Below are 115343 nucleotides of genomic sequence, written 5' to 3'. Positions count from 1 at the left end.
TTACAGAGGACAAAAAGAAACTATGATTAGCTAAAGCAATTGTCAATAGCGGTGATAATTGCGCTCAGCCGAAAATCTTTATCCTATCCGTGCCACCTAAACCCGATATTCGTGGATGCCGATTTTTCATCGGCAGGAACATTAGCGGGACCGAACCAAACCCAAAAGCTACTGCAATTGCTTTCCAAATAAGTCACCTGCTATAACAATACTACTAAACTGTTATAGTAACTAAACATCCTCAATACATCCTCCATTAATAGTAGATTAAGCAATTTACAATTTAATAGCTACCCTTCTCGTGCCATCTAAACCCGATATTCGTAGATGCCGATTTTTCATCGGCAGGAACATTAGCGGGACCGAACCAAAGCAAAAAGCTGCTGCAATTGCTTTCCAAATAAATTTCAGCTTCAAAATCAAAAGCTTCAATAAGTTCTGCGTAACAAAAGTGGCTTTATTGCCCCGTAAAAATTTATGTTAATAAATTATCAATTAAGGGGTTCTATAATTTAAAAATTTAATTAGATTTGCCGACTTGTTAAAAAACAGCGAAAGACAAATTATTTTAAACAAACAATGCAAGGAAAAGGTTTTATTAAGTTTATAGCGATAGTATTAGCTATCGTTTGTGCGTATGCACTTTCTTTTACTTTGGTAGCATCCAGTGTAGAAAAAGACGCAAAAAACTATGCGAAAGGTGATTTAGCCAAAGAGAAGGCTTATTTAGATTCGATGAGTACGGAGAAAGTTTATCCTCTTTTGGGTTTTACTTATCAATCTGTTAAATCTAAAGAAATTAATTTAGGCTTAGATTTAAAAGGCGGAATGAATGTAACGATGGAAATATCGTTAGCAGAATTGGTTAAATCTTTAGCAGATAATACAACTGATGCTAATTTTAACAAAGCTTTACAGAACGCTCAAGTTCAACTAAACGCTGGTGGTAAAGATTACATTAAATTGTTTGTTAATGAATTTGAAAAACTAAGCCCAGGCGTAAAACTTGCAGATTACTTTTCTAACCAGGATAATGCAACTCAATTAAAATCGAGCGCTAGTAATGGCGAGGTTCAATCGTTTTTAGAAAAAGAAGCAACAAGTGCTATCGACCGTTCATTTATCATTTTGCGTTCGCGTATTGATGGTTTTGGTGTTGTTAGTCCAAATATGCAAAAGCAAGAAGGCAGCAATCGTATTTTGATTGAAATGCCGGGTGTGCAGGATAAAGAGCGTGTTTATAAATTATTGCAAGGTTCTGCCGAATTACAATTTTGGCAAGTTTACGAAGTGCAAGAAGTGGTTTCTTTATTAGAAAACATCAATAAAACTTTGGCTTCTACATTAAAAGAACCTACAACTACAGCATCAGCTGATACAACTGCTACCCCGGCTACAGGCGGAAAGTTAGCAGGTTTAGAAAAGTCAGCAACTGATACTACTAAAGGTGGCAAGTTAGCTGGTTTAGGTAAAAAAGACTCAACGGCTGCAAAAGCTGCTGTAGCAAAATCAAACCCATTATTTTCAATTTTAAGCATTCCGACTTATCAAGGAGAAAATGGTCAGCCGGCTTTACGCCCAGGACCAGTTGTTGGTTGGGTTGCACAAAAAGATACGGCTAAAGTTAATGCATACTTCAAAATGCCTGAAGTAGCTGCTTCTATACCTTCTACAATGAAGTTTATGTGGAGTGCAAAACCTATGGAAGGCTCTAAGGTTTTTGAACTATATGCAATTAAAGTTACAAGTGCTGATGGTAAACCAGATTTAGGTGGTGACGCGATTAGCGATTCTCGTAATGATTTTGACCAAAAAGGCAAGCCTGAAGTAACCATGTACATGACCAGCGAAGGCGCTGCAAAATGGAAAAAAATTACTGCTCAGGCTGCAGGAAATGTTAACGATGAAAATGATAACAAATCTATCGCTGTAGTTTTAGATAACAGTGTTTATACAGCTCCAAGAGTTGGTGGAGAAATTCCAAATGGTGTTTCATCTATTTCAGGAAACTTTACGCAAGAAGATACAAAAGATTTATCGAACATTTTAAAGGCTGGTAAATTGCCTGCTCCTGCTCGTATTGCTGGTAGCTACATTGTTGGTCCTACGTTAGGTGCACAAGCCATTCATGATGGTTTAATATCTTTCATCATCGCATTTATCGTAATCTTAGTCTTTATGGCTCTGTATTACCACCGTGCTGGTTGGGTAGCTAACTTTGCTTTATTGTTAAACTTATTCTTCATTATGGGGATATTGGTTTCACTTGGAGCAGTATTAACCTTACCTGGTATTGCTGGTATCGTTTTGGTAATTGGTTTATCAGTTGATGCGAACATCCTAATTTTTGAAAGGATTCGTGAAGAACTTGCGCAAGGAAAGAATGTTGCAACTGCAATTAAAGAAGGTTTTAAACATGCAATGCCTTCAATTATCGACTCAAATGTTACTTTATTTATCTTAGGAGCAATTCTTTGGTTCTTCGGTAGCGGACCAGTTCAAGGTTTTGCAACCACATTATGTATTGGTATTCTATCATCATTATTTGCAGCTGTTGCAATCTCGAGAGTTGTTTTTGATTCATTACTGAACCGTAAAATTGAAATCAATTTTGATAACAACTTTACCCGTAATGCCTTTAAAAATGTGGCTTTCAACTTTGTTGGTCGCCGTAAAATTTACTATGTTATTTCTACTGTAATAATTGTTTTAGGTTTTGTATTCTACTTTAAAAACGGTGGTTTAAACCTGGGTGTAGATTTTAAAGGTGGTAGAACTTATTTGGTTCATTTCGACAAAGCCGTTAACACAGAAGATTTAAAAGTAAAATTAAATCCTGTTTTTGGCAACGAAACACCTGAAGTGAAAACTGCAGGCGAAGATAGTCAGGTAAAAATTACAACCACGTTCCACATTGAAGATCAAAATCCTAAAACGGACAAAGTTGTAGAAGATGCTTTAAATAAAGGTTTAGCAGGTTCTAAATATGAAATTGTTAGCTCGCAAAAAGTAACTCCAATTATCGCTAGTGATATTGTTAATGGTGCTTTCTACGCAGTGTTATTATCATGTTTGTTCATGTTTATTTACATCGTAGTACGTTTCAAAAAATGGCAATATGGTTTAGGTGCAGTAATTGCATTATTCCATGATGTGCTTATGGTACTATCATTCTACACAATTTTAGATGGTGTTATGCCATTCTCATTAGAAATTGGTCAGGATTTTATTGCAGCAATTTTAACGGTAATGGGTTACACCATGACAGAAACTGTTGTTGTGTTCGACCGTATTCGTGAGAAACTAAAAGAATCGGGCAAGGAAGATTTACATGGCGAAGCACGTAACAACTTAATTAACTTTGCTTTAAACAGCACATTAAGTCGTACCATTTTAACATCACTAACGGTATTCTTCGTGCTATTGGTTATCTTCATCTTTGGTGGCGATAGCATCCGTGGGTTTATCTTCGCATTGTTAATTGGTCGTATTATTGGTACGTACTCATCACTATGCATCTCTACTCCTATCGTAATCGATTTGGGAAGTTCTGCAGAGAAGAAAAACTAAGATTTTTATAGAACATATTTAAACGCCTCGATCTAATCGGGGCGTTTTTTTTTGCCTTTTACTTTAAAAGTGTTTCACCGTAAATTTATTACAGGGTCTTTATAATAAATTAGCTCTCTATTAAGATGCTGAAATAAATTCAGCATGACGACTTAGTTAAAATAACACGTTGAGGTTTTTGAAAATCAAAACCAGCAATTCTTGGGTTAGACCTGTCCTGCTGTACACTTTATTTCGCTGCGCTTCATGCTCGTTTCCATCAGGTTTAGGCACTTAAACCTGTACTAAAAACTTCCATAAAACCCATATCGTCATACCAAAGTTATATAAGGGAATGATTGCTACTGAATGTCAAATCTTAAACCTTTTGGCTATCTTTTTGTTACATTAGCATTAAACAATCAGATAAAAAATGGATTTACAACTTCCTAAAAGTGAATACCCTAGAGTAGTTATAGTTGGCGGTGGATTTGGTGGAATCGAATTAGCAAAAAGATTAAAAAACAAACCTTTTCAAGTGGTTATGTTGGATAAACATAATTACCACACTTTTCAACCTTTACTATATCAGGTAGCTACAGGAGGATTGGAGGCAGATTCTATCGCTTTTCCACTTCGTAAAATTTTCAAAGGACAAAAAAACCTAACTTTTAGGGTAGCTAAAGTTAAAGAGGTTATTGCAGCAGAAAATTGTTTGCTAACTGATATTGGAAAAGTTAATTATGATTATCTGGTAATTGCAACGGGCTCAACCAGTAATTTCTTCGGCAATAAAGAAATTGAAGCGAATTCAATGCCAATGAAATCTATCCCAGAAGCATTAGACTTAAGAAGCTTGATTCTACAAAACTTCGAAAAATCACTTATCGAAACAGATAAGGACAAAAAGAGTGCTTTATTAAATTTTGTTGTTGTTGGCGGCGGACCAACAGGTGTAGAAACCGCTGGTGCCATTGCTGAGCTTAAAAAGCATGTTATTCCTAACGATTACCCGGAAATGGATTTGAAAAAGGTGAACATATACCTTGTTGAAAATTCGCCTGAGTTGCTAGGTCCGATGTCTCCACAAGCCCAACAGAAATCAAAAGATTTCTTATTGCAAATGGGCGTTAAAGTAATGAATGAAACCCGCGTATTAGGTTACGATGGACATACCTTAAGCTTACAAGATAAATCGCCAATTTTAAGCTCTACCGTTATTTGGAGTGCTGGAGTAAAAGGGGAAGTTTTAGCTGGTTTGGATAAAGCCGAAGTTGTTCGTGGAGGAAGATTGAAAACAGATACCCAGAACTTAGTGGTAGGTTATCCAAATGTTTATGCTATTGGCGATGTTGCTGCTATTATTGATGAAGAAACGCCAAACGGGCACCCGGGAGTTGCTCCAGCAGCCATACAACAGGGGCATCATTTAGCAAAAAACTTGATGAATATCGTAGAAAAAAAGCCGCTTGAAAAATTTAAATATTTCGATAAAGGTTCAATGGCAACCGTTGGCAGAAATAAAGCTGTAGTTGATATAGGTAAAATTCATTTTCAAGGAATATTTGCCTGGTTTACCTGGATGTTTGTTCACCTGATGACCTTAGTCGGCTTTCGAAATAAACTTATTGTTTTTATCAATTGGCTTTGGAGTTATTTCAGCTATGATAGAGGCACAAGATTGATTATCAGAACATTTGCTAAAGACAGAAGCATCGATTATAGAGAAGAAGCAAAGGAAGTTCATTAGATCATTGGTTCATTGGTCATTAGTACGTTCGTTCATTGGATCATTGGTAATTGGTTTATTGGTCATTGGTTCATTGGTAGTTATTAATTGTTCATTGCCCATTTTCCATTTTCAATTATCCATTTTCAATCACCCATCGTCCATTTCCATTAAATAGTTGTTTAATATCTTCTTTGTGGAAAACTTTGAGCAATTTGCGGTTAAAACCGAATCGATATGAGCCTAAACCAATTTAAGTTAGTAGAATGCCCACGTGATGCCATGCAAGGCTTGCACGGATTCATTCCAACAGAATTAAAGGCAGCATATTTAAATCTGCTACTTAAAGTGGGTTTTGATACCTTAGATTTTGGAAGTTTCGTATCTCCAAAAGCAATTCTGCAGATGGCTGATACCAGTGAAGTTCTTTCTAATTTAGATTTAGGTAACACTTCTACCAAACTTTTAGCCATTGTAGCCAATTTAAAAGGCGTTGAAGCGGCTATTAAACATAATGAGATTAGTTACCTCGGTTTTCCATTTTCCATTTCCGAAACTTTTCAACAACGCAATACAAATTCTAGTATTGAGCAATCATTAGCAACTGTTGAAGAGATGCTTTTGCTTTGTGCTAACAACAATAAAACAGCTGTTATTTACCTATCAATGGGCTTTGGAAATCCTTATGGTGATGTTTGGAACTATGAGATTGTAGAAAAATGGGCTGATATTCTTGTGTCGAAAGGCGTTAAAATTCTTTCTTTAGCCGATACGGTTGGCGTTTCAACTCCAGAAAGTATTACCAATATTCTACCTAAACTTATTACTAGGTTCAGCAATACCGAAATCGGAATTCATTTACACTCCACTCCTGCCGAGCGATTTGAGAAAATTGAGGCAGCTTATAATTCAGGTGTGAAGCGAATCGATTCTGCCCTAAAGGGTTATGGAGGTTGCCCAATGGCTGCTGATGATTTAACAGGTAATATAGCCACAGAAGATGTAATAGCCTATTTAAACAGCAGATGCGAAACTGTGGAACTTAATATGGATAAATGGGACGAGGCAATGAAATTATCTGGAAGATTATTTAATCAATCTTAAATCATGTCATTCTAAACATTTAATAATATTTCCAATTGAAATAGCCTAAATCTTTCCATTCAGCTTAAATTTTAATTTCTCAAATTCAAATATTTGTAAGTTCATCTACCAATAAAGATCAAAGTCATATTCTCTTAACATATCGTTAAACTTTTGATAAGATATAACGTCAAAATGTTAAACTAGACAATGATGAGGATTTTTACACTAACTGTACTGATTTCAATAACTCTATTGGGTTGCAGTAAAAATGAGGAAACCAAACCGATAAATCCCGAAGGACAATATTTAAAAAATATTTATCAGGAATCTGAAATTCGATTAAAGGAAGTAACTTTTAGTACAAGGCCTAATTTTCAAAATCTGCAATATACCTCCGAAAAAACTAAACAAATCGAAGTTGGTACCAATAACCTATCCTTAACCATGGATATTTATCTTCCGCCAAATGCTAGTAGTACAAAAAAACAACCTCTGTTAGTTATGATTCACGGTGGTGGCTTTTCTAGCGGAGATAAGGATGCCTGGAAGGCTGAAGTCTACACCTATGCGCAAGCTGGCTATATATGTGCATCGCTCAATTATAGGCTAACAAAGTCGGGAGGAAATCAAAGTCCGCAATTGAGATTATTTGCAGTTCAATGTGCTTTAGAAGATATACAAAACGGGATTAGATACTTAAAATATAATGCCAATACATATTTCATTGATACAAATAGAATTGTGGTTTTTGGAGGTTCTGCAGGTGGTGTGCTTTCACTTCTAAATGCAACTGAATATGATTCAAATATTGGTATTAACAATTTTCCTGGTCTTTCAAGTAAAACTAATGGTTCTATTTCAACGGGTTCCTCTCTGATTAATAGTGACCCTGCCAATCAACCAGGACTTATAAAATTTGATTCTTACGATTCTCCAGTATTAATGTTTCATGCCAAAGAATATGACTCTGGCGCAGATGGATATACCTGGACACAAAATGCAATACCTACACAGCAAGCAATTAATAACTCGGGAAACACTTGTACTTTAGTTCCTCAGCCGAATATGACTCATACGGTAAACCTATCTTTAGGAGGAGACTATTGGCAGTATCTACAACCTTTTATGTGGGATAAATTAAAATTAGCAGAACTATAAATAGTTTGTAGGTTCAATGCCCAAATAAATCAGGCTAAACCTTTTTTACCATTTTAAAATGCTGTATCCCAGCTTCTTCAAATTGATCGCCCTCTGCAACAAAACCAAATTTTGCATATAAACTCATCGCATCCAATTGTGAGTTTAAATAAACGTAATCCGCATCGGAGGGTAAATCAGATAATGCTTCTGCAATTAGCGCTCTACCTACACCTTGTCCTCTAAAATCTTTCAAAACCGCAAAACGCTCCAATTTATAGCCATTTTCTGTTTTTCGCCATCTGCAAGCACCACAAGGTCTGCCATTCTGTGTTGCCAAAAAATGTGTCGATTCATCTTCATGCTCCCATTCCAATTCGGGTGGACAATTTTGTTCATCAACAAACACAACTTTACGTATAGCAAATACTTTATCTAAATCTTCGGGATGATTAACTTTTTGAACTAGCAGACTCATTATTTTGGTTGTTTAAGATTTTTATTTGTTTTCAATTTCATTTCGTTTAGCTCCTTTGCCACATCTATAGAATGGGAACAATGAATATCGGCCTCTTTCTTTGCAAGTTTCGCAATTGTAACGTAAAATTTATGCAACTGATCTAATTCTTGTTCACTCAAGTCCTCAATATCTACCATTCTATTACTCGCACCTTGCTGTGCAGCAATCAGTTCGTTTAATTTTAACTGAATTGCCTTTCCATCTTTATTTTGTGCCTTTTGAATTAAAAAGACCATTAAAAAGGTAATAACCGTGGTTCCAGTATTTATTACCAATTGCCAGGTTTCAGAATAATTAAAAAGCGGACCAGTGATAGCCCAAATTACTACTATCGCTGTTGCAGAAATAAATGCGAATGAACTCCCTGTGAATTTTGTAGCAGCGTTAGCAAACTTTTCAAAAAAATTATTTTTTTTAGAATCACTTTTGGATTTTTTCATCAAACATTGTTTTCCTAAATATACCATAAAACAAACAAAAGCGCCATAAGCTTTTAAACCTAGGGCGCTTTTGTTTAATTATTGGATGAATGATTTTTGAATGATTGAATAATTAGTCAAACATCAGAATCAATCAAAAACATTATAGCTTATCGTTAACATTAATGCAATTTAAATCTTCGAAAGCACTCGTTAAACGCTTAACAAAAGTTTCTTCGCCTTTACGCAACCATACACGTGGGTCGTAATACTTTTTGTTTGGTTTATCCTCTCCATCAGGGTTACCAATCTGGCCTTGAAGATAAGCTTCGTTCTTTTTATAATATTCTAAAATACCTTCCCAAAATGCCCATTGCATATCTGTGTCAATGTTCATTTTAATGGCACCATAAGAAATTGCTTCTCTAATTTCCTCTTGCGAAGAACCAGAACCGCCATGAAAAACGAAGTTAATCGGTTTTTCAGCAGTTAAGCTAAATTTCTCTTTCACAAAATCCTGAGAGTTTTTAAGAATAACTGGTTGTAATTTTACGTTTCCTGGTTTATAAACACCATGAACATTACCAAAAGCTGCTGCAACAGTAAAGCGTGGAGAAACTTTGCTTAATTCTTCGTAAGCATAAGCAACTTCACTTGGCTGAGTATATAATTTCGAACTATCAACATCACTATTATCAACACCATCTTCCTCACCACCTGTAACGCCAAGTTCGATTTCGATAGTCATATTCATTTTTGCCATGCGAGCCAAATACTTCGCAGAAATTTCCATGTTTTCTTCTATCGATTCTTCTGATAAATCTAACATGTGCGAAGAAAACAAAGGTTTACCAGTTTCAGCGAAGAATTTTTCGCCATGATCTAAAAGGCCATCAATCCAAGGCAATAATTTTTTAGCGGCGTGGTCTGTATGTAAAACGACTGCAACACCATAATGCTCTGCCAATAAATGTACATGTTTAGCTGCCGATACTGCACCTAAAATACATGCTTGCAATTTCTCATTATCTAAAGTTTTACCAGCATAGAACTGCGCACCACCATTAGATAATTGAATCATAACAGGCGAATTTACTGCCTTAGCAGTTTCCAATACCGCGTTAACCGTGTTTGTACCGGTTACGTTTACCGCTGGTAAAGCAAACTGATGTTTTTTAGCCTGTTCAAATAATTCTTGAACGGCATCTCCGTAAATTACGCCTTTGTAGCCTTTTAAACTCATCTCTTGTTAATTTTATTAAGTCCTAAGTTATAAAAAAAATTAACATTATGTAGCTTTTGTAACAACAGAATTATTTGCCTTAGAACCAAATAAGGCAGGTTTAGTGTAACAAACACATTATCCTTAGTGTAAAAGAAACACTTTGGGCTAAATAATCAAATATTAAACAATTATCAATTTTCAATAAACAATTAAGATGAATGATGAAGTTTCAATAAGCAATTTTAAAACATTACAAATCGGAAAGAGTGTTTTTATGGTTGAAATTCGATTCTTAGTTATTCCTTCCCGCTAATTTGACTATGGAGATTTGATTTTTGGTCATTCTCTCCTACCAGGTTTGATTATTGAAATTTGATTCCTGCTAATTTATAAACTTGATTATATTTTTCGTTTCTTTGCAATCCAATTCTTTAAAATAAAATATGGCTTGGTTTAAGAGAGAGAATAAAGGTATTATTACCAAAACTGAAGAGAAGAAAGAAGCACCTGATGGCGTATGGAACAAATGTCCGAATTGCAAAAAACCGCTTCATCAAACCGAACTTCAGGAAAACAAATACGTTTGCCATTATTGCGATTATCACCTTCGGGTAGGTTCTAAAGAATATTTCGAAGTTTTATTTGATAATAATGACTTTAAAGAGCTTTTCGCCAATTTAACATCTGGCGACCCACTAAATTTTAACGACAATAAACCTTACACAGAAAGAATTATCGAAAGTCAGGCCAAAACTGGTTTGAAAGATGCAATTCGTGCTGGTGTTGGTAAAATTGAAGGTCAGGATTTGGTAATTGCCTGTATGGATTTTGCTTTCATTGGCGGTTCTATGGGTTCGGTAGTTGGCGAAAAAATTGCTCGCTCTATAGATTACAGCATTAAGCATAAAATTCCCTTCTTAATGATTTCAAAATCTGGCGGTGCAAGAATGATGGAAGCTGCATTTTCGCTAATGCAAATGGCTAAAACATCAGCTAAACTAGCTTTATTAAGTCAGGCAAAAATACCATACATTTCTTTACTAACCGACCCAACAACGGGCGGCGTAACGGCATCTTATGCAATGTTAGGCGATATTAACATTGCCGAACCAGGTGCGTTAATTGGTTTTGCCGGACCCCGTGTTATAAAAGAAACCATTAAAAAGGATTTACCAAAAGGTTTCCAAACATCAGAATTCGTTTTAGAACACGGTTTTCTAGATTTTATTGTAGATAGAAGGGCAATGAAAGCTAAATTAGGTGCTTTTATTAAAATGATGAATAACTAAATTGGTTCATTAGTCATTTGTTCATTTGTGCAAATCGACTAATTAATATTTAAATATAATATGAAAAGCAGGGCTTGAAGAACTTCGGTTAATTCAGTCCTGCTTTTTGTTTCAAGTCCGCTCCCGATGAAAAATCGGGATTGCGGGCTTTCCACGGCAATCAGGTTTAAATTACTCAGGTTCTGTAATTCTTGGGAAGAGGCAGTAAAAACAACACCCCGCCCTTCGGGCACCCCTCAAGAGGGGAATTCAAACGCCTAAAAACTACAGTGATAATACGCTTTCCTGAGATTTGCCACGGAAACACAGAAGTCACAGAGATACAAGCCGGATTGAACGACGCTATAAACCTGAGCTCGATTATTGGTTTTCCTTAACATTATTAATAAGTTGCTTTTTGCGAGTTAACGTCACCCTGAATTTATTTCAGGGTCTTATTGGCAGGAAAGATGCTGAAATAAATTCAGCAAGACGTGTCGCTAAATTAGGTGCTTTTATTAAAATGTTGAATAACTAAATTGGTTCATTAGTCATTGGTTCATTTGTACAAATCGACTAATTAATATTTAAATATAATATGAAAAGCAGGGCTTGAAGAACTTCGGTTAATTCAGTCCTGCTTTTTGTTTCAGGTCCGCTCCCGATGAAAAATCGGGATTGAGGGCTTTCCACGGCAATTAGGTTTAAAATACACAGGTTTTTTAATTCTTGGGGAGAGGCAGTAAAAAAAAACCACCCTTCGCGCACCCCTCAAGAGGGGAATTCAAACGCCTAAAAACTACAGTGATAATACGCTTTCCTGAGATTTGCCATGGAAACACAGAAGACGCGGAAATATAAGCTGTATTTTATGGAGGATGTTTTAAACAAACTTTCAGAACACCACAAACTTTCATAAGCTCATCTGCAGAAGATAAGCTCGCAGAAACGCCTCTTTTTTATAGAGAATAAAGAAAGAGCCATCCCAGAGCTGGTAAAACATACCAATCTGCAACATTTCCATTAACATCACCACTCCCATCACCTTAATCCTTAAATTAGCCTATCAATTAAGCAAACTGAAATGAATAAAAAACTACTATTTCCAACTTTCCTACTATTTACCTCATCTTTTATTTTTGCGCAAGACAAAAAAATAATCGATAATATCGTTAAAGAGGTTAACGAAAACTCACAATTAGAAAAATTAGCTCACGAACTTCTTGATGTTGTTGGTCCGCGATTGGTTGGCTCACCGCAAATGAAACAAGCGAACGATTGGGCAGTTAAAAAATACAGCGATTGGGGAATCTCTGCAAGAAACGAAAAATGGGGCGAATGGCGTGGTTGGGAAAGAGGCGTAACACATATTGATTTGGTTAGCCCAAGATTAAGAACCTTAGAAGGTACACAATTGGCGTGGAGTCCATCAACTAACGGTAAGGCTGTTAACGCTGAAGCAATTGTTTTGCCTGCCATTACCGATTCCATTTCTTTTCAAAAATGGTTACCAAACGCTAAAGGAAAGCTAGTTTTAATTTCAATGAATCAAATTTCTGGCCGACCAGAAAAAAACTGGGAAGAATTTGCTACAAAAGATTTGTTCGACAAATACAAGAAAGAAAAAGCAGATGCTGCAAAAGCCTGGGCAGCAGGGATTTCTAAAACTGGTTTAAATGCTAAAAATTTAGCCTTAGCGATTGAAAACGCAGGTGCAGCAGGCATCATTATAAACAATTGGTCGCAGGGTTTTGGTGTAGATAAAGTTTTTGGCGCAAATACAACTAAAATCCCCACTGTTGATTTATCGGTTGAAGACTATGGTCTTGTTTATCGCTTAGCAGTAAATGGAAATAAACCGATGTTAAAAATAGAGTCAGAATCCAAAGAATTGGGTGTTGTGCCAACATTTAATACAATTGCAGAAATAAAAGGTAAGCAGAAACCTAAAGAATATGTTATGCTATCGGCACACTTTGATTCATGGGATGCTGCAAGTGGCGCAACAGATAATGGTTCTGGAACAATTTTGATGATGGAAGCCATGCGGATTTTAAAGAAATTTTATCCGAACCCCAAACGTACAATTTTAGTTGGCCATTGGGGAAGTGAAGAGCAAGGCTTAAATGGTTCGCGAGCTTTTGTAGAAGACCATCCGGAAATTGTGAGCAACTTACAGGCATTATTTAACCAAGATAATGGAACAGGTAGAGTGGTTAATATTGGCGGACAAGGTTTTGCTAAATCCAAAGATTACATAACACGTTGGTTAGCTGCAGTACCTGATACCATCAAAAATCAAATTAAAACCAGTTTCCCAGGAATGCCAGGTGCAGGAGGTTCTGATTTTGCATCATTTGTTGCAGCCGGAGCATTAGGCTATTCGCTAAGTTCTACCAGTTGGGATTATGGAACTTATACCTGGCACACAAACCGCGACAGCTATGATAAATTAGTTTTTGATGAGATAAGAAGCAATGTGATTTTAGCTGCAATTATGGTTTATATGGCATGCGAAGACCCTGAAAAAACATCGACAGAAAAAGCAACTGATTTGCCTGTGAACGAACGTACAGGCAAACAAGTTACTTGGCCAGTTCAAACAAAATCGAATAGAAAAGGTGGATTATAAATAAATCATCTAAAAACTTCTTTAAACGGAGCATTTGGAAACGGATGCTCCTTTTTTATGCTATTAATTTTCTTGTACAGACTCATGTTCGATAAACCCGATAAAGTGGAAATACTTTTGTTGCAGTGTTTCGACAAGCTCAGCATGACATAAACAAAAAGATTGAAACGATAGCGGGACTATCAGAACCGAAGAATTACTGCATTTGCTTTTCAAATAATTTTAGCAAATCAGAATAGTAATTTAACGGTCTTCTACAGCCTCAGAACGATAAAAATGTGTATTCTATTCTTCTTTCTTCTGAAACTTGTAAAACAAATACCCAAGAAAAGGAAGAATTAAAATACTTCCTAGTAGCAAGGCCATACCTAAACTATAAATCGTTTTTTCCGGACCGATGGTTTCGAAAAGAGAAATTGCATCGCCGTTTTTTAGGCGAATAAAGTTTGGGAAATGGGCATAACTTATTGCTAGCAAAATCATGGTAACTTGGAAACCGGCTAGAATTCTAAGTACTTGTGTTTTCCCTTTTATCAACAAGTACCAAAGTAAAATCAGCGATAAACTTGCCAAAACGATGGCAGAAAGTCCTACCGGATTTTTGAAAACCCAATCTGTTAATGGTATATTATCTAATTGTGCAGCGATAAAAACCATCGCTCCGAAAACTACTGCAGCGATATTCATGTATTCGGCCTTCTTAATAAACCGACGTTTATCATAAGCTTCTGTAGTTTCGCCGATTAAATAAATGGCTGCCAGAAAACCACAAAGTGCAACCGTAAATAGTCCTACTGATACTGAAAACCAATTTAACCAACTGTAAATGTATGCAGAAGAAAAATCGTTAGCCTTCGTATCGATATGACCTGAAATTAAACTGCCGGCAATAATGCCTAAGAATAAAGGTGTGATAAAGCTGGAGTACCTGAAAATACGATTGTAAAGCCAATGCATATCATCTTTTATTGCATCGTAATGCCGAAAAACAAATGCAGTGCCGCGAGCAATAATGCCGATAAGCATAATTAAAAGCGGGATATGAAGGTAAACCGACATGGTAGTATAAATACGCGGAAACCCCACAAAAAGAATTACAATTGCGATGATAAGCCACATGTGATTCGCTTCCCACACTGGTCCGATAGCTTGATACATGGTTTTGCGGGTTTTACTTCGGTTGTTTGCAGAAGTAAATAACTCAATAATTCCAGCTCCAAAATCTGCCCCGCCCAATAGGAAATAAAGCAAAATACCTAAACATAAAAAAGTGATTACAACGTATTCCATAAATTATCTTTTTGCCACATGTTAACACGGATTTGGCTTAGTGTATCTTTTAAAAATTGTTTATCTGTGGTTATTCTTTTCATCTGTGGCTAATTCGTTTTAACAATCGATTTATCATTGTACAGCACAGGAACCATTTTTATTTGTCGATAAAGCAAGAATGTAACTACAATGCTTAGCGAAAAGTAAATTGCCGAGAAAATATAAAAGGAATATGCAATGCCGGGCATTGGTGTTACGGCATCTTTTGTTCGCATGATACCATAAATTATCCAGGGCTGCCTGCCCACCTCGGTTACTACCCAGCCAGCTTCCAATGCCAAATAACCAAGCGGTATTGCCAATACAAATAATTTTAGTAACCAGCGTTTCTCTAGGAGAGGTTTCTTTCTTAGTAAATTGAAAAAATAAATTAATGAAATAAACATGAGCATAGTACCAATCCCAACCATAATTTGAAAAGCATAATGGGTAATGGCAACAGGCGGCTGTTGGTTTGCCGGAATTTGGTCGAGCCCTTTAACTTCCGCCTTAAAATTACCATGAGCAAGAAAACTTAGCGCACCCGGAATTTTGATTGCGCCTTTTACGGTTTTCTCTTTTTCATTTACTATACCCCCAATAAGTAATGGCGCAGGCTTTTCAGTTTTATAAAGAGCTTCCATTGCAGCAAGTTTAGCAGGTTGCCTTTTCGCAACATCCTTTGCGGATATATCACCGCTTAATGGCTGCAATAATGCTCCAATACAAGCAAATACCGCAGCAATTTTAAATGCTTTTAAATGAAAATCTTTGTTTTGATTTCTTAATATCATTAACGCATGCACACCTGCTACTGCAAAACCTGTAGCGGTAAAAGCAGCTAAACACATGTGTAGTGCTTGTGAAAACCATGCTTTGTTTAGCATAGCTTGTATGGGATCTATGTTTAGATACTGTCCGTTAACAAAATCGAAGCCTGAAGGTGCATTCATCCAAGCATTTGCAGCTACCACCAAAATACCTGAAGCTAAACCACTTACACCCACAACCATTCCGGTAAACCAATGGAACCACTTGTTTAATTTATTCCAACCGTATAGAAAAAAACCTAATGCAATGGCCTCGATAAAAAATGCCGTTCCCTCTAAAGAAAAGGGCATACCGAATATCGGACCAGCATGTTCCATAAACTTTGGCCATAACAAACCCAATTCAAAGGATAACATGGTACCTGAAACAGCCCCAGTCGCAAAAAAGATGGCTACTCCTTTGCTCCAGGCTTTCGTTAAGTTTTTATATCCTTCATCATTCGTCTTTAGCCATTTGTAATGAGACACCGCCATAAAGAATGGCATAACCATACCAATACAAGAAAATATAATGTGAAAGCCTAAAGACAAGGCCATTTGGGAACGAGCTGCTAAAAAATCATCCATATCTGATTTGGATTTTGTGTAGCACAAATATAGCAGATATGAGCTACCTTATGGTTGATTTATAAAGTGCTAGCAGAAATATTTAGAATATAGAACGGTTATAAATTGATAAAAAGTTTGGGTAGATATGAAGGGTTAATTTCGCAAATTGTGCTAATCACAATTTGCGAAAATTGAGCAATTTTTTAAGCTCCTTTTAATTCATCATAAGCAGCTGTTAAGCTCCTTTGTATTCCCTCACCTTGCCATTCTGGTGCGTTAGGTATTGAAGTTGCTTTTAGAATGTCTTCTTTACTTTTTCCTGCTTTTATTTCTGAACCGACGAAGGCCAATAAATTTTGCAGGTAATTTTGGAAAGCTTTAATATCTGCTTTGTTTCCTGTAATTTTTTCTGGTTCGCGACTGTGGCCATAAATAAACATGGTATCGTTATCAAATTGATTGTGAATCTTCTCCAAAGCGGTAATCCAATTTCCAATGTGAGCGCCATTTTCTCTATCAATGTAGGGATATTTTCTATTCGAGACTAAATCGCCAACATGAACAATATTTGCATTTTCGAAGTGAAAAACGGCATCGCCATTGGTATGAGCAGAACCGTAATAATATGCACTGATTTTTTCATCGCCTGCTGGTGCCTTCCAACCTGTTCCAAATGTAGTATCTGGCAAAAGTTGCTTATCTAAATTATTTGCTTTCTCTGCGCCCTTCTTTTGATTTACGAGTGAATTTTGATGAGCAACAACTTTCTCTGCTAAACCTTTAAAAGCAATATTTCCGGCGGTGTGATCGCTATGATGATGTGTATTGATAAGGTATTTAAAAGGTTTCTCACCCAGTTTCTTTAACTCATCTATAACATGTGGTGCTGATGCAGGAAACTGTGAGTCAACTACTACATATCCGCTAGATGAATTTAACCAGCCGATTGTTCCACCTTGCTCTGTAAAAACTCCAACATTATTTCTAAGTGCCTTAAAATTATAAGCTCTTAATAGTTCTTTTTGTGCAAAAACATCAGTTTTATAAACCGATAGTAGTGCCATTGCTAGTGCAGAATTCTTGATAAAATTTCTTCTTTCCATTTTAGGGTTAACTTAAAAAGCCACAACAAATGCTGTGGCTTAAATTTAGTAATATTTTATTTTACTTTAAATATTAAATACCTGAACCTGGGGTTGTTCCTGGCTCATGTCCTGGACCAAATGAGTTGTTTTTGCGTCCTTTGTCTTTGTCAAATAAGTTAGTAGATACTTTTGATGATTTATTCTCATCCAGTTTTCTGTCTTCTTTAATGTCTTCTGCTGTTTTATCAAGCAATTCATTCTCAACAACTTTACCTTTTTCTTTATTATTTTCCATGGTATTTTGATTTGATGTAAGTGTAGAACATTTGAAAAATAATATTGTTTTTGATAGCCGTTTTAGGAATGAGTTTAAGCATAACTCTTCCTTTCTTTTCGTTACGAACGATTTCTATTTTGTGTGAAATTAAAAATTATAACATCGAACCTGATAACTTTCGCAGTTCGTGTATGCAACCAAAGGAGTTAAATTTCCTTTTATGAATTTTATTGAAGTGATTTGATGATTCAAACGAAAACGGCAACAAAATGAATTTGTAAATGTGTTTTCTGCCTTTTAACGATTTTCCAGTTTCAAGATTTGTTGATTGTGGATTGATTTCCTGATTTTCCATAACGATAAGTTTTATAAAAGCTTTGTTGCTTTTGTAGATTGATTAAATTTTCAAAAAAAATTATGTGTTGATTTCTCCTGTTGAAGACTCAAAAAAGTTGTTTTGAAATTTTGCTTAACCTTATACCAAAGGGATTTTTGATAAGGTTTCGTTGAGGAACTAAATATTATTGGCCATGGATTGCCTTTATCTTATATTAAATATAGGATTTTGTTTTGAAATATCCAAAGATTTATTGTGTCGAAATAGCCTTATAATTTTTTCGCTATAAAAAAGTATCAAACCGAGCTTTTCAGCAATTTCATAAATGCCGGTAAAATTTGTATTAAAAATGAATAATTGAAGTCTTGCAATGCTTTACTGCAAATACCCACAATAATACAGGACTGAAACTAAAAAAATAATTGAATTCACTTTTCAAAAAATCCGATAAATAATTCTTAGCCACAAAAAAAGTCCCGAATTGCTCCGAGACTGTTCCTATTTGGTTGTTGATATTTTAGGCTAAAGCATTCTGCTTAACCACCATTTTAACTTTTTCAATTACATAATCCAACTCTTCTTTTGTAGTAAATTTACTAAAAGAAAAGCGCACAGAAGGTCGATTTGGATCGGCATGAATACCATTTAATACATGCGAACCAATGTTTGAGCCTGATGAGCAGGCGCTTCCACCAGATGCACAGATGCCATTAATATCTAAATTAAATAATAACATATCAGCCATATCCATTTCTGGAAATGACACATTTAGAACCGTATACAGGCTTTTATCTGCATCGGTTTCACCATTAAAAGCTATACCCGGAATCTCAGCAATCAAAGCATTTTTTAAATAATCTTTTAACGTTTGAATGTAGTTTTGATGTTGTTCCATTTCGGCATAAGCAATTTCTAAAGCTTTTGCCAAACCAACAATACCATAAACATTTTCTGTTCCACCACGCATGTTGCGCTCTTGTGCTCCACCATAAATCATAGGCGGAATTTTAACATTGCTATTTACATATAAAAAGCCAACGCCTTTTGGTCCATGCAGTTTATGAGCAGCGCAAACAATAAAATGTGCTTTTAATTCTCGAACATTATGGGTGTAATGCCCCATAGTTTGAACGGTATCGGCATGATAAATTGCATTGTATTTTTCGCATATATCGCCAACTTTAACCATATCAGTTAAGGTTCCCAATTCATTATTCGCATGCATTAATGAAACAAAGGTACGTTCATTTTGCTGCAGCAATTCTTCAAGATGTGCGTAATCTACGTTTCCCTTCTCATCGATATTTACGAAGCTCAACTTATCAATTTCGCCATTCTTCAACATAATGTTTAAGGTTTGCTCAACCGCATGATGTTCGATTTTTGACGTAATTGCATGTTTAATTCCATAAGCAGAAATGCCACAACGAATTGCTGTGTTGTCGGCTTCGGTACCGCCAGATGTAAAAAATATTTCGGATGGTGAAGCACCTAGAAGATTTGCCACGGTTTTACGGGCTTTTTCTACCAAAGTTCTTACCTCTCTGCCAAGCGCATGAATAGCCGATGGATTACCAAAATAGTTTTCCATCACATTCGTCATTTCTGCAATCACAGCTGCATCTAAAGGCGTTGTAGCAGCATTATCTAAATAAACTCTTTTCATGTGCTAGTTTAATTTAAGGATTTCTTTGATATCGGAAATGATTTTGTTGGCCAAGCTTTCGGCAACTGTTTCGTTTTCTGCTTCACTGTAAATGCGAATAATCGGCTCGGTATTAGAACGACGTAAATGCACCCATGTTTTATCAAACTCAATTTTTAAACCATCGATTGTACTATAAGGCTGGTTTTTATATTTTTCTTCTACCTGTTTTAATAGATTATCGATATCCATTTCTGGCGTAAGGGTAATTTTATTTTTTGAGATGTGGTATTGCGGATAACTACTTCTCAATAGAGAAATCGACTTACCGAATTTTGCCAAATGCGTTAAAAACAGAGCGATTCCAACCAATGCATCTCTGCCGTAGTGAGATTCGGGATATATGATTCCACCGTTTCCTTCACCACCAATAATAGCATTGGTTTCTTTCATTTTATTTACAACATTCACTTCGCCCACTGCTGATGCGTTGTATACCGAACCTGCCTTTTCTGTTACATCGCGTAAAGCTCGGGTAGATGAAAGGTTTGAAACGGTATTGCCAGGTGTATTTTTCAAAACGTAATCTGCAACCGCAACGAGCGTGTATTCTTCGCCAAACATGCTTCCATCTTCATTTACGAAACACAAGCGATCAACATCGGGGTCAACCACAATACCTAAATCGGCATTTTGTTTTTGCACCTCTTTTGAAATTGCAGTTAAATTTTCTGGAAGCGGCTCTGGATTATGAGGAAACTGACCATTAGGCTCACAGTATAACTCTGTAACCCTTGTTACACCTAAAGCTTTTAATAATGTCGGAATAAAAATGCCGCCAGTAGAATTTACACAATCAATTACAACTTTAAAATCAGCCTTTTTAATCGCTTCTACATCAACCAATGGCAATGCTAAAACCTTGTCAATATGTTTTTGCAGGTAGGTATCATTTTTAGTAACCTTGCCTAATTTATCAACTTCTGCAAATTCAAAAGCTGCATTTTCTGCGATATCTAAAACTTCTTTCCCATCTAAATCGCTAATAAATTCACCGTTCTGGTTTAGTAACTTTAAAGCATTCCATTGTTTTGGGTTGTGGCTTGCAGTTAAAATAATGCCTCCTCCAGCTTGCTCATCTGGCACGGCAACTTCTACGGTCGGCGTGGTAGAAAGGCCTAAATCAATCACCTCGATACCTAAACCTTGTAAAGTTCCAATAACCAAATTATTAACCATTTCACCAGAAATTCGAGCATCGCGACCTAAAACTATTTTCTTATTCCCTGTTTTTTGCACTACCCAACTTCCAAAAGCTGCTGTAAATTTTACTATATCTATAGGTGTTAAGCCATTTCCTGCCTGTCCGCCAATAGTTCCCCTTATTCCTGAAATCGATTTTATTAAAGTCACTTCGCGTATTTTGTATGAAGTCCAAAAATAAGAAAAAAATCAAGATAGCAGGCATTTACGCCATGTTTGAAAAGTTAATTTACATTATTTTTATATCTATTTACACTATGTATTTGGTAGAAATTGATGCTAAAGATGCAGTAAAACGTGTGATTAGTTTTTAGCTCGTAAAAAATTAGGGTTTAAATTATTTGGTTTTGGGAATTAATTAGATTTCCGGGCTTTATTCGAAATGAAGATGGTGTTTTTTAAATTTTGTTTTTTTTGGAAAGCAATTGCAGTAGTACTTTTGAGAAAGCAGCCCCGCCCTCGTTTCTGCCGATGAAAAATCGGCATCTCACTAAGTCGGGTTTAGGGATATTATGATTGTGCTGGTTTTAAAAACCCGCTGGCATAATGTTTCATTTTAATCGATCTGTATCCGCATGTACAGAAACTTTCTAATTACAAAGATTTCTCGGCTGCTCTCGAAATGACGATTTAGAATATTTCCCACCTGTATAACCAACCGCTGTTTCTAAACCTGACAGTAGCGAGCATACCGATTTTTCATCGGTATAAGGCGAATGGCAGGGCTGCAATTACCAATGAAATGCTGACGATAATTTCCAAAATAAAAAAATAAAACCATAAAATTATTTAGCCACCTGCATAACCAACCGCCGTTTCTAAACCTGACAATAGCGGCAGCCCCGAGTTTTTCAACGAGGGCTACAGCGGTTGGCAGGGCTGCATTCCCCAATGAAATGCTGACGATAATTTCCAAAAAAAAACTAAATCGATAAAATTATTTAGCCACCTGCATAACCAACCGCTGTTTCTAAACCTGACAATAGCGGCAGCCCCGAGTTTTTCTACGAGGGCTACAGCGGTTGGCAGGGCTGCAATCCTCAATGAAATGCTGACTTTAATTTCCGAAATAACAATGACAAATTTTAAATCAAATATTAGCCAATAAAATTGCGTAGCCATGAAATTAATGTATCTCGATTAACCCAAATTTATCTAAGTTTGCAAATTCGAAAACAAAAGGCTTTTTCTATGCAGCGCAAGTGGTTTCAATATTGGTTTAATTCTCCATACTATCATATACTTTACCAACAAAGAAACGACGCAGAAGCCGAACTTTTTATTGATAATATTACTAAATTTATTCAACCCAAGCCAGAATCGAAAATGCTTGATATTGCCTGCGGCAAAGGCAGACATTCGATTTACTTAAACAAAAAGGGCTTTGATGTAACCGGAATAGATTTATCAGAGCAAAGTATTAAATACGCTAAGCATTTCGAAAACCAAAAATTGCACTTTCTGGTACACGATATGCGGAAGCTTTTTTACATCAATTACTTTGATGTTGCCGTAAATTTATTTACCAGTTTTGGTTACTTTGATACTGAACAGGAGCATGTAAACGCTTTGAAAACTTTTAGAAAGTGCTTGAAAGCAGATGGAATTTTGGTACTTGATTATTTTAACACGGAGAAAATTATCAGGAATTTAAACTTATGTGAAATAAAATCGCTTGATGGTATTGCTTTTAAAATAACAAAAAGTGTGGTTGATGGTAAAATCATCAAAAAGATAGATTTTGAAGACAATAGCAAAATTTACAGCTTCGAAGAGCGAGTTCAGGCATTTAGTTTTAATGATTTTGAAAGAATGCTAACAAAGGCCGGAATGGTAATACAGAAAACATTTGGTAGCTATTTACTAGATGATTTTGATGAAGCAAACTCTGACCGATTGATTTTAATCTGCACAAAGGCATGATAGAAAGCATACAGCAATTTGATGTTGAGTTGTTTTTGAAAATCCACCGTGGACTTTCAAACGGCTTTTTCGATTGGCTGATGCCTTTATTGCGTAATCGTTTCTTTTGGTCGCCTCTTTATCTTTTTATTGTTGTGTTTTGTATAAAGCAATACAAAAAACAGGGTTTATACATCATTGGAATGATAATTTTTACTTTCGCCGTAAGTGATTTTATGGCTTCGAAAGTGGTAAAACCATTTGTGAGTAGAGTTAGGCCTTGTAATGATTTTAGCTTAGCCAATTTTATTATTAATCGGGTACCTTGCGGAAGCGGTTTAAGCTTTCCGTCTGCCCATGCAACCAATCATTTCGGTATTGCCGTTTTTTTGATTTGCATTTTCTACAGCCGCTGGAAACCAATTTTACCCATTGGGATATTTTGGGCCGCAAGTGTTAGCTTTGCCCAGGTTTATGTTGGTGTGCACTACCCTATTGATGTTACTGCTGGCGCAGTACTTGGATCGATGATTGGTTTTATTTGTTCTCTACTATTTAAAAAACTACAACCCGAATTTTAATGGAAGCTTGGAAATTTGCCGTACTTTTTTTCTGTGCTTTTTTAGGAGGCACTGCCATATTTTTGGTTAAAAGCGATAAATCTAAACTACTGAAGTTAATACTATCTTTTAGTGGTGCCTACCTTTTTGCCATAACCGTTTTACACTTAATTCCAGATGCTTATAGTGGAACAGATAAAGGACAAATAGGAATTTTTATTTTAATTGGCTTCTTGCTTCAAATATTTTTAGAGCAATTTTCTGAAGGTGTAGAACACGGTCACATCCACAAACATCAAGATGGCAATGTATTTCCTTTCGGGATTATGATTAGCCTCTGTTTGCATGCATTTTTAGAGGGAATGCCATTAGCTAAAGACCAACATAATGAGTTAATTTTTGGCATTTCTTTACATCATATACCAGCTGCATTTGCTTTAGCAAGTATTTTGATGCAAAACCATTTTAAAAAAGGCAGCATTATTATTTATCTGTTAATTTTTGCAGTAATGGCTCCGTTGGGTTTTTATGTAAGTATTGGTTTAAGCAATGGCACAATTGGTGGTATCGATGCCTATTTTAATAAAATAATGGGTATTGTAATTGGTATTTTCTTACACATTTCTACTACTATTTTATTCGAATCCAGCGCCGACCATAAAATTAACACCCGAAAAATGATTGCCGTTTTATTGGGTATTGGTGTTGCATTGATAGGATTTTTTGCCGGGCATGCCCATTAAATAAAATTCCTATTCAATTACTCAAAACATCAAATTATTCGAATTGAAGATTTTTATTTAAATTAGAGTATGGATTTGATTGTAAATGAGCCTGCTGTAGCATATAAAAAAAGGCATTTTTCTGTTGAAGAATATCTTGAAATGGAAAAAGCTTCACAAGAAAAACACGAATATTTTCAAGGCGAGATATTTGCAATGTCTGGTGCAAGCACAAATCACAATGAAATTTTCTCTAATTTATTTACGGAGATTGGGAGTAATTTAAAAGGGAAAAAATGTCGTCCTTTTGGTAGCGATATGCGTATGCAAATCCCAACGAATGGTTTATTTACTTACCCAGATATTTCGATTTATTGCAACAATGCAAAACAAAGTGATGTTGACAGTGAAAGTTTTATCGAGCCTACTGTAATTATAGAAATTTTATCTCCCTCAACTAAAAACTATGATAGAGGCCATAAATTTGATCTATATAAAGAAATTCCAACTTTAAAGGAATATATACTAATTGATTCTGAATTAATTAGTATTGAGGCGTTCTATCTAAATGATAAACAGCAATGGGAGCTGAAAGAGCACAAAGAAATTAGCAATACTTTACAGTTTGTTTCAATGGGTTTTGAAGTCGCTTTAAGTGATATCTACAATCGAGTTCGATTTAATAAGGCTTAAATTACTTTTTCTCTTTCTTTTTGCCATATCCCCACGGACAATGCTTGCACTTGTTTTTACAACAATAGCCTCGTTTTAGATGATAGGCTTCTGTAAACACCATAAATCCATCTTCGTTAAAGTAAAAGTCTTCGCCCTCTTTCATTTATAATTAGTGAATTTTGAACTGAGAGACTTCAAGAATGCTGCTTGTACTTTAAATAATTCTATCATCCTCTCAATCATTCATTTTACTATTAAGGATTTTTACTTCCAATTTACCTTCAAAATATTCCTTTAAATGTTTCCCATCGCCATGTAAAGTCCATAATTGTTTCGGTTGAACTTTTTGGATAGTTTCTAATATTGCATCCCAATCGGCGTGATCGGAAATGTATAATGAAATTCCATTTTGTTGTTGTAAATTTTTCCACCCCGAAGCAAACACCCGAACAACATTAATTGCTTTATGGTAACTATGAAAAACCATTGGCGGCACAATATAAACCTGGTTTTCCAGATTACTTTTCATCACTTTTCTATCGTACATTTTATAGCCGCCAATCTTCAACCCATAATCTTCGTAAATTTTTACAAACGGCATAATGCTATGGTGCACCATAATATTTTTTGTTGGGCAATGCGTATTCAGCAATTGAATAATCCGCTGGCTTTTACCCAATGCATAAGCACCAAGCATAATGTTGGCATTTGTTTCATTAAGTTTTTTAATCTCATCAATTGCTGATGGGTGTTTTGTTCCAGGATTGGCAAATGTGCTCTCGGTAATTAAAACATCGGCTTGTATAAACTCAAATGGTTCGCAAGTGGCATCTGGTTCAATTTTATAATCTCCGGTATATAAATATTTTACACCTTGATATTCCATTAAAACCTGCGCTGAACCTAATATGTGCCCCGCAGAATAAAATGTTATGGCTACATCTTTAATTTTAAAGGTTTCATGATATGGCTTTATGTGGAAATCTACAGCTGCAAATTTGCGGTAGCGATGTTTCATAAAGCTTTCGGTGGCGGCTGTACAATATACGTTCTGGCTTCCACCAATTGCATGGTCGCCATGGGCATGAGAAATAACGGCTTCGGTAACAGGCTGTTGAGGATCTAAATAAAAGTCGCCATAAGCACAGTATAATCCTGTTGGAGTGATGGAGATAAAATCGTCTAAAATCATTTACCAGGATTAATAAGATTTAAGGATAAGGTAGGATTTTAGAGCAGAAAAATTATTCTCTAATTTCATTTTAGGATTTCCTATTTTTGGATTAACAACTACACACGAAACTATTAACATCACGATATTAATAAGATTTAAGGATAAGGCAGGATTTTAGAGCAGAAAAATTATCCTCTAATTCTTTTTTAAGATTTTCCATTTTTGGATTAGTAAGTACATATGAAACTATTAACATCACGATATTAATAAGATTTAAGTATAAGACAGGATTCTAGAGAAGAAAAATTATCCTCTAATTCTTTTTTAAGATTTCCCATTTTTGGATTAAAATGTGCATATGAAACTATTAACATCACGATATTAATAAGATTTAAGGATAAGGCAGGATTTTAGAGCAGAAAACCTCTAATTCCATTTTAGGATTTCCCATTTTTGGATTAACGTGTGCATATGAAACTATTGACATCACGATATTGATAAGATTTAAGGATAAGGCAGGATTTTAGAGCAGAAAAATTATCCTCTAATTCCATTTTAGGATTTCCCATTTTTGGAATAGTAAGTATATATGAAACTATTGACATCACGATATCAATGAGATTTAAGGATAAGGCAGGATTTTAGTTTATTAGGCATATTATTAAAAGGAATTGTTTTATCGAGTTACTTTTGAGTTGATACAACTTGCAAAAAATGCCTGTGAAGACTTAAAACTTGTTCTATAATCGAATGTTCTTCATCGTTAATAATAAAGTGATCTGCCATTTTAGCTTTTTCCTCATCACTCAATTGTTTGTTCATTCTAGCTTTCACCTGTTCTGCTGTAACATTATCACGTTGCATAACACGATTGATTTTAGTTTCTACTGGTGCTGTAACTAAAATTGAAGTGTCGCACATTTTATATGAATCGCTTTCAAAAAGCAATGCAGCTTCCTTTAATGTGTATGGAACATCAGTTTTTATCTCCTTGGCCCACGTATCAAAAGCTCTAAAAACTGCCGGATGTACCAATGCATTTAATTTTGCCAATTCAGTTTCACTATTAAATACGATTCCAGCTATGTGTTTATTGTTAAGTTTTCCATCATCAAAGTAACTGTTTTTACCAAAAGCGGATTTTACACCTTCGATAAGTTCTGTATCTTTAATCATGATATTTTTGGCTTCCGTATCTGCGTAAAACACAGGAATACCCAAAACCTCAAAAACTCTGCACACAGTTGTTTTTCCACTGCCAATACCTCCTGTTATACCAACTTTATACATTATTTTTCTACTATGAAATCAACTTTCGATGGATTAATCTTAATCAGTTTGCAATATTCAGGAAATTCGGTAAGCTTTACCGTAAATTGATTGTGATGTAACACAGACCATTCATCTAGATCAACCACAGCAGTTATAAAACTTTCATCAACCTGCTCAAAATAACTTAGCGCAACTAAAAAAGTAATTTTAACTCTTTTAGGATAAAGCCTTACGCCATAAAAGTTTCTATTATTAATAATTTTTAAAGGAACTTCAACCGTCTTTTCTGTAAATTCATCAACAGGCAAGCGCACTTCTACTGATGACGGGAAAATACTCACATTTTTGTGCGTGCTGTGTTGCATATTTACCCTAAACGTTGCACTACTCTGAACCTTATCTAATTTTAGTGTATCGGTAGACCATTCAGAAATTTTAGCCAATTCTTCAATCGGACCAGTAACAGTTACAAACTTCGGATTTAACTTAATCTCGCTAGCAACTCCATACTGTTTTACAAATTCAATTTTCTGAATCAATTTAACAGGTACCTTCTTCACAGTTCGTTTGGTAAAATCAAAATATAGCGTATCAGGTTTCACAGAAATTACTTTTTGCGAAGTTTCCAATTGCTTATTTACATTGTACAATTGATCAGAAAACACTACAAATTCCCGGGTGTTAAGCTGATTTAAACTTACCGCAATGGATTGAGGGTTAATTCTTAGTCGGGCGAAAAGCAATTGCCAGCCTGTTCCTTCTACCTGTAAATCCACCGTATCGGACTGTAAGGGATGAAAAGCCCGGTTTTGAGGAAAGTTCTTATAAATTAATACAGTTTTAGCTGTGTAAACATATTTATTATTTAATGCCATAAAAAGCCATGCAGCTATAGCCAATAGCAAACATGCTAAAAGGCTAAAAACACGTCTTCTCTCTATTTTAGTTAATTTGATAAAGGGCATAAATAATTAAGTTTCAAATGGAATGCCTACGTTTAATGCAATAATCCATTTTACCAAATGTAGTAAAACAAAAACAGTCCCGAAAACATTCGGAACTGCACATTATTCTTTTAAGATTTTGATTAAACCTTTGCTGGCGTAGTTGATGCTTTAGTAGCGTCCAATGAAATCGCAGATTTATCAAACCTGATTTTACCACCACCTTCAGTTTCGATTAAAAAAGTTGTATCATTTGCACCAACAATTTTACCGTGAATACCTGCTGTGGTTACGATTTTATCTCCAATGCCTAAATCGGCAACTAATTTTTTATGGTCTTTAGCTTTTTTAATTTGCGGGCGAATCATAAAAAAGTAGAAAACTACCATGATTAGTACCATTGGTACAATTGTACCTAACATACCGCCACCTGCTGCTTGCAAAATTACTGTTGATATCATTTGTTCTTTATTTGTGATTTAAATTTATTAATTAGCCATCTGATTTAACATGGCTATTGATATTGGATGATTTATTATTGATTATTTTTTTTCTAACACTTCGCCAACCAAATGAACGGTACTTACATTAGGATTAGCATTTGATGTTACTGTAATAACTTTATCTTGCATGCCCATTTTCCCTTCGCTATTAAAAACTACTTTAATTACGCCTTCTTTACCTGGCAATATAGGTTCTTTTGGCGTTTCAGGAATGGTGCAACCACAGGTAGCAGTAGCATTCGAAATTATCAATGGACTTTTACCTGTGTTTTTAAACTTAAAATCATGCTGAACCTTTTCACCCTGCTGTATTTTTTCAAAATCGAAAATCTCACGTTCAAAGGTTATTACCGCTGCATCTGCTGGTGCAATTTTAGATATATTTGAAGTATCGTTGCCTACAGAAACATTTGAGCTTTCTGGAGCATTTGTGTTAGCATTACGACAAGCTGCAAATGATAAGGCAGCTATAAAAAGGATAAATACTCTTTTCATTTTATTCTTCAATTAATCCGCGACCGATTTTTTTAATGGTATTGGTTTTCTTTAAATCGCCTAAAATTTTGTCTAAAATACCGTTTATAAACGAATTACTTTTCGGTGTACTGTAATCTTTTGATAATTCTAAATACTCGTTAATGGTAACTTTAACCGGAATTGATGGGAAGTTTAAAAGTTCACAAATTGCCATTTTCATTAAAATTGTATCCATTAAAGCGATACGCTCCGATTCCCAATTTTTAGTTCTTTCAGCAATCATTTCCTGATATTTGGCGTCATTTTGCAAAGTATGTACAAATAGATCCTGTACAAACTGACTATCCTCAATCCAATCTGCACTTATCTCAGTAAGCTTATTTTTAAATGGATCATCATGAACGAAGTTTTTAAGCGTTTTGGCCACCATACCCTTCATCACTTCATGGTCAACCTGCCAATTGATAAATTTCTCTTCAAAAACCTGAATAATGGCCTGGTTCTTTAAAATAATTTTTCTGAAAATGTATTTGATAATGTCTTTTGATGATTCTAAACTTTCATCAGGATTGGCAAGATATTCTGCATATTCCTTCGAAGCTTTTAGCGAGTTGTAAACTGTTTTACGAATTTCTGGATCGAAACCCCAATCTACTTTGTACTTTTTAACAGAAGCTACATATTCGGGATTTTGCTGCATTAATACACTAAATTTATTGTGCAGCAATTTCATGTTTGGATTGATATCATCTGCAGTTTTAATGTGCTTATTAGCACGTTCTGCAGCATCGTTGGCAGTAAATTCGGTAACTTCTACCATTAAAGAAAGCATCCAGATATACATTTCGTAAACGCTATCTATGCTTTGCATTAAAATTTTAAGATCACCTTTAATGTCTTTTTTGTCTGCCATGTGCCATGCAAAAATATTTTGCAAAGCTTTAATTCTTAAGTGCCTTCTGTTTAACATGAATGTAAGAACGAGTGTGGTTTTTATAACCGATTAATAAAATATTTAATATGTTGATTTGATTTTCTTTATATCTGCAATACGTTTTTCAGCAATACGATTTGCAGCAATATTTGTTGGTATTTGTTCTGCTTTACTTAGTTTGATAACATTTCTTGTTGCGTCGTAAATATTTTCTGTTAGCTGTACGGTACGTTTTTTACCAAAGCCAGTTAGCTCAGAGTAACAAGAAATTAAACCTCCTGCATTAATTAAATAATCTGGAGCAAATAGAATTCCTTTTTTCATTAGCATCTCGCTATCTAAAACTTCATCTTTCAGTTGGTTATTGGCCGAACCAGCAATAATTGCAAATTTCATGCGCTCAATGGTTTTATTATTAACGGTTGCTCCCATTGCGCAAGGCGCATAAACATCTGCATCTATTCCGAAAATTTTATCTGCTTCGATGGGCTTAGCTTTATACTTACGTGCAACATAAGTCAGTTGCTCCTGATTAATATCACTAATTAAAACTTCGGCATTTTCTTTTCTTAGTAAAGCAACTAAATGTTCGCCCACATTGCCAATTCCTTGTATAACAATTGTTCTACCAGCAAGCATATCGGTACCGAAAACTTCTTTAACACTTGCTTTTATGCCTAAATATACACCTTGGGCAGTAAATGGAGCAGGATTTCCGGCACCACCAATAGATTCTGGAACGCCTGTTACATGAGTGGTTTCCATACGAATGAATTCCATATCACGGGTATTGGTGCCCATTTCTTCGGCAGTTATAAATTCGCCATTCAGATTTTTAATAAACCTGCCATAACTACGCATTAAAGCTTCTGTTTTGTCTTTCCTCGAATCGCCAATAATGACACCTTTTCCACCACCTAGATTTAAACCTGTGATGGCAGATTTGTAGGTCATTCCCCTTGATAAACGCAATGCATCTTCTAATGCTTCGCCTTCGGTAGCGTAGCTCCACATGCGGGTTCCGCCTAAAGCCGGACCTAAAGTGGTATCGTGAATAGCAATGATAGCTTTTAAACCTGAATCGGGATCATTACAATAAACCAATTTTTTATGCCCGTAAGCACTTAATTGCTCTAGTATTGATGAATCTGACGAAGAATTTGCTGGCATAATGAACGTTCGGCTAACCTGCTGCAAAAATAAAATAAAAAACCATTATTACATGATTTTAACTAAACTATAACAAAATTTGTTTCGCATTGGCTAAGTTTGTGAAGTATGAAACACCTGAGTCGTTTAAATAAATACTTCCTTAAATATAAATGGTGGATAATTCCGGGAAGCATTTTCGTTGTAATATCTAACATTTTTGGTGTTGTACCTGCCCAGGTTATCGGTTATGCATTCGATTTAATTACAGAAAACATCCAGATTTACAATCTATTTAATGGTTTTGACCGTCAGCAAGTTATTTACGATATTTTTAGCAATAGCCTTTTATATTTTGGCCTTTTGGTAATCCTGCTGTACATACTTCGGGGTCTGTTTCTGTTTTTTATGCGCCAAACTATCATTCTTATGTCGAGGCACATTGAGTTTGATATGAAAAACGATATTTACCAGCACTATCAAAAATTGAGTTTAGCTTTTTATCGTAGAAATAATACCGGCGATTTGATGAATAGGGCTACTGAGGATGTAAATCGAGTTAGAATGTATGTCGGGCCAGCCATCATGTACACCATAAACACTTTTGTTTTATCGGTGCTAATCATTTGGTCGATGTTTGATGTGAATTCAAAACTTGCCATTTATTGCCTTTTACCACTTCCTTTCCTTGTTATCATTATCTATTATGTAAATACTTTAATTTTTAAGAAAAGCGGAAGAATTCAGGAACGCTTATCAGATCTTTCAAGCTTTGTTCAGGAACGGTTTTCAGGTATAAGAATTATCAAATCATACGTTCGTGAAGATTACACCAGAAACATGTTCGAAGCCCAAAGTAACGAGTATAAAAAAGATTCGATGGGTTTGGTAAAGGTTTCGGCATTATTTTACCCCACAATGCTTTTATTAATTGGTTTAAGCACCATTCTAACAATTTACATTGGTGGTATCCAAGTAATGAACGGCAGTATAACAGCTGGAAACATTGCCGAATTTATTATTTATATCAATCAATTAACATTTCCGGTAACCATGCTCGGATGGGTTACATCACTCATTCAACGTGCGGCCGCATCGCAGAAAAGGATTAATGAGTTTTTAGATATCCCTTCTGATATTCAATCTACCAACTCAGAAGAAAAAACCTTAAATGGAAACATTAGCTTTAAAAATGTGAGTTTTACCTATCCTGATACAGGTATTGAAGCATTAAAAAATGTTAGCTTCGACATTAAAAATGGTGAGTTTGTAGCCATAATTGGTAAAACTGGTTCAGGAAAATCTACATTAGCCAATTTAATAATGCGTATGTATGATGTAGAAAACGGTACGATTATTATTGATGGAGAAAATTTAAAATTGCTAAATCTAAAAAACTATCGCAGCCAGATTGGTTTTGTGCCTCAGGAAGTTTTCCTTTTCTCTGATACAATTAAGAACAACATTGCATTTGGTTTAGATACTGTTACAGATGATGAAGTATATGATGCAGCAAAGAACGCATCGGTTTATCACAACATTATTGATTTCGATGAAAAATTCGAAACCATGCTTGGCGAACGCGGGATAACACTTTCAGGCGGGCAAAAGCAGCGTGTATCGATTGCAAGAGCTTTAATTAAATCGCCAAAAATTTTAATATTTGATGATTGTCTCTCAGCTGTGGATACCCGAACGGAAGAAGAAATTTTGCAAAATTTAGGTAAAATAATGAATGGTAAAACCAGCATTTTAATTGCACACAGAATTTCAACAATTAAGAATGCTGATAAAATTCTGGTATTGGATGATGGAAAAGTTATAGAACAAGGAACACATAATGAATTGCTTAGCTTAAATGGTAACTATGCAGAACTATACCACAACCAACTTTTAGAAGAAGAAACCAGAAGTAGTTAATTTGTGTTAAATTCTATTTTGAACTTTAAATATTTGCTTTATATTTACCGAAACCAAAAACCAACATCAATACCAACCATGGGAGAATTCGACAATAAAGAGAGAGAAGAAGTTTTTTCAAAGAAAGTAAGAGCAGGTAAGAGAACTTATTTTTTCGACGTGAAGGCTACTCGTTCAGGTGATTATTATTTAACAGTTACCGAGAGCAAGAAAAGATTAGAAGACGGAGTATTTGTAAAACATAAAATCTTTTTATACAAAGAAGATTTCGAAAAATTTGCAGAAGGCCTAACCGAAACTGTTGAATACATTAAAACTCACCAGGATGTTGTTGAAAAGCGCTATGAATACTCTGAAAATGGAGAACACAGCACCAAACCTAATGACGATTTTTCTTTTTAAGTATATACAATTTCAATAATCAAAGTCTCGATGAAAATCGAGACTTTTTTATTTTATCTTTAAATCTTCCTTTATGAAGAAAACCTTTCTGTTATTATTCATAGTAATTGCATCTCTATATTCATTCGGACAAGAAAAAATTGATAAAAAACTTCAATTGAAGTTAAATGAATTGGTAAGAGGCTTCAATGGCGATGTTGGTATTTATGTTAAAAATCTAAAAACTGGCAAAATAGCTTCAATAAACGCCGATGCGATTTTCCCAACCGCTAGCATGATTAAAGTGCCCATTACCTGTGGGATATTTAATAAAATTGAGCAGGGTGAGCTTGATTATCATAGCGAGCTAATGTATTGTGATAGCTTGCTTTATGCTGGTGAAGATATTTTAGGTTCATTTAAAGACAGTGAAAAAATTGCGCTTAGTAAGGATTTAATGCTGATGATAACCACTAGCGATAACACAGCAAGTTTATGGTCGCAACTTTTAGCCGGAACAGGAACTGCGATTAATGCTGTTATGGATAGCAATGGTTTAAAAATACAAGGGTTAATTCTCGCACACCTGGCAGAAGCCAATACCAGAAAAAATACGGTTGGGGCCAAACAACGCCTAAAGAAATGGCAACTCTACTAATCTTAATTAGAGATGGTAAAATGATAAATCCAGCAGCATCAGAGAGGATTTACAGAAATTTAATCCGCATTTACTGGGATACGGAGGCGCTATCTCAAATTCCTCCTACAGTACAAGTTGCATCCAAATCGGGCGCTGTTGATGCCGCCCGTCGGAGGTTTTACTGGTTAATGCACCACATGGTGATTATGTTTTCTGTATTACAACAAAAAACCAAAAAGATACCTCGTGGAATTATAGTAACGAAGGTTGGGTTATGATAAGGAAACTTAGCAATCTTTTATGGAACCATTACGAGCCGAATTTCGGCTGGAAACAACCAGATGGTATGCAGAAATATTTTAAATAATTAAGCTTTAACCATGCTTGCTGCAAAAAGCAACATAAAAAGGAAATAGCAAATCATAATTACAATCGTGAATATTCCCCAAAACTTAAATAATGATTTCATATTCATCATGGCATCGTTTAAACTTTCTTGGTCGCCATACAAAATACCCTGTTTACCTTTATTTGAAAACCTAAAAAGTAACAAACTAGGGTAAAAATACATTAGCGCTAAAAGGAGATAAAATATAGTTATGCCAATTGCACCTGCACCAGCCAACGGACCAAGCTGTGCTACCATAGCAGGATTTGCTGTTATTGCAGCACCAATTCCGAAAGAACCAATAATTAAAAAAGCAGCTAAAATGAAACCAATGATGGATAAAAACCTTGCCCACTTCGAAATTTCATAAATGTAACTTCTCATTTCTTCTGTTACTATTAATTTTACTTCCTGAGGCGTTTGCTCCAAATCTTCCATGCTCATTTTTATAATTTTGGATAAACTTAGATAAAATATCCATTAGCCACAAATTGCTGACTTAAAATAAAGGTTTAAAAGCTTATCTTTGCCGCCTGAAAAAGGTGAAAGGTGAAAGGTGAAAGGTGAAAGGTGAAAGGTGAAAGGCTGAAAGCGAAGAGCTAGGTTTAGCTAAAAACGAACAACGAACAACCAAAAACTAAAAACGAACAACCAAAAACGTAAATCAATATAATCGTAAATCAATATAATATAAATGGCATTACAATGTGGTATAGTTGGCTTACCAAATGTGGGTAAATCGACACTTTTTAATTGTTTATCAAATGCAAAAGCACAAGCGGCAAACTTTCCGTTCTGTACAATTGAGCCCAATGTTGGCGTAATTACTGTGCCCGATGAAAGATTGACAAAACTTGCAGAATTGGTGAAACCGAATAAAGTTCAGCCAAATACAATTGAGATAGTTGATATCGCTGGTTTAGTTAAAGGTGCATCCAAAGGTGAAGGCTTAGGCAATCAGTTTTTAGGAAACATCCGTGCTACAAATGCAATAATCCATGTTTTACGTTGTTTTGATGATGGTAATGTAATTCACGTTGATGGTTCCGTTGACCCAATTCGTGATAAAGAAATTATCGATACCGAATTGCAATTGAAAGATTTGGATACCGTTGATAAACGAATTCAAAAGGTAGAAAAAATGGCTAAAACCGATAAAGATGCAAAACGCACCTTTGACATTTTAACTGTTGTAAAAGCCCATTTAGAAAGTGGAAAATCCATTCGTACTGCAAACCTGCCTCAAGATGATTTTGATTACATCGAGGATTTGGGTTTATTGACGCAAAAACCGGTAATGTACGTTTGTAATGTTGATGAAGCTTCGGTACTAACCGGAAACAAATATGTTGATTTGGTTAAAGCAAATGTAGCCGATGAAAAAGCTGAAGTACTGGTAATTTCTGCAAAAATAGAATCAGAAATTGCTGAATTGGATAGCTACGAAGAACGTGAGGAGTTTTTAGCAGATTTAGGCTTAACAGAATCTGGCGTGAATAAATTAATCAGAACAGCTTATAAATTATTAAACTTATACACGTATTTTACTGCTGGTGTACAAGAAGTTAGAGCGTGGACAATTACCAAAGGTTTTACAGCACCTCAAGCGGCTGGTGTTATTCATACAGATTTTGAAAAAGGATTTATCCGTGCTGAAGTAATAAAATACAATGATTTTGTAACCTTAGGTTCGGAAAATGCTTGTAAAGAAGCTGGTAAATTAGGCGTAGAAGGCAAAACATACATCGTTGAAGATGGTGATATTATGCATTTTAGGTTTAATGTTTAGTGATTAAAACGAATTGTTTAGAGCTGCCTCAAAAAGGCAGCTTTTTTTATGGGCATTTTTTGCCACAGAAACACAGAAATCACAGAGAATTTATTTGAAAAACCACGATTTATGGTAGGGAATTTCTTGGACTATCTAAAAACCTGAGTTTGAATTTTAAACTTAATATTTTGATATTTTATTGCCGTATTGCTTGTACGATACGTCTTGCTGAATTTATTTCAGCATCTTTCCTGCAATAACGACCCTGAAATAAATTCAGGGTGACGCAAACTAGAGCTGCCTAAAAAAGGCAGCTTTTTTTATGGGCAATTTTTGCCGCAGAAACACAGAAATCACGGAGGATTTATTTGAAAAACCACAGTTTATGGTTGGGAATTTCTTAGGCTATCTAAAAAAATGAGTTCGAATTTTAAACTTAATATTTTGATGTTTTATTGCCGTATTGCTTGTAACACACGTCTTGCTGAATTTATTTCAGCATCTTTCCTGCTATAAAGACCCTGAAATAAATTCAGGGTGACGCAAACTAGAGCTGCCTCAGAAAGGCAGCTTTTTTTATGGGCGTTTTTTGCCACAGAAACACAGAAATCACGGAGGATTTATTTGAAAAACCACAGTTTATGGTTAGGAATTTCTTAGACTATCAAATATGTTGTTTTGAAGATTAAACCTCCAAACCAAATGCCTTCAATTGTGCTTTTGTATCTTCATAATCTGTATGATGTATCCCTTGCAAACCTAATCCTTCTGCAACCTGTACAAAAAGCATTCTATCATCTATATACAAACTTGTGGCAACATCACTTTGCGAAATATCGATAGCAACTTTAAAGATATCGGCGTCTGGTTTGCGAAAATGAACAAAACTTGATGAAACAAAGAAATCAACAAATTCATTTAGCTTGAAAGTATTAATTCGATATTGATTTAATTCTCTGCCCTCGTTGCTTATCACCGCAACTTTTAAATTATACTTTTTCTTTAAATCGCAAATCAACTGTATCATCTCCGGGTACGGAAGCGATTTTTTGAACATGAATTCTTTAAAATCATCGTAAGAAAAAGTACGTTCTTCGTAAAAAACCAAACGTTCTAAATACTCATCCAAAGTGATTTTACCTACTTCGTAAGTATCAAAAGTCAGATGATGGCGTTCTTCAACTTCTACAGAATCTAAATTGAAAAGCACCGCAGCTTCACCCCTAGCCTTTCTATCCCAGCCATTGGTTAAAAGTACGCCACCGATATCGGTAAAAAGTGTTGTGATTTTAGCTTGATTTTCCATAAAATTGATTTAGAGCAATACGCCTTTTAAAAATAAAACTGCAAAACTGAAATATATAATTAATCCGGTAACATCAACCAGTGTTGCTACAAAAGGCGCTGATGATGTTGCTGGATCGGCACCGAGTCTTTTAAGCAATATTGGAAGCATTGAGCCGCTTAATGAACCCCAAAGTACTACAAAAACCAGTGAGACGCTTATCGTAAAAGCAATTAAAAGCCAATGTTCTCCATAAGTATTTGGCCAGGCCAGGTGCCAGAAAAAAATTCTTAAAAAGCCTATAACCCCCAAAGAAAAACCCAATAAAAAACCCGAGCTAATTTCTCTATTCATCACCCGCCACCAATCTTTAATGGTTACTTCGCCTAAGGCCATTGCCTGAATAATTAGTGTAGATGCCTGCGAACCACTATTTCCACCGCAAGAAATAATTAGCGGAATGAATAAAGCCAATACGGTAGCTTTATGAATTTGTCCTTCAAAAAAGCCCATTGCAGTTGCCGTAAGCATTTCACCAAGCATTAAAATGGCCAGCCAACCTACCCGCTTCCTAACCAGATTAAATATAGATGTATCGAGGTAAGGTTCATCCAATGCAGCGGTACCACCGATTTTATGCATATCCTCAGTATATTCCTCGTTAGCAATCCAAAGTATATCATCAACCGTAACAATTCCCAAAAGTATATTACCTTCATCCACAACCGGCAATGCTACACGGTTGTTCATCCTGAAAATGTTAATCGCATCTTCCTGCGGGTCGTTTGCTTTTAAAGCGATAAATCTTTTGTCGGTAAGCTCGCCAATAATTGCATCAGGATCTGCCAATAAAACTTCGCGAATTCTAATGTCATCAAGCAAAATACCGTCTTTATCAATTACGTAAACAACATCGATGGTTTCTGAGTTTTTACCGTATCTTCTGATATGTGAAAGTACTCTTGAAATCGACCATTCGGGCTTCACCGCGATATAATCTGGCGTCATCAAACGACCAATACTATCTTCTTTGTAACCTAAAAGTGCTAGTGATTCTTTACGCTCTTCTGGAGGAAGAAGGGTAATCATCTTCTTTACTACATCGCCTTTTAACTCACTAAAAAGTGCTGTACGATCATCAGGAGGTAAATCTTTTATAATTTGATTTAGCTTATTGCCTGAAAGTTTTTTTATAATCCTTTCCTGAGTAGGAAAATCCAGAATCCTGAAAACGTTAACTGCTCTGTTTAAAGAAATTGTATCGATAAATTTGGCTGCATACTGTGGAAGTTCATCAATAAGTTCTTCTACATCAGAAATATTCAGCGCATCGAGATATTGCTTTAATGCTTTATCATTATCTTTTTCGAGCAGTTCCTGAACTTCATCTACAACCAATTCTTCCATACACAACAAAATATTTTATTACATGCCTAAACCTTTATGAGCGGTTCGCAAAGGTGCATTTTTATTTCTAAAAAAGCCAATTTTGCCGTTAACAGTAGGTTAATTTTAAGTAAAACAAGAATTGGGTAAGCTTTTGCTATTTGTTTAGTTTTCCAAAGGGATTTTAAATTATCATCAAAAAACTATCGTTTATTTTAGGCTAAATATTAAAGGAAAGTAACATTTTGATTTTCTATATTTGCAGCCATATGCTCTCGTAGTTCAATGGATAGAATTACGGTTTCCGGTACCGTCGATATGAGTTCGAATCTCGTCGAGAGCACTTTTACAACATTTATTAAGTTGATTATGTATTAATAATCAACTTTTTTTATGCTTAAATAAATATTACTAATATTTTTAGTGTATTTATAAAACTATTTAAACCTATATTTATTGACGTCTAATTGGTACCGTGGCCGCATCACTTAAAATTGTATTATTTAAAGGTAAAAAACATTCTGATGATAATCATCCTATACAACTTCATTTACCAGGCGAGCCATCAAAGCGTAAAGAGATTTATAAATCTCTAGAATCTGAATGGGATAAGAAAAACTTGCGTTTAAAATCTAAAGTAAACAATTCAGCATTTGCGAACAACCTATTAAGCGAAGAGTTCGCTATGTTTGAGCGTATTGGTGGATTTAAGTATTCGCCAGCTATTTTAAGAGATATGCCTTGTGATAAATGGCGATATAAATTGCATATTTAGACTACTGATACCTGGATAATTGTACATAAGGAGAAAGAATTTTAATCAAGCAAATCAAAAGACATGATGTTGACGAAGGAAATTTATAATCCTTTCCCTCAATCCTAGAATATGAAGATTTAAACCTTCAAGATATTGAGCAAATTTTTAGTGTAGAAAAAATAAAAATATAAAACGATGAAATACATACTTACCCTTTTTATTATATTTCCATTCCTAAGTTTCGCCCAAAAGCAAGACAGCGTTTTATTTCCAGGAGCAACAAAGATTATTATTAAAAATAGTCAGACGGCCAAAGAAAATTATTTGATATCAGGCAACAAATTATTAGCTAACAATTATTTTATTGGAAACAAAGACCCTGAATTCTTTCAGGTTAAATCCGAACCTCAATCTATTGTAGTTGAATCTTACGATCGTTTGCTTGTAATTTATGCGGTCAGCAACGATAATCAAATCATAATTACCGGATTGGTTAAAAAGAAATTGACTAAAGATATATTTACAGGCATCGAAACTGAAAAAGCTTATGAGGCTATACCTTATAAAAAATCTAACTTATTATCTAAGGAGGTTTTTAACCGGTTAGAAATTTATGCTAGGTCAATTGGAGGAAAAATATTATACTCTGAATGATAGCTGTTGCAGAGTGGGAAAAATGTTATTAGCATTGGTGTGAGCATTCATGGTGATGAAAGTGTTACACTTTTAATGTCACTGGAAAGAATGTAAAAGAATTAAAAAACAACTTGAATCTGTAGAATGGATAATGCTTTTAACAACAATGTTCTTTTTATTCAAATAAAGCCATATTCAATGTATCAAATGGGCTAGATTCAAACTTTGGACAAGTCAGCTTCCAATTCAAAATTATCACTTAACTAGTATTGACCCTAAAACACAAACAAGATATCTTTACAAAATGAAAACAAAAAAAGCAGATTTAGGAGTAGCACAGAGATTTAAAGAATTTAGGAAAGAGTTTGTTGCTAACAATATGATTGAGGCTGAACCTTTATTAAACCTTGCTAAGAGTCAGATTAGCAGAATAGAGAGAGGCGAAGAGCCAATTACTGTTGCTACAATTAAGCTGTTAGTGATAAATTACGATTTAAACCGTGATTGGCTTTTAGATAACCAAGGCAATAAACAGAAAAAAGATTTAAGCAAAAAAACTGGTTTAGCTACAATGAATGAGATGGGTGATCGCATCGATACTTTAAGTAATGAGATATCAATCCTTAAACAAAACCTTAAGAAAGCGTGGGAAATTATCGAAAGGCATGATAGCGAAATTGATAAATTACAGGAAAAATTTTAGATACCTGATTGACACCAGAAAACACAAACATAAAATAACTTAAAGATAATCAACACTTAAATTTACATCATGGAATCTCGTCGAGAGCACCACACGAGACAAATCAGTTTTTTCACTGTTTGTCTCGTTTTTTATTTCATATAAATCCAAATTATTGATCTATGCATAAAGGATAATGAATGTCTATCCTTTTCAGTTTAAACAGTATTAAGGATGCAATCTAACTGTTTATATAATTTAAAATATTGCTTTAAAAACTCTAACCTAATACTTACTTTTTTCCTTTTGAAATACCACTTCAATTTCTTTTGCCAATAATGGTTCTCCGTAAATTTTAATTAGGTCTATCTGCCCGTGAAAGATTCTTTCTGAGGGAAACTCTTCATTGCGGCCAATTTGCCATCTGCTGGTGTTAGAAAGGTTGCTGACGCCATCAACTTTTGTACTTCCCGCTAATTTTCCATCCAGGTAAATGCTTAATAAATCGCCTTCACAAACGCCAGCAATATGATGCCAGTTATTTTTCCAGTTGGCAGGCAATTTCACTGTACAATCGCCTCTTCCCCAGCCACCTGCAAAGAATGTTAAAGTTTTATTATCAGTTGTTTGAATGACATGGCTATCGCCTTTTGTGATAATGTCAGTCAACCCTTTTTCCTCTCCGGTAGGATAAACCCAAGCCATCATACTGAGGCTATTTCCTATCTGATCTAAACTAGGCGCATTTGGAATTTCCAGATAAGTACTATCTCCTATTTCAGTATTATATTTTTTAGAATCATTTGCGCCGCTAATCAGCAATGCATTATTTTTAAACCCAGATTGATCTACAACTTGATTGTTTTTTAGATTCTCAAACTCCAGATTTAGCAACAAAGCTGTTGAAGGTGTGTCGTAAACTTTGAATATTGCTTGCATATTTCCGGTTTTGATGGTTTGCAGGCCGGTTCGATTCACAGTAAATCGATGATTTATGGTTTTTTGCTGACCTGGCAATAGGTACACCTGATCCGTATAAAGAAGTATTTTCTTATTATTCGAATCCCTCGAAAGGATTACATTCGGCTTAAAGGTTTGGGCAGTTCCTGTAATATTTTTTATCCGGTAGGTAATTTCCTGCTGCGTGTTTAGTTTTAAAATGGGTTTAACATTCAAACCCGAGATTAGGAAAGGCTGTTCAACATGCTTTACAGGGTTAATCACATTAATCACCGTAGCTGTTGATGTGTTCGTACCGATTTTTACTTTTCCCAATTTGTATAATCGACCACTTATGGAGTCAGTTATGGTAAGGCCCTGCGGTACAAGACAAAATTTAGATAACCATGGTTTTCCATCAGCATAAACAATGATGCGTTTGGTTCCAAGGCTTCCTTCATTTTTTAAGGTGAATTTTATCTGAAATGCTTCATCAGGCCTTACTCGTTTACTGCTGATGCTGGAGTGTAGAAGTTTAATATTGGCATTTATTTTCGTTGCTGAAAGCGAAATCGGGTCTCTGTCTGTTGGCCAAGCTTGCTTAACATCTGGACTCATCACAAAGTTTAACCGACCGCCTTTCATTAGCATTTCATGTGAAATATCCAGTTGATTGTATGAGTGGTTATTGATAGATAAAGCATGAATATATTTATTTTTAGCAGACTGGTTTTCCGCATGAATTTCCAGATCTTTTTTATTGAACAAGTGGAGCGTAACGGATTCAAATAAGGGTGCGCCAATAGCATACAATGGGTTTCCAGGGCTGATTGGAAAGAGCCCAATGGCATTAAAAATATAGGCGCTCGACATAGATCCAAGGTCATCGTTTCCTGGCAGGCCGCCTGGCGTTGCAGAGAAACGGTTGAGCATAATGTTTCTTAGCCATTGCTGTGTGAGTGTAGGCCGCCCGGCTGCATTAAAAAGGTAAGGCAAATGAAGAACGGTTTCATTATCGTACAGAATAACGTTGTTAGCCATCGCAGAATCTAAACGGTTTGAAAAAACTTGTGGACCACCGAGTAGATTGATAAGATCTTTCGCATTATGGGGAACAAAATAGGTATATACCCATTTATTCCCTTCCTTATAGCCTGTCATTCCAGGATTTAACTTAAATTGAATGCCTAATCTTGGCAACATAAACAGATCTGAAGGATGAAAAATGTTCCGGTAATTTAATCCGCGTGTTTCCAGCAATTGCTGATCTGGCTTGTTCTTCATGACCAGTTTTGCGAATTGCAACAGTGCCCAGTCATCATAAGCATACTCCATGGTTCTGGTTACCGATTCTGACTTGGAAAATGGCACATAACCCAGCTGATGGTATATCTCCATATCATTTTTACTGAATGGCCCATCTACAATGCTATTTTTCATCGCTTTATAAGCAAGGTTTTTATCATAGCCGGTAATCCCTTTTAAGTAGGCATCCACAATAATTGGTACAGCATGGTTTCCAGTCATGGTTTCTGTTGGCAAATATCCGCTTTGCTCATATACATCAAGCATCGAAAGAATTACATCATTTTGCTTTTCGGGATAAAGTAAAGTAAGCAAAGGATGTAAAGAGCGAAAAGTATCCCATGGTGAAAAACCTCCATATTGATTTTTTCTTTTCGTTTGGTAGGTCTTACCGTCGGCTCCCTTGTATTTCCCATCTACATCAGAAATAACCCATGGAATGAGCAATGAGTGGTAAAGTGCGGTGTAAAAAACCTTTTTATTTGCAGTTGATGGGTCTTTTATATCGACGGTAGCCAATTGGGTATCCCATTCCTTAGCTGTCCTTTCCCGGAAAGCCTCAAAGTCAATTTGGCCAATTTCTGTTTCGATGTTCTGTTGTGCACCTTCAAAACTTACAGAAGAAGAACTGATTTTAAGCGTGATTATTTGCGCTGAAGTATCTGATTTTTCAAAGCTTAATAAATATCCGCCCTTAACGACATCGGATTCAGTGATGTTGGATGATAGGTTAATCGTTGTATTCCCCAAAGATCCATGAACCACACGTTTGCTCTTTAAGCTAATATCCCCGGCTTCCCCAATGTATATCTGCGGCGCTACCTTTGCAGGAAAAGTAAATTTTAAAATCCCGGTTCGGGTACTTGCTGCAGCTTCAGCTATGGTGTTATTATCGGTAAATACCACTTTATAATAGCCAGGTGTTGCCTCTTCCTGCGTATGACTAAATGGGCGGTTATATTTTCCTGGTTCAAAGTTTTTACCTTTCTCCACCGGGAGGATGAATACCTGCCCGGAAGATCCTTCCGGGAAACCGCTGAAGTGTTTAAAGCAGCTGAAAAAGAAAATCTGTTGATCGCTGTAATCATAGCCCTTTGCTCCGGTAACCCGCGTTTCTGGTGTTAACTGAATATTTCCTGAAGGCGCAACGGCACCCGGATACGTGCCGCCATTACCTCCCCAGCTGGTTAATACATTGCTTTTCGTTGTGCCAATAAAAGGGTCAACATAAATCGAATTTGCTTTTGACTGAGTATATTGCCTTTGGCTATATACGGACAGGGACAAAAAAAGCAGCGATAGTATTGTGCAGAATAAAAGGCAGAATTTAGCAAACATCCGGGATTAGATTTTAATGTAAATTTTTCTTTTATCCATTAGGTAACCCACGAACCAGCAGAGCAGCATAAAACTCACCGCAAATACAAGGGTACCAAATGCACCCGGAAAAATCACCTGGTAAAAAACTTTGTTAATCCAGTTATAGAAACTGAGGCTTTGCTGAACATGAACCAGTTGAAAAATTACAAGCAGCAACTCTGATAAAAGATAAATGGCTAAAGAGTTTCTCCCAAAAATTAAAAAAAAGTTTGTTCCCCATTTAATGTTTTTGAGTTCGATGGCATAAATCAATATACCAAGTATTACTAAATCCAGTCCGATAGTAAGTAACACAAAAGAGCTGGTCCATAGTTTTTTAGCAATCGGAAAAAATTGTCCCCAGAATAAGGCCAATCCAATCAGTAATGCACCCATCATCAATAGTTTGGCTATACACTCAAAATTTTTTCCCTTTCGTTGAATGTAAACGCCTGCCAGATAGCCGGCAATAACGTTAACAATACCAGTAATTGTACTCAATAATCCTTCCGGATCGAAAGCTATCGGCCCGCCATGATCGTGGTATAAATGGGCATCGCCGAGGATGAGAATATCAAGCTTGGTGCCTGCATTACCCAACATGCTGTACTCTTCTCCTGTTGCCCCGAACAGCAGCAAAAACGCCCAATAGAGCAGCAGTAATAGTATAGAAATGATTATCGCCGTTTTTTTTGAGCAATAATGTACAATTAAGGAACCAAAAAAATAACACAAAGCAATTCGTTGCAGCACGCCCATAATACGGGTATTGGCTAAGGCATTGAATACCCAGGTATCATGATCACGATGCATAAATGGAAACCAATACATCAGGTAGCCCAGCAAAAAGATGATGAGCGTACGCTTAAATATCTTGGCTAAAAAAGCAGAATTGCTTTCAATCTTTTTCTTAGAGAAACTTAATGCATTACCCACTGCGAATAGAAAAGATGGAAAAACGAGATCTGTGGGTGTAAATCCAAACCAGGCCGCATGATCCAAAGGTGACCATACCACCGCACCAGACCCAGGAGAATTTACAATAATCATGAAACAGATGGTCATTCCCCTGAATATATCGAGTGTGGTAAATCTATTGTTTGATAATTCCATAATGGTATTATTGATGTGTTTTGTTGGAAATATGCTGTTATTTAATGTCTTCTGTTTTTAGGTTATAAGTGATTTTGCTGGATGCGGTTTCCATCATTATCTTCACTCTGCCGGGGGTTTTACCGTCTTCATCATAAATAACGATTTCATTCAAGCCTTCTTTTAACCAGGGTTCCGGAATATACATGCCTACATCGCCAATTTTTTCTGGATATCGCCCCAAGTTATGCCCGTTAATCCAAACCGAACCATGACCCAAACCATAAGGATGAACCCTCCACACCAATTTCCTATTGGCTATTTTTTGCTGGTTGAAAGTGGAACGATACCATTGTGGACCATTTAATGAGTCGGTGTTCATCAGATTTTTCCATTCTACGGTAGCGTCTTCAGGATCTACACCATTTTTCATGTTCCAGCCATTTAAAACAGTTCCACCTGCCATCGTGTTTATTTTTACAGGCTGGTCGATGCCGCCCTCGTTACTTAGGTTTTCTATAAAAACAGAAAGTTCAATCGGATGCGCTAAAATAGCTGCATCTGTAATTTTATACTCAAAAGGAATATTCCATCCTTCGTGTCTTAATACTTTTTTGCCATTAATAAACAGGGTTGCGTTTTCATCCGTACTTTTAAAACTGATGGTTAGGCTCGGCAGGCCTGGTTGGGCTTTGATAATGGTTTGAAACCAGCCATAGCCCGCTTTAAGGCCAAACGCATCAGCACCAATTTTATATTGTGGCGTTTTAATCGTATCGAGTAATGGCGGACCACTTTTAATGGCCATGGAATCTGCCGCGGCGGTGAAATACCATTTATCAAGCGTAGAAATAAATGGCCCTCCTTTTTTGATGCGGGTAACACCAGAAAGCCCTTTTTTGTCTATTTCCGTAATCGGACCAAGGTAAGCTGCGAGTTTATCACGGCCATCATGGGCGGTAAAAAAGGCAAGGTTGTGCATGCCCTTTTCCAGGACGAGGGTAAGCTCGCCGTTTCTGATCTTCCAATTGGTTACCAGCTTTCCGTCTACAAACACCGTTGCTCGGTCGCCACCTTCAGACTGTAAGGTATATTTTCCCGCTGAAGGTGCATTAAATTTTGTGCGGTACCAGGCAGAATTGGTCAGGTTTCCATCCATACCCATCTGTAATGGATTTTCACTAGCTAACCATTTTCCGTTTTGTATTTTAGATGAAGAAAAAATTGCTGCATCCTTGTTTTCCCAGGGCGTTAAATGAAGTAGCGAATCTGTTTTAATATCCTCAATCGGTAAAACAGTCATTTTTTTTAATCCGTCTTCGAGGTAAAGCATTGCCTGGGTATCTTTTGCGCCTGTTAATGGATAGCTTGCCGCTGCTTGAAAGCTTGTGCTACTTAACTTCGCTTCACCAAGATAGGAAACACCTGTCACTATCGCTTCTTTTCCTGTTTCGGATGTGATCCATGTTTTATTGGTAGCTGCTTTATCCAATACCACAATCCGAATTAGTTGATCGCCTGCTTTAAAAAGATAAAGGGAAGATTGTTCCGATGGTGTAAACACCGTATTTAAAGTTACGTTTTTGCCGCTTACTTTCAAATCGCCAGAGTTAACGGTTGATCTTACAATTGCTTTTACAGTCGTAATAAGATTCAGATAGATTGGATCACCAGCATTTGCTTCTACCAAAATAGTTGTTGTATTTTGCTGTTTAACAACACCGAATATCCTTGACAATCCCCAATTCAATTCTACTTTATCATTTAATTTAAACTGATGTACAATTGGATATAATTCGCCGGGCAATAAGTTAATAGTAAAAGATGGCAAACCTTTAACAGTAATCGTTTTGGTTAACTGTTTTTCCGCCGGATTATCAAGAAAGATCAGTGTTCCGGCATCGCTCTTCCTTGCATTAATATGGAGTGAAGTATCATTTGTTAAGTATTGATAAGCTGCAGATGCATCGGTACTGTTTTCCAAAATTTCCTGGAAACTGCGTGCAAAATAGCCCGCACGTTTAAAAGTAAAATAAAGCGGACGCAAATCTCCTGCCTGTCCAACCGCAGCGCCATAATCGTATGAGGCTGCATCTTCATCATTATTGGTGTATCCAAAGTTAGAGCCACCATGGGCCATATAAAAGTTATAGCCGTTGCCGCCATGTGCAATGATTTTCCAGGTTCGGCGATCGTAAAGGGGTGCATCTGTTGGTTTTGCACCATACTGTGAATACCAAACGCTCCAAAATTCTGTAGAAAACCAAGGGTTTGGTCTTTTTGGATCATCCAGTTTTCCCTTTCCTGCAGGATCAGTAGCATGGTGTAAGCCGCTAAAAAAGTAAGGAATTTCCATCCCCATAGCCAGCGATTTGCTTTGCAGGTGTTTAAAGTAATCATTAGGCATATCTGTTCCCCAGCCTTTTGGATGTTCATTTTCCAGTTGTATCAAAATCACGGAACCACCTTTTGTAATCTGGTGTTTCATTACAATAGGTAGCAGCCGATCAAAGAAACGATCTACGTATTTTTTAAATTCTGCATTATCTTCTCTCACCCGCAAACCAGGTTTAAATCGAAGCCAGGTAGGATATCCACCCTGATCCCATTCTGCACAATAGTAAGGACCGACACGCACAATAGAATAAAGGCCTAATTCTTTAATTAACGCCAGAAACTGATCCAAGTTCTTGTCTCCATCAAACTCAAATTTCCCTTCTAAAGGTTCATGATAATTCCAGATGGTATAAATCTCAATACAATTAAAGCCACCGCGTTTAAGTTGTAGCAAACGCTCCCTCCACAACTGATGTGGCACCCGGGCATATTCCATCCCAGCCGAAACAATAAAGGTCCTTTTCCGGTTGATTAAAAAGCCTTTACTGTCAAAATCACTATAGTTTTTTGCTTCAGGAAGTTCGTGAAACATATGATCATTTACAACTTCCTGAGCATTGGTAAACATAAATGCAGAAAGGCCAAGCAGCAGCAAAAGTAAAGATCTACCGCATTTCATCATATAATAAGTACGGAGTGGCCTAACGCAATTTTTATTTCGCATACGCTGCTTTTATCGTATCGTTATATTTGGCGTAAAGTTTTGCAACAACTACAAACGAATTGCCTTTGATTTTGTCAGAATAGGCATTGTCATGCAGATTAACCCATTTCCATTCCCAGTTTTTTACATTTTTATCAAATGCTTTTAAATCAACTGTTGTTCCTGTTTTAAACGATTGCTCTACGGTTTGAAAGAACATTTCCCATCTTGGTTTATAATATCCTTTAATTAACCCTGCCCATTGGCGGTTAGAATATTCTCTTAAACCGCTCTCTTTATCACCCCATAAGGTAACAAGATCTCGAGCGTTAAATTCATATAAATTCCGTTCTTTTTCTGTAATGCCATTTGCCCTTGCTTCATGAATCCATTTTCCCAGCAGAAAATCTTTTCGGGTAGCTAACAGCAGATCCATATCATCTAATAATTCCAGGAATTCATTGCTGTATTTTTTAAAGGCAATCTGATCTTTAGCCTGGTAAGCTGTCGCCATTTTCTGTTGCAGCGGACTTGCATAATTGGCCAATACTTGCCTGGTTACATCAACCAGGTCATATTCGAAACCATCGCTGGCTTTTAGTTCATTTGCATTGGCGGTAAACAATCCCCATGCTTTAACCAATTGAAGCGGGTCGTAAGATAATCCCGTCAGTACCCGGTCAATCTTCTTTTCAAATGTTGGGCGGGCCACAATAATTGATTCATTTCCACCTTCGGTCAGTCCTCCACTGTAAACCGTATTCAGCAAAATATTCCATGCTTCATCCAGTTGCGGTAATTGTTTACCATACCTTCGCTTTGCGTAATCTTTCAGCCATGCCTCCACATCAATCGGCGTATCTCTCCACACGTTTTCAAGCATCAGACCAAATAATGCAGGGTTTTGTTCAATCCCTTCGGGAGCCAGCCCGATACCTGTCATCCTTTTTGATTCCGGATCATGCAGTGCAATGGAAGGATCGGCTGCCACATGGCGCATTCTTGCAAAGAGGCTGATGTTGCCGCCAAAATTCTGCAGCATATTCCATATCCATGGTTTACCATAATACGCCTCGGTACGGTTCCATACGGGGTGGGCATCACTATACAAATCAAGTACAATCATTTGATCATCAGGAACTGCATTTAGCAAAGCTTTAACCTGCTGTGGCTGCCAGAACTTATTGTTATAATGAAACATCCATCCTTGCATTACCCAAATCGCTTTAGGATCGGCGGCAGCCATAGAATGGAAAACCTTTTTACTCATGTCGCTCAGATAAGTAGAGTCGTTAGTTGGTGGAATGTTCTCATTAAATGTATCAGAGGAGTACAAATGATCTGTTCCAAACTCTTTAGTTTGAGTTTCGATATATTGCTTTCCTATTTTCTCGAACAAGGTATCTTGCGGATCAAGAATAAATACATCAGGAAAACCAGCATCCCAGTTTGTTCTTTTTACTTTTGCATTAGGGAATTTATCTTTAAAAGTTGGCGGCACATGGCCGGTAAAAGCAGATAAAACAGGTTTCATACCGAAGGATCTTTCGCGTTCGAGAATTTTTTTCTGCAATTCTTTATGTGAATCCATCCAGTGCTGTGGTAGCGGACCACCCCAGGCATCGATATTTCCCATCCATAGCCAAGAAAAATAAGCCGGACCGCTGAAAAAGCCCTCGAGTTCTTTATCGGTAAAGCCCATTGAGCGATAAACATCTCTCCATATTGCTTCCTCTCCTGTGATAGCCAAAGGCATATTTATACCGTTTAATGCCATCCAATCGATTTCTTTCTGCCAACGTTCCCAATCCCACCAGGCCATGCTGTAGTTAAAAGTGCAATAGTTTAAATAATAACGGTAATTGTAAGGCGTATTCTTATGGATTTTGACAGGCACTTGTGGCAAAACTGCTGGAATATTCAGGTTTGTACCATTCCAGCCGATGTCACTCGAACAATAGTTTTTTAAGTAATAATTCAAGGCGGAAGCAACAGATAATCCATTGTTTCCTCGAAGAACAATTTTATTGTTCAAGGATTCTATTTCAAATACATCTTTATCATTTTCCTTTGGAATTTCTTCTACAACAAATGCTTCCGCTCGGTTGGATACGATGCGCTTTAAAAAGGCAGCAGTATTTTGCTGGTCTACCTGGGCTATCGCTGTTGAACCTGTTGCTGCAACTGCCAGAAACAATAAAGTAAGATACCTTTGAATCATAATTGTTAAAAATTGGGATTTTGTACCAATACACCACCAGCCTTGTCGATTTCTACTTGTGGGATGGGATAATAGTAATGTTTAGGACGAATAAAAGTAACCGTTTTTCCTTGATCTATCGGTGCTTTTGAAACTGCAAGATTATAGATTGCAGCAATATTAACAATCCCTTTTTTATCCCAGCGCATTAAATCCTGATGCCTTTCCCCTTCTCCAGCCAGCTCTACACGCCTTTCATGAATCAATTGAGTCATTCCGGCACCACTTACAGGAGGTAATAATGTTGAAGCCCTGCGGCGAACCTGGTTAATGAGCGCATCACCGGCACCTGCACCCTGGGTACGAATTTTGGCTTCAGCAACCAAAAGGTAAATATCTGCAGAACGCATTAACGGAACTGCATAATTATGATCAACACCATTACCTTCGGCAGAACCAAATGGATAGAATACAGCATATTTTCTAAATGCAAATCCTGTAGAAGATAAACTGCTTGTAAAAGTCTGGTCATTTACACCATCACCAATATTAATCTTGTCGCCAACACTAAGCAGCGTAGCGGCTTTTCTTGAATCATTTGCTTCAAATTCGTTAGCTAAACCTTGGAGTGGTTGGCTAAAGCCATAACCTCCCCATGCTCTTGGGATGTAATAAATGGTATAATCGTTTTGTACAACATTTTGTAAGCCCTGTACAGAAAAAAGGATTTCGGCACTATTTTCGTTTGCACGGGTAAAGTTTTCCTTATAGGTAGCTGCTAAATTATAATTTGGGTTATCAATTAAACGCTGACCGGTAGTAATGGCCTCAGGTAATTTTTCCCAGTACATATAAAGTTTTGTAAGCAATCCCAAAGCAGTTCCTCTACTTACGCGACCTCTATCCGTTGCGCTATACGATTCAGGAAGCATGTCAACCGCTTTTAATAAATCAGCTTCAATCTGTTTCCTTACTTCCTCAATACTTGATTTAGGTTTATTAAAGGTTTTGTTTGTAAAATCTGATTCAGAAATAATAGGTACGTCTCCATAAATCAACATCAGGCGCCAGTAGCCAAAAGCACGCATAAAATATGCTTCGCCCATACTTCTCTTCCGAACGGCTTCGTTCATCGTTGCAATTTTGGGGATATTAATAATTGCATTGGTAGAACGGTTAACGGTTTCGTATTTATATGTCCAGCTAAATCTTACCTGTGCGTTCGATGCATCATAAGTTAAATTTTCTATCGCTTCATCTTCCGAATGGTCGCCCGAGCGCCAGTAATCATCAGAAGCAACATCAAAAGTGGTTTCGGCATGACTGATGTAGTCTTCCTGCTCCAAGAGGCTATATATTCCTGTAACTGCATTTACAGCATCGGTTTCATTTCTAAAATAATTGTCGGTATTGTAAACACCTTTCTGATCAAGATCAAGATTTTTCTTGCAGGCTGTAGCTAAAAATACAATCGCTGTTAGTACAAGAATATTTATTTTCGTTTTCATAGGATTATAATTTAAGGGTTAAACCAAATGTAAATGAACGTACTGAAGGGTACTGAGCAACGTCAACACCTCTTTGTCTGTTGCCATCTGTATAACCCAATTCTGGAGTATAGCCGGTGTATTTTGTAAGCATAAACACATTTTGTCCGGTTACATATAGTCTCAGGCTGCTAAAAGTTGTCTTTTTTATCAGTGTTGATGGGAAAGTATAACCTAGCGTGATGTTCTTTAAACTGAAATAACTACCATTCTCTATGAATAAATCCGATGTACGGTAGTTATCATTCGAGCGATCCAGCGACATTCTTGGAATGGTATTACTCGTTCCAGGGCCTGTCCATCTTCCAATGGTTTCACCATACAAGTTAAAAGAATAAGTAGGATCTATGCCCTGCATCCGGTCGGCATTGTATAAGTCGACACCAAATACACCAGTAAAATTAGCTGCTAAATCGAAGTTTTTGTAAGATACGCTACCTTGAAGACCCATTGTCGCTTTAGGATTTGGGTTGCCCAGATAAGTTCTGTCTTTTCCATCAATTAAACCATCTCCATTTACATCGAGGAAACGAACGTCGCCAGGTTTGATAGAACCTTTTCGCGAATCATTTGCTAATGCGGCATCGTTATCGATTTCTGCCTGGGTTTGATATAAGCCATTTGTTTTCCATCCATAGAAAGAAGAAATAGACTGTCCTTCGTATGTTCTGGAAATTTCCTGGCTCGAACGGCCGTAAACTTTTGAAGAAATATAGGCACTCTCACCGTAAAGTTTGGTGATTTTGTTTTTGATGAAAGCACCATTAACACCAACAGAATATTTTACCTCATCACCTGCACTGTAATTAATTTCGGCCTCTATACCACGGTTGTTCATCTCTCCGGCATTCACATCTGATGCGATTGTTGTACCGGCCGTACCTACCTGAACTGCAGGAATTAGCATTTCTTTGGTATCTTTATTAAAATAGGTTAAGGTTGTATTTAGTTTATTCTGTAAAAATCCGGCTTCAACACTCACGTTCGTCATTGCCGAACGTTCCCAGGTTATATTAGGATTAGCTGTTTTAGTGATTGCTGCCCCATTATATCCTGCACCGCCAAAAGTATATCCATTGGTTCCGTATGTATTTCCAACCAGGATAGAACTTACATATTGAAATGGCGTTACGTTTTGATTACCCAATTCGCCCCATCCACCTGTTACTTTTAGATTGCTGATCCAGCTAATATCTTTCATGAAGCTTTCGTTAGAAATTCTCCATCCCACAGAAAAGGCAGGGAAATATCCCCATTGTTTACCTGGTGCAAAACGAGATGAACCATCGGCTCTAAATGTCAGCGTAGCCAAAAACCGACCATCGTAATCATAAAAACCTCGTGCAAATACCGATTCTAAAGCGGTAGGATCATCTGCAGTACCCGATGCGGTTAACAAAGTATTGCCTTGATTTAAAACGCGTTGATCAAAACTGGTATTATCATATCCAATCCTGGCTGCGCTGAAGTTGCTTCCCTGAAAATTCTGTCTAGAATAACCAGTTGTTACTGTAATATGGCTTTTATTAATCGTTTTATCATAAGTAAGGAATAAGTCCAGTAAATTTGAATACGCTTCAGTTTCCGATTGGGTCAAGCTAGAGTTGGTAGTGGGTCTTGCCTGATTTACATCCAGAATGTTAAAATTGTAACCTCTGCCAATCGTTCCATCAAAGCCGTAGTTGGCACGGAATTTCAAATCTTGCATGATGTTTACCTCAGCAAACACATTTGCAATCACCCTGTATTTTCGGGTATAAGCATCTGTTTGTTGTATGGTTGCGTAAGGGTTGTTAATATCTCCAAGTTGGTTGGCAAAAGCTTTGGAAGTTCCAAAACTACCGTCATCGTTTATCGTCGGAATTGCAGGGTTAAAACGTAGGGCTGAGAAAATTAAACCAGCTTGAGAATCATTGTTATTAAATGAATTACTCTCTGTAAAAGTACCCTGAATGTTCTCTCCAACTCTTAACCATGATTTTATTTTATGCTCCGAGTTAATCCGGGTGCTGTAACGTTTAAATCTTGCTTTATCTACAACGCCTTTTTCATCGTACATCGAAGCTGCAAAATAATAGGTAGAGGTTTCATTTCCACCCTGTATATTTACATCACCACTGTTTACTTTTCCTGTGCCCAGAATTGCTTTCTGCCAGTCGGTACGTTGAGTAGCGTAATAAGGATCATCCCATGGTGCTTCAATTGTAGCGCCATCATTAGTGTAGCGCTCTCTTTTAAGCATATATAAATCTGGTGCAGTTAACAGGTTAATGTAACGAGTGGTGTTGGAAAAACCTGTGTATGCGTTTACCGATGTTGATAATTTTTGGCTATAGCTGCCTTTTTTTGTGGTTACCAATACCACACCATTTGCTGCTCTTGTACCATAAATAGCGCTAGAAGATGCATCTTTTAAAATTTCTACAGAGGCGATATCGTTGGGATTTACATCACTTAATGCATCTGGATTACTTGATGGTACTCCGTCGATTACCACCAATGGGTTGGCATCGTTAATGGTTCCTGTACCGCGGATTCTGATACTTGGCGCAGCACCTGGCGAACCATCATTACGTAATATGTTGACTCCTGCGGCACGACCATCTAAAGCTTGCGTAACTGAAGCAACTGGCAGGTTCTGAATATCCGAACCTTTAACACTGGATATAGAACCGGTAACATCTACCTTTTTTGTGGTTCCGTAACCTACTACCACTACTTCGTTCAGATTTTGATTATCCTCTGGTAGTATTACCGAAATTACCGATTTACCGCCAACTGGAACGCTCGTTTTCTGGTAACCGATATAAGTAAATTCAAGAATACCGTCTCCGGGAGCGCTGATAGAAAACTCTCCATTATCGTTAGTGGTTGTTCCGACAGCAGAGCCTTGTAGTTTTACGCTCACTCCTGGGATTGTTACCCCTTTTGCATCCGTAACTTTTCCCTTTATTACCGATTGTGCAAAGGCAGTTTGGAACTGTAAAGAAAGCAATATCAATATGATTATTGCCTTAAATGGTTGGTAGAATTTAAACGAGCGGCTGGCATATAAAAATGCGAAAATCGTTTGTAAATGTTTCATCAAATAGTTTGTTTTAATACTGTAGGATGTACAGAGCATTTAACCTGCCCTGATTTACCACATCAGCATAATGAAAATAAGTTTATTTTTCCTTGGAAAGCACAAAGTCTTTCTGGCTTGTAAAGCCGGTTACGAATCTGAGTTAAAAGTCTTTTTCATGGTCTGGTTTTTAAGTTTTGAAGCGAAGCTTGTATATGTGGCTTATGACAAGTGGTTATTTTGTCAGCAACAGTTGATTTTGCTTGTAGAGATGGAATGATTTGTTTGTTAAAAATTACTTGTTGTTTTAAAGTTATATAAAAAGATTACATAAAGTAAAAATTTCAATACTTTTTTTATTAAATAAATCATAATTAGATATATTTTTATAAAAACAATAATTCTTTTTACAAAATTTAATAAAAGAAACCTATTTTTGTTTACATCTAAATAAATCTGCAACCAATATGGGAATACTACTTCGGCCAAATTACTTTTCTGTTGATGAAGAAAGACTTAATCAACTCAGTAATATGGATAGAAAAAAATACCTTCAAAAAATCCAGATACTTAAATACATTTATCAGAATGAGGTTGCAACCGTTAGCGAAATTTTCACAACGGTAGGCATTAGTTCGCCAACAGGCTTAATCCTCATAAAAGAGCTGATTGCTGATGACATTTTGGAGAAAAAAGGTAAGGGTGAATCGAATGGTGGAAGAAAGCCAGACACCTACCTTTTAAAAGATGCAACCTTTTATATCGTCAGTATCGATATGGAAAAGTTCAGGACAAGGGCTGTTATCCTAGACAATAACAATAATTTCATCACCACAATTCATACTTTAGGTAAGGGAATCAGCAAAGATGAATCGACGCTTCCCGATCTTTATACTTTTATCAATGAACTGATATCTTCTTCAAAGATTGATAAAAGCCGTTTGGTTGGCATAGGGATTTCAATGCCAGGATTGGTTGATGGAGAAGCGGGAATGAACTATACCTATTTAAGACCAGAGCGAAAAGAAAAAACCTTGCAGCAAGTATTGGAAGAGGTCTTCGGCTATCCTGTATTTTTACAGAATGACGTGAAATGTGCTGCCATAGCAGAAAGTAAGTACGGCCTGGCAAAAGGAATTAGCGATGCGCTTGTGGTATTGATGGATTGGGGAGTTGGATTAGGCATAATCATGGATGGTAAAATGCGCAAGGGTAGCAGAGGTTTTTCTGGAGAAGTTGGTCATATTCCACTGATGGATGAAGGCGCATTATGCTATTGTGGCAAAAAAGGATGTTTAGAAACGGTAGCTTCTGGTGTCGCACTCGCAAGAATGGCAAAAGAAGGTATTAAATCTGGTCAACACTCCCTCCTGAATGAATTATCAGATTATGAAGTTGAAAAAATTGAACCTCATTTGGTAATTGACGCAGCCAACAGGGGCGATCAATATGCAATCAGTATCCTATCTGTAGTTGGCAATAATCTTGGTAAAGGTATCGCTACACTGGTACAGCTTTTTAATCCTGAACTTATTATTTTAGGAGGTAAAATGGCTGAGGCAAAACAATACATAACAATTCCAATCATACAGGCGATTAATACTTATAGCATGACTGAAATCAGAGAAAATACAAGAATCGACACCTCCGAACTCGGTCAGGATTCCTGCATTTTAGGTGTTGCAAGTATGGTAATTAACAGCATTATTGAGCGACAGGTCAAATTCGCCGAGCTATAGATTATAAAAATGACAAATTAGATAAGTTATGCATCGCCCTATTCTTATATACTTCATCGTATTTATTCTAATCAACACGCATTCATTTGCACAAACAAACAATCAGGCACCCATTTGGGGGCAATGGGAAAACTGGGGAGATAGCAGAAATGGCACTTACAACAACCCGATATTACCTGCCGATTATAGTGATCTTGATTGCATCCGCGTGGGGAGTGATTATTATGCGGTGTCATCCACATTCCAGTATTCGCCAGGATTTGTAATCCTCCACTCAAAAGATATGGTGAATTGGGAAATTATAAGCCATGCAGTAAACGATATCACTTCAATTTCTCCGGAAATGAACTGGGATAAAATGAACCGATATGGAAAAGGAATATGGGCTGGTGCTATACGTTACCACGATAAAAAATTCTGGATCTATTTCGGTACGCCCGATGAAGGCTATTTTATGACAACTGCCGAAAAACCTGAAGGCCCCTGGCAACCCCTTCACCAGGTGTTGGCGAAAAAGGGATGGGATGATTGCAGTCCTTTTTGGGATGATGATGGGCAAGGTTATTTAATCGGAACAAATTTTAGCGATGGTTATAAAATCCACCTCTTTAAAATGACAGCTGATGGCAAAGAACTCATCGAAGGCTCTGATAAAGTTATTCATCAGTCAGAAGGAAGCGAGGCCAATAAATTGTATAAAATTAATGGTATTTATTATCATTTTTTTAGTGAGGTAAAACCCGAAGGCCGGACCATCATGATGGAAAGGTCGAAGAATATTTATGGGCCTTATACGGAGGAAAAACAATTGAGCCATGCCGAAAAGCAATTTAATGAACCCAACCAGGGTGGCCTGGTACAAACCCAAAATAGAGACTGGTATTTCCTAACCCATCATGGTACAGGCGATTGGTCTGGGCGGATTATGAGTTTGTTGCCAGTAAATTGGGTTGATGGTTGGCCAATTATCGGAAAAGTTGGTGAAGACAAAATAGGTACAATGGTTTGGTCGGGCAAAAAACCAGTTAACCCTGGTGTGGTTTATGCACCGCAAACGAGTGATGAGTTTAACCAATCTAATTTGCCGCCACAATGGGAATGGAATTACCATCCAAGGGTAGAAAAATGGTCGTTAAAAGAACGAGCCGGTTGGTTAAGGCTGCATGCTTTCAAACCTATTGAAACCAATAATCTGTTAAAAGCTGGAAATACGCTAACCCAAAGAACATACCGCACAAAAGCAAATGAGGTTATTCTGAAATTAGATTTCAGCGGAATCAATAATGGTCAAAAGGCAGGACTCTCGCACTTTGGAGCACCTGCCTATGCTACTTTAGGTATCGCATGCGAAGATAAAATAAGCTATTTAGAATTAAATGTTAAGGGAAAAATCACAAAAGGATTGGTATTAAAGGGGAATAAAATCTGGCTAAAATCTACTTGGGGGCTGGACGGCAAAAGCCAGTTCTATTACAGCATTAACGGCAAAAAATATATGCCTTTCGGAAAGCCTTATCAAATGGAATGGGGCTCATATCGCGGCGACCGGATAGCGATTTACAATTATAATAACCTTGCAGATGATGGCTACATAGATGTTGACTATTTTCATTACACCTACAGCAAATAAACAAAAAGCCAGACTAAAAAATTATATCTGAACTATTAAAGATGAATTTTCGAACTAGCGTTTTATTGTTTCTAAGCTAATTAACCCCTGTTGATTCTCGAGCCAATAATGTTGGTTCTAACATAATGTTCCGGATAGTATCATAAGGATTTTGTTGCAAAATCATTTCCAAAAACATTTCTGCACATGCCGTTCCAATTTGAGCCGGATGCTGATCGATAGTTGATAGACTTGGTGAAATGTATGCCGAAAAGGCTTCGTTAGCAAATCCAATTACACCAATTTTCGGAATATGTTCGCCTAGTTCGCTAAGTTTTTTGGTAACACCTAATGCTGTAAAATCATCTCCAGCAATAATGGCATCAGGTATATTTGTATTATTTAGCAACTCCATTGCACCGTTGAAGCCATCATTTATTGATAAGCCACTAAAAATTATGTTATTATTATCTACAACTAAACCATTTTTTTGAAGCGCTTCTTTGTATCCCTTTAATCTATCGCTAAAAATTTTTATCTGTTGCACAGGTGTAATAAATGCAATATTTCTATAACCTTGTTTAATAAGGTGTTCGGTTGCCAGGTAGCCCGCTTGATAGTCGTTTAATGTAATTGTTGGCACATCTATTTTTAGATTTACCCTATCAAAAATAATTAACGGTTTATTCTGTTTTACAATTTCTTCGAAATGCGTTATTGCATTGGTTTCGAGCGACATAGAAGCCATGATTCCGTCAACCTGAGCTTCCAGTAACGTTTTAACACCTTTGATTTCATTGGCTAGTAATTCTTTCGATTGAAATAGAATGATTCGATAACCATTACTTTTTAAACCTTCTTCTATACTATGAATAATTGAAGCAAAAAAATGCGATTCAACAGAAGGAACTATAACGCCCACAATAAAAGTTTTACCTGATTTTAGCGCAGATGCGAGTTTGTTCGGACTATAATTTAATCGTTTAGCAACATCGAAAACCGCTTGTCTTGTGTTTTTACTAATTGCCGGGAAACCACTCAAAGCACGAGAAACAGTAGAAACAGTTACACCTAATTCCTTTGCAATATCATATATGGTAGTCTTTTTCTTCAATTTAAACTTAGTTAAGCACCATAAAATTTGAGGAGTTGATTGTGTTTTTCATGATTTATAAAATCATGAAAAACACAAAAATATAAAGGAATTTTATTAATTAGATGTATCTGTTAATCAGATTTTCTAAATATTCTTGTTTACCGCTAATCACATCAGGCTCACCATTTTCAGCAGCAAAGTTTCTTAAATCTTCTAATGATAATTTACCTTGCTCAAATTCGGCACCTTTACCCGAATCGAAAGAAGCATATCGTTCTGTTCTTATTTTCTTGTAGTCAGATTTTTGAAGGATGGCATCAGCAGTAATTAACGCTCTAGCAAAAATATCCATACCGCCAACATGCGCATAAAATAAATCTTTAGCATCGGTAGAGTTTCTGCGGATTTTAGCATCGAAATTAACACCTCCACCTTGTAAACCACCACCTTCTAATATAATCAACATGGTTTCTGTTAGTTCATTAATATCATTCGGGAACTGGTCAGTATCCCAACCATTTTGGTAATCACCACGGTTTGCATCAATAGAACCTAATAAACCATTATCAACAGCTACCTGCAATTCGTGTTGAAATGTATGTCCGGCTAGTGTTGCATGATTTACTTCGAGATTTAATTTAAAATCGCCCAATAAATCGTATTGCTGTAAAAAGCCTTTAACTGTTGCAGCATCATAATCGTACTGATGTTTAGAAGGTTCGCAAGGTTTAGGTTCGATAAAGAAAGTTCCTTTGAAACCTTGTTGCCTAGCATAATCTTTAGCGGTATGTAAAAATTTTGCCAAATGCTCTTGCTCACGTTTCATATTGGTATTAAGCAAACTCATGTAACCTTCTCTTCCACCCCAAAAAACGTAATTCTCACCACCTAATGCAATGGTTGCATCTAAAGCTGCTTTAACCTGTGCAGCGCCGTGCGCCAAAACGTGAAAATCGGGATTTGTAGAGGCACCATTCATGTAACGTTTATGGCTAAATAGATTTGCGGTTCCCCACAGTAATTTAACGCCGCTATCTGCCTGTTTTTGTTTTGCATATTCAACCAATGTTTGCAACCTGCGTTCGTTTTCGGCAATATCATTACCATAATCAACCACATCAACATCATGAAAACAATAATATGGGATTTGCATTTTCGTTATAAATTCGAACGCTGCATCCATTTTATCTTTGGCTCTTTCAACAGCATCCTTCTTGTCATCCCACGGAAATACATGTGTTGGACCGCCAAAAGGATCTGCTCCATTGCCATTAAAAGAATGCCAATAAGCACATGCAAATTTAAAATGTTCTGTCATGGTTTTTCCTGACACAACTTTATTTGCATCATACCACCTAAATGCCAGCGGGTTATCGCTTTCTAAACCTTCATATTTTATTTGGTCTATACCATTAAAAAACACTTTGTCGCCTGTTAATACTTTTACCATTGTTTTATATTTTATTTTTGATTATTTAATTCTCTGATTAATAACTTTTTCCAGTCTTGATAAATTTTTTCGTAGTCTAATACATTTTCTGGTTCAATCTGGCTAAGAACGGTATGCTTTGAAAATGCTTCCTCTACGGTTTTGAAAATTCCGGCACCAATGCCGGCTCCTATTGCTGCACCAACGCTTCCATCGTTTTCATATAATTCTAACCTTACGCCTGTAACATCAACAAAGGTTTGTGCAAACACATTACTTAAAAATAAATTGGCTTTTCCGGCACGAATCACATTTGGTTGCATGCCATTTTCTCGCATAATATCCAACCCATAACGAAATGAAAATGCAATGCCTTCTTGTACTGCCCTAAAAATATCAGCTTGTGTATGCTTGTTTAAATCTATCCCGACTATTTGTGCACCAGTATACTTATTACCTAACATACGTTCGGCACCATTTCCAAATGGTAAAACGCGTAAGCCATTACTACCTATAGCAGCTGTTTCGGCAAGTTTATTTAACTCGTGGTAGGATAAATTTGGTGCAAAATTATTTTTAGCCCAGCGGTACATGCTACCTGTACCATTGATGCAAAGTAGTACGCCAGTATGCGGATTTTCTTTGGTATAAGTTACATGCGCAAAAGTGTTAATCCTCGATTTATCATCATAAGTTAAAGCATCGCTAATACCATAAATTACACCTGAAGTACCTGCAGTTGCTGCTACTTCGCCGGGTTTTAAAACATTTAATGATAAAGCATTATTTGGTTGATCGCCAGATTTATAACTTACCGGAATACCAGCACTTAAACCAAGCAATAAGGCGATATCATCTTTTAAATTTCCATGAACGGAAAATAGCGGGTGAATTTCGGGGATGAGTTTTTTATCAATTTGATAGTAATTCATCACATCTTCTGATATTTCGTTCTTGGCAAAATCCCAAAAAATACCTTCAGAAAGTGCGGGGATGCTTGTTGAAATATTTCCTGTTAGCATCATTGCCAAAAAATCCCCAGGAAGCATTATTTTATCAATCAGATGGTAAATTTCAGGTTCGTTTAATTTAACCCATGCCAATTTTGAAGCAGTAAAATTACCAGGAGAATTTAACAAGCTTCTTAACGACTTTTCATTACCAATCTCTTCAAAAGCTTTATCACCAATTTCAACAGAGCGGCTATCGCACCAAATAATGCTATCTCTTAAAACATTTTGATTTTTATCAACCACCACCAAACCATGCATTTGGTATGCTATGCCTATAGCTTTGATTGCTGAAAGGTCAACATTTGATAAATCCCTCAATTTTAAAATTGCTTGCTGCGTATGCTGCCACCAATCCTCTGGATTTTGCTCTGCCCAACCCCCTTTTAAGGATTTTATATCTGCTTCTTTTTCAGGATATTGTGATGAAGCAACACACTTTTGGGTAAGGGAATCAACAATTGAAACTTTAATGGATGATGTTCCTAAATCTATGCCTAATAAATACATTTAAGGTAATTTTACTTGGTTATGCAAACGGTTGCATAAATATAGATTTTATATTTGTAAAGCTTGAATAATGATTATTTATTTTTATAATAATTTAGTTTGAACAAAGTTATAGTCTGTATCAACACTTACAATTTAGTCTGTGGGGACAAAGACGAAGGAGTAAGAATTATATGTTCAAAGATTTCTCGGCTTCGCTCGAAATGACGGTGGGATTTCTTCAATGGTCTATGTCTCTTCCATGGTCTGTGTCTCTTCCATGGTCTGTGTCCTCACAGACCATTAACTTATTTATTTTCGGTCTGTTGGGATACAGACCAAGGAATATAAGTGATGACTTGAAAATGAGATTGTTTCGTACCTCGAAATGACGGTAGGCTTCATGCAACCATAAATACTTGCAGAAACAGAAGTTAATTAGACCCTATAGAACGTAAAGCCCGGAAGACGAGGAACGAGGATGAGGACTTGGAGAGATAGCGGGACGAAAATTAATAGATGCTTCAGTTATTGCTCTTCTAAAATTAAGAATGTGGTGATATTATTTAAATATTCTAAACAATGGTCTGTGTCCTAACAGACGGTCAACATCATTCAATTTCGTTCTGTGCGAACGTAGACTGAGGAGCGGATTTCAAAACAAAAAAAGCAATCTTCTCTTAGAAAAGATTGCTTCTTAATCGTAAAGATGAATAAAATGTTGATTTATATCTTTTTGTACATCACTTCATAATATTCATCAGCCATTCTGGAAGATTCAAATGCAGGAAGAACGCCATCAACTCCCTTTTGTATCATATTATACCATTTCGATGGGTTTTTATAGTATGTGGGTAAGACTACATCCTCTATAACAGTTAACAGATTCGAATTCTCTTTTGTATCTCTCTCTGGTTGTGAAAGTTCATCAGCAGCTGGCTGAATAATAAAACAATTTTCGCCATCTACAGCAAATTCTGGCACCCAACCATCCGGAAGAGAAAGATTAATAGCGCCATTCATGGCAGCAGTCATACCGCTTGTTCCAGAAGCTTCACGGTACATTTTTGGATTATTAAGCCAAACGTCGCAACCCTTTTTTAATAATGCACTTAAGGCAAGTTCGTAACCAGTAACTACAGCACAATTGGCAAATTTTAGGGTTTTCTTAATAATTTGATTAAACATTTTATTGGCTCCCTCATCTTCAGGATATGGTTTGCCTGCCCATATAATTTGCACCGGCATATCGGTTGAGTTTAGCAATTTTAAGAAACGCTCCCAATCGTACATTAAAAGGTCTGCCCTTTTGTATGCAGCAAACCGCCTTGCCCAAACAATTGTTAATACATCTTCCTTAAAAATTTTCCCAGTTTGATTAGCCACTTCCTTAAAAAGCAAGGCTTTCATCTCCTTTTTTCTTGAGCTCAAACCCTGCTCATCATTTGCTTTAATGGTTTCTGCAAATTTAGTGTCTTGCCAATAGGTTTGATTTTGGGCATTTGTTATCGAAGTGATTTCGCAAATATTACTGTAACTTCCCCACATTTCGCGGGCTACCTCACCATGCAATTTAGATACACCATTCGCTTTTCCAGAGAACTTAAGTGCGCCAAGGGTATAGTTAAATTTATCGCCATCCATGCCTAAAATAAACTTAACTTCATGTTCTTGAAGGTGATAGAAAAACGACATATCTTTTAATAGAGAGAAATCATGCTCCTCATTTCCAGCTTGTTCGGGGGTATGTGTTGTAAATACCATCCTCTTTTTAATTTCTTCCAAATTTTTAAATTTAGAATATAGGTAAAAATTTAGCGGAACGGCATGCCCTTCGTTCATGTGGTAAATATCTGGTGTTAAGTTTAATTGATCTAAAAGCAAACCGCCACCAATACCTAAAATTATGGATTGGGCGATTCTTGTAGTTTCATTCGGGTCGTACAAACGGTGTGTAATGCTTCTACTTACAAAGTCGTTCTCTTCTAAATCGGTGCTTAGTAAAAATAGTGGTGCAGAGCCGAATGTTTCCGGACGTAATAAGAAAGCTTTAACCTTTACCATTCCACTGTGAACAGGAACAGAAAAAATAATTCCGGTATCTTCTAAAAATGAATAATCTTTTTGAATAAACTGCGGTATCATGTTATTGTCCTTATCCCGAACCTGGTCGTGATAACCATATTTCCACAACATGCCTATACCAATCAAATTCTGTTTAAGTTCGTATGCACTTCGAAGGTTTGAACCTGATAGAAAACCCAAACCTCCGCTATAGATTTTTAATGATTGATCGATAGCGAATTCCATGGAGAAATAAGCAACTGATTTCTTATAGTTTGGATTTGGTGTGTACCCTAAAATATCTGTGTTGGTCATATAATTTTTAAATGAAGACTAAATTAAGTCATAATAATTCATTTAACCAACACCATTTGGTACACAATGTTTTAGCTTAAACAGCTAGATTTATACATTTGTTGATATGATATTTAGAATATTAAACCTGACAAAAGGTAACTAAAAGAAATAAAATTCTTTTACCTAATGTCAGAATTAATCAATCGGTAAAATCTTATTGAACTTTGCCTGAGTATCTACAGGAGCATCTGCGGGATAAGTTTTGTAATCGATAGTCAATACAAAATTTTGAATATTAAACTTTCCTTTATCAAAATATCGAAAATTTACAGGGGTTTTAGTAATCTTACCCGAGGCGTCTCTTTCCTGCTCTTCAGTAATGTTGACGATTACATTATCCGCATCAGTAGCATAAGTTCCGCTGACCATGATAAACCAATCATTACTACCTTTCATCTTTAACTTAGATGTAAATTTACCCCCAGGCTCGAAAATTAACGTACGAGATGTGCTTTGTGTTGGTAATTCTTCCCAGGCACCAGTTAATGCATCTCTAGATAAAACATCTTTACCTGGCTTTTTACAAGATGAAAATGATAAGGTGAATAATATTAGTACGATTAGAGTATTTGATATTTTCATAGCGTTAATTATTTTTGATATGGATACGTTTCCAATTATAAAAACGCTACAACCTATTATATTTTAATAGTCTTCATTTTCCATGCCTGTTTCCAGTCTTTTCAATTCACCATCCATATCAAGCATGGCCATTTCTTGTTTGGCAATAATTTCCCTACAAGATGCAAGCTGATTTCTCAAATCCATGATTTCTTTTTGAAGTTCAATCATACTTTTACCTGTTTCCTCATGCATTTTTCTCAACTCCAATCGCCGCATAAAGCCACCATCACTTAAAAAAATCTCTAAGCCAGATTGTTTACCAATAAGTGCAGGCAATGGATGCCCGTAAACTTCACCAATAAGAATAATTAGATTGAGTTGGCTAAGCAAGTGAAGGTATTCAGAAGCTAATATGGCATTTCCCTTAAATATATGTAAAACACGGTCTGTCTTTACATACTCCTCATATTGAAATTCCTGGAGTATTCGATCCAGTAATTCGCATTTTGCCGAAGTAAGATTAACAGGAAACCTATCCATTAGAAATAATTGGGATGATACGGGAAAAATTTATAACAAGTTTAAAAAGTATAAATATAGAAATTATTTTTTTTAGCATTGGATTTTTTGGAGTTTTAATAGAATAGCGATACTATAACAGATAAATAATTTAAATAGCCATATTCCCATACCTATCTTTAAATTGTTACAGGAATTAACCGGATATATAAGGAACAATTATCAAAATTTAATACATTAGCTTACAAATTATTCCTGAATGAAGAAAATATTTACATTTCTTGTTTTAAGCTACTTAGCTTTTTCTTTAAGCGCCCAAACCATTGTAAATCGCAATGCTGATATTGATAAAATGGTTAAATCGGTAAACCCTGATTCGCTAAAAGCCTACATCACAAAAATGGTTGCTTTTGGAACACGAAGTACAATAAGCGATACCAAAAGTAAAACAAAAGGAATTGGTGCGGCAAGAAATTGGGTGGTAAGTAAATTTGCCCAATTTGCTAAATCTGGTGATGGCAGATTAACTGCTTTTTTAGATACCACAACAATTAAAGCTGATGGAAAACGTGTTGATAAACCCATTAACTTGGGTAATGCAGTTGCCATTTTAAAAGGAACTGATGCAAATGACAAACGCGTTTTTGTGGTTAGTGGCCATTTAGATAGTCGCGTAACGGATGTGATGAACCGAGTAAGTGATGCGCCAGGAGCAAATGACGACGGTAGCGGTGTGGCTGGGGTAATTGAAGCGGCCAGAATTATGAGCCAATATAAATTTCCTGCAACAATAATTTTTGTAGCCGTTAGTGGCGAAGAGCAATCTTTATTAGGTTCGGGATTTATGGCTGCAAAGGCTAAAAAAGAAGGCTGGGATATAGAAGCCATGCTTAACAACGATATGATTGGAAGCAATAATGCAAGCGAAACCCAAATAATTGACAATACTAAACTCCGCGTATTTAGCGAGGGTTTACCAAGTTTTGAATTGGATAAAAACGCAAAAAATATTCGTCAGTTTGGTTTAGAAAATGATGGCAAAAGCAGACAACTTGCTCGCTACGTTAAAGAAACAGGTGAACGATATGTTGATCAGCTTGAAATAAAATTGATTTACCGTAATGATAGGTTTTTGCGTGGCGGCGACCACACACCTTTTGTGGAAAATGGCTTTAGTGCGGTTAGGTTAACTGAAATGAACGAAAATTTTGAGCACCAACATCAGGATTTAAGAACAGAAAACGGCGTTAAATATGGCGATTTAATTGAATTTATGGATTTTGAATACTTAAGAAAAAATACAGCCGTAAACATTGCCGTATTGGCCAATCTTGCTAAAGCACCTTCAATGCCAACAGAAGTAAAAGTTGATGTTAAAAATCTAAGCAATTCGACGTATTTATATTGGAAGCACCAGTTAACGGAACGGTTAAAGGCTACTACATTTTAATGCGTGAAACCAGCAGTGCGGTTTGGCAGAAAAAGTTTTTTACAACAGCAACCGAAATGCGATTGCCATATAGCAAAGACAATTATCTTTTTGCAGTTCAAAGCGTAGGTAATGAAGATAATGAAAGTTTACCGGCAGTTCCTGCGATTGGTCGCTAATAAAAAATTTAGGTTTTTTGCTCGTTTAAACAGAAATTAGCACAATGAAATTTAAACCATTAGCATTTATAATAAATATTTTAATAACCTTAAGCATTGGTGCATTGGGCGGCTTTGCAACCGCTAAGTCAGTTCAAACCTGGTATCCAACACTAAATAAGCCATCGTTTAACCCACCAAATTGGTTATTTGCACCCGTTTGGACAAGCCTTTATCTTTTAATCGGTATTGCAGCTTACTTGGTATGGGTAAGAAGAGATAGAATTGTGCATTTTCCAAGAACGGTAGCCATTTACCTAATCCAGTTGCTACTTAACCTGGCTTGGTCGTTCATTTTCTTTTACCTTCATGAAATAGGTATAGCGCTTATCGAAATTATGCTGCTGTTAATTTTCATCATTATTAATGCAGTTACTTTTTATAAAATAAATAAATGGGCAGGATTAATTTTCATTCCATACATACTTTGGGTAAGTTTTGCATCATTTTTAACATATAACATCTTCATACTGAATTAAATTTTAAAAGAAAACCTTATTTTTAGGGGTGGTAACTTTTAAGAGATATTTGCTGATGCTTTTCGTTTTGTGCTGTAATCAATTGCAAGCACAAAAAGTTGGTTTGGTTTTTAGCGGAGGTGGTGCTAAAGGTTTGGCGCACATTGGTACGTTAAAAGCATTAGAAGAAAATCATATCCCGATTGATTATATTACCGGAACATCAATGGGAGGCATTGTTGGGGCCATGTATGCGGCAGGCTATTCTCCGGCTCAGATAGAAAAAATTGCTACCAGCGATGAATTCCAAAACTGGGTTAATGGCAAATACACAAGTGATTACACCTACTTTTTCGAAAAAAATGCACCAAATGCATCCATGCTTACCGCAAAGGTTGCTATTGATACAGGTTTCCATTTTAGCTTCCGTTCTAATTTAATTAATGATATACCGCTAAACTTTGCTTTCCTGGAACTGTTCTCTCAAGCATCGGCAGTTTCAAAAGATAATTTCGATAATCTATTTGTACCCTTTCGGTGTATGGTTGCCGATGTGCTTTCGCAAAAAAGTATAACGGTAAGTAAAGGCAGCTTGGCTGAAGCGGTAAGAGCTACCATGACGGTTCCAATTATTTACCGACCTATTAAACTAGATGGCAAGTACGTTTTTGATGGTGGCTTATATAACAATTTCCCTGTTGATGTGATGGAGCGTGATTTTAAACCCGATTATGTTATCGGGGCAAACGTTTCTTCGAAAACATATAATGAGTATCCGAAAAACAATGATGACCGTTTGATGAACCGATTTCTTGTTTTTATGTTTCTCTCCAAATCAGATTCGACCATGGTTGGTAAAAATGGTGTTTACATTCAGCCAGAACTGGCCAATTATAGCATTACCAATTTTTCTCCGGTAGAAGATTTAATAAAAAAAGGCTACGATGCCACTATGGCTGATATGGAAAAAATTAAAGCACTTATTAGCAGGCGTGTTAGTGATGAAGATTTAGCGAAGCGAAGAGAAAAATTTAATAAGAAAAAACCCGATTTCAGATTTAGCAACATTACGGTTAGTGGTGTAAATGAACAACAAAAACGATATGTAGAACGCCTTTTTAAAAGTGATAAGGAAACTTTTAACTTACAGGATATTAAAAGAGGATACTATAAGTTGGTGGCCGACCAAACCTTCGAAACCATTTACCCAAAAATTGTTTATGAGCCAGCAACTGATAACTACACTTTCGAAGTTGTGGCCCAACCAAAAAAGAGTTTCAAACTCGATTTAGGAGGTAATATTTCTACCCGGCCCATTAGCAATGTTTTCTTGGGTGCACAATACAATTATCTAAACCGTAAAGCCTATACTTTTGGAACCAGTTTTTATTCAGGCCGTTTTTACGAATCAGTACAGCTTAGCGGCCGGATAGATTATCCTACAAAATTGCCTTTGTTTTTAGGTGCAGAATTAACTTACAATCACTGGAATTATTATAATACCAGCCAGATTTTTATCGAGAATCCCCAACCAATTTATATCGACCAATCTGATAGAAAGATTGATATTACGATGGGTGTTCCTTTAAATTATAATACCAAAATTGTACTTCACTCTGCGTTTATAAACAACAACGATAGGTATAGCCCTAATAATTCATTCTCTGCCGGAGATTTGCTCGACCAAACCATTTTTAATGGCTTTAAAGGTTCTTTAAACCTGGAGAAAAGTTCTCTAAACCGAAAGCAATATGCAACCCGTGGACAAAGCTTTTTATTGAGTTTCAATTTTACCACCGGAAGAGAGAATTATAATCCTGGTAATATTTTTAGAAATACGGTACCGCCAAATACTATAAAATCTTCAACCAATTTAAGGCAGTGGATTGGCATAAAGCTAACTCAAGAAAATTATTTCTTCCACTACAAAAAATACACTTTGGGTTATTTGATTGAAGGTGTAATATCCAACCAACCATTATTTAATAATTATTATAGCACATTATTGGCATCGCCTGCTTTTTATCCATTACAAGATAGTCGTTCGTTGTTTTTAGATAAGTTTAGGGCATCTACTTATGCTGCAGGTGGGATTAAAAATATTTACAGTTTGAGAAAAAATTTAGACTTTAGATTAGAAGGTTATTTATTTTTGCCTCATAAAGAATATGAATTAAATAATTTGCAAGATGCTGCATACGCAAAGGCAATCACTAAACTTAGATATGCAGGTACCGCTGGTTTAGTATATCAAACTCCGGTTGGGCCAGTAAGCTTTAGTTATAATTTATATAACGATGCAATTAAAAGAAATGGTGTATTATTGCACATTGGCTATTTGATTTACAACAAACGCTCTATAGAATGAAACGAGGATTTTTATTATTTTTTTTATGCTTAACAGGCTTTTTTGCTTCTGCCCAAACAGCAGCAATTAACAATTTTTTAGTTAAGGAAAACTTATTAAAGAACAGTAAATTAGCCATAATAGCTGCAGATTCGTTAGATAAACCAAATGAAAACATAAATGGTATATACACATTTAGTGTAAGTGGCTTTACCCAAAGCCTTAAATTTAATGATGGGATTGCAGTACTTCCATTACCAATAGAGCGCTCTACTCTTGTCTACCTAAAACACCAAAACGATACTGGTACGCATGGAAAATTGGTATATGTTTATAAAAAAGATAACGATTTAACGCCTTATGCAATAAATAGTTTATTGCTTTTTATCATTCCTATAATACTGGTAATACTAGCTTTTGCTTTTAGAAAACTGATAATTTTTATTGTAATTATATTTTTAGTTTTTGTTTATTTTAACCATAGCAATGGCTTAAACATAGGTACGTTTTTCGAAAGCATATTTGATGCATTGAAAGGTTTATTTTAAAGATGCCCTTAAAACGGCATACCTATACCAAAATTATACTGAAGGAAACGATAGGTATCAGGACCATGTGTTGCATTGTAGGCATTTTTAAAGTCTCTTCCGCCTGATAAAAATTTACCAATTACCCACTGGTCTGAACCAGAAAATTGTGGGTCTTTTAGTTTTAAACCAATATCAAATCTAAATACAAAATATTGCACATCATATCTTAAACCAACACCTGTTCCAATGGCAAGTTGCTGAACTAGCTTGCTTAGCTTTAACATTTTTTCTTCACCTTCATCGGCATTTAAGTTCCAGATATTTCCTGCATCAACAAAAGCTGCACCCTTTAAAACGCCACCAAAAAATTTCCTGAAAACAATATTACGATATTCAAAATTGGTTTCGATTTTTAAATCTCCCAATTGATCAAGTCCAAACACGGCTCTTCTTATCGTATCAGAAGCCAATGTTGCTCTGTTATAATTTCCAGGACCGATAGTTCTGGCTTGCCATGCCCGGATTCCACTTGAACCACCTGCAAAAAATCTTTTCTCAAATGGCATAAATACTGAGTTTCCATAAGCATAAGCAACGCCAGCATTCATTCTAGCCACAAACTGCCGGTCTCCGCCTAAATGCTTATAATATCTAATATCTAATTCTGGCCTTATATACTGGTTATACGGCAAACCTAATATTTTGGCATAATCACGCTCTAAAGAATCAGCATCTAAAAAATTATTTGGATTATGCTTTCTATTATTAAAATTTGATACCGCCTGTAAAAGATTGCCCGCAATGTCTATTCCACCTCGTAAATACACAAATGTTCTTAACTGATTTAGTTTATCTGCATTTAAGGTGTACGTATATTTCATCCCTAAAGTCAAATCTTTTCTTGCCAATAAAGTAGAGTAATAAAGGTTATTTTGAACGGTATTTAAATCAATTGAAGGATCTAAATTACCGAAACGGTACTCAAAATTTAATGGCGTAAATGAGTGTAGTTTTGATTTAGTCTCAACCCAATCGTACGTAATGGAATTAATAAAAATATTTCTTACGGATACATCTTGTTGTAAAGCATAAATATAACTAGATGAAAAAGTTGTATGCGGCATACCGTTTGAGCCTAGTGTTGGCTTATAAAAAGGTATAAGCAACCGAGGAACAGTTATACTTGCACTAACCGAAAAATCTCTTTGATAGATATCTTTAAAAGGAGAAGCACCGTTACCAATTCTAGATTGTAATCCGCCTTTAATTTGAAATTCAAATCGTTCTGCTCCTCGAAAAATATTATTGTTTGTATAGGTATTACTTAAATTAAATCCAACGGTACCACCATTAAACGGCACTTCGCCTTCTACCCTGTTGCTCATCACCTTTTGCGGCGTTAATAAAATAATTGGATTTACTTTATTTGACGTACTATCTGGATTATAATAATCAATTTTTACGTTTTTGAAAATGTTCAATTCATATAAACGGTCGTATGTAAGATTCTCATTTCTAATATCATACCCTTCACCTTTTTTTAAGAAATCGTATCGAAGTATTGGGTTTCGTCTGTATCGTTTCGATAAATCGGTAAATGAAATACCTCGTGTGGTATCTCTGTTTACATAATTACGCAACGAATCTGGAAATCCTTCCGGACTAGGTGCAATAATCATGTAGGTTGTACCAATGGTGTATTGCTTATGATTTCCGTTCGGAGGGTTCGTAATATTCATACGTAAATCAACGTTTTTTACATCTCTTGTTTCAATCACATCAAAATTTACAAACGGACGGAGGAAACTGTAAAATCCATTTTCTTTCATTACCCGATACACTTGCTCACGCTCGTATGATAATGAATCCGAATCGTACTGCATACCTTCATGTAAGTGTGTAAATTTCGGTTTTTCGTTACGATACGCAGTTCTTACCGCAGGTGTAAAAATAGAATCACTAAGGTTACGAATAAAAGATGCCGGACCAGGTTGTGCCTTAAAATTAACTTCGGCCTTTTTATCTTCTATCTTTATGTTCGATGTAACTTTAGCTTGAAAATATCCCTTTCCTTTTAAAAATTTTTCAATCTGCGTTCTTGATATTTCTACTAAAGTACTATCTAAAATTGCCGGTGGCGTACCAAAAGGTTTAATATCGGTTGTTTTATATCGCCCATCTTTAGTGTTAAATAGATTATAAAGCGGCACGTTGATACTAAAAGATGATGATGGACGGATGTCTTTCTGAACATAATTGTAAGCCTCTTCTTCAAACTTAGCATCAATACTATCAATGGTAACCTTTTTAACGATGGCTTGATAATCAGGAATGTATTTTGTTGATGAACAGGCCTGAATTAAAACAATAATAAATAGTAATATTGCAACACTTTTCAGTTCAGAATATTTAAAGGATTTGTATGCTTTCAAAATCTCAGATTAGTTTTATTAAGTCGTTACATCAAAAAAAATATCGCAAAGAAAACGGATTATTTCTGGTTGAAGGTCTAAAATCTATCAAAGAATTCTTACAATCTACCTACCAAATTCAAACAATATTTTATACTGGCGAACAATTTAGTTTATTACCCAAATTGCCAGCAAATATAAACTTATTTGAAGTAACCAACGCTGAATTAGATAAGATTAGTGCCTTACAAGCGCCACAAAATTTTTTAGCCGTTATTCATATTCCTGAAACAGTACCTGCAGATTTAAAATACTTTAAAAATCAGTTTACGTTGGTGCTCGATGGCATTCAAGATCCGGGTAATTTAGGAACCATAATTCGTACCGCCGATTGGTTTGGCTTTAAAAATATAATCTGTTCAGAAGATTGTGTAGAAGCTTATAATCCGAAAACTGTACAGGCAACAATGGGTTCTTTAGCAAGGGTAAATATTTACTATGAAAATCTTCCTAAGCTTTTAGCAAATAGTAACATCTTGGTATTTGGAGCCTTGTTAGATGGCAACTCAATTTACAAAACCAATTGGGGAAATGAAGGATTAATAATTTTAGGCAATGAAGGAAAAGGCATAACGCCAGAAGTTATTGCAAAGATAAATCAACCCGTTACCATCCCTAGATTTGGAGATGCAGAATCGTTAAATGTAGCGGTGAGTGCTGCAATATTTTGCTCAGAAATTGCCAGAGCTAAAAATTAAAAGGATAATTTGTTAGATAATATTTGTTAGCTAAGTATAAATTGCTATTTTTGCAGCCTTGAATTTAAAGGTCGAGTGGCCGAGTGGCTAGGCAGAGGTCTGCAAAACCTTCTACAGCGGTTCGAATCCGCTCTCGACCTCCATTTGTACAAATAAAATAATTAAAAGGTTATTACCATGGCAGTTACCAGATTAAAAAGAAAAGACAGAAGAAATAAAAACTTTGCACAACAAGATGTAGATTTTTTAAAAAGAGCTACTAACATCGAATTAGGAAGTCGCTCAGCACAACCTAAAAACGACCAATTGGCTAAAAACAATGCTGTTTTAGCTGGATTAGCAAAATAGTTTTTAAAATTCTTCTTTAAAGATTTAAAGCATCCTTCTGATCAAAGGATGCTTTTTTTATGCTTAAAATTTGGATAGATTTGAATAGATAAACTTTATACCATGAATATCCAAGAAACGCTTAAAACACTCGAATCATTAAGTGATGAAAAGGTTAAAAAACAGCATCTAAAAATCGGCGCTCGGGATAATCTTTTTGGAGTAAAAATGGGCGACATCAGGAATATCGCGAAAAACATAAAAACAGACCATGCTTTGGCAATTCAGCTTTGGGAAACCGAAAATATTGATGCCCGAATGCTAGCCATATTGATTCTCAATCCCAAAGAATTATCGGCTAATGAGATAGAAAAAATGGTAGCTTCAGAGCAGTTTACCTGGGCTGCAGATTGGTTCTATAATTATGTAATCAAAGACTATGCTGAAAATGAACAGTTTAGAGAGAGGTGGATGAACGCTGAAGACGTAATGTTGGCCCGTGCGGGTTGGAGTTTAACAAGTGGAAGGTTAGCCAGAAATCCGGAAGGAATAAATATTGCCGAGTTGCTTACCCGAATAGAATTGGAAATGCCAAAAGCTGCACCAGAAGTACAGTGGACAATGAATTCGAGTTTAGTACAAATTGGAATCTATCACGAACAATTTCGAGCGCAAGTAATAGCACTTGCCGAAAAACTTGGAGTTTACAGAGATTACCCGGTTTCTAAAGGTTGCACTTCGCCATTTGCTCCAAGTTGGATAAATGCAATAGTAAATAAGAAGAAATAAGTTTAATTTTTATAGAACCAAAGATTTACAAATCTCTTTAATTAACCCCGGACCTTCATAAATAAAGCCCGTATATAATTGAACCAAAGCAGCACCAGCGTCTAATTTTTCTTGCGCATCTTTTGCAGAATGGATGCCACCTACACCAATTATAGGAAAAGCCCTATTTGATTTCTCTGACAAGTATTTAATCACTTCAGTAGAACGATCTTTAACAGGTTTGCCGCTTAAACCACCAGTTTGTTCAGCTAATGCTTTCTCAGTAGCTAAATTTTCTCTGCTTATTGTTGTATTGGTGGCAATAATACCTGCAATATTGGTTTCTGCAACAATTTCAATAATATCATTTAGCTGTGCATCCGTTAAATCAGGAGCAATTTTAAGTAAAATCGGTCGAGAAATATCATGCTTACGATTGCGCTGTTGCAATGTGTTTAAAATATTTTTAAGTGGCTCTTTTTCTTGTAGTTCGCGTAATCCGGGTGTATTGGGCGAACTTACATTTACCACAAAGTAATCCACAACATCAAATAACCTATCGAAACACTTAATGTAGTCGTTAACGGCATCTTCATTAGGTGTAGCTTTATTTTTGCCGATGTTTCCGCCAACAACAATATCCGGATGTTTATCTTTTAGCAAACGCAAACGTTCTGCCATTACATCAACACCTTTATTATTAAAACCCATTCTGTTAATTAACGCTTCATCATTTGGCAAACGAAACATTCGTGGTTTATCATTTCCAGGTTGTGGCATAGGGGTAACCGTACCAACCTCTATAAAACCGAAGCCTAAATTGCTAAGGGCTTCAACATATTCGCCATTCTTATCAAAACCTGCGGCTAAGCCAACCGGATTTTTAAATTTAATTCCAAAAACTTCTTTCTCTAAACCTTTAATATGAACGTCGAAACTGCTGCGAATAATGGTTTTGCCTAAAGGAAATTTATCATTAAACCATTTTAACCGCTTAACTACAAAGTAATGAACGTTTTCTGGGTCAAATTTGAAGAATATTGGTTTAATAAGGCGATACATGCAACGAAGATAAATAAAATATGGAAAAAAATGTAAGATGGAAAATAGAGATGGAAAATGGATTATGGATTATTGAAAAAATGTAAGATGGAAAATGGATTATGGAAAAACCATCAGCCTAGTTGGAAATTCGAAAGATTACTAAGCGCCTACTCTTTCCAATCTTAAATTATCAAATTGCATCTCAATTTATAATAAATAACACCTCACATTTTCCACCTTTACATCACGATATTTTACATCAATTAGTATGCTGCTGTAAACTGCTCTTGATGGTGAGTGTTGTTTTCCAATTCATCAACAATTACAATTGCCAAATCTTCTACAGATAAAATTGATCGTCCTTCTTCATTAAATACCGGAGATGTTTTTCCTAAGCGATATTTCCCTGTTCTACCAGTTGTAATTCCTTGGTGCATTTCAATTGCCGGACTAAAAAATACCCAATCCAATTCCTTTTCTTGTTTAAGTGTTTTGTAATAATCTCTTACTGCAGATGCTCCAGGATAAATTTCCTTTGGGAAATGAGGTCCATCTACCAATTGCTTACCATCAATTTGCAAAGTACCAGCACCACCAATAAAAATGTATCGGTTTACACCCGATGCCTTAACTGCTTTTTGAATTGCCTCCGCTCCTTTTATGGTATCATCATATAAATTTGGGTTTGTCCACCCTGCATTAAATGCACTTACAATAGCATCCGATCCGGTAAAAGCAGCAGCCAATTTTTCTGTATCCAATACATCTACTGCAACTTTCGTTACATTAGCATCTGTGATGTCAATCTTATCGGTATCGCGGGCTATCGCAATTACTTCATTTCCACGATTTAAAAGTTCGTTTAAAATCGCCTTGCCTACAAATCCTGAGGCTCCTATTACTGCTACTTTCATGTTATTTATTTTATAGTTTATATATTTTAAATTTAAATTGTAATACTAATTATTACAGTTTAGTACAAAAAAATTTATTTAAATTTTAATGCAAAATCTGCTAATGTTTGTTTTGATAAATTGTTTATCAGAGCGTTTTCAGCATCGTTATAAAGTTCATTTAAATGCTGGTTAATTTGTTTGCCAACAGGGCATTTTGGGTTTGGTTCATTTTTACTTTGCCCTAAAATTGTATTGGTTTTCACCGCATTATAAACCTCTGCAAGGTTTATCTCTTTAGCATCTTTGGCTAAAAAAGAACCACCACCTTTTCCCTCTTTACTACCTACAAAGCCATGCTTGCGCAGGTTCATAATCTCTTTCCGCACCAAAACCGGGTTTATATTTATGCTACCAGCCAAATATTCCGAACTCACAACATTCCCATTCGCTTCATCAAGCAACGTTAAAATATGTAACGAAATAGGAAACCGGCTATTGCTCATTCTGTAATTATTTTTATTACAGTACAAATGTAAAAAGATATTTTTGAATTCAAAATTTATTTTTACGAATAGTTATTCGAGCGAAGTGGAGAAATCTTTCAACCCTATTCCTCGTTCTGTGTCTCCACAGACCGAAACCAAAATTATATAATTAGTTGTCTGTGAGGACACTGGGCATGGAAGATTTGAATAAATATCACGAATTCATAAATTTTAGAAGAGCAATACCTGAAGCCTTTATTATTGTTCGTCCCGCTATCTCTCCAAGTCCTCATCCTCGTTCCTCGTCTTCCGGGCTTTCCGTTCTATCGGGTCTAGTTAACTCTTGCTCCTGCAGTATTAACAGTTGCATAGATCCTACCGTCATTTCGAGCGTAGCCGAGAAATCTTTGAACCTTGGAATAGCATCTTTTCGAAATTTATTTACTTATTAATAACCACCCTTAAATTTTTCAATTCTGCAATAGCGCATTAATTTGTGCATACTGTAAAAGCATAATGGTTTTACCATCTTTAATTTCTCCTGTCGAAATCATATTAACAGCGTCTCTAAATGACATTTCCAAAACCTCAATATTTTCCTGCTCATCGTGATGACCGCCACCTTCGCCAACTTTCATTTCTTTATCGTATTCTGCAACAAAAAAATAAAGTATTTCGGTTACCGAACCCGGCGACATGTACGCTTCAAAAACTTTTTTAACATCTTTAATTTTATAACCCGTTTCTTCTTCTGTCTCACGTTTTATGGCCGTTTCAGGATTATCCAAATCAAGCAAACCCGCACAAGTTTCGATAAGTAAACCGCTTTCATTGCCATTAAGATAGGTTGGCAAACGAAACTGACGAGTTAAAATAATGGTTTGATTTGCTTTATTGTAAAGCAAAATGGTAGCGCCATTCCCTCTATCATAAGCCTCACGATTTAAAATTTCTTTTGTTCCATCCTTTTTTAAGTACTCAAAAGTTATCTTATTTAAAGTGTACCAATTATCCGAAAGAACTTCTTTACTTATAATTTTAATATTCTTGTTATTCATTGTCAATGTGCTTTGAATTCAAATGTATAATTATTTTTTATTCCCATTAAATAAAGAAATGGCAATCTTAGTTATGGAAATTTAACATACCTACGATTACAAACTTTTGTTTTTAAACCTGATTGTCGTGTAAACCAAAAGCTTTTTTCAGCTTTTGTTGGAACAGAAAGCAGGTGGAAACTTTAATAAAATCTTCTGGCAGTGCTTTCTAAAAAACTATAAACCAAAATTGAAATTCTTCTCTCATCCTATTTGACTTTCGACATAAAATAAGCTTTAAAATTTCGTACTTTTGCAGCCGAAATGATTTCAATAAATAATTTAACATTCCTAATTGGCTCAAGGGCCTTATACGATGAAGCAAATTGGCACATTAAACCTGGCGATAGAGCCGGATTAATTGGCGCCAATGGAACGGGAAAATCGACACTTTTAAAAATAATTGTAGGCGAGTACGCACCAACATCTGGTACGGTTTCTATGTCTAAAGATTTAAAAATCGGCTACTTAAATCAGGATTTACTTTCTTACGATTCGCACCATAGCATTTTACACGTGGCCATGGAGGCTTTTGAGCGCCAAAACCAACTGCATGATGAAATTGAAGAACTACTCAAAAAAATCGAAACAGATTATAGCGAGGAAATTTTATATAAATTAAGCGATAAACAGCAAGAATTTGAAGCTTTAGATGGTTACAACATCGAATATAGAGCGAATGAAATTCTGGCTGGTTTGGGTTTTAGCACGGCCGATCAGCTACGTCCACTAAATACATTTTCTGGAGGATGGCGCATGCGTGTTATGCTTGCTAAAATCTTATTGCAAACACCAGATATTTTACTGCTGGATGAGCCGACCAACCACATGGATTTACCATCTATTAAATGGCTAGAAAACTATTTAATGGGCTTTGAAGGTGCAATCGTTATTGTATCTCACGATAGGTATTTCTTAGATAAGATTGTGAACCGTACGGTTGAATCTCGTAAAGGAAAATTAAATGTTTACGCAGGAAACTACAGTTTTTATGTAGAGGAAAAAGCCCTGCGTGGAGAAATACAGAAGGGTGAATTTAAAAATCAGCAAGCTAAAATTAAGCAGGAAGAGCGTTTGATTGAACGATTTAAAGCGAAAGCATCAAAAGCAAAAATGGCGCAATCGCGTATGAAAGCTTTAGATAAAATGGAGCGTGTGGATGATGTTGATGATGATAACCCAACCGTAAATTTTGCATTTAAATTTTCTAAACCATCTGGCCGACATGTGGTTAGAATTGAACATGCTACGAAACATTACCCAAATGTTCATATTTTGGAAGATGCTGAAGCGGTAATTGAGAAAGGTGATAAAATTGCTTTGATTGGTGCAAACGGTAAAGGAAAATCAACTTTATTGAGGATGATTGCAGGCGCAGAAAAATTTGATGGCTTCTGCGAAACCGGCCACAATGTTACCACAACGTTTTTTGCTCAGCATCAGTTAGAATCATTACACTTAAACAATTCTATTTTAGAAGAGTTGCAAGCTTTTGCTCCCAAACATTCAGATACCGAATTACGTGGTATTCTAGGTTGTTTTCTGTTTACCGGAGATGATGTTTTCAAGAAAATTAAAGTTCTTTCAGGTGGTGAAAAATCGCGTGTAGCTTTAGCAAAATCACTAACTACAGATTCTAACTTTTTAATTCTGGATGAGCCGACCAACCACTTGGACATTCAATCGGTTAATATTCTAATACAGGCATTACAACAGTTTGATGGTACATTCATTGCTGTTTCTCACGATAGGTATTTTCTGGATAATGTTGCCAATAAAATTTGGTTTATCGAGGGTGAAAAAATTAAACAATATCCAGGAACGTATGCAGAATACGAAGAGTGGAACAGCAAACGCGTAATTCCTGCTTCGAAACCAATTCCTATTAAAGTTCCTGAAAAGGAAAAGCCAGCTGAAAAAATTGTTACTCCAAATGCAGCAAATCAGTTGAAAAAGCTTAATGATGAATTAAAGAAATTAGAAACTTTAATTTCAGAATTGGAACAAAATGTAAAAGATATTGAAGCTGAATTGGCTGATGAACATGTTTATGGTAAGCCTGATAAATTAGCTGAAGCAAATAAAAGGTATCTTGCTGCTAAACAAAATTTAGATACTCACCAAAATAATTGGGAAACACTGGCCGCCGAAATAATGGAGCTAGAAGGTTAAAATTTTTCTACAGCGTAATTAAAATATTAAACCGCAGATTTTGTCTGCGGTTTTTTTTTGTTAATTTTTTGCCACAGAAACACTGAAGACACAGAATTAAAGATTACATTTTCCGTGATAATCTGCGTTTCTGTGGCAATTTTTCATATTATTTTTGCTACAGAAACACTGAAGACACAGAATTAAAGATTACATTTTCTGCGATAATCTGCGTTTCAGTGGCAGTTTTATTCTTTGCCACAGAAACACTGAAGACACAGAATCAAAGATTACATTTTCCGTGATAATCTGCGTTTCTGTGGCAGTTTTATTCTTTGCCACAGAAACGCAGAAATCACAGCAGAAAGAGAATTATATTTTCTGCAATGAACCTTTTAATCTTTGGTTAATACTCTGTACTTTTATCCATGCACAAAATAATATTTTCCATTTTATTTTTCATCTCTACCCTAACCTTTGCCCAAACTGATAAAAATTTTACCAACGAGAATAAAATTTATCTTCCAAATATTAAAACAGTGCTTTGTTCCAATAGCAATAAGGAGCAAAGTATTCCGGTGATATTATTAAATTCACAAGAAACTATTAATTTTTCTTTTGATGATTTATTGGCTGGAACAAAGAACTATTGGTACACCGTAGAACACTGCACTTTTGATTGGAAAACATCACAAATATCTAGTCTGGATTATTTAGATGGTTTTGCAGAAGATAGGATTATCAATTACCGCTATTCATCAAACACTACGAGAAAATATACCCACTACGAATTAAGCTTGCCAAACAGCCAGGTTAAACCCAAAATCGGTGGTAATTATGTGCTGAAAATTTATGAAGATAATGACAAAAGTAAGCCGGTAATATCTCAGCGTTTTTACATTTTAGATAGCCAGGTGGGTATAGCAGCAGAAGTAACCAATTCAATGCAAGTTGCCGACAGAGACAAGAAACAGAAAATAAACTTTACCATCAATCACTCAATTCCGATTCCAAATCCTTATCAGGATTTAAAAATTGCTGTGATACAAAATTTTAATTCAAATACCGTACAAATCAATACCCGCCCATCATTTGTTCGACCAAACCAATTGGTTTATAACGATTTAAACACAAACGATTTTTTAGGCGATAATGAATTTAGAAAGTTTGATACGCGTAGTATCCGTTTTAAAGGCGATAATATTCGAGATATATTTCGTGATAAGGAATCTGTTAGTGCAATGTTGTTTCAGGATATTTCTAGAAATACCGGAACATTTGCCAATCAACTGGATGAGAACGGAAACTTTTTTATCAGGAACACAGATGGCAGAGATGACAGAACAGAAGCTGAATATATAAGTATGCTATTCACGCTAAATACATCAGCACCCACTACAAATGGCGAAGCTTATGTAATTGGAAGATTTAATAATTATAGCCTTAGTAAAGAAAACAAATTGTTGTACGATGCCGAACGAAAACAGTTTTATGCGAGTATTTTAATGAAACAAGGTTTGTATGATTACGAGTATGCCTGGCTTGATAAAAACACAAATACGGTAACTACAACACCCTTTGAAGGTGCATTTTTCCAGACCGAAAACACTTATCAAATATTTGTTTATTATCGTCGCCCTGGTGCCAGGTGGGATACTTTAATTGGCTATACGAATTTGAGCAACCGAATTTTAGATAAAAGATAATGCTATAACTTATTCTTTGAGATATATCTTTCCACACAAAAAATAAGCCTGTCTGGTGCAAAATAATTTGCCAATCCCGACAGGCTCATAAAGTTATTTGATTAAAATTTATCCTTCTATTTTTAAAATCCAAACTGAAACGCTACCTGCGTTGCAATGAAATGTTGCCCATCCATTTTCATTGATGGTTACTTCCTGTTCGCGATGACCTAAAGCATCGATAAAAGTTTTACCGGCAAATTTCTGCCCAACTTCCATGTCTTTAAATCCTTCGTCGCCATTGCTTAACAATACTGCCAATCCACTATTTTCATGTTCATCATCGCCTTCACGGGTCCAGCCAACACAATTGCTATGGTCGAAATAATCTCTTTGAAAACCATACGCTAAACCAGCACGAATTTTACTCATGGTTTCAATATCTGGTATCGAAGCTAAATCGATGTGCACATCTTCACCCTCAGGGTTTTTATCATCATAAATTCCTCCATAAATATCAGGGAAGAAAATACACGGAATGCCTTGCTCTCGTAATAAAATAATAGCATATGCTAATGGTCTGAACCAAAATTCTACATAAGATTCTAATGCTTGTAAAGGTTGAGAATCGTGATTATCTACAAAAGTAACTGCCAATTCAGGTTTAATTTGAATCAATGATTTATCAAAAATGGTTCGCATATCAAACTGATTTGCTTCCTGGCTGGCTAGATAAAAATTATGGTGCAATACAGAATCAAAAATCTGAGTTCTGCCACCAGTCATGTTGATGTATTCCAACTGACCATCTACTTCGACTACATTCCAATCTTCGGCAACAACAAAAAATTGCCTATCATATTTTTGATTTAAATGATCAAGCCACTCTACAATAAACTTAGGGTTTATGTGTTTAACGGCATCCAATCTAAATCCATCCACTTTTGTGGTTTCTACAATCCATTCGCCCCAATAATTCAATTCATCAATAACAGCTTGATTACGATAATCAATATCATTGTACATTAAATAGTCATAGTTACCATTTTCCGTTGAGGGAACATCTTCAAAACCCTCACCCAAATGATTTTGGATGGAATATATAGCTGTTTGTTTCAAATCTTCTGCCCAATCTACACCACTGAAACATAAATGATCCCAAATAAATTCTGAATATTTACCTTTTCTACCAGGGAATGTAAATTTTGTCCAAGCTTCAATTTCAAAAACATCACTGGTAAACTCGTTTCTATTATCTTCACTTACAGTTCTTACTTTTACTTTTTCCAACTCATCACCGCCGGCTTTATGGTTAAAAACAATATCTGCTATCGCGGCAATTCCGTTATCGTGTAAAGCATCAATGGCTTTTATGTATTCATCTTTTGTACCGTACTTTGTAGGAATTGCCCCTTTTTGGTCAAATTCACCCAAATCAAATAAATCGTATACTGCGTAACCAACATCATAAGGTGAGTTATTGGATTTATACGCTGGCGGTAACCAAACCGATGTGATACCTAATTCTTTTAAATGTGCTGCCTCGTTGGCAACTTTAGTCCATAAGTTTTGCTCTTCATTATAATACCAATGGAAATATTGGATAAGCGTTTGATTTTGCATTATTCTACAATTTTTGCTAAGATAACATGATTATTCCTGAATTGTTTTTTAGGAAATGTTGACTGGAAGTAAATTGGGGAAAGGTAAAATTTGTATAACGTCCGTTATTTTTCGCCACGGAGACACTGAAAGCAAAGAAGAAAAATTGGTTTCCGTGATAATCTGTGTTTCTGTGGCAATTATTCTTTATAGATATGTTTTTTGCCACAGAAACAATGAAAGCACAGAAGAAGAATTTGGTTTCCGTGAAAATCTGCGTTTCTGTGGCAATTCTTCATATTATTTTTTTACCCCAGAATCAAAGATTACATCTTCTGTGATAATCGGCGTTTCTGTGGCATTTTTTATCTTATTTCTTTACCACAAAAGCAAAAAATTGCGCTTTTAATGCACCTTTTATGTACTTTTGCGCTCGATTATGAGTTTGAAAAAGAAATTTGTTAAAGAGAGTTTTACAATAATGAACGAATTGGTATTGCCAAATGATACCAACACGTTGAACAATTTGATGGGTGGAAGATTGTTGCATTGGATGGATATTGCCGCCGCAATTTCGGCTCAAAAACATTGTAATCGTATTGTAGTTACTGCATCTGTAGATAATGTTTCTTTTAAACATCCTATAAAACTTGGTGATGTGATCACCATTGAAGCAAAGGTAACCAGAGCTTTTAATACATCTGTAGAGGTAAGGCTTGACGTTTGGGCTGAAAACATTCCGAGTGGTGCACGCCAAAAAAGTAATGAAGCCTATTATACTTTTGTTGCTGTTGACCAAAGCGCAAGAACCATCCCAGTTCCAGAAGCCATACCAGAAAGCGTTGAAGAAATTGAACTTTTTGCTGGCGCACTTCGCCGCAGGCAATTGCGTTTAGTTTTGGGTGGTAAAATGCATCCTGATGATGCAAATGAACTGAAGGCTTTATTTTTTAAAGCCTAAATTTTACAATAATTTTCTTTGTGCTTAGTGCTATTGTTTTATTTTAGCAAACATCAATCGCTAAGATATGACAACATATACCATCCTTATTATTTTAAGCGGATTAGTAATTTTCTCTTATCTGTTTGATTTAGTGGCCAATAAAACTAAAATTCCTTCAGTTTTATTGCTGCTATTATTGGGTATAGGTTTACGCTTACTTGTTGACAACCTAAAAATTCAGACGCTAAATTTCCTTTCCATACTACCAACTTTAGGTACGGTTGGTTTAATACTTATTGTTTTTGAGGGTTCACTTGAATTAAAGTATGATAAGGAAAAAAATAAAATTATAAGAAGCGCTTTTTTTTCTGCACTGACCATTCTGCTTGGTACAGTAACCATAATTACCCTAATTATTTACCAAATTAGTTATGCAAATTTGTACACGTGTATTGCCAATGCAATTCCGTTTAGTGTTATCAGTTCAGCAATTGCAATTCCATCCGCGGCTGCACTAAACAAAGAAAATAAAGAATTTGTAATTTACGAATCTTCCTTTTCAGATATTTTAGGCATCATAACTTTCAACTTTGCCATTACCAATCATTCCATCACTTCATCATCTTTTATTGGTCTTGGCTTAAGTACTTTTCTGGTTATTTTATTGTCGGCCATTGCTTGCATTGTGTTGATTTACATTATGGGCAAATTGGTTCATCACATTAAGTTTTTCCTTATCATTTCGATATTGATTTTAGTATATGCGATTGGTCAATCTTACCATTTATCCTCACTTGTATTAATATTAAGTACTGGCTTATTTTTGAATAACGCAGACACCATTCAAAATTTATGGTTTAGGAGCACATTTTTGTACAAAAATTTAAGCGCAGATTTATCTCAATTGTATCAGCTTTCTGCAGAAAGCGCTTTTATTCTCCGTACCTTTTTCTTTGTAATTTTTGGCTTTACAATGAACATTCAGGAGTTGAACGACAAACCAATATTGGCAAACGGATTTTTCATTTTAGCAGCCATTTATGGCATTCGGTTTTTCTGTTTAAAAGTATTTAAAAACGGCAGCATTTCGCCCATTGTATATATTGCACCAAGAGGCTTAATCAGCATTTTGCTCTATTTTAACTTACCAAATTCGCTTAAAATACCTCAAGTTGGTACTTCATTTCTATTTCTAGTGGTTTTAGGTTCGAGTTTAGTTATGACGGCAGGGCTAATGTTAAGCAAAAAGAAAGCTGTAGAATTGAATCATTAACTAACTGCCCATTTCTAATATTTTATCGAACTCTTCGGCCTTTAATGGCATAACAGATAATCGCCCCTGACGAACCAATGAAATATCTTTAAGACTTTCTTCTGCTTTGATTTGCTCTAACGAAACCGGATTTTTTAAGGCTTCGACAGGAACCAAATCTACAACAACCCAATTTGCATCCTCAGTTGTTGGGTCTTGGTAAAATTCTTTTACAACCTTAGCAATACCAACAACATTTTTACCTTCATTGCTGTGGTAAAAAAGCACCAAATCACCTTCTTTCATTTCTTTTAGATTGTTTCTAGCTTGATAATTACGCACACCATCCCAAAAGGTACGACCATCTTTATTAAATTTTACCCAGCTGTATTTAAACGGTTCTGATTTGACTAGCCAATGTTTCATGTAATTTATTTAAGCTTCGAATTTAAGAAATATCAAAACATTGTGAAGGGAAAAATTAATCATTGATGAATTATAAATTCAGCTATGAAGCTGTAGAGTAGTTTTGAGGAAAAAACACCCCAATAATTATCTGCAATTTTAAAATAAATGTGTTATAGATTGATTTAGAAACATTTTTTAGTATGGCATTCCTTTTGACTTCTGGTACAATAAAAAACGTTAATGAAACTAAACTTACAACTTAAACTTTGGCATGGATTAATTGCCATTATCCTACTTATTTCATCATGCAGTAAGGACGATTCACAACCTTTAATCAGTATCCCTACAGTAAGCACATCCGCAGCAATATCTGTTACAACAACAACTGCTACGGTTGGTGGAAGTATTAATAGTACCGGCGGTTCTTCGATTACGGAGAAAGGAATTTGTTACAGTACTAGTTCGAATCCAACCATTGCGAATAATAAAGTTGTTGATGCCAGTGGAAATTCAATTTCATCTATTTCCATAGAACTTTCGAAACTTATTGGTAGTACCACATATTATGTTAGAGCTTATGCTACAAATGCAGCTGGTACGGCTTATGGTTCAGAAATAACCTTTGCAACGGGAAACCCTATTGCAGTTGGAGAATTATATGGTGGTGGGATGATATTTTATGTAGATGCTACCGGTAAACATGGGTTAATTGTAGCGCCTTCTGATCAAAGCTCTAGTGCTATATGGGGTTGTGAGGGAACAGATATACCAGGGACTTCTGAACAAGGAATAGGTTTTGGTTTGTCTAATACACAAGCAATAGTAAATGGATGTAAAAATAATGCTACTGCTGCCGCAATTTGCTATAATCTAGTTCTCAATGGCTTTGATGATTGGTATCTTCCAACTGTTGAAGAAATTAAAGCAATGAATATTTTATTTACTACAAATGCTGCAGGTAGTATTAAATTGCAAAAAGGAGCAGGGTATATGAGTTCAAACCAAGACTATAGAAAAGTGAACGGTAAAATTGAACCTAAGAATAATGTTATCATGTATGTTTTTAAAAGTGCTGGAGATGTATTGTGGCCATTAACGAAATCTGAATCTAATTTGGCGTTTACCCGAGCAATCCGCTCATTTTAAACAAGAAAGGCTTCCCGAAATACAAATCGGGAAGCCCTTCTTTCAATTGCATCAATTACTTATTTACTTTTAGCATCTAGCGCATCGTCAATTCTGCTCGCTAAATCTTCTAAATGATATTTGCTTAAACCTGTTGCAGCGGTTGCACTTGTTTTTATCATTGAATCTAAAGCTTTCAATTCGCCTTTAACAACTGATACCACATCACTTTGTGAAGCTGTAATACCACTTTGAGGTGCTCCACCTCTACCGCCTCCAGCTAAAATTGCATTTACTGCGGTAGGTGCAGCAGCTGGTTTAATAATTGAAATTAATTTATCTACATACATTTTTTGAAGGTTTCTTCTATACACATCAATTTCCTGATTAGATTTTAATTCAGTAAATATTGAAGCATTTAAGTCTGTAACCAAATCGGTAATTTTATAAGCACTTGCACCATCAGCTGCTTCTGCAGAGATTAATTTAGTTAATGTACTTGTGCCCAACAATCTGTTAATTGTTGTATTCTGTAATCTGCCAACAACTTCTAAACCGTCTTGGTCAATGTTATCCAAAATTGGTTTACTCACCATCCAAGTTGGCGTTTTAAACAATTGAACATCTAAGAAATTCATTGCTTCTTTTTGTGTAGCAGCAGGCGTACGCTCGTAAACCGCACCAGCTTGCTCAACTGTTTTAGGGTTTTCATAAACACCACCAATATTTTTTGCAACATGCCCCATGTAACGACCAAATTGTGTAGTTAACTGACCATACATATTAGCCAAGTTATCGTAACCATCGGCTGGCTCTTTAGTCCAAACGGGTAAATTACTTAAAATAACTTTAAGGTTTTTGATACCGTAAGTACTTGCTTTCATTGCGTTATCCGATAAATCTTCATTTTGCGAATGCGGATCATCTGGATTAGTTTCTGTTCCGAACCACAACCTGCGATTTTTAGCAGATTCAATCGTCATTTTATTTAAAATCGGCACTTCTTGCTGAGCATTTTTTGTTTCTGGGAAATATTTATAACCCCACTCAATTGCCCAATTATCATAATCGCCAATGCGAGGATATAAACCTTTTGCAGAAATGTTATCTTCCGGCTGAGCAACGTAATTAAAACGAGCATAATCCATAATTGATGGGGTATGTCCATGTGCTTCTACCCATTTTTTATCCCTTAACATTTCAGTAGGAACAGTAGAGCTTGAACCATAATTATGGCGTAAACCTAAAGTATGACCAACCTCATGCGATGATACAAAACGAATCAAATCGCCCATTAGCTCATCGCTAAAAGTCATTTTACGAGCCCTTGGATCAACTGCGGCAGTTTGAATCATGTACCAATCGTGAACCAATTTTTGAACATTGTGAAACCAGTTGATGTGACTTTCCATAATTTCACCGCTTCTTGGATCAGATATACTCGGACCACTAGCATTTGCAATTTCTGATGGTTTGTACACAATCGCCGAATGACGGGCATCATCAATACTCCAGGTAGAATCTTGTTTATAACTTGGAGCTTCTTTTGCCATGATTGCATTTTTGAAACCTGCTTTTTCGAAGGCTTTAGCCCAATCATCAACACCTGCTTTTAAATAAGGAATCCATTTTTTAGGTGTAGCCGGATCGATATAAAAAACAATAGGTTTAATAGGTTCAACCAATTCGCCACGTTTATATTTTGCCATATCTTGTGGTTTAGGCTCTAATCTCCATCTTTTAATCAATTCGATTTCTTTAACGCCTTGAGGATTTAAATCAAAATCGGTGTAACCAACTGCAAAATATCCAACCCTTTGGTCGAAGTAGCGAGCTTTCATTGGCACTTTTGGAAGAATAACCAAAGAGGTATTTAATTCTACAGTAGATGAACCCGCTGATGCGTTACCACCCATTCCGGTAGGGGCAGCACCACCAAATGGCGAAGGTGCAGCAGTTAAACTGTAAGTTTTTACCGTACTAATTTCTACATTGGTTGGAAAACTTCTTAAGCTTTGAATGTAACTTCTATCAGAAAGTTGAGCACCTAATCTGAAACGGGTTTTTGCCGCAGGTGAACTGAAATAGAAAATATCGTTATCGCTATTTAAATATTCAGTAACATCAATTACACTACCTTTTTTATCGGCGGTGTACGCTGCGATGTTGAAAGACGCAGCAATTGCCTGAATGTTTGAATTTTTTAAAGACTGGTACATAGAAGTTGTACTATCCGGACCATAAGTTTTATAACTTATTTTGCGCATAAATATGCGATTGTTTGGTCCTTTTTCGAAACGGATAACAGAGCTACCAATTTGGTCGCCTGCATAGCCTTGTGCCGCCCTTACTTCTGCACCTGATTTAGAAATACGGCTAACTACTAAAATATCTCTGCCTAAAGTAGAATCTGCAATTTCGAAGAAAAATTTGTCTTCTAATTTATGCGTAGTTATCATCCCCTTTCTGGTAGATGTTTTACTGGTGATAACCTGATCATAAGGTTTTGGTTGAGCCCGAACTCCTGAGCCTAAGGCTGCTCCTGCCGCTCTTCGTGTTGTGTCACCAGGTATAGCTCCTCCTTGCCTTACCTGTGCCTGAGCAAATGTAATGGCAGAAACAGCAAATAAAATGCTGAGTATATTTTTTTTCATAACAATAAGTTGATTTGAAGGTAAATATATGGCAGGAAGTACTATTTGAAATGATTTTCAGAATAACTTTTAAGTTACAATAAGCCTATTTCCGCGATTTTACTTCAATATTGATTTCATAAGCTCATTAAGACTGAAGATCGTAACGATTACCTCAACAAAAAGCATCTTTATAGATTTATTTAGAAATTATCAGTTGCTTGCTAAGCACTAATCAAAGGCGGTAAATATTTAGTTTTAGAATTACTTTGGCAATTACAAAGATGATAAAGTAGCTAATGAATAATCTTAAAAACCAATTCTTTGTAAAGGTCGCCCTCATCAACATTACCACTACTTTCTAAGCCTTTGCTTTTTAAATCGTACTCTCGCAGCAAACTAATTATCTGAAAAACTTTGCCTGTATTATAATTTCTTGCTGCAACTTCATAATCCTTAATAAAAAACGGAGGAACACCTAAAGCAGAAGCCGCATCAGCTTTATTCGGCACATAATGATACTTTAAAAGCTTAGTAAAATAACCACCTAAGTTTGCCAAAACCATAACCATAGGATTTGCTTTTGGGTTATTGGCGAAATAATTTATGATTTGATTACACTTTAAAACATTGCGAACGGCTAGTGCTTTCTGCAGTTCAAAAACATTATAATCTTTACTAATGCCGATATTTTTCTGAACCAAATCTGTATTAATGATTACATCTTTCGGCACATTTAGCATCAGTTTTTCTATTTCGTTTGCGATTTTAGAAAGGTCTGTACCAAGGTATTCTGCCATCAATGCTGATGCTTGTTGGTCGATTTTATAGCCCTTTTCCCTTACAAAATCTTCAATCCACGGAACAAGTTTATAATCGCGAACCAAATCAGATTGAAAAATTAAGCCGCTTTTGCTTATCGCTTTATAAATTTTTTTACGTTTATCGAAGTTTGCGTATTTATAGGCAAATACTAAAATGGTACTTGGCAAAGGTTTTTCAAAATAATTAAGTACAAATTCTGCCTCCTTACTATTCCCTTCTTCCTTGGCCCACTTTAAATCTTGCGCTTCCTTAACAATTACAACTTGATATTCCGACATCATTGGGTAGCGTTTTGCTGCACCTAAAATCGTTGCCATATCGGTATCCTTACCATACAAAACGGTTTGATTAAAACCTTTTTCGGAATTGTTCAATAATTTATCTTCAATATATTCAGTAACCTGATCGATGTAATAAGCTTCCTCACCATGTAATAGATAAACAGGTTTAAACTTTCGGGTTTTAATATCTTTAATAATTTCGGCAGCAGTCATTGCTTGTAAAATTACAATTTAGCTTTTATGATTTTACTAAATGTTTATAAACAATGCTAACTTTGAGGCACAAAACGCTAATTAATTGCTGACTATTTTTCAGTAAAAACTTATAAAATGTTTAACCCTATTTCGCTTAACCTTCCAACTTATCCATTTAAAATTACAGAGAAAGGTGATGTAGTTTTCATTTTTGATGAATTAAGAAAAAAGCATTTGGTTTTAACACCAGAAGAATGGGTTCGACAACATTTCATTCAACATTTAATTTCAGAGAAGAAATTCCCAAAATCTTTGATTCAAATTGAGGGCGGTTTAGTTTTAAACCAATTGCAGAAACGAAGCGATATTCTGGTTTATAATACGGAAGGAAATAAACTTTTACTGATAGAATGTAAAGCGCCGAAGGTGAAAATTACGCAATCTGTTTTTGACCAAGCTGCCAGATATAACTCTATTCATCAAGCCAAATGGATAGCTTTAACTAATGGTTTGCAACACGTTTACGCCAAAATAAACCATGAAAAAGGCAGCTTCGATTTTATTCAAGAGCTGCCTGATTACAATTTGCTTTAGTATTTATTTTAGTGTTTTTATTTTAATGGTGCGATAACTTACTTCATTGCCGTGATCTTGAATTAGAATATGACCTTTTGGTGCTTCTCCAAAATTTTTCCAGTCTTTATATTTACTGATGGCAACCAGTTTTTTAAACTCTTCAGAGCCACGAACATATTCTAAAACTTTAACACCGTTTAGGTAATGCTCAACTTTGTTATTTGGATAAACTACTAAACGAGCATTATTCCAACTTCCAATCGGGCGAAGGTATCTTGGTTCTTTTTTGGCAGTAATTAAATCATATAAAGAAGCCAAAGTTCTATTTCCATCTCGTCCTAATTTTGCATCTGGATGTAATTCATCATCTAAAACCTGATATTCTAATCCGATTGCCGAACCTGTATTTTTCTCTTCTAAGGTTACAAAATATTTAACACCGCTGTTTGCACCAGGTGTAAGTTTAAATTCGAAAGACAAATCGAAAGCTGCAAACTCTTCTTTGGTAACAATATCACCACCGTTGGTAGATTCGGCACCCGAAGAGGATTGTACTTGTAAAATTCCATCATTTACTTTCCATCCTTTAGCAGGAAATGCAGTTTTATAAGCGCCAATCCAACCACTATTACTTTTTCCATCGAAAAGCAGTTTGTAACCATTTGATTTTTCGTAGGCAGATAAATCATTTGGTGTTAAATTAACTGCATAAACGCCTTTAGGGAAAAGCTTGGATTTTAAGTTTTCAGTTTGAATATTGATGTTTTTAAAATAAACCTTTTTTCCATCATTTTCCAGAATATTACCAATTCCATGAACCTGCAATCCAATAAACCCTGATTGATCAAGTGTATCGATTACATAAGAAACAGAAGCTCCATTTACCCATGTTTTCAGTTCATTACCAATACATTCTATTCTGTAATGGTTAAATTCATTCTTTTTATATAAAGATTTTGCAGATGGATTTAATTCAAGCGGATAAAGCCATAATCTTCTGGCTTCATCGTAAACGCCACCAGTCCACGCTCTTGGTGTTGGGTCTATTTCTACCTGCCTTCCATAAACCAAACCTTTACCATTGTTGCCTTCGGGTTTAATATGACTTCGGGTTTGGATGCCCGAATTGGTAGTTTCGCCTTCTAATTTTACATCCAATTCTAGGATAAAATCTCCATATTCTTTTTCTGTAATCAGGAATGAATTTGGTGTGCCTTTAGTCATGGTTCCGATAATCATTCCATCCTCTACTTTATATGGAGCGGCACCTGCAACAGCTTTCCAGCCGGTAAGTGTTTTACCATCGAAAAGTGGTTTAGCCTTTTGGGCAGCGACTGATAAACTAATTAAGGAAAGGGCAAGAATACTGTATTTTTTGATGTTTAACATGATAGGATTTGTTTGCTTAACTACCTTAGACACCTAAGAACATTTTAGCTGTTTACTAACTTGAGTTTTCTAAGATGTCTTGGATAGTGATAAACTAATTAATATTTAAAAATTTTTCCGTTGGCAATTACTTCTTGTCTGCTTTCATCAAAAACTGCCTTTGCTCCAGTTCGAACGGCAGCATTTGTCATGATGTTTGCAATAGAATGAGAATAGCCAGCTTCAACTGGTCCATTAGGTGTTTTACGGCTTCGGATACATTCCATCCAGTTTCGCATGTGGCCAGAAGTTAGTAAGTCGCCGCCCATATTCGCACCTGTTGCAGCTTTGATTTCCGATTTACTTAAATCGAACTCTGGTAAAAGATTTGGTTTTAAACCCATTGCCGCAGCTTCTTTTTCTTTTAAGCCACCTTTTGGAGAAACCTTGTTTGTTATCAGATTTAGTTCTCCACCATTAGAATAGTAAACTTCACCTACATCGCCAACGCTATTTTGCATTCTTGAAGTAAACGTAACCTGAAAACCGTCTTCAGAATTTGGCTGACCGTAATCAAAAACAGCAACCATCGAATCCCAATTTCTACGCCCATCTTTCCAAGTGTAAATGCCACCATTTGCCACAACACTTCTTGGATGTTTTAAGTTAGTAAACCAATGAACGGTATCAATCTGGTGCGACATCCACTGACCAGGCATGCCGGAAGAATATGGCCAGAATAACCTGTATTCTAAATATTTTCGAGGGTCGAAAGCTTCAGAAGGACGATTTAATAAAAATCTTTTCCAATCAATATCTTCTTCTTTAAGTTTTGCAACCAAATCTGGTCTGCGCCAACGCCCCGGCTGATTGACGTTCCATACCAAATCTACAGCAGTTATCGGCCCAAATTTTCCATCTTGAATATATTTAGCAGCATTTACATAATTCTCTCCGCTCCTACGCTGCGAACCAATCTGTACGATTCTATCGGTAGCTTTTACAGCTTTCAAAGCTGCTTTTGCATCATCCATAGTTTCGGCAAAAGGTTTTTCTACATAAGCATCGCAATTGGCTTTCACTGCTTCGATGGTATGTAAAGCGTGTTGAAAGTCGGCTGTACTGATAATTACAGCATCTAAATCTTTCATTGCATAAAGCTCATCGTTGTTTCTACAGGCTTTAATATCGTGACCAAATTTCTCTTTCAAATGAGCAATTCCTAAATCTCTACGGTAATTCCATAAATCTGAAAGTCCGACGATATCGAAATTTAATTCTTTGTTATGATTTAAGAAGCATGGCAAAAGTGTGTCTTTAAATCGGTCGGAAAATCCTACTACACCAACTCTTACTCTATCATTGGCACCGATTATCCGGCCATAGCTTTTGGCGCTCATGCCCATTGTGCCCGCATAAGTGGCAGCAGCAAATATTGCAGACTGCTTAATAAATTTTCTTCTGGAATTTTCCATCGAATAAATAGGTTTAGATTTAGGTTAGAAGAGCTCACAACATTAAACGTTTTATCAGCGCTTAATGAGTTCTAAAATAGGACTTTTTTAAAGAGGCTTTAGTAACAATTTAGCAACTATATCGATATGAATGGTTATGGGAGCAAAAAACCTCATCCTATGAAAGGAAGAAGTGCGTGTTCTTTTCTGCATTCCCTCTCTTTGAAGATAAGGAAACAAAGTTTTTGGTTTGAACCGGGCAGGAAAAACGGCCTCACCCTACGAAAGGAAGAAGTGCTTGTTCTTTTCTGCATTCCCTCTCTTTGAAGATAAGGAAACAAAGTTTTGTGGTTTGAACCTGGGAGGAAAAACGGCCTCACCCTACGAAAGGAAGTAGCATTTGTTGATTTGTACAATCCCTCTCCTCGAAGAGAGGGAAACAAAGTTTTGTGGTTTGAACCGGGGTTAAAAGCATTATCCCATAAATCCCTCTCTTCAAGGAGAGGGATAGTAATAATTTGCCAAAGCACAAGCATTGATAGGGTGAGGCAAAGAAACTTTATAAAAATAACCTCACCCTATTAAAGGAATTGATGCATGTTACTTTTGTGCATTCCCTCTCCTTTAAGAGAGGGAAACAAAGTTTTGTGGGTTGAACCGGGGTTAAAAGAATTGTCCTATAAATCCCTCTTTTCAAGGAGAGGGAAAGCAATAATTTGCCAAAGCACAAACATTGATAGGGTGAGGTAAATAACCTTTATGAAAATAACCCCACCTATTAAAGGAAGAATTGCTTCTTACATTTCTACAATCCCTCTCCTTCAAGAGAGGGAAACAAAGTTTTGTGGGTTGAACCTGGGTTAAAAGCATTCACACATAAATCCCTCTCTTCAAGCAGAGGGACAGCAATAATTTGCCAAAGCAAAAACATTGATAGGGTGAGGTCTCTTATCCCAAAACCGCTAAACTTTCTTCAATTATCTTGATTTTAGCTTCAGCATCTGCTTTTTTATTACGCTCATTGGCAATAATCTCAGGTTTTGCATTTTGAACAAAACGCTCATTGCTCAATTTGGCATCAACCGACTTTAAGAAACCTTGCAAGTAAACCAAGTCGGCATTCAGGCGGATGCGTTCTGCATCAACATCAATATTTTCTGTTAATGGAATAAAAAATTCATCCTTACCAGCCATGAAAGCCGTTGCACCAGCAATTTTATCATTTACTATTTCCGCGTCGGCAACATTAGCTAATTTGAAAACAATGTTTAACCATCTTTCATAATCAATATCAGAGTTTACCTTCACACTTAAAGGCAAGGTCTCTTTTGGTGAAATTTGTTTCTGATTTCTAACGTTTCTAATTTCAGCGATTACGGTTTTGATAACCTCTGCATCTTTTAGCAGCTTTTCGTCAATTGCACCGCCTTTCGGGAATTCCGCAACGATGCAGCAATCCATTTCTCCTCGCTCAGCAAATAAATCATCATGCCATAATTCTTCGGTTAAGAATGGCATATTTGGATGCAATAATTTGATAATATTTTCGAAGAATCCGATTGTGGCTTGATAACTTTCAGCATCAATTGGTTGTTGGTAAGCAGGTTTAACCATTTCCAAATACCATGCACAGAAATCATCCCAAACTAATTTATATGTAGTCATTAACGCTTCCGACAAACGATATTGTTTAAAGTTTGCTTCAATTTCTACCAAAGCCTCGTTAAAACGATTCTCAAACCACATAATTGCTTGTGTATTTGGGTTTGCTAAGCTTTCATCAACTTCCCAACCTTTTACTAAACGGAAAGCGTTCCATATTTTTGAGGCGAAATTACGTCCTTGTTCGCAGTAGCTTTCATCGAACATCAAATCGTTTCCAGCTGGCGATGACATCAACATTCCTACACGAACGGCATCAGCACCGTATTTTTCAATTAGCCCAATTGGGTCGGGTGAATTACCTAACGATTTAGACATTTTACGACCTAATTTATCGCGAACAATTCCTGTTAAGTAAACATTTGTAAATGGTTTTTTGCCCATAAACTCATGTCCGGCCATAATCATCCTTGCCACCCAAAAGAATAAAATCTCTGGTGCGGTAACCAAATCGTTGGTTGGATAGTAGTAATTAATATCTTTATTATTCGGGTCTTTAAAACCATCGAAAACCGAAATTGGCCATAACCATGATGAAAACCAAGTATCCATTACATCCTCATCTTGCCTTACAAAAGGTTCTAATTGATGTTTGAATCCAGCTTTTTCACTTTCGTTAGCACTTGTATCTAAATGTTTTTTCTTCCAAAATTCTTCTAAAGCCTCATCTTTAGTTTTGGCCACCACCCAGTTTCCTTTATCATCGTACCAGGCTGGAATTTGTTGTCCCCACCAAAGCTGACGAGAAATGTTCCAATCGCGAACATTTTCCATCCAATGGCGATAGGTATTTTCAAATTTATTCGGAATCAGGTTTACTTCTCCATTCAAAACATCATCCAAAGCAGGTTGCGCCATTTCTTTCATTTTCACAAACCATTGCATAGAAAGTTTTGGCTCAATAGCTGCATCGGTACGTTCTGAAAAACCAACCTGCGATTTATAATCTTCAACCTTATCTAAATGGCCTGCCTCTTCTAACATTTTGGCAATCTTTTTACGGGCAACAAATCTATCTTCGCCTACTAAAATAACTGCTAATTCGTTTAAAGTTCCGTCGTCATTTAAGATATCGGTAACAGGTAAATTGTGCTTAACCCCCAACTCATAATCGTTCAAATCATGCGCTGGTGTAACTTTTAAACAGCCTGTACCAAATTCAATATCAACATATTCATCCTCAATAACCGGGATTTCATGATTAACCAAAGGCACAAAAACTTTTTTCCCTCTCAAATGCGTAAAACGTTCATCATTAGGATTAATACAAATTGCAGCATCAGCCATAATGGTTTCCGGACGAGTGGTTGCGACAACAAGGTAGTCCGATGTCTGATGTCCGATGTCCGAAGATTTAGCTGCTATATCATCCGACTTTCCGACTTCCGGATTAACAATTCTATACTTAATGTAATACAACTTCTGGTTTACTTCCTTACGAATAACTTCCTCATCAGAAACCGCAGTTTTACCAGCGGGGTCCCAATTTACCATCCGGATGCCCCGATAAATCCAGCCTTTTTTATATAAGTGAATAAATGAATCGATAACCGCTTCAGAAAGGTCTTCCTCCATCGTGAAACGTGTACGATCCCAATCGCAACTCGCACCTAGTTTCTTTAATTGCTCTAGAATAATTCCACCATATTTCTCTTTCCATTCCCATGCATATTTCAGAAATTCTTCGCGAGAAAGGTCCTTTTTATCAATGCCTTGCTCCTTCAACATAGCCACAACTTTCGCTTCCGTAGCGATAGATGCATGATCGGTTCCAGGAACCCAGCAAGCATTTTTACCCTGCATACGGGCTTTACGAATCAAAACATCCTGAATCGTATTGTTCAGCATGTGCCCCATATGCAAAACCCCGGTAACATTTGGCGGCGGAATCACAATGGTATAAGGCTCACGCTCATCAGGTTCTGAGTGAAAAAACTTTTTCGATAGCCAATAGCTATACCATTTATCTTCTGTTTCTGCCGGATTGTACTTAGTGGAAATGCTCATGAAAAATTATTCAATATCAATTTGAGTGGCAAAAATACGTTTTTAAGGGCAAAATTTAAAGTAGAAATCTTTTGAAAAGCAAGAGCCGCATTTCATTTTAATGTTAGTCAGGCTGTGCTGATTTAATGTTAGTCCAGCTATGCTGAAAATTCAAGAGCAAAGGATAAAGACCAACCGCAAAATGGAACTAATTTTTTTTTGAAAAGCAAGAACAGCATTTCATTTTAATGGTAGTCCGGCTTTACATTTCAATCTTTTTGTGTTTGGCAGTGTGAGCTTGTCGAAGACCTGCAACAAAAAGGATTTTCACTGCAATCCGGTTTAAAGAAATTCCGTCTGTGCTAGAAAAAAAGAGCAAGGATAAAAGAGCAAGGAATTTAATTAATTACTAGATAATTCTGGCTAAAGCCAATCATTTCATTCTAATAATCAGGCAGCTACCAGCCTGCAGGGAATAGCAACAAGCTTAAATATATCGTTTTAAGCATCATTCACGCATTGCCGTTGGTTTCAACCAACGGAAGTTAAATTTCTAGCCACAGATTAGTTTTGAAAAATACAATTAATCATTTGCCATCTAATCCAAATCTGCAAAAACATCATCCAATGCCAATTCAAAGCCTGGCAAAACTGTCGAAGTAATTTTTTCGCTCAGCGTAAATATTTTCGATGGCTGGAATTTACCAAATTCATTTAAAGTGTAGATTAAAATACTTTGGTCGCTCTGGCTAACTACCCAATATTCTTTAACACCAAACCTTCGTAAACCTTATATTTATTTAGTAACTCCATTTTTGTATTTCCCGGAGAAAGGATTTCTACCACAATATCCGGAGCGCCAATACAACCGCGATAATCTAGTTTGCTTTTATCGCAAACAACACAAATATCTGGCTGAAGAACTGTAAATACATCTTTATCTTCCTTACTTTCTTTTGGAAAACGAACGTCAAACGGTGCAGAATAAACTTTGCAAGGCTTACCATCTAAAAAATTTAAAAATGGTTTTAACAAATTCATTGTTATCTCTTGATGCACTCTAGAGGGAGCAGGACTCATCTTAAAGATTTTCCCTTTAATAAGCTCTACTCGCTCTTCAAAAAGCCAATTTAAATAATTTGCATAGCTATAAGTTAACGACGCATCAATGTCGTTAAATTGCATAACCGGTTCGTCATGTAATTGTGGGTATGGAATTGGCTCGCTCATACTCAAATATACTAAAATTCATTCAACCTAAAATTTCATTTTCTGAATCCTAACTGCATTTAAAATGGCCAACAATGCCACGCCAACATCGGCAAAAACAGCCTCCCACATGGTAGCCAAGCCACGCGCACCCAAAATCAAAACTAAAGCCTTAACCGCAAAAGCCAATACCATATTTTGAATAACAACATTTCTGGTGGCTTTGCCTATTCGAATTGCCGTAGCAATTTTCGATGGTTGGTCGGTTTGAATAACCACATCTGCAGTTTCGATGGCCGCATCACTACCCATCGCCCCCATAGCCATTCCAATATCGCTGATGGCCAGCACAGGTGTATCATTTATACCATCGCCAACAAAAGCCACAACCTTGCTTTTATTTTTCTTAATTTCTTCCAGTTTGGCAACCTTATCTTCCGGCAATAAATCGCCATAAAAGGTATCTATTCCTAAAACTCCTGCAACTTTTTTAACGATAGAAGTTTTGTCTCCGCTAAGCATTACTACCTGTTTAACACCATTTGCGTGAAGTAATTTTATTGCCTCAGCCGCATCTTCTTTAATTTCATCAGCAATTAAAACATAGCCGGCATATTTTCCATCTACCGCTACAACCACAATGCTTTCTTCAATATCTGCAATTTTTACATCGTAATCAATATTGAATTTTTGTAAAAGCTTAACATTTCCGGCCAAAATTTCTTTGCCATTTACGGTTCCTTTCAAACCCATTCCGGCAATTTCTTCTATATTTTCGGCTGGATGGATTTCCTTTTCTGAAGCATAATCAACAATCGCTTTTGCAATAGGGTGTGTAGATTTAGCCTCAACCGCAGTTAAAAGATTTAAAAATTCCTGCTCATCAACATTGCTTTCTATTTTTTGCACCTTAAAAACACCTTTCGTAAGTGTTCCGGTTTTATCCATTACCACGGTGTTCAATTTGGTAATTAAATCTAAAAAGTTAGAGCCTTTAAATAAAATTCCATGTGCTGATGCAGCCCCAATGCCACCGAAATAACCCAGAGGAATGGAAATGACCAATGCGCAAGGACAAGAAATTACCAGAAAAACCAACGAACGGTACAACCAGGTTTGAAAATGATAATCGCTACCCAGTACCAAAAAAGGAATGCTGACCAAAGCCAAGGCAAGAAAAAATACAATTGGGGTATAAATTTTGGCAAATTTACGGATGAACAACTCGGTTTTAGCCTTTCGAGTGGTGGCATTTTGTACCATCTCTAAAATACGGGCCAAAGCGCTATCAGCATAAACTTTAGTTACTTTTATTTCGATAACTTTATCCAGATTTAGCATTCCTGCCAAAACATTTTCGCCTTTATTAATGGTTTTTGGTTTGCTTTCGCCTGTTAAGGCAGCGGTGTTGAAACTGCTTTTCTCTGATAGCATTTCTCCATCTAATGGAATTTTTTCGCCAGCTTTAATTTGAATGGTTTCACCAATTTCTACCGTTTCTGGTTTTACGGTTTCGTATTTTCCGCGGCGCAAAACCGTTGCAGCATCTGCTCTTACATCGAGCAAGGCAGAAATATTTCTTTTGGCCCGATTTACCGCAGCCATTTGAAAAAGCTCTCCAATGGTGTAAAAAAGCATCACCGTTACACCTTCCGGATATTCGCCGATGGCAAAAGCACCAATTGTAGCGATAGACATTAACGAAAATTCTGTAAAAAAATCTTTCGCTTTAAAGGTTTCCCAAACCTCTCTTAAAACCGGAACGCCAACTGGTAAATATGCTAAAATATACCAATACGGTCTGATGATTTTAAAGGCCTCAACCTTAAATACATTATCTAAAACAATACCAATCAGCAACATACCTAGCGTAACTACAGCAGGCAAATAGGTTTTAAATGATGATGGGTCGCCGCCATGGTCGTGCTCCTCGCCCTCCACGTGTACATGTTTATGTTCGGATTGTGGCTTGCTGCAACAGCTATCTTCGTTATTGTGGGTATGACTCATTGTAATTTTCTAAAACTATTTTTTTTGAAAAGCAAAAACAGTAGCATTTATGTGCCTTTGTTCCCGCCATCGCTACAAATCCTCAGCCAAAGAAAAATTGGCTTGCGGGTTTTTCGCTTTGTCGGGTTTAGGTGGCGAAAATAGAAGCACTACACCAAGTTATTTAAACCCGATTGCCGCGAAAACCAAAAGCTTTTTCTGCTTTTGTTGTAGCAAAAGCGGGACTATAAATTCCTATGGAATACTGAACGTTATTTTTCAAATCCTGTAAATATAAACATGCATTTTTTCTAAATCAATGCTTTATCCTGAATCATTCTTGATAATGAAATTTATTACATCTACACAATAAATTATGTTAAAAAATGTTAATAGTGTATAAAGATTAAAAAATCATGAAATCTCTAAAATTCCATTTTTCTCCTACCGATTTTATTAGACGTTTGGGTTTAGCTAAAATTTACTACTGGTTTAATAGGTAATATTTCTATTATATAGTATCAGTTTTAGTTTGTATTTGCTAAATTTCGCTTTATTACACTAACTTATTAAGCGAATGAAATACCAAAATTTGAAAAGATATTTTGCGGCACTTGGAATAGTTGCGGCTGGCTTTTCTGCAAATGCACAAACTACCAAAAAATTTATTGACCCTGCCAACATGGATTTATCTGTTAAACCGGGCGATGATTTTTATACTTACGCAAGCGGTAACTGGATAAAAAAGAATCCTGTTCCTGCTAAAGAAACACGTTGGGGTTCGTTTAACGAACTTCGCGATTTTAACATTAATGCCGTTAAAACATTAGTAGAAGATGCTGCCGCAGATAAATCTGCACCTGTAGGTTCGGTTAAGCGTAGGGTTGGCGATTTCTTTGCTGCCGCAATGGACACCGTGACCATCGAAAAATTAGGCTATACTCCAATTAAAGCCGATTTAGAAAAAATTAAACAAATAAAAGATATTCAAGGTGTACTTGACCAAGTTGCATACATGCGTGTAAATGGCTTAGGTGGCGCTATGTTTGGCGTTGGTGTTGGCCAAGACCGTAAAAATGTTAACAAATATATGGTTAACATTGGTCAGGGTGGTACAACTTTGCCAGATCGTGATTATTATTTAAAAGATGATACGCGAAGTGTGAAAATTCGTGAGGCATATAACACCTATATGACCACGCTATTTACGTTAACCGGAAGTACACCTGAAGTTGCAAAACAAAAAGCAGAAACCGTTTTTAAAATAGAAAAGCAATTTGCTGAGGCCCAAATGAGCCGTTTAGAGATGCGTGACCCTTATGCAACTTACAACAAACTTACTGTTGCAGAGCTGAACAAAAAAACACCAGACATTAACTGGGCTACTTACTTACCTAAATTTCAAATTAAAGGACAGGATACAGTTTTAGTTGCATCTCCAAAATTTTTGGCTAGCGTAGACGGAATGCTAAAATCGGTTCCGGTTGCAGATTGGAAAACTTATCTAGAGTGGAATGTTTTAAAAGGTTCGGCTGGAAGTTTAAGTTCTCCATTTGTTAAAGCCAGTTTCGCATTTACTCAAGCGCAAACCGGACAAAAAGTGCAAACACCACGTTGGCAACGCATGTCATCTTTAACAGATGGTACAATTGGCGAATTATTAGGTCAGCTTTATGTTGCTAAATATTTTAAGCCTGAGGCTAAAGCCCGTATGGATGACATGATTGTAAACTTACGCAAGGCTTTCGAAATCAGAATTAAAGGTTTGGAGTGGATGAGCGAGGCAACTAAGCAAAAAGCTTTAGAAAAATTAGCTGCTTTTAAACCAAAAGTTGGATATACTACCAAATGGGAAACTTACACAGGATTAGATATTAACAGAAATACTTATTTCCAAAACTTGCGTAATGCAAGTAAATGGGGTTATAATGAAAATGTGAATAGATTAGGAAAGCCAGTTGACCGTAACCGTTTTGGCATGACTCCGCCAACGGTTAATGCGTCTTATAGCCCAACCATGAATGAGATTACTTTCCCAGCCGGAATTTTACAATTTCCTTTCTTCGACCCAAATGCGGATGATGCTTTAAATTATGGTGGTATTGGTGCCGTTATTGGTCACGAAATGAGCCATGGCTTCGATGATAGCGGAAGTCAATATGATGCAGTAGGCAATTTAAAAAACTGGTGGACTGCTGAAGACAAAGCTAAATTTGATGCTAAAACAAAAGCTTTGGGCGAGCAATTTGATGCTTATACTGTTTTAGATACCGTACATGTAATTGGAAAATTAACTATGGGTGAAAACATTGGCGATTTAGGTGGTTTAAATGCTGCTTACACGGCTTTCAAAATGACTAAACAAGGTCAAAGCAATGAAAAAATTGATGGCTTTACGCCAGACCAACGTTTCTTTTTAGCTTGGGCACAAGTTTGGAGAGGTAATATTTTACCAGAAAGCGCAGCACAATTAATCAAAACCGACCCACATTCTCCTGGTCCGTACCGTACAATTGGTGCACCAGTAAATATGGATGCCTGGTACACGGCTTTTGATGTTAAACCTGGCGATAAATTATACAAAAAACCAGAAGATAGAATTAGAATGTGGTAGTTTTAAGGTGGACAGCTAAAAGATTCAATCTTTAGCCTCTGCTAATAAATACTAAAGATTTTCATCCCAGAGAGGAATATCAAACCTATATTGAGAACGCTCCCAAATTTTCGGGAGCGTTTTTTTTTATAATTCTTTAATAGTTTGAAATTGAAACATATTCCCAGTATGGTTTTGTATGTCTTTGGGTATACACTTTAATGGTTGTATTGTCTGTATCAATATGAATAATGTCACATTAATTTAGAACCTGTTTGAATTTTATTTAGGTTATATGCTCTGGGTTTGCTTCCTGCCTCGCCATGATGGTATGGTGGTCGTCATTGCGAGGCACGAAGCGATCTCATTTTTAAAATAATTCGTTTTTAGAAAAATTCTTATCAAATAATTAAGTTTTCAAAAACTTACTTTATCCGTTTAAAAAAATCTCTAACCATCTAAAACTCTTAATTATCATTATATCTTTGAGCATACAAAATCCTAATATGAAAAGCATTATCAAAACCATATTTATCTTCAGTTTATCATTATTTTACTTAACATCAACAGCCCAAAATAAATTAATAAGCCTGGATAAATTAATTAATAAAACAGACCCGGCCTGGCCTTTGGTAAAAAAATGGATTGATTCTGCTAAAAATAAAGTTGAGGTTTTACCGGTAGATTCGGCAAAAGCTAAAGATGTGTTGTACAATTCTCAAATGACCACTTATGCTACTTTAGGTTCTGTAATTTATAATACCGGCGGAATTATGATTGACAATGGCTGGATTAGAATTTTAGGTTCGGGAAGTGAACGATTAACCAGAGATATTGCAGAATGGAATAAAGGCAAAACCATTAAAGAATATGGCGATAACATTCCTTATTTATTAATTGCTGATGATGCCGTGGGTGGATTTTTCGCCATTAATTATGGTGGTTTAGGCAAGGACATCAAAAATGTGTATTACCTGGAACCGAATAGTCTAACATGGCAACCACTTGGTGCGGGTTATGGCGAATTTTTGGTGTTTTGTTTTGATAGCGACCTTTCTAAATTTTATAAAGGCTTGCGATGGAACACCTGGAATCAATTTATTGCGAACTTAGATGGCACTAAAACCTACAGCTTTCGCCCTTATTTATGGGAAGAAGGCACAGATATAGAAAAATGTACCCGTAAACTTGTGGGTATTGAGGAAATGTATCGTTTCAATATCATGAAATCGAAAGAACTAAACGGCGATAAAGGAATAAAGAAGGATAATTCGAAACAGTAAGTTTGGGGAGCGATTATTATTAAAGCTGATTTAATGAAAATTGGCTACTGTTTCATCTTTGTCAATTCAACTTCAAGCCTATCAAAATTTTCTTCGTTTTTATCTACCACAAAAGGTTTTATTTTCCTGCACTCCTCCGCTGTTTCAAATAGCATTTTAAAAATGAGTTTGGTTTTATTACCAGAGATTTCCTCAAAAACAGCAACAACTTGAAAGTGTGGCTTAGAATGACGTTTCCAAGCGATTAATGATGGTTCATCTATCTTGATAAATTCACATTCGTTTGCATAATTCCCTTTATCGGGCCCGTGCATAATAAAACTCCACTTGCCACCAACCCGGAAGTCGAATGTGTTAAATGTGTTGGTAAAACCATTCGGACCCCACCAATTTTTTAAATGGTTTGGCTTAGACCAAGCACTGTATAGAATTTCTCTTGCTACATCAAAAATTCGTGAACTTACAATTTCACTATCAGGAGTTGTGTTTATAATTTCTGTTGGCATAATTTAATGTATTTAATAAAATTGCTTAGGATACGTTATCAAACGATTATTCCTACGAATAAGTAAACACAAGATTGACACATCATAAATAAAAGAACGATGTTTACATCATTAACCAATTATGAAAATTAAATTTACGAATATTTCGCCTGAATTTTCTTAGGCAGTTTTGCTAAAACCATTGCCCTTGATGCTTCCACTCTGGATTTCAGTTCTTTATCATTCAACACATCCAAATTCTCGACTTGTATCCATTGGCGTTTGGCCAGATGAAAAGCTTGTGCAATTCCATCTCTAGCTGTTAGCACATCAAATTCATCAGGATTACATTTTATAGAAAACCTACATCCGTCATCAATAGCAATGATGATATAAATCTTTTCTTCAATCATAAAGCACAAATGTTCCCATTTCATGCCTTCGGTAGTACCCGGCAGACTTAAACAATACTCTCTGAAAGATTCGATATCCATAATAAGCTGAAAGTCTAAAGATAAAAGCTTAAAGCGAAAAGACCAACACGAAAAATACTGAGGCGATATGTAAGTCTCGATACCTGATAATCACTACTTGATACTATATTTGCATTCTTATCATATTAATCTTATAATCCTATAATCCTGGTCAAAATCCTTTAATCCTGGTCAAAAATCCATTAATCCTTGTCATGAATATAATTACCCCTACTGCCGATGGCTCAAACACACTCTACAACGAAACCATTGGCGAGCATTATCATAGCAAACATGGGGCATTGCAAGAAAGCAAACATGTTTTTATAGATGCAGGCTTAAAATTTGCATCTGTAGGAAAAGCTGAAATATCTATTTTAGAAGTAGGTTTTGGAACAGGATTAAATTTTATTTTAAGTTTTGAATATTGCACTTTAAATAACATTAAACTTGATTATACCAGCATTGAGGCCTTTCCGCTAACCATTGATGTAATTAAACAAACGAGATATTCAGAATATGTATCTGAGCAAACGTGGAAAGGTTTTATTTCAAATTACGAAAGTGCTTTAAAGACCGAGCAAACCATATCGCCAATTTGCGACTTAGAAATTCCGCACACTACTTTAGCCGATTTTGAAACCGATAAAAAATTTGATGTTATTTACTACGATGCTTTTTCAGTTCAGCACCAACCCGAAATGTGGAGTGATGAAATTATTGCCCATGCCTGTAGTTTCTTAAAACCAGGCGGAACTTTCGTAACTTATGCCATCACCGGAAAACTCAAAAGAGCCGTTAAAGCCAATGGTTTTACAATTGAAAAATTACCAGGTGCACCAGGCAAAAGAGAGATGCTGAGGGCTATTAAAGCATAAAATTTACTACCTGTCTTTACACGATTTGCAGGAAAACTTAAATAGTAGCATAAACAGAAGTACTTAAACCCGGGTGCAGCGATACACTTTAACCTCTTGAGCTTAGCGAAAGAATTGTTAAAGGTTTAGCGAAACACGGGACTAACGTTAAAATGAAATGGTAGATTGCTTTTCGAAAATTGTAGAAGTCTTTTTTTGAGGTAATAATTAGCTTTTAAAATAATCTGCTATATTTAAATGCGCCATTAAAACATTTAGTCGGGCATTTTGTATTTAACAGGATTTAAAACTATTATGAAAGAAAAACTATCTTTTCTACCGAAACTAGCCCTTGTACTTTTTTGTTTAATCAGTTTAACCTATATCGCGATTTTAGGGCAATCGCTGTTGGCACCATTGCTTTTTTCTTTCTTAATGGCGATTTTACTTTTACCTGTTGGAAATTTTTTGGAACATAAATTCAAGTTTAAAAGAAGTTTATCAACCATTGTTTCGGTAATTTTAATGATAGCTGTAATTAGTGGCATCATATATTTCTTCGGCAATCAGCTTAGCGATTTATGGGCAGATTGGCCACTTTTGAAACAAAAAGCAAATGTTTCGTTTCACGAATTGCAACATTGGATATCGACTACTTTTAATGTAAATACCGAAAAACAGCTGGCTTACTTAAACGATAGCACCGAAAAGGCCTTGGCAACAAGCGCCACAATCGTTGCTACAACACTGGCTACACTATCGTCTACCTTATTATTTTTAGCGTTCACTTTATTATTTACGTTCTTCATTTTAAACTACCGCAGGGTTTTATTCACCTTTTTAACCTCTGTCTTTAAGGAAGAACACAAAGAAAAGGTGACTGAAATTGCTAATCAAATTCAATTTATCATAAAAAAATACATCATCGGTTTGTTTTTACAAATGCTTATTGTAACAGTTTTAATGATTGGGATTTTGAGTTTATTGGGTGTTAAATATGCGGTATTGCTGGGTTTGGTAGCTGGTATTTTTAATGTTGTGCCCTACCTCGGCATCTTTTTCGCCTTGGTGGTAAGCTGCTTGATTACTTTTGCAACTGCCGGAGCCGGCAAGGTTTTATTAGTTCTGGTAGTTTTTATAGGTGTACACGCTTTGGATGGGAATATTTTGATGCCTTTGGTAGTAGGTTCGAAGGTTAAAATTAATGCCTTATTTGCTTTTATCGGTATAGTAGTTGGTGAAATGATTTGGGGAATTTCGGGCATGTTCTTGTGCATCCCCTATTTGGCGATTTTGAAAATTATTTTCGATAGGGTTGATACCCTCAAACCTTGGGGAATTTTAATGGGCGAAGAGCATAAACCCGAAAAGAAAAAGCGTGTTTACAGAATTACAAAAAGGATTAAGCTAGAGGAAAGAGATTAGGATAAAAACCTCATCCCTTCATCTCCTCTTTTTGCAGAGCGGCGGCTAAGTGCAAAAAACAGGTAATAAATTAGGTTTAAACCACCGGCAGTAATTTCCATCTCTTCAACGAGAGGGAGAGCACAATAGAACATAAATCACTTGCATCAATAGGGTGAGGTGAGGAAAAACATCCAGAAAAAATTTTAATTTATAGTTCTCATGAAACCGCTATTTGTATTGCTTATCGTATTCGTAACGTTATTTGCTTTTGGTAATCACACCCAATTTGATAAAGGAAATATATTTGCAGGCAATATTGCCATGAGCGTAATGCTACTCTTTACGGCAATTGGCCATTTCAAATTTAAAACCAGTATGGCTGCCATGATTCCACTTTTCATCCCCAAAAAAGTAGAAATTGTGATTTTAACAGGAATTTTAGAAATCCTTTTCGCCATTGGTTTAAGTTTCGAAAGCACACGTTATTACACCGGAATTGCACTAATCATTTTTCTGCTAATCATTCTTCCTGCCAATATTTACGCCGCAAAAAATCAAATTAATTATGAAAACTTACACAAACCCGGACCAGGAATAAAATATTTGTGGTTCAGGATTCCGTTTCAATTCTTCTTAATCGCCTGGGTTTGGTATTTTAGCGTTCGATAAATAATTAAACATGCCGAATAATCCCATTCCAGAAACTGCTCACCATCCAGCAGATGCCTTTAACCGCCTGCTAACCGTTTTAGATACCTTAAGAACACAATGCCCTTGGGATAAAAAGCAAACCATGGAAACCTTGCGCCACTTAACCATTGAAGAAACTTATGAGTTAAGCGATGCCATTTTAGAAGGCGATTTGGACGAAATTAAAAAGGAATTGGGCGATGTGATGATGCATCTGGTTTTCTATTCTCGCATTGCCTCCGAAACCAATGCTTTTAATATTACCGATGTTTTAAATGGTGTTTGCGATAAGTTGATTAATCGTCACCCGCACATTTACGGCGATGTTGAAGTTGAAAATGAGGAAGATGTGAAACGAAACTGGGAACAAATCAAGTTAAAAGAAGGAAATAAATCAGTGTTGGCAGGCGTTCCCACTTCGCTACCTGCATTAGTTAAAGCGTCAAGAATCCAGGAAAAAGCCCGTGGTGTAGGTTTTGATTGGGAAGACAAAAACCAGGTTTGGGAAAAAGTTGAGGAAGAACTACAAGAATTTAAAGCAGAATTTAATGTAGCGGATAATACCGCTATTGATGTAGATAAAGCTGAATCTGAATTCGGTGACGTGCTTTTTTCATTAATAAATTATGCTCGGTTCATCAACATCAATCCTGAAAATGCTTTAGAAAAAACGAATAAAAAATTCATTAAACGTTTTCAATATTTAGAAAATAAAGCAAAAGAAAATGGCAAAGCTTTAGCTGATATGACACTTGCCGAAATGGATATTTATTGGAACGAGGCGAAGAAATTGTAAGTTATGAGTTCGGAAATAAACGGTAACCAAGCACTAAAAAATCTAATTAACATCATCACATTTAACGTTAGGGCAACCCAAACTGTCGATGTCGGAATTGTACCCTGGGTTAATATTGGCAAAGCAAACGAAGAAATACTAAACTTAATTGATGCTGATGAAATTGTAATCACCGAACACGACATTACTGTATCGGTTGATTATCCATTATCAAAACCAACATCATTCCATTTGTTTTCTTCCATCGGTTTTTCAAGAAAGTTATTGTTAATCGAAATCAGAGAAAAATTTATAACCATCTCCAAAAATGATGAGGAAGTTTTCGATGTGGCTGAATTAGATTTGGTTGCTTTAGATGTTTACAAGACTGATGGTGGCAAAATTGAAATTACCTTGGATATTGATGTATAAATTGTTTTAAAAGCAAACTAGCCAATTGAGTTTACAAATCAGGCAAGATTAAAATCGCCACATCAATAAAATTGTCCATCAACATAATACCACTTCTCATCTATCAACTTAAAATTAGATTTTTCATGCAGCACATCTGTCTGAAATTTCTTATTCAAGTAAAAAGCCTTAAACTCCACGATATCATATCCGGCGGATATAATTTCTAATTTAAGCCACTTCGTATTTTTAGCGCTTTGTAAATAAGCATCTTTTGAATTTCCCTTTCTTTTATTAGGATGAGTTGTTTCATACAAATAATCACCATCGGCAACTACAAAAGCAGAATATCTCGAGCGCATTAAAGCCTCAGCTGTTGGTGCATCAGCAACTTTTAAATGATAAGGTTGGCAACAATTTTCATATTGTAAACCACTTCCACAAGGACAATTTGAAATGTTCATGTCTTAATTCGAGCTGCAAATTATTAAATTAGAGTATGTATACCCAATTAACGCTAATTTAAAATATAAAGAATTTAAGAACATAAGGATGAAGCGAGCTATAGTAAAGAATTACACTCAATCAGAAATCAGTATTTCTTTAAGATTTGATTCAATATGGCATGATTTCCATATTGCAAAAGATAAGGCAAAAATAAAAAATATTGAAAAACTTTTGAAATTGATTTAAGATCTAGAAGAAGAATAGCTTCTAGATTCCTAGAAGTTTAATGTCTATGAATTTCGGAATTCAAAACAAATGTAATATAACGATAATGTTACAAAATAAAAGAATCAATAACCATACATTTGCTATACGATTGCAAACAGAAAACCCCGCCTTGTTATTACAAGCCGAGGTCGCTATCGTAGCTTAATTCTGATTAACTAAGAACTGTTAAGAAGTTTCTTAGCCCTTTCCGAAAAAAAATGAACAAATTAAAGGCGTATTCTAACTACGCTTTTTTCATTTAACTCAAATATACGCAAAAGATCGTAAATACCTCAATTACAGGTATAGTGTGAAAAATTTGCGGCCGAAACTAATTATAAACTTTTTGGTATAGTGTCTAAAAAAGAAAATCACTCGCTTTATACGGCATTAAAGCAATCAACCATATTTGTTCTTCTCCATTTTGGGGGTTAAGACATGTTGCTTTTTCTCCATCAGAAGAAAGAAATATATAGACAATAGAACCATTGTTTTTTAGGCAAACTTTGTCGCCAGCTTTGAATTGATTTTCCATACGAATTATTTTTTATTTATTTTGTAATATTAACATTACAAACTTAAAAAATCTAATGAATTTTTTTGCCTGCGAAACTATTAAGTTTTCCACACAGCTAATAATTGAATAATTCTCTAAAACTAGATTCAATTGGGTATAATTATTAAATTAATATTCCTGATGCTAAAATTTGCGTAAAATTGCAGCTTAATAAAAACACAATTGAGGTACTTCTTTCATATTGCATACCAGGGTCAGCATTTTAGCGGTTGGCAGCGGCAACCTAATGTAAAAAGCGTGCAGGAAGTTATTGAACAAACACTTTCTAAAATTTTAAAAACTCCAATTACAATATTTGGATGTGGCAGAACAGATGCTCAGGTTCATGCGAGCCAGTTCTTTTTTCATGCCGACATCCATTCAGATATTGATTTCGACTTACTTTATATTCTAAATAAAGCACTTCCATCAACGATTGCAATTTTTGATATTATTAAAATGGACGGATTGCCTCATGCTCGTTTTGATGCTGTTCAGAGGAAATATGATTATTTTGTACATACTTATAAAGACCCCTTTTTAAATAGCCAAAGTTCATATTACCACGAACAAAATCTGGATGTACATAAAATGAAAGAAGTGGTAAATCTGCTACCAAAGTACAAAGATTACAAAGCGTTTTGCACACATCCTGATAAATACGAGCACACTATTTGCAACGTTATGGAAGCTGATTTGCTTATTGATAAAAATGGCGATAGAATTCGGTTTTATATCGCAAGCAATCGCTTTTTAGGTAAAATGATACGAATTTTAATGGGTAAAATATTATTGGTTGGTAAAGGAGAATTGAGTAAAGATGAATTTGAAAGCTATCTGATTAATTTACAAACGCCCAAACTATTGCTTCCAGCACACCCAACCGGATTATATTTATCAAAAGTAACTTACCCATATCTAGATCTTAAACCCCGAACAGAATTTTTAAGTGCTAAACAAGGAGCAGATTGGTTCTCTGTTTAATGTAGCGTTTCTATCCCGAAACTCGTTATCAAATCAAATCCTATAATTTGTTATGAAGTATTATCCCATGGTTATCATCTGCCTTATTGCAATGACATTTGCATGCAAAAAGAAGCCCGAAACCATAAAAGAAGTAAAAGAGTTTAAAATTAACACTCCAAATAAAGTTGCAAATGTAACTTTTACGGTAGTGAGTATTGTTGACAACAGATGTCCGGAAGATGCCAACTGTGCTTCACCTGGCAGTGTTACTGTTTATTTAAAAATTCAGGAAGATTTTGATATCCATAATTTAAAATTCTGCGTTGGAGATTGCAAGGAAATTGGTGCAATCGATGATATTATCATCAATTTATCAAACGTAAAATACGAGATTAAACTTCTTAATGTTAGTCCGTTGCCAAACGCTGCAACACCAATCACACCAGAACTTATTCAATTCGAAATCAGTAGAGATTAGTTATTATTTAAATCGAATTGCCTTTAGTGGCGAAACTTTACTTATTAAGAACGACGGCACAATTAAAACGGTTAAGCACACTACAATTGTAATAAGGTTTAATCCTAAAACATCAATAAAGTGAAATTCAATTGGTGCATAAGCTAAAAAATATGAAGCTTGATTCAATTTAAAGATATGAGTTGATTGTTGAAAAAACCCTAATCCCAAACCCAGAATATTACCTAATAAAAGTCCTATTCCGATTAAATAAGCTGCATTGTAAAGAAATATCTTCATAATGCTCCAATTACTTGCTCCAAATGATTTTAGCATACCAATCATATTTGTTCGTTCTAAAATCATAATCAGCAATGCGGTTACCATATTTATTACGCCAACAATCAGCATTAAAATAAGCAAAACTCTTGTGTTCACATCAAGGAGGCTTAACCAGGTAAAAATATTTGGTATGGTTTCTTTAATAGAATACGACCTTAAATTTTGAGGCAAATTTTCGAAAATATCATCGGCCACAGGTTTTAGTTTGCTAAAATCTTTAATCTTAATTTCAACACCTCCAATTTGATTCGCATTCCAATTGTTTAATCGCTTAACTATGCCCAAATTCCCCAACACAAATCCTTTGTCTATATCCTCTACCCCAATATCATAAATACCTACAATTTTAAATTTTCGTGGTCGCAGCTGGTTTTGGACAAAATACATGATAAAATCATCACCTGTTTTAAGCTTAAGCCTTTTAGCCGTATAATTAGAAATTAGTAACTCTTGCATGGCGGCAGTACTATCAGAAAAATCGATAATAGTACCACTTATAATGTGTTGTTTGATGTAACTCCAGTTGTAGGTTTTATCAATTCCTTTAAAATTTATACCTTCTATTTCGTTATTTGCCGAAAGTATAGCAGGTTTTGTAGCAAAGGGATAAAAATAATTAACCTCAGGATTAGTCTTTAATTGCTTTTCGGTTTTGGCATCTAAAATAAATGGTGAATGTTCAAATGAGTTATTTAAATCATATCTGGTAATTTGTACATCACCTTGAAAACCACGTACCTTATCCTGAATTTCAGTTTTAAAACCCTTAATAATGGCAAT

General features: G+C 35.9%; 94 protein-coding genes, 2 tRNA genes and 2 pseudogenes (1 of these 98 only partly in view). 46 read left to right on the top strand and 52 right to left on the bottom strand.

Annotation, left to right across the window (positions count from 1 at the left end):
• Positions 1–579: 579 nt before the first annotated feature.
• The 4 genes from secDF to D7004_RS07210 all read left to right on the top strand — a co-directional run bounded on the left by secDF (position 580) and on the right by D7004_RS07210 (position 7522).
• Positions 580–3570 carry a protein translocase subunit SecDF gene (gene secDF, locus D7004_RS07225; protein ID WP_123205200.1) on the top strand — a complete coding sequence of 997 codons (2991 nt, stop codon included), beginning with the start codon at positions 580–582 and terminating at the stop codon, positions 3568–3570.
• 412 nt (positions 3571–3982) lie between these two features.
• Positions 3983–5299 (top strand): NAD(P)/FAD-dependent oxidoreductase, encoded by a 1317-nt coding sequence (locus D7004_RS07220; protein ID WP_123205199.1) that lies wholly within the window; start codon positions 3983–3985, stop codon positions 5297–5299.
• A 216-nt stretch (positions 5300–5515) separates the two neighbouring features.
• Positions 5516–6382 (top strand): hydroxymethylglutaryl-CoA lyase, encoded by an 867-nt coding sequence (locus tag D7004_RS07215; protein WP_123205198.1) that lies wholly within the window; start codon positions 5516–5518, stop codon positions 6380–6382.
• Positions 6383–6571: 189 nt separating this feature from the next.
• Entirely contained in the window at positions 6572–7522 is a 951-nt protein-coding gene (locus D7004_RS07210; RefSeq protein WP_123205197.1) for an alpha/beta hydrolase, read from the top strand.
• 34 nt (positions 7523–7556) lie between these two features.
• Here D7004_RS07210 and D7004_RS07205 read toward each other — a convergent pair whose 3' ends face one another.
• From D7004_RS07205 to fbaA, 3 genes are all read right to left on the bottom strand, one after another.
• Entirely contained in the window at positions 7557–7979 is a 423-nt protein-coding gene (locus D7004_RS07205) for a GNAT family N-acetyltransferase (protein WP_123205196.1), read from the bottom strand.
• The gene (locus D7004_RS07200) at positions 7979–8461 is read right to left on the bottom strand and encodes a low affinity iron permease family protein (protein ID WP_123205195.1); all 483 of its coding nucleotides are present in this window, start codon (positions 8459–8461) and stop codon (positions 7979–7981) included. Before D7004_RS07200 ends, D7004_RS07205 begins: the two co-directional genes overlap by 1 nt.
• Before the next feature lie 142 nt (positions 8462–8603).
• A complete protein-coding gene (gene fbaA / locus D7004_RS07195; RefSeq protein ID WP_123205194.1) occupies positions 8604–9683 on the bottom strand; it encodes a class II fructose-bisphosphate aldolase in 1080 nt (359 codons plus the stop codon).
• Between the two features lie 425 nt (positions 9684–10108).
• On the opposite strand from fbaA, the gene accD reads away from it, so the two are divergent.
• Both accD and D7004_RS07185 read left to right on the top strand, forming a co-directional pair.
• On the top strand, positions 10109–10954 hold the full coding sequence (accD, locus tag D7004_RS07190) for an acetyl-CoA carboxylase, carboxyltransferase subunit beta (RefSeq protein ID WP_123205193.1): 846 nt from the start codon (positions 10109–10111) through the stop codon (positions 10952–10954).
• 1063 nt (positions 10955–12017) lie between these two features.
• Entirely contained in the window at positions 12018–13565 is a 1548-nt protein-coding gene (locus tag D7004_RS07185; RefSeq protein ID WP_123205192.1) for a M20/M25/M40 family metallo-hydrolase, read from the top strand.
• Positions 13566–13850: 285 nt separating this feature from the next.
• Here D7004_RS07185 and D7004_RS07180 read toward each other — a convergent pair whose 3' ends face one another.
• From D7004_RS07180 to glmM, 6 genes are all read right to left on the bottom strand, one after another.
• A complete protein-coding gene (locus D7004_RS07180; RefSeq protein ID WP_123205191.1) occupies positions 13851–14855 on the bottom strand; it encodes a cytochrome d ubiquinol oxidase subunit II in 1005 nt (334 codons plus the stop codon).
• Between the two features lie 89 nt (positions 14856–14944).
• Positions 14945–16273 (bottom strand): cytochrome ubiquinol oxidase subunit I, encoded by a 1329-nt coding sequence (locus D7004_RS07175; RefSeq protein WP_123205190.1) that lies wholly within the window; start codon positions 16271–16273, stop codon positions 14945–14947.
• A gap of 185 nt (positions 16274–16458) precedes the next feature.
• Positions 16459–17358, bottom strand: coding sequence for an MBL fold metallo-hydrolase (locus tag D7004_RS07170; protein WP_123205189.1), 900 nt, complete (start codon positions 17356–17358; stop codon positions 16459–16461).
• 73 nt (positions 17359–17431) lie between these two features.
• Entirely contained in the window at positions 17432–17635 is a 204-nt protein-coding gene (locus D7004_RS07165; RefSeq protein WP_123205188.1) for a hypothetical protein, read from the bottom strand.
• A gap of 836 nt (positions 17636–18471) precedes the next feature.
• Positions 18472–19620 (bottom strand): cysteine desulfurase family protein, encoded by a 1149-nt coding sequence (locus D7004_RS07155; protein ID WP_123205186.1) that lies wholly within the window; start codon positions 19618–19620, stop codon positions 18472–18474.
• Positions 19621–19623: 3 nt separating this feature from the next.
• Positions 19624–21012 (bottom strand): phosphoglucosamine mutase, encoded by a 1389-nt coding sequence (glmM, locus tag D7004_RS07150; RefSeq protein WP_123205185.1) that lies wholly within the window; start codon positions 21010–21012, stop codon positions 19624–19626.
• A gap of 14 nt (positions 21013–21026) precedes the next feature.
• Between glmM and D7004_RS20605 the strand changes: the two genes are divergently transcribed.
• A complete protein-coding gene (locus D7004_RS20605; RefSeq protein ID WP_167459433.1) occupies positions 21027–21176 on the top strand; it encodes a hypothetical protein in 150 nt (49 codons plus the stop codon).
• 547 nt (positions 21177–21723) lie between these two features.
• Here D7004_RS20605 and D7004_RS07145 read toward each other — a convergent pair.
• Positions 21724–21984 (bottom strand): hypothetical protein, encoded by a 261-nt coding sequence (locus D7004_RS07145; RefSeq protein WP_123205184.1) that lies wholly within the window; start codon positions 21982–21984, stop codon positions 21724–21726.
• Positions 21985–22053: 69 nt separating this feature from the next.
• Between D7004_RS07145 and D7004_RS07140 the strand changes: the two genes are divergently transcribed.
• From D7004_RS07140 to D7004_RS07125, 4 genes are all read left to right on the top strand, one after another.
• Entirely contained in the window at positions 22054–22785 is a 732-nt protein-coding gene (locus tag D7004_RS07140; RefSeq protein ID WP_123205183.1) for a class I SAM-dependent methyltransferase, read from the top strand.
• On the top strand, positions 22782–23345 hold the full coding sequence (locus D7004_RS07135) for a phosphatase PAP2 family protein (RefSeq protein WP_123205182.1): 564 nt from the start codon (positions 22782–22784) through the stop codon (positions 23343–23345). Before D7004_RS07140 ends, D7004_RS07135 begins: the two co-directional genes overlap by 4 nt.
• Positions 23345–24067 carry a ZIP family metal transporter gene (locus D7004_RS07130; protein WP_123205181.1) on the top strand — a complete coding sequence of 241 codons (723 nt, stop codon included), beginning with the start codon at positions 23345–23347 and terminating at the stop codon, positions 24065–24067. Before D7004_RS07135 ends, D7004_RS07130 begins: the two co-directional genes overlap by 1 nt.
• Positions 24068–24136: 69 nt before the next feature.
• Entirely contained in the window at positions 24137–24739 is a 603-nt protein-coding gene (locus D7004_RS07125) for a Uma2 family endonuclease (protein ID WP_123205180.1), read from the top strand.
• Position 24740: 1 nt separating this feature from the next.
• Here the strand turns inward: D7004_RS07125 and D7004_RS20600 are convergent, their stop codons facing one another.
• The 8 genes from D7004_RS20600 to D7004_RS07090 all read right to left on the bottom strand — a co-directional run bounded on the left by D7004_RS20600 (position 24741) and on the right by D7004_RS07090 (position 31195).
• Entirely contained in the window at positions 24741–24884 is a 144-nt protein-coding gene (locus tag D7004_RS20600; RefSeq protein WP_158526271.1) for a DUF5522 domain-containing protein, read from the bottom strand.
• Positions 24885–24956: 72 nt separating this feature from the next.
• The gene (locus tag D7004_RS07120) at positions 24957–25913 is read right to left on the bottom strand and encodes an exonuclease (protein ID WP_123205179.1); all 957 of its coding nucleotides are present in this window, start codon (positions 25911–25913) and stop codon (positions 24957–24959) included.
• 666 nt (positions 25914–26579) lie between these two features.
• Positions 26580–27185 (bottom strand): dephospho-CoA kinase, encoded by a 606-nt coding sequence (gene coaE, locus D7004_RS07115; protein ID WP_123205178.1) that lies wholly within the window; start codon positions 27183–27185, stop codon positions 26580–26582.
• Positions 27185–28132 carry a CdaR family protein gene (locus D7004_RS07110; protein ID WP_244214267.1) on the bottom strand — a complete coding sequence of 316 codons (948 nt, stop codon included), beginning with the start codon at positions 28130–28132 and terminating at the stop codon, positions 27185–27187. Before D7004_RS07110 ends, coaE begins: the two co-directional genes overlap by 1 nt.
• A gap of 122 nt (positions 28133–28254) precedes the next feature.
• Positions 28255–28572, bottom strand: coding sequence for a preprotein translocase subunit YajC (gene yajC / locus D7004_RS07105; protein WP_123205177.1), 318 nt, complete (start codon positions 28570–28572; stop codon positions 28255–28257).
• A gap of 81 nt (positions 28573–28653) precedes the next feature.
• The gene (locus D7004_RS07100) at positions 28654–29109 is read right to left on the bottom strand and encodes a DUF1573 domain-containing protein (protein WP_123205176.1); all 456 of its coding nucleotides are present in this window, start codon (positions 29107–29109) and stop codon (positions 28654–28656) included.
• Position 29110: 1 nt separating this feature from the next.
• A complete protein-coding gene (gene nusB / locus D7004_RS07095; RefSeq protein WP_123205175.1) occupies positions 29111–30061 on the bottom strand; it encodes a transcription antitermination factor NusB in 951 nt (316 codons plus the stop codon).
• A gap of 45 nt (positions 30062–30106) precedes the next feature.
• Complete coding sequence (locus tag D7004_RS07090) at positions 30107–31195, bottom strand: Glu/Leu/Phe/Val family dehydrogenase (protein WP_123205174.1); 1089 nt, start codon at positions 31193–31195, stop codon at positions 30107–30109.
• Between the two features lie 108 nt (positions 31196–31303).
• On the opposite strand from D7004_RS07090, the gene D7004_RS07085 reads away from it, so the two are divergent.
• From D7004_RS07085 to D7004_RS21190, 3 genes and pseudogenes are all read left to right on the top strand, one after another.
• A complete protein-coding gene (locus D7004_RS07085) occupies positions 31304–33094 on the top strand; it encodes an ABC transporter ATP-binding protein (protein ID WP_123205173.1) in 1791 nt (596 codons plus the stop codon).
• Between the two features lie 78 nt (positions 33095–33172).
• Positions 33173–33496 carry a DUF3276 family protein gene (locus D7004_RS07080; RefSeq protein WP_123205263.1) on the top strand — a complete coding sequence of 108 codons (324 nt, stop codon included), beginning with the start codon at positions 33173–33175 and terminating at the stop codon, positions 33494–33496.
• Between the two features lie 73 nt (positions 33497–33569).
• Positions 33570–34393: pseudogene (locus D7004_RS21190) on the top strand (serine hydrolase).
• An 89-nt stretch (positions 34394–34482) separates the two neighbouring features.
• Here D7004_RS21190 and D7004_RS07070 read toward each other — a convergent pair.
• A complete protein-coding gene (locus tag D7004_RS07070; RefSeq protein ID WP_244214266.1) occupies positions 34483–34947 on the bottom strand; it encodes a DUF5362 family protein in 465 nt (154 codons plus the stop codon).
• A 250-nt stretch (positions 34948–35197) separates the two neighbouring features.
• On the opposite strand from D7004_RS07070, the gene ychF reads away from it, so the two are divergent.
• Positions 35198–36292 (top strand): redox-regulated ATPase YchF, encoded by a 1095-nt coding sequence (gene ychF / locus D7004_RS07065; protein ID WP_123205172.1) that lies wholly within the window; start codon positions 35198–35200, stop codon positions 36290–36292.
• Positions 36293–36959: 667 nt separating this feature from the next.
• Here ychF and D7004_RS07060 read toward each other — a convergent pair.
• Entirely contained in the window at positions 36960–37580 is a 621-nt protein-coding gene (locus D7004_RS07060; RefSeq protein ID WP_123205171.1) for an HAD hydrolase-like protein, read from the bottom strand.
• 9 nt (positions 37581–37589) lie between these two features.
• Positions 37590–38966 carry a magnesium transporter gene (gene mgtE, locus D7004_RS07055; RefSeq protein ID WP_123205170.1) on the bottom strand — a complete coding sequence of 459 codons (1377 nt, stop codon included), beginning with the start codon at positions 38964–38966 and terminating at the stop codon, positions 37590–37592.
• Between the two features lie 250 nt (positions 38967–39216).
• Between mgtE and D7004_RS07050 the strand changes: the two genes are divergently transcribed.
• The 4 genes from D7004_RS07050 (at position 39217) to D7004_RS07035 (ending at position 41041) form a co-directional block, all read left to right on the top strand.
• Positions 39217–39288 (top strand) — tRNA-Arg (locus D7004_RS07050).
• A 132-nt stretch (positions 39289–39420) separates the two neighbouring features.
• Positions 39421–39720 carry a hypothetical protein gene (locus D7004_RS07045; RefSeq protein WP_123205169.1) on the top strand — a complete coding sequence of 100 codons (300 nt, stop codon included), beginning with the start codon at positions 39421–39423 and terminating at the stop codon, positions 39718–39720.
• Positions 39721–39897: 177 nt separating this feature from the next.
• The gene (locus tag D7004_RS07040) at positions 39898–40356 is read left to right on the top strand and encodes a hypothetical protein (protein ID WP_123205168.1); all 459 of its coding nucleotides are present in this window, start codon (positions 39898–39900) and stop codon (positions 40354–40356) included.
• Between the two features lie 286 nt (positions 40357–40642).
• Positions 40643–41041: a hypothetical protein gene (locus D7004_RS07035; RefSeq protein ID WP_123205167.1), complete on the top strand. Its 399-nt coding sequence runs from the start codon at positions 40643–40645 to the stop codon at positions 41039–41041.
• Between the two features lie 264 nt (positions 41042–41305).
• On the opposite strand, the gene D7004_RS07030 is transcribed toward D7004_RS07035, so the two are convergent.
• From D7004_RS07030 to D7004_RS07005, 6 genes are read right to left on the bottom strand one after another with little or no spacing between them, the layout of a single operon-like run.
• Entirely contained in the window at positions 41306–44551 is a 3246-nt protein-coding gene (locus D7004_RS07030) for a GH92 family glycosyl hydrolase (protein WP_167459432.1), read from the bottom strand.
• 57 nt (positions 44552–44608) lie between these two features.
• A complete protein-coding gene (locus tag D7004_RS07025) occupies positions 44609–45736 on the bottom strand; it encodes an acyltransferase family protein (RefSeq protein ID WP_123205165.1) in 1128 nt (375 codons plus the stop codon).
• Positions 45737–45773: 37 nt separating this feature from the next.
• The gene (locus D7004_RS07020) at positions 45774–48734 is read right to left on the bottom strand and encodes a beta-galactosidase (RefSeq protein WP_167459431.1); all 2961 of its coding nucleotides are present in this window, start codon (positions 48732–48734) and stop codon (positions 45774–45776) included.
• A gap of 31 nt (positions 48735–48765) precedes the next feature.
• Entirely contained in the window at positions 48766–50976 is a 2211-nt protein-coding gene (locus tag D7004_RS07015; protein ID WP_208646806.1) for an alpha-N-acetylglucosaminidase, read from the bottom strand.
• A 5-nt stretch (positions 50977–50981) separates the two neighbouring features.
• Positions 50982–52463, bottom strand: a complete 1482-nt coding sequence (locus D7004_RS07010; RefSeq protein ID WP_123205162.1) for a RagB/SusD family nutrient uptake outer membrane protein — start codon at positions 52461–52463, stop codon at positions 50982–50984.
• Positions 52464–52467: 4 nt separating this feature from the next.
• On the bottom strand, positions 52468–55587 hold the full coding sequence (locus D7004_RS07005; RefSeq protein WP_167459430.1) for a SusC/RagA family TonB-linked outer membrane protein: 3120 nt from the start codon (positions 55585–55587) through the stop codon (positions 52468–52470).
• Between the two features lie 70 nt (positions 55588–55657).
• Here D7004_RS07005 and D7004_RS20595 point away from each other — a divergent pair, with 70 nt between their 5' ends.
• The 3 genes from D7004_RS20595 to D7004_RS06990 all read left to right on the top strand — a co-directional run bounded on the left by D7004_RS20595 (position 55658) and on the right by D7004_RS06990 (position 58935).
• Entirely contained in the window at positions 55658–55846 is a 189-nt protein-coding gene (locus tag D7004_RS20595; protein ID WP_123205160.1) for a hypothetical protein, read from the top strand.
• Between the two features lie 187 nt (positions 55847–56033).
• The gene (locus tag D7004_RS06995; RefSeq protein WP_123205159.1) at positions 56034–57305 is read left to right on the top strand and encodes an ROK family protein; all 1272 of its coding nucleotides are present in this window, start codon (positions 56034–56036) and stop codon (positions 57303–57305) included.
• 28 nt (positions 57306–57333) lie between these two features.
• Positions 57334–58935, top strand: a complete 1602-nt coding sequence (locus D7004_RS06990; RefSeq protein ID WP_123205158.1) for a glycoside hydrolase family 43 protein — start codon at positions 57334–57336, stop codon at positions 58933–58935.
• A 76-nt stretch (positions 58936–59011) separates the two neighbouring features.
• Here D7004_RS06990 and D7004_RS06985 read toward each other — a convergent pair whose 3' ends face one another.
• The 6 genes from D7004_RS06985 to D7004_RS06960 all read right to left on the bottom strand — a co-directional run bounded on the left by D7004_RS06985 (position 59012) and on the right by D7004_RS06960 (position 66463).
• Entirely contained in the window at positions 59012–60028 is a 1017-nt protein-coding gene (locus D7004_RS06985) for a LacI family DNA-binding transcriptional regulator (protein WP_123205157.1), read from the bottom strand.
• Between the two features lie 100 nt (positions 60029–60128).
• Entirely contained in the window at positions 60129–61460 is a 1332-nt protein-coding gene (xylA, locus tag D7004_RS06980) for a xylose isomerase (protein ID WP_123205156.1), read from the bottom strand.
• A gap of 11 nt (positions 61461–61471) precedes the next feature.
• Positions 61472–62959 (bottom strand): xylulokinase, encoded by a 1488-nt coding sequence (locus D7004_RS06975; RefSeq protein ID WP_123205155.1) that lies wholly within the window; start codon positions 62957–62959, stop codon positions 61472–61474.
• Positions 62960–63664: 705 nt separating this feature from the next.
• A complete protein-coding gene (gene glgP, locus D7004_RS06970) occupies positions 63665–65317 on the bottom strand; it encodes an alpha-glucan family phosphorylase (protein ID WP_123205154.1) in 1653 nt (550 codons plus the stop codon).
• A gap of 177 nt (positions 65318–65494) precedes the next feature.
• Complete coding sequence (locus D7004_RS06965) at positions 65495–65941, bottom strand: hypothetical protein (protein WP_123205153.1); 447 nt, start codon at positions 65939–65941, stop codon at positions 65495–65497.
• Positions 65942–66004: 63 nt separating this feature from the next.
• On the bottom strand, positions 66005–66463 hold the full coding sequence (locus D7004_RS06960; RefSeq protein WP_123205152.1) for a hypothetical protein: 459 nt from the start codon (positions 66461–66463) through the stop codon (positions 66005–66007).
• A gap of 238 nt (positions 66464–66701) precedes the next feature.
• Between D7004_RS06960 and D7004_RS06955 the strand changes: the two genes are divergently transcribed.
• From D7004_RS06955 to D7004_RS06940, 5 genes are read left to right on the top strand one after another with little or no spacing between them, the layout of a single operon-like run.
• On the top strand, positions 66702–67892 hold the full coding sequence (locus D7004_RS06955) for a M20/M25/M40 family metallo-hydrolase (RefSeq protein ID WP_244214265.1): 1191 nt from the start codon (positions 66702–66704) through the stop codon (positions 67890–67892).
• Complete coding sequence (locus D7004_RS20965) at positions 67892–68050, top strand: hypothetical protein (RefSeq protein ID WP_244214264.1); 159 nt, start codon at positions 67892–67894, stop codon at positions 68048–68050. Before D7004_RS06955 ends, D7004_RS20965 begins: the two co-directional genes overlap by 1 nt.
• Before the next feature lie 44 nt (positions 68051–68094).
• Entirely contained in the window at positions 68095–68568 is a 474-nt protein-coding gene (locus D7004_RS06950; protein ID WP_123205151.1) for a TspO/MBR family protein, read from the top strand.
• A gap of 55 nt (positions 68569–68623) precedes the next feature.
• Positions 68624–70915, top strand: coding sequence for a patatin-like phospholipase family protein (locus D7004_RS06945; protein WP_123205150.1), 2292 nt, complete (start codon positions 68624–68626; stop codon positions 70913–70915).
• On the top strand, positions 70912–71442 hold the full coding sequence (locus tag D7004_RS06940) for a hypothetical protein (protein ID WP_123205149.1): 531 nt from the start codon (positions 70912–70914) through the stop codon (positions 71440–71442). The genes D7004_RS06945 and D7004_RS06940 overlap by 4 nt, the downstream gene beginning before the upstream one ends.
• 8 nt (positions 71443–71450) lie before the next feature.
• Here D7004_RS06940 and tamL read toward each other — a convergent pair whose 3' ends face one another.
• On the bottom strand, positions 71451–73856 hold the full coding sequence (gene tamL / locus D7004_RS06935; protein ID WP_123205148.1) for a translocation and assembly module lipoprotein TamL: 2406 nt from the start codon (positions 73854–73856) through the stop codon (positions 71451–71453).
• On the opposite strand from tamL, the gene D7004_RS06930 reads away from it, so the two are divergent.
• From D7004_RS06930 to D7004_RS06915, 4 genes are all read left to right on the top strand, one after another.
• A complete protein-coding gene (locus D7004_RS06930; RefSeq protein WP_123205147.1) occupies positions 73847–74593 on the top strand; it encodes a TrmH family RNA methyltransferase in 747 nt (248 codons plus the stop codon). The two genes, tamL and D7004_RS06930, sit on opposite strands and share 10 nt — an antisense overlap.
• 69 nt (positions 74594–74662) lie before the next feature.
• A tRNA-Cys gene (locus tag D7004_RS06925) sits at positions 74663–74736 on the top strand.
• Between the two features lie 34 nt (positions 74737–74770).
• Positions 74771–74941 (top strand): spore protein, encoded by a 171-nt coding sequence (locus tag D7004_RS06920; protein WP_123205146.1) that lies wholly within the window; start codon positions 74771–74773, stop codon positions 74939–74941.
• Between the two features lie 102 nt (positions 74942–75043).
• Positions 75044–75709: a DNA alkylation repair protein gene (locus D7004_RS06915; protein WP_123205145.1), complete on the top strand. Its 666-nt coding sequence runs from the start codon at positions 75044–75046 to the stop codon at positions 75707–75709.
• Between the two features lie 9 nt (positions 75710–75718).
• Here the strand turns inward: D7004_RS06915 and D7004_RS06910 are convergent, their stop codons facing one another.
• From D7004_RS06910 to nudK, 4 genes are all read right to left on the bottom strand, one after another.
• Positions 75719–76750 carry a quinone-dependent dihydroorotate dehydrogenase gene (locus tag D7004_RS06910; protein WP_123205144.1) on the bottom strand — a complete coding sequence of 344 codons (1032 nt, stop codon included), beginning with the start codon at positions 76748–76750 and terminating at the stop codon, positions 75719–75721.
• A gap of 245 nt (positions 76751–76995) precedes the next feature.
• Positions 76996–77646, bottom strand: coding sequence for an NAD(P)-dependent oxidoreductase (locus D7004_RS06905; protein ID WP_123205143.1), 651 nt, complete (start codon positions 77644–77646; stop codon positions 76996–76998).
• A 74-nt stretch (positions 77647–77720) separates the two neighbouring features.
• Positions 77721–78131 carry an Rrf2 family transcriptional regulator gene (locus D7004_RS06900; protein WP_123205142.1) on the bottom strand — a complete coding sequence of 137 codons (411 nt, stop codon included), beginning with the start codon at positions 78129–78131 and terminating at the stop codon, positions 77721–77723.
• Between the two features lie 452 nt (positions 78132–78583).
• A complete protein-coding gene (gene nudK / locus D7004_RS06895) occupies positions 78584–79171 on the bottom strand; it encodes a GDP-mannose pyrophosphatase NudK (RefSeq protein WP_123205141.1) in 588 nt (195 codons plus the stop codon).
• A gap of 303 nt (positions 79172–79474) precedes the next feature.
• Between nudK and D7004_RS06890 the strand changes: the two genes are divergently transcribed.
• Positions 79475–81382, top strand: coding sequence for an ABC-F family ATP-binding cassette domain-containing protein (locus tag D7004_RS06890; RefSeq protein ID WP_123205140.1), 1908 nt, complete (start codon positions 79475–79477; stop codon positions 81380–81382).
• A 407-nt stretch (positions 81383–81789) separates the two neighbouring features.
• Positions 81790–83067 carry a type IX secretion system plug protein gene (locus D7004_RS06885; protein WP_123205139.1) on the top strand — a complete coding sequence of 426 codons (1278 nt, stop codon included), beginning with the start codon at positions 81790–81792 and terminating at the stop codon, positions 83065–83067.
• A gap of 108 nt (positions 83068–83175) precedes the next feature.
• Here the strand turns inward: D7004_RS06885 and D7004_RS06880 are convergent, their stop codons facing one another.
• Positions 83176–84669 carry an alpha-amylase gene (locus D7004_RS06880; protein ID WP_123205138.1) on the bottom strand — a complete coding sequence of 498 codons (1494 nt, stop codon included), beginning with the start codon at positions 84667–84669 and terminating at the stop codon, positions 83176–83178.
• A gap of 418 nt (positions 84670–85087) precedes the next feature.
• Between D7004_RS06880 and D7004_RS06870 the strand changes: the two genes are divergently transcribed.
• Positions 85088–85609: an acyl-CoA thioesterase gene (locus tag D7004_RS06870; protein ID WP_123205136.1), complete on the top strand. Its 522-nt coding sequence runs from the start codon at positions 85088–85090 to the stop codon at positions 85607–85609.
• Positions 85610–85676: 67 nt separating this feature from the next.
• Positions 85677–86864, top strand: coding sequence for a cation:proton antiporter (locus D7004_RS06865; RefSeq protein WP_123205135.1), 1188 nt, complete (start codon positions 85677–85679; stop codon positions 86862–86864).
• Here D7004_RS06865 and D7004_RS06860 read toward each other — a convergent pair whose 3' ends face one another.
• The gene (locus D7004_RS06860; protein WP_123205134.1) at positions 86865–87269 is read right to left on the bottom strand and encodes an EVE domain-containing protein; all 405 of its coding nucleotides are present in this window, start codon (positions 87267–87269) and stop codon (positions 86865–86867) included.
• A 222-nt stretch (positions 87270–87491) separates the two neighbouring features.
• On the opposite strand from D7004_RS06860, the gene D7004_RS06855 reads away from it, so the two are divergent.
• A complete protein-coding gene (locus D7004_RS06855; RefSeq protein WP_123205133.1) occupies positions 87492–88397 on the top strand; it encodes a hypothetical protein in 906 nt (301 codons plus the stop codon).
• Between the two features lie 59 nt (positions 88398–88456).
• On the opposite strand, the gene D7004_RS06850 is transcribed toward D7004_RS06855, so the two are convergent.
• Both D7004_RS06850 and holA read right to left on the bottom strand, forming a co-directional pair.
• Entirely contained in the window at positions 88457–91030 is a 2574-nt protein-coding gene (locus tag D7004_RS06850) for a zinc-dependent metalloprotease (RefSeq protein ID WP_123205132.1), read from the bottom strand.
• A 275-nt stretch (positions 91031–91305) separates the two neighbouring features.
• On the bottom strand, positions 91306–92328 hold the full coding sequence (gene holA / locus D7004_RS06845; RefSeq protein ID WP_123205131.1) for a DNA polymerase III subunit delta: 1023 nt from the start codon (positions 92326–92328) through the stop codon (positions 91306–91308).
• Between the two features lie 117 nt (positions 92329–92445).
• Between holA and D7004_RS06840 the strand changes: the two genes are divergently transcribed.
• Entirely contained in the window at positions 92446–92904 is a 459-nt protein-coding gene (locus D7004_RS06840) for a type I restriction enzyme HsdR N-terminal domain-containing protein (RefSeq protein ID WP_123205130.1), read from the top strand.
• Between the two features lie 3 nt (positions 92905–92907).
• On the opposite strand, the gene D7004_RS06835 is transcribed toward D7004_RS06840, so the two are convergent.
• From D7004_RS06835 to D7004_RS06810, 5 genes and pseudogenes are all read right to left on the bottom strand, one after another.
• Positions 92908–94275 (bottom strand): 3-keto-disaccharide hydrolase, encoded by a 1368-nt coding sequence (locus tag D7004_RS06835; RefSeq protein WP_123205129.1) that lies wholly within the window; start codon positions 94273–94275, stop codon positions 92908–92910.
• A 98-nt stretch (positions 94276–94373) separates the two neighbouring features.
• Positions 94374–95729 carry a Gfo/Idh/MocA family protein gene (locus tag D7004_RS06830; RefSeq protein ID WP_123205128.1) on the bottom strand — a complete coding sequence of 452 codons (1356 nt, stop codon included), beginning with the start codon at positions 95727–95729 and terminating at the stop codon, positions 94374–94376.
• Positions 95730–96656: 927 nt separating this feature from the next.
• Complete coding sequence (locus D7004_RS06820) at positions 96657–99377, bottom strand: valine--tRNA ligase (RefSeq protein WP_123205126.1); 2721 nt, start codon at positions 99375–99377, stop codon at positions 96657–96659.
• A gap of 577 nt (positions 99378–99954) precedes the next feature.
• Positions 99955–100436 (bottom strand): annotated as a pseudogene (locus D7004_RS06815) (Uma2 family endonuclease).
• Between the two features lie 177 nt (positions 100437–100613).
• Positions 100614–102575, bottom strand: a complete 1962-nt coding sequence (locus tag D7004_RS06810) for a heavy metal translocating P-type ATPase (protein ID WP_167459429.1) — start codon at positions 102573–102575, stop codon at positions 100614–100616.
• Between the two features lie 556 nt (positions 102576–103131).
• Between D7004_RS06810 and D7004_RS06805 the strand changes: the two genes are divergently transcribed.
• Complete coding sequence (locus D7004_RS06805; RefSeq protein ID WP_123205125.1) at positions 103132–105168, top strand: M13 family metallopeptidase; 2037 nt, start codon at positions 103132–103134, stop codon at positions 105166–105168.
• Positions 105169–105653: 485 nt separating this feature from the next.
• Entirely contained in the window at positions 105654–106430 is a 777-nt protein-coding gene (locus D7004_RS06800; RefSeq protein ID WP_123205124.1) for a DUF2625 domain-containing protein, read from the top strand.
• Positions 106431–106474: 44 nt separating this feature from the next.
• On the opposite strand, the gene D7004_RS06795 is transcribed toward D7004_RS06800, so the two are convergent.
• Together D7004_RS06795 and D7004_RS06790 are read right to left on the bottom strand one after the other, a co-directional pair.
• Positions 106475–106936: an SRPBCC family protein gene (locus D7004_RS06795; RefSeq protein ID WP_123205123.1), complete on the bottom strand. Its 462-nt coding sequence runs from the start codon at positions 106934–106936 to the stop codon at positions 106475–106477.
• Between the two features lie 134 nt (positions 106937–107070).
• Entirely contained in the window at positions 107071–107409 is a 339-nt protein-coding gene (locus D7004_RS06790; RefSeq protein ID WP_123205122.1) for an MmcQ/YjbR family DNA-binding protein, read from the bottom strand.
• Positions 107410–107603: 194 nt separating this feature from the next.
• Here D7004_RS06790 and mnmD point away from each other — a divergent pair, with 194 nt between their 5' ends.
• The 5 genes from mnmD (at position 107604) to D7004_RS06765 (ending at position 111549) form a co-directional block, all read left to right on the top strand.
• Positions 107604–108266 carry a tRNA (5-methylaminomethyl-2-thiouridine)(34)-methyltransferase MnmD gene (gene mnmD / locus D7004_RS06785; protein ID WP_123205121.1) on the top strand — a complete coding sequence of 221 codons (663 nt, stop codon included), beginning with the start codon at positions 107604–107606 and terminating at the stop codon, positions 108264–108266.
• 294 nt (positions 108267–108560) lie between these two features.
• Positions 108561–109670 (top strand): AI-2E family transporter, encoded by a 1110-nt coding sequence (locus tag D7004_RS06780; protein ID WP_208646805.1) that lies wholly within the window; start codon positions 108561–108563, stop codon positions 109668–109670.
• A 201-nt stretch (positions 109671–109871) separates the two neighbouring features.
• Positions 109872–110321 (top strand): DoxX family protein, encoded by a 450-nt coding sequence (locus D7004_RS06775; protein WP_123205120.1) that lies wholly within the window; start codon positions 109872–109874, stop codon positions 110319–110321.
• Between the two features lie 10 nt (positions 110322–110331).
• The gene (mazG, locus tag D7004_RS06770) at positions 110332–111138 is read left to right on the top strand and encodes a nucleoside triphosphate pyrophosphohydrolase (protein WP_123205119.1); all 807 of its coding nucleotides are present in this window, start codon (positions 110332–110334) and stop codon (positions 111136–111138) included.
• A 3-nt stretch (positions 111139–111141) separates the two neighbouring features.
• On the top strand, positions 111142–111549 hold the full coding sequence (locus D7004_RS06765) for a hypothetical protein (RefSeq protein WP_123205118.1): 408 nt from the start codon (positions 111142–111144) through the stop codon (positions 111547–111549).
• A gap of 62 nt (positions 111550–111611) precedes the next feature.
• Here D7004_RS06765 and D7004_RS06760 read toward each other — a convergent pair whose 3' ends face one another.
• Both D7004_RS06760 and D7004_RS20590 read right to left on the bottom strand, forming a co-directional pair.
• A complete protein-coding gene (locus tag D7004_RS06760; RefSeq protein ID WP_123205117.1) occupies positions 111612–111992 on the bottom strand; it encodes a YchJ family protein in 381 nt (126 codons plus the stop codon).
• A gap of 608 nt (positions 111993–112600) precedes the next feature.
• On the bottom strand, positions 112601–112777 hold the full coding sequence (locus D7004_RS20590) for a hypothetical protein (protein ID WP_167459428.1): 177 nt from the start codon (positions 112775–112777) through the stop codon (positions 112601–112603).
• A gap of 204 nt (positions 112778–112981) precedes the next feature.
• Here D7004_RS20590 and D7004_RS06755 point away from each other — a divergent pair, with 204 nt between their 5' ends.
• Together D7004_RS06755 and D7004_RS06750 are read left to right on the top strand one after the other, a co-directional pair.
• Complete coding sequence (locus D7004_RS06755) at positions 112982–113782, top strand: tRNA pseudouridine synthase A (protein ID WP_123205116.1); 801 nt, start codon at positions 112982–112984, stop codon at positions 113780–113782.
• A 52-nt stretch (positions 113783–113834) separates the two neighbouring features.
• Positions 113835–114242, top strand: coding sequence for a hypothetical protein (locus D7004_RS06750; protein ID WP_148042767.1), 408 nt, complete (start codon positions 113835–113837; stop codon positions 114240–114242).
• Positions 114243–114245: 3 nt separating this feature from the next.
• Here D7004_RS06750 and D7004_RS06745 read toward each other — a convergent pair whose 3' ends face one another.
• Positions 114246–115343: the 3' portion of an ABC transporter permease gene (locus D7004_RS06745; protein WP_123205114.1), read on the bottom strand. The gene runs 123 nt beyond the window's last position; 1098 of the gene's 1221 nt are visible here — the last part of the coding sequence; its start codon lies beyond the right edge, outside the window — the gene reads right to left on this strand; the stop codon is at positions 114246–114248.

The organism is Pedobacter jejuensis (assembly GCF_003725795.1).
GTDB classification, from domain to species: Bacteria; Bacteroidota; Bacteroidia; order Sphingobacteriales; family Sphingobacteriaceae; genus Pedobacter; species Pedobacter jejuensis.
Note: the sequence above shows the minus strand (reverse complement) of the source record. Positions and strands in the feature narration are given on the sequence as shown.

What these genes read in the sequence shown, in the direction of transcription:
- secDF (WP_123205200.1), top strand. Translation starts at nt 580, where the DNA reads ATGCAAGGAAAAGGTTTTATTAAGTTTATAGCGATAGTATTAGCTATC.
- D7004_RS07220 (WP_123205199.1), top strand. Translation starts at nt 3,983, where the DNA reads ATGGATTTACAACTTCCTAAAAGTGAATACCCTAGAGTAGTTATAGTT.
- D7004_RS07215 (WP_123205198.1), top strand. Translation starts at nt 5,516, where the DNA reads ATGAGCCTAAACCAATTTAAGTTAGTAGAATGCCCACGTGATGCCATG.
- D7004_RS07210 (WP_123205197.1), top strand. Translation starts at nt 6,572, where the DNA reads ATGATGAGGATTTTTACACTAACTGTACTGATTTCAATAACTCTATTG.
- D7004_RS07205 (WP_123205196.1), bottom strand. Translation starts at nt 7,979, where the DNA reads ATGAGTCTGCTAGTTCAAAAAGTTAATCATCCCGAAGATTTAGATAAA.
- D7004_RS07200 (WP_123205195.1), bottom strand. Translation starts at nt 8,461, where the DNA reads ATGAAAAAATCCAAAAGTGATTCTAAAAAAAATAATTTTTTTGAAAAG.
- fbaA (WP_123205194.1), bottom strand. Translation starts at nt 9,683, where the DNA reads ATGAGTTTAAAAGGCTACAAAGGCGTAATTTACGGAGATGCCGTTCAA.
- accD (WP_123205193.1), top strand. Translation starts at nt 10,109, where the DNA reads ATGGCTTGGTTTAAGAGAGAGAATAAAGGTATTATTACCAAAACTGAA.
- D7004_RS07185 (WP_123205192.1), top strand. Translation starts at nt 12,018, where the DNA reads ATGAATAAAAAACTACTATTTCCAACTTTCCTACTATTTACCTCATCT.
- D7004_RS07180 (WP_123205191.1), bottom strand. Translation starts at nt 14,855, where the DNA reads ATGGAATACGTTGTAATCACTTTTTTATGTTTAGGTATTTTGCTTTAT.
- D7004_RS07175 (WP_123205190.1), bottom strand. Translation starts at nt 16,273, where the DNA reads ATGGATGATTTTTTAGCAGCTCGTTCCCAAATGGCCTTGTCTTTAGGC.
- D7004_RS07170 (WP_123205189.1), bottom strand. Translation starts at nt 17,358, where the DNA reads ATGGAAAGAAGAAATTTTATCAAGAATTCTGCACTAGCAATGGCACTA.
- D7004_RS07165 (WP_123205188.1), bottom strand. Translation starts at nt 17,635, where the DNA reads ATGGAAAATAATAAAGAAAAAGGTAAAGTTGTTGAGAATGAATTGCTT.
- D7004_RS07155 (WP_123205186.1), bottom strand. Translation starts at nt 19,620, where the DNA reads ATGAAAAGAGTTTATTTAGATAATGCTGCTACAACGCCTTTAGATGCA.
- D7004_RS20605 (WP_167459433.1), top strand. Translation starts at nt 21,027, where the DNA reads ATGAAGTCCAAAAATAAGAAAAAAATCAAGATAGCAGGCATTTACGCC.
- D7004_RS07145 (WP_123205184.1), bottom strand. Translation starts at nt 21,984, where the DNA reads ATGGCTACGCAATTTTATTGGCTAATATTTGATTTAAAATTTGTCATT.
- D7004_RS07140 (WP_123205183.1), top strand. Translation starts at nt 22,054, where the DNA reads ATGCAGCGCAAGTGGTTTCAATATTGGTTTAATTCTCCATACTATCAT.
- D7004_RS07135 (WP_123205182.1), top strand. Translation starts at nt 22,782, where the DNA reads ATGATAGAAAGCATACAGCAATTTGATGTTGAGTTGTTTTTGAAAATC.
- D7004_RS07130 (WP_123205181.1), top strand. Translation starts at nt 23,345, where the DNA reads ATGGAAGCTTGGAAATTTGCCGTACTTTTTTTCTGTGCTTTTTTAGGA.
- D7004_RS07125 (WP_123205180.1), top strand. Translation starts at nt 24,137, where the DNA reads ATGGATTTGATTGTAAATGAGCCTGCTGTAGCATATAAAAAAAGGCAT.
- D7004_RS20600 (WP_158526271.1), bottom strand. Translation starts at nt 24,884, where the DNA reads ATGAAAGAGGGCGAAGACTTTTACTTTAACGAAGATGGATTTATGGTG.
- D7004_RS07120 (WP_123205179.1), bottom strand. Translation starts at nt 25,913, where the DNA reads ATGATTTTAGACGATTTTATCTCCATCACTCCAACAGGATTATACTGT.
- coaE (WP_123205178.1), bottom strand. Translation starts at nt 27,185, where the DNA reads ATGTATAAAGTTGGTATAACAGGAGGTATTGGCAGTGGAAAAACAACT.
- D7004_RS07110 (WP_244214267.1), bottom strand. Translation starts at nt 28,132, where the DNA reads ATGCCCTTTATCAAATTAACTAAAATAGAGAGAAGACGTGTTTTTAGC.
- yajC (WP_123205177.1), bottom strand. Translation starts at nt 28,572, where the DNA reads ATGATATCAACAGTAATTTTGCAAGCAGCAGGTGGCGGTATGTTAGGT.
- D7004_RS07100 (WP_123205176.1), bottom strand. Translation starts at nt 29,109, where the DNA reads ATGAAAAGAGTATTTATCCTTTTTATAGCTGCCTTATCATTTGCAGCT.
- nusB (WP_123205175.1), bottom strand. Translation starts at nt 30,061, where the DNA reads ATGTTAAACAGAAGGCACTTAAGAATTAAAGCTTTGCAAAATATTTTT.
- D7004_RS07090 (WP_123205174.1), bottom strand. Translation starts at nt 31,195, where the DNA reads ATGCCAGCAAATTCTTCGTCAGATTCATCAATACTAGAGCAATTAAGT.
- D7004_RS07085 (WP_123205173.1), top strand. Translation starts at nt 31,304, where the DNA reads ATGAAACACCTGAGTCGTTTAAATAAATACTTCCTTAAATATAAATGG.
- D7004_RS07080 (WP_123205263.1), top strand. Translation starts at nt 33,173, where the DNA reads ATGGGAGAATTCGACAATAAAGAGAGAGAAGAAGTTTTTTCAAAGAAA.
- D7004_RS07070 (WP_244214266.1), bottom strand. Translation starts at nt 34,947, where the DNA reads ATGAGCATGGAAGATTTGGAGCAAACGCCTCAGGAAGTAAAATTAATA.
- ychF (WP_123205172.1), top strand. Translation starts at nt 35,198, where the DNA reads ATGGCATTACAATGTGGTATAGTTGGCTTACCAAATGTGGGTAAATCG.
- D7004_RS07060 (WP_123205171.1), bottom strand. Translation starts at nt 37,580, where the DNA reads ATGGAAAATCAAGCTAAAATCACAACACTTTTTACCGATATCGGTGGC.
- mgtE (WP_123205170.1), bottom strand. Translation starts at nt 38,966, where the DNA reads ATGGAAGAATTGGTTGTAGATGAAGTTCAGGAACTGCTCGAAAAAGAT.
- D7004_RS07040 (WP_123205168.1), top strand. Translation starts at nt 39,898, where the DNA reads ATGAAATACATACTTACCCTTTTTATTATATTTCCATTCCTAAGTTTC.
- D7004_RS07035 (WP_123205167.1), top strand. Translation starts at nt 40,643, where the DNA reads ATGAAAACAAAAAAAGCAGATTTAGGAGTAGCACAGAGATTTAAAGAA.
- D7004_RS07025 (WP_123205165.1), bottom strand. Translation starts at nt 45,736, where the DNA reads ATGGAATTATCAAACAATAGATTTACCACACTCGATATATTCAGGGGA.
- D7004_RS07020 (WP_167459431.1), bottom strand. Translation starts at nt 48,734, where the DNA reads ATGATGAAATGCGGTAGATCTTTACTTTTGCTGCTGCTTGGCCTTTCT.
- D7004_RS07015 (WP_208646806.1), bottom strand. Translation starts at nt 50,976, where the DNA reads ATGATTCAAAGGTATCTTACTTTATTGTTTCTGGCAGTTGCAGCAACA.
- D7004_RS07010 (WP_123205162.1), bottom strand. Translation starts at nt 52,463, where the DNA reads ATGAAAACGAAAATAAATATTCTTGTACTAACAGCGATTGTATTTTTA.
- D7004_RS07005 (WP_167459430.1), bottom strand. Translation starts at nt 55,587, where the DNA reads ATGAAACATTTACAAACGATTTTCGCATTTTTATATGCCAGCCGCTCG.
- D7004_RS20595 (WP_123205160.1), top strand. Translation starts at nt 55,658, where the DNA reads ATGAAAATAAGTTTATTTTTCCTTGGAAAGCACAAAGTCTTTCTGGCT.
- D7004_RS06995 (WP_123205159.1), top strand. Translation starts at nt 56,034, where the DNA reads ATGGGAATACTACTTCGGCCAAATTACTTTTCTGTTGATGAAGAAAGA.
- D7004_RS06990 (WP_123205158.1), top strand. Translation starts at nt 57,334, where the DNA reads ATGCATCGCCCTATTCTTATATACTTCATCGTATTTATTCTAATCAAC.
- xylA (WP_123205156.1), bottom strand. Translation starts at nt 61,460, where the DNA reads ATGGTAAAAGTATTAACAGGCGACAAAGTGTTTTTTAATGGTATAGAC.
- D7004_RS06975 (WP_123205155.1), bottom strand. Translation starts at nt 62,959, where the DNA reads ATGTATTTATTAGGCATAGATTTAGGAACATCATCCATTAAAGTTTCA.
- glgP (WP_123205154.1), bottom strand. Translation starts at nt 65,317, where the DNA reads ATGACCAACACAGATATTTTAGGGTACACACCAAATCCAAACTATAAG.
- D7004_RS06965 (WP_123205153.1), bottom strand. Translation starts at nt 65,941, where the DNA reads ATGAAAATATCAAATACTCTAATCGTACTAATATTATTCACCTTATCA.
- D7004_RS06960 (WP_123205152.1), bottom strand. Translation starts at nt 66,463, where the DNA reads ATGGATAGGTTTCCTGTTAATCTTACTTCGGCAAAATGCGAATTACTG.
- D7004_RS06955 (WP_244214265.1), top strand. Translation starts at nt 66,702, where the DNA reads ATGAAGAAAATATTTACATTTCTTGTTTTAAGCTACTTAGCTTTTTCT.
- D7004_RS20965 (WP_244214264.1), top strand. Translation starts at nt 67,892, where the DNA reads ATGCGTGAAACCAGCAGTGCGGTTTGGCAGAAAAAGTTTTTTACAACA.
- D7004_RS06950 (WP_123205151.1), top strand. Translation starts at nt 68,095, where the DNA reads ATGAAATTTAAACCATTAGCATTTATAATAAATATTTTAATAACCTTA.
- D7004_RS06945 (WP_123205150.1), top strand. Translation starts at nt 68,624, where the DNA reads ATGCTTTTCGTTTTGTGCTGTAATCAATTGCAAGCACAAAAAGTTGGT.
- D7004_RS06940 (WP_123205149.1), top strand. Translation starts at nt 70,912, where the DNA reads ATGAAACGAGGATTTTTATTATTTTTTTTATGCTTAACAGGCTTTTTT.
- D7004_RS06930 (WP_123205147.1), top strand. Translation starts at nt 73,847, where the DNA reads ATGCTTTCAAAATCTCAGATTAGTTTTATTAAGTCGTTACATCAAAAA.
- D7004_RS06920 (WP_123205146.1), top strand. Translation starts at nt 74,771, where the DNA reads ATGGCAGTTACCAGATTAAAAAGAAAAGACAGAAGAAATAAAAACTTT.
- D7004_RS06915 (WP_123205145.1), top strand. Translation starts at nt 75,044, where the DNA reads ATGAATATCCAAGAAACGCTTAAAACACTCGAATCATTAAGTGATGAA.
- D7004_RS06910 (WP_123205144.1), bottom strand. Translation starts at nt 76,750, where the DNA reads ATGTATCGCCTTATTAAACCAATATTCTTCAAATTTGACCCAGAAAAC.
- D7004_RS06905 (WP_123205143.1), bottom strand. Translation starts at nt 77,646, where the DNA reads ATGAAAGTAGCAGTAATAGGAGCCTCAGGATTTGTAGGCAAGGCGATT.
- D7004_RS06900 (WP_123205142.1), bottom strand. Translation starts at nt 78,131, where the DNA reads ATGAGCAATAGCCGGTTTCCTATTTCGTTACATATTTTAACGTTGCTT.
- nudK (WP_123205141.1), bottom strand. Translation starts at nt 79,171, where the DNA reads ATGAATAACAAGAATATTAAAATTATAAGTAAAGAAGTTCTTTCGGAT.
- D7004_RS06890 (WP_123205140.1), top strand. Translation starts at nt 79,475, where the DNA reads ATGATTTCAATAAATAATTTAACATTCCTAATTGGCTCAAGGGCCTTA.
- D7004_RS06885 (WP_123205139.1), top strand. Translation starts at nt 81,790, where the DNA reads ATGCACAAAATAATATTTTCCATTTTATTTTTCATCTCTACCCTAACC.
- D7004_RS06880 (WP_123205138.1), bottom strand. Translation starts at nt 84,669, where the DNA reads ATGCAAAATCAAACGCTTATCCAATATTTCCATTGGTATTATAATGAA.
- D7004_RS06870 (WP_123205136.1), top strand. Translation starts at nt 85,088, where the DNA reads ATGAGTTTGAAAAAGAAATTTGTTAAAGAGAGTTTTACAATAATGAAC.
- D7004_RS06865 (WP_123205135.1), top strand. Translation starts at nt 85,677, where the DNA reads ATGACAACATATACCATCCTTATTATTTTAAGCGGATTAGTAATTTTC.
- D7004_RS06860 (WP_123205134.1), bottom strand. Translation starts at nt 87,269, where the DNA reads ATGAAACATTGGCTAGTCAAATCAGAACCGTTTAAATACAGCTGGGTA.
- D7004_RS06855 (WP_123205133.1), top strand. Translation starts at nt 87,492, where the DNA reads ATGAAACTAAACTTACAACTTAAACTTTGGCATGGATTAATTGCCATT.
- D7004_RS06850 (WP_123205132.1), bottom strand. Translation starts at nt 91,030, where the DNA reads ATGAAAAAAAATATACTCAGCATTTTATTTGCTGTTTCTGCCATTACA.
- holA (WP_123205131.1), bottom strand. Translation starts at nt 92,328, where the DNA reads ATGACTGCTGCCGAAATTATTAAAGATATTAAAACCCGAAAGTTTAAA.
- D7004_RS06840 (WP_123205130.1), top strand. Translation starts at nt 92,446, where the DNA reads ATGTTTAACCCTATTTCGCTTAACCTTCCAACTTATCCATTTAAAATT.
- D7004_RS06835 (WP_123205129.1), bottom strand. Translation starts at nt 94,275, where the DNA reads ATGTTAAACATCAAAAAATACAGTATTCTTGCCCTTTCCTTAATTAGT.
- D7004_RS06830 (WP_123205128.1), bottom strand. Translation starts at nt 95,729, where the DNA reads ATGGAAAATTCCAGAAGAAAATTTATTAAGCAGTCTGCAATATTTGCT.
- D7004_RS06820 (WP_123205126.1), bottom strand. Translation starts at nt 99,377, where the DNA reads ATGAGCATTTCCACTAAGTACAATCCGGCAGAAACAGAAGATAAATGG.
- D7004_RS06810 (WP_167459429.1), bottom strand. Translation starts at nt 102,575, where the DNA reads ATGAGTCATACCCACAATAACGAAGATAGCTGTTGCAGCAAGCCACAA.
- D7004_RS06805 (WP_123205125.1), top strand. Translation starts at nt 103,132, where the DNA reads ATGAAATACCAAAATTTGAAAAGATATTTTGCGGCACTTGGAATAGTT.
- D7004_RS06800 (WP_123205124.1), top strand. Translation starts at nt 105,654, where the DNA reads ATGAAAAGCATTATCAAAACCATATTTATCTTCAGTTTATCATTATTT.
- D7004_RS06795 (WP_123205123.1), bottom strand. Translation starts at nt 106,936, where the DNA reads ATGCCAACAGAAATTATAAACACAACTCCTGATAGTGAAATTGTAAGT.
- D7004_RS06790 (WP_123205122.1), bottom strand. Translation starts at nt 107,409, where the DNA reads ATGGATATCGAATCTTTCAGAGAGTATTGTTTAAGTCTGCCGGGTACT.
- mnmD (WP_123205121.1), top strand. Translation starts at nt 107,604, where the DNA reads ATGAATATAATTACCCCTACTGCCGATGGCTCAAACACACTCTACAAC.
- D7004_RS06780 (WP_208646805.1), top strand. Translation starts at nt 108,561, where the DNA reads ATGAAAGAAAAACTATCTTTTCTACCGAAACTAGCCCTTGTACTTTTT.
- D7004_RS06775 (WP_123205120.1), top strand. Translation starts at nt 109,872, where the DNA reads ATGAAACCGCTATTTGTATTGCTTATCGTATTCGTAACGTTATTTGCT.
- mazG (WP_123205119.1), top strand. Translation starts at nt 110,332, where the DNA reads ATGCCGAATAATCCCATTCCAGAAACTGCTCACCATCCAGCAGATGCC.
- D7004_RS06765 (WP_123205118.1), top strand. Translation starts at nt 111,142, where the DNA reads ATGAGTTCGGAAATAAACGGTAACCAAGCACTAAAAAATCTAATTAAC.
- D7004_RS06760 (WP_123205117.1), bottom strand. Translation starts at nt 111,992, where the DNA reads ATGAACATTTCAAATTGTCCTTGTGGAAGTGGTTTACAATATGAAAAT.
- D7004_RS20590 (WP_167459428.1), bottom strand. Translation starts at nt 112,777, where the DNA reads ATGGAAAATCAATTCAAAGCTGGCGACAAAGTTTGCCTAAAAAACAAT.
- D7004_RS06750 (WP_148042767.1), top strand. Translation starts at nt 113,835, where the DNA reads ATGAAGTATTATCCCATGGTTATCATCTGCCTTATTGCAATGACATTT.